Annotated in this window: 85 protein-coding genes and 2 pseudogenes (2 of these 87 running past the window's edge); 56 read left to right on the top strand and 31 right to left on the bottom strand. The window is 71.3% G+C overall.

Annotated features, from left to right (window positions below; genetic code table 11):
• The 3 genes from ACF1A5_RS23830 to ACF1A5_RS23820 form a co-directional block, all read right to left on the bottom strand.
• Positions 1-1,515, bottom strand: the 5' portion of a protein-coding gene (locus ACF1A5_RS23830; protein WP_392194880.1) for an ABC1 kinase family protein. It extends 453 nt beyond the left edge of the window; the window shows 1,515 of its 1,968 coding nt (coding positions 1-1,515); it begins with the start codon at positions 1,513-1,515; its stop codon lies off the left edge, out of view.
• 113 nt (positions 1,516-1,628) lie between these two features.
• On the bottom strand, positions 1,629-3,770 hold the full coding sequence (locus ACF1A5_RS23825) for an MMPL family transporter (RefSeq protein WP_392194879.1): 2,142 nt from the start codon (positions 3,768-3,770) through the stop codon (positions 1,629-1,631).
• A gap of 252 nt (positions 3,771-4,022) precedes the next feature.
• On the bottom strand, positions 4,023-4,874 hold the full coding sequence (locus tag ACF1A5_RS23820; protein WP_392194878.1) for a hypothetical protein: 852 nt from the start codon (positions 4,872-4,874) through the stop codon (positions 4,023-4,025).
• Positions 4,875-5,180: 306 nt separating this feature from the next.
• Between ACF1A5_RS23820 and ACF1A5_RS23815 the strand changes: the two genes are divergently transcribed.
• The 4 genes from ACF1A5_RS23815 to ACF1A5_RS23800 all read left to right on the top strand — a co-directional run bounded on the left by ACF1A5_RS23815 (position 5,181) and on the right by ACF1A5_RS23800 (position 11,108).
• Entirely contained in the window at positions 5,181-6,170 is a 990-nt protein-coding gene (locus tag ACF1A5_RS23815; protein WP_392194877.1) for a polyprenyl synthetase family protein, read from the top strand.
• Positions 6,171-6,195: 25 nt separating this feature from the next.
• Positions 6,196-7,737: an acyl-CoA carboxylase subunit beta gene (locus ACF1A5_RS23810; RefSeq protein ID WP_392194895.1), complete on the top strand. Its 1,542-nt coding sequence runs from the start codon at positions 6,196-6,198 to the stop codon at positions 7,735-7,737.
• A gap of 10 nt (positions 7,738-7,747) precedes the next feature.
• Complete coding sequence (locus ACF1A5_RS23805) at positions 7,748-7,975, top strand: acyl-CoA carboxylase epsilon subunit (protein ID WP_392194876.1); 228 nt, start codon at positions 7,748-7,750, stop codon at positions 7,973-7,975.
• 145 nt (positions 7,976-8,120) lie between these two features.
• A complete protein-coding gene (locus tag ACF1A5_RS23800) occupies positions 8,121-11,108 on the top strand; it encodes a BTAD domain-containing putative transcriptional regulator (protein ID WP_392194875.1) in 2,988 nt (995 codons plus the stop codon).
• A gap of 29 nt (positions 11,109-11,137) precedes the next feature.
• On the opposite strand, the gene ACF1A5_RS23795 is transcribed toward ACF1A5_RS23800, so the two are convergent.
• Positions 11,138-11,431: a hypothetical protein gene (locus ACF1A5_RS23795; protein WP_392194874.1), complete on the bottom strand. Its 294-nt coding sequence runs from the start codon at positions 11,429-11,431 to the stop codon at positions 11,138-11,140.
• 265 nt (positions 11,432-11,696) lie between these two features.
• On the opposite strand from ACF1A5_RS23795, the gene ACF1A5_RS23790 reads away from it, so the two are divergent.
• Complete coding sequence (locus ACF1A5_RS23790; RefSeq protein ID WP_392194873.1) at positions 11,697-13,616, top strand: BTAD domain-containing putative transcriptional regulator; 1,920 nt, start codon at positions 11,697-11,699, stop codon at positions 13,614-13,616.
• Positions 13,617-13,823: 207 nt separating this feature from the next.
• On the opposite strand, the gene ACF1A5_RS23785 is transcribed toward ACF1A5_RS23790, so the two are convergent.
• Complete coding sequence (locus tag ACF1A5_RS23785) at positions 13,824-14,135, bottom strand: DUF6269 family protein (RefSeq protein WP_392194872.1); 312 nt, start codon at positions 14,133-14,135, stop codon at positions 13,824-13,826.
• Positions 14,136-14,219: 84 nt separating this feature from the next.
• Between ACF1A5_RS23785 and ACF1A5_RS23780 the strand changes: the two genes are divergently transcribed.
• The 3 genes from ACF1A5_RS23780 (at position 14,220) to ACF1A5_RS23770 (ending at position 20,021) form a co-directional block, all read left to right on the top strand.
• Positions 14,220-15,797 carry a tryptophan 7-halogenase gene (locus tag ACF1A5_RS23780; protein ID WP_392194871.1) on the top strand — a complete coding sequence of 526 codons (1,578 nt, stop codon included), beginning with the start codon at positions 14,220-14,222 and terminating at the stop codon, positions 15,795-15,797.
• Positions 15,798-15,939: 142 nt separating this feature from the next.
• Positions 15,940-17,454 carry a 3' terminal RNA ribose 2'-O-methyltransferase Hen1 gene (locus ACF1A5_RS23775; RefSeq protein ID WP_392194870.1) on the top strand — a complete coding sequence of 505 codons (1,515 nt, stop codon included), beginning with the start codon at positions 15,940-15,942 and terminating at the stop codon, positions 17,452-17,454.
• Positions 17,451-20,021, top strand: a complete 2,571-nt coding sequence (locus tag ACF1A5_RS23770; RefSeq protein WP_392194869.1) for a polynucleotide kinase-phosphatase — start codon at positions 17,451-17,453, stop codon at positions 20,019-20,021. The genes ACF1A5_RS23775 and ACF1A5_RS23770 overlap by 4 nt, the downstream gene beginning before the upstream one ends.
• A 35-nt stretch (positions 20,022-20,056) precedes the next feature.
• On the opposite strand, the gene ACF1A5_RS23765 is transcribed toward ACF1A5_RS23770, so the two are convergent.
• Positions 20,057-20,956, bottom strand: a complete 900-nt coding sequence (locus ACF1A5_RS23765) for a hypothetical protein (protein ID WP_392194868.1) — start codon at positions 20,954-20,956, stop codon at positions 20,057-20,059.
• On the bottom strand, positions 20,953-22,065 hold the full coding sequence (locus tag ACF1A5_RS23760; protein ID WP_392194867.1) for an SPFH domain-containing protein: 1,113 nt from the start codon (positions 22,063-22,065) through the stop codon (positions 20,953-20,955). The genes ACF1A5_RS23765 and ACF1A5_RS23760 overlap by 4 nt, the downstream gene beginning before the upstream one ends.
• Positions 22,066-22,199: 134 nt before the next feature.
• On the opposite strand from ACF1A5_RS23760, the gene ACF1A5_RS23755 reads away from it, so the two are divergent.
• The 3 genes from ACF1A5_RS23755 to ACF1A5_RS23745 all read left to right on the top strand — a co-directional run bounded on the left by ACF1A5_RS23755 (position 22,200) and on the right by ACF1A5_RS23745 (position 26,195).
• Positions 22,200-23,429: an arginine deiminase gene (locus tag ACF1A5_RS23755; RefSeq protein WP_392194866.1), complete on the top strand. Its 1,230-nt coding sequence runs from the start codon at positions 22,200-22,202 to the stop codon at positions 23,427-23,429.
• 177 nt (positions 23,430-23,606) lie between these two features.
• The gene (argF, locus tag ACF1A5_RS23750) at positions 23,607-24,614 is read left to right on the top strand and encodes an ornithine carbamoyltransferase (RefSeq protein ID WP_392194865.1); all 1,008 of its coding nucleotides are present in this window, start codon (positions 23,607-23,609) and stop codon (positions 24,612-24,614) included.
• 114 nt (positions 24,615-24,728) lie between these two features.
• Positions 24,729-26,195 carry an amino acid permease gene (locus tag ACF1A5_RS23745; protein ID WP_392194864.1) on the top strand — a complete coding sequence of 489 codons (1,467 nt, stop codon included), beginning with the start codon at positions 24,729-24,731 and terminating at the stop codon, positions 26,193-26,195.
• Here the strand turns inward: ACF1A5_RS23745 and ACF1A5_RS23740 are convergent.
• Positions 26,155-26,634 (bottom strand): ATP-binding protein, encoded by a 480-nt coding sequence (locus ACF1A5_RS23740; RefSeq protein ID WP_392194863.1) that lies wholly within the window; start codon positions 26,632-26,634, stop codon positions 26,155-26,157. The genes ACF1A5_RS23745 and ACF1A5_RS23740 overlap by 41 nt on opposite strands.
• A 288-nt stretch (positions 26,635-26,922) precedes the next feature.
• Here ACF1A5_RS23740 and ACF1A5_RS23735 point away from each other — a divergent pair, with 288 nt between their 5' ends.
• The 3 genes from ACF1A5_RS23735 to ACF1A5_RS23725 all read left to right on the top strand — a co-directional run bounded on the left by ACF1A5_RS23735 (position 26,923) and on the right by ACF1A5_RS23725 (position 30,573).
• A complete protein-coding gene (locus ACF1A5_RS23735) occupies positions 26,923-27,750 on the top strand; it encodes an enoyl-CoA hydratase family protein (RefSeq protein ID WP_392194862.1) in 828 nt (275 codons plus the stop codon).
• Positions 27,692-30,025, top strand: coding sequence for a bifunctional salicylyl-CoA 5-hydroxylase/oxidoreductase (locus tag ACF1A5_RS23730; protein ID WP_392194861.1), 2,334 nt, complete (start codon positions 27,692-27,694; stop codon positions 30,023-30,025). Before ACF1A5_RS23735 ends, ACF1A5_RS23730 begins: the two co-directional genes overlap by 59 nt.
• A 131-nt stretch (positions 30,026-30,156) precedes the next feature.
• Positions 30,157-30,573, top strand: coding sequence for a hypothetical protein (locus ACF1A5_RS23725; protein WP_392194860.1), 417 nt, complete (start codon positions 30,157-30,159; stop codon positions 30,571-30,573).
• Between the two features lie 60 nt (positions 30,574-30,633).
• Here the strand turns inward: ACF1A5_RS23725 and ACF1A5_RS23720 are convergent, their stop codons facing one another.
• Positions 30,634-31,455, bottom strand: coding sequence for a PaaX family transcriptional regulator C-terminal domain-containing protein (locus ACF1A5_RS23720; RefSeq protein WP_392194859.1), 822 nt, complete (start codon positions 31,453-31,455; stop codon positions 30,634-30,636).
• Between the two features lies 1 nt (position 31,456).
• Positions 31,457-33,088, bottom strand: coding sequence for an AMP-binding protein (locus ACF1A5_RS23715; protein WP_392194858.1), 1,632 nt, complete (start codon positions 33,086-33,088; stop codon positions 31,457-31,459).
• Between the two features lie 197 nt (positions 33,089-33,285).
• Here ACF1A5_RS23715 and ACF1A5_RS23710 point away from each other — a divergent pair, with 197 nt between their 5' ends.
• The 3 genes and pseudogenes from ACF1A5_RS23710 to ACF1A5_RS23700 all read left to right on the top strand — a co-directional run bounded on the left by ACF1A5_RS23710 (position 33,286) and on the right by ACF1A5_RS23700 (position 35,750).
• Positions 33,286-34,416 carry an acyl-CoA dehydrogenase family protein gene (locus ACF1A5_RS23710; protein ID WP_392194857.1) on the top strand — a complete coding sequence of 377 codons (1,131 nt, stop codon included), beginning with the start codon at positions 33,286-33,288 and terminating at the stop codon, positions 34,414-34,416.
• Entirely contained in the window at positions 34,413-34,811 is a 399-nt protein-coding gene (locus tag ACF1A5_RS23705; protein ID WP_392194856.1) for a RidA family protein, read from the top strand. Before ACF1A5_RS23710 ends, ACF1A5_RS23705 begins: the two co-directional genes overlap by 4 nt.
• 62 nt (positions 34,812-34,873) lie before the next feature.
• A pseudogene (locus ACF1A5_RS23700) lies at positions 34,874-35,750 on the top strand (alpha/beta fold hydrolase).
• Here the strand turns inward: ACF1A5_RS23700 and ACF1A5_RS23695 are convergent.
• Positions 35,737-35,931 carry a DUF5999 family protein gene (locus ACF1A5_RS23695; RefSeq protein WP_392194855.1) on the bottom strand — a complete coding sequence of 65 codons (195 nt, stop codon included), beginning with the start codon at positions 35,929-35,931 and terminating at the stop codon, positions 35,737-35,739. The pseudogene ACF1A5_RS23700 and the gene ACF1A5_RS23695 overlap by 14 nt on opposite strands.
• 247 nt (positions 35,932-36,178) lie before the next feature.
• Between ACF1A5_RS23695 and ACF1A5_RS23690 the strand changes: the two genes are divergently transcribed.
• Positions 36,179-36,613, top strand: a complete 435-nt coding sequence (locus ACF1A5_RS23690; protein WP_392194854.1) for a DUF6299 family protein — start codon at positions 36,179-36,181, stop codon at positions 36,611-36,613.
• 35 nt (positions 36,614-36,648) lie between these two features.
• Here ACF1A5_RS23690 and ACF1A5_RS23685 read toward each other — a convergent pair whose 3' ends face one another.
• Together ACF1A5_RS23685 and ACF1A5_RS23680 are read right to left on the bottom strand one after the other, a co-directional pair.
• Entirely contained in the window at positions 36,649-38,148 is a 1,500-nt protein-coding gene (locus ACF1A5_RS23685) for an FG-GAP-like repeat-containing protein (protein WP_392194853.1), read from the bottom strand.
• A 310-nt stretch (positions 38,149-38,458) separates the two neighbouring features.
• Positions 38,459-38,926 carry a hypothetical protein gene (locus ACF1A5_RS23680; protein ID WP_356184190.1) on the bottom strand — a complete coding sequence of 156 codons (468 nt, stop codon included), beginning with the start codon at positions 38,924-38,926 and terminating at the stop codon, positions 38,459-38,461.
• 227 nt (positions 38,927-39,153) lie between these two features.
• Here ACF1A5_RS23680 and ACF1A5_RS23675 point away from each other — a divergent pair, with 227 nt between their 5' ends.
• Together ACF1A5_RS23675 and ACF1A5_RS23670 are read left to right on the top strand one after the other, a co-directional pair.
• Positions 39,154-40,194 (top strand): helix-turn-helix domain-containing protein, encoded by a 1,041-nt coding sequence (locus tag ACF1A5_RS23675; protein ID WP_392194852.1) that lies wholly within the window; start codon positions 39,154-39,156, stop codon positions 40,192-40,194.
• 133 nt (positions 40,195-40,327) lie between these two features.
• On the top strand, positions 40,328-42,184 hold the full coding sequence (locus ACF1A5_RS23670; protein WP_392194851.1) for a trypsin-like serine protease: 1,857 nt from the start codon (positions 40,328-40,330) through the stop codon (positions 42,182-42,184).
• Between the two features lie 324 nt (positions 42,185-42,508).
• On the opposite strand, the pseudogene ACF1A5_RS23665 reads toward ACF1A5_RS23670, so the two are convergent.
• The 8 genes and pseudogenes from ACF1A5_RS23665 to ACF1A5_RS23630 all read right to left on the bottom strand — a co-directional run.
• A pseudogene (locus tag ACF1A5_RS23665) lies at positions 42,509-42,667 on the bottom strand (shikimate kinase); the annotation flags it as partial.
• Between the two features lie 5 nt (positions 42,668-42,672).
• Positions 42,673-43,857 carry a chorismate synthase gene (aroC, locus tag ACF1A5_RS23660; protein WP_392194850.1) on the bottom strand — a complete coding sequence of 395 codons (1,185 nt, stop codon included), beginning with the start codon at positions 43,855-43,857 and terminating at the stop codon, positions 42,673-42,675.
• On the bottom strand, positions 43,854-44,642 hold the full coding sequence (locus ACF1A5_RS23655) for a DUF6182 family protein (protein WP_392194849.1): 789 nt from the start codon (positions 44,640-44,642) through the stop codon (positions 43,854-43,856). Before ACF1A5_RS23655 ends, aroC begins: the two co-directional genes overlap by 4 nt.
• Positions 44,639-45,814 carry a hypothetical protein gene (locus ACF1A5_RS23650; protein ID WP_392194848.1) on the bottom strand — a complete coding sequence of 392 codons (1,176 nt, stop codon included), beginning with the start codon at positions 45,812-45,814 and terminating at the stop codon, positions 44,639-44,641. The genes ACF1A5_RS23655 and ACF1A5_RS23650 overlap by 4 nt, the downstream gene beginning before the upstream one ends.
• Positions 45,815-46,672: a class I SAM-dependent methyltransferase gene (locus tag ACF1A5_RS23645; RefSeq protein ID WP_392194847.1), complete on the bottom strand. Its 858-nt coding sequence runs from the start codon at positions 46,670-46,672 to the stop codon at positions 45,815-45,817. It abuts the gene before it with no gap.
• Entirely contained in the window at positions 46,669-48,372 is a 1,704-nt protein-coding gene (locus ACF1A5_RS23640) for a GH3 auxin-responsive promoter family protein (protein ID WP_392194846.1), read from the bottom strand. Before ACF1A5_RS23640 ends, ACF1A5_RS23645 begins: the two co-directional genes overlap by 4 nt.
• On the bottom strand, positions 48,359-49,000 hold the full coding sequence (locus ACF1A5_RS23635) for a hypothetical protein (RefSeq protein WP_392194845.1): 642 nt from the start codon (positions 48,998-49,000) through the stop codon (positions 48,359-48,361). The genes ACF1A5_RS23640 and ACF1A5_RS23635 overlap by 14 nt, the downstream gene beginning before the upstream one ends.
• Positions 48,997-50,415 (bottom strand): class II 3-deoxy-7-phosphoheptulonate synthase, encoded by a 1,419-nt coding sequence (locus ACF1A5_RS23630; protein WP_392194844.1) that lies wholly within the window; start codon positions 50,413-50,415, stop codon positions 48,997-48,999. Before ACF1A5_RS23630 ends, ACF1A5_RS23635 begins: the two co-directional genes overlap by 4 nt.
• Positions 50,416-50,625: 210 nt before the next feature.
• Between ACF1A5_RS23630 and hutH the strand changes: the two genes are divergently transcribed.
• The 8 genes from hutH (at position 50,626) to ACF1A5_RS23590 (ending at position 60,385) form a co-directional block, all read left to right on the top strand.
• On the top strand, positions 50,626-52,224 hold the full coding sequence (gene hutH, locus ACF1A5_RS23625) for a histidine ammonia-lyase (protein ID WP_392194843.1): 1,599 nt from the start codon (positions 50,626-50,628) through the stop codon (positions 52,222-52,224).
• Between the two features lie 100 nt (positions 52,225-52,324).
• On the top strand, positions 52,325-53,758 hold the full coding sequence (locus tag ACF1A5_RS23620; RefSeq protein WP_392194842.1) for a phenylacetate--CoA ligase family protein: 1,434 nt from the start codon (positions 52,325-52,327) through the stop codon (positions 53,756-53,758).
• A 75-nt stretch (positions 53,759-53,833) separates the two neighbouring features.
• Positions 53,834-54,820 (top strand): LLM class F420-dependent oxidoreductase, encoded by a 987-nt coding sequence (locus ACF1A5_RS23615; protein WP_392194841.1) that lies wholly within the window; start codon positions 53,834-53,836, stop codon positions 54,818-54,820.
• Between the two features lie 25 nt (positions 54,821-54,845).
• The gene (locus tag ACF1A5_RS23610) at positions 54,846-56,138 is read left to right on the top strand and encodes an MFS transporter (RefSeq protein ID WP_392194840.1); all 1,293 of its coding nucleotides are present in this window, start codon (positions 54,846-54,848) and stop codon (positions 56,136-56,138) included.
• On the top strand, positions 56,139-56,606 hold the full coding sequence (locus tag ACF1A5_RS23605; RefSeq protein ID WP_392194839.1) for a hypothetical protein: 468 nt from the start codon (positions 56,139-56,141) through the stop codon (positions 56,604-56,606).
• Positions 56,607-56,702: 96 nt separating this feature from the next.
• Entirely contained in the window at positions 56,703-58,529 is a 1,827-nt protein-coding gene (gene asnB / locus ACF1A5_RS23600) for an asparagine synthase (glutamine-hydrolyzing) (protein ID WP_392194838.1), read from the top strand.
• A 189-nt stretch (positions 58,530-58,718) separates the two neighbouring features.
• Positions 58,719-59,909 (top strand): prephenate dehydrogenase, encoded by a 1,191-nt coding sequence (locus ACF1A5_RS23595; protein WP_392194837.1) that lies wholly within the window; start codon positions 58,719-58,721, stop codon positions 59,907-59,909.
• Between the two features lie 140 nt (positions 59,910-60,049).
• Positions 60,050-60,385: an ArsR/SmtB family transcription factor gene (locus ACF1A5_RS23590; RefSeq protein ID WP_392194836.1), complete on the top strand. Its 336-nt coding sequence runs from the start codon at positions 60,050-60,052 to the stop codon at positions 60,383-60,385.
• 75 nt (positions 60,386-60,460) lie between these two features.
• Here the strand turns inward: ACF1A5_RS23590 and ACF1A5_RS23585 are convergent, their stop codons facing one another.
• A complete protein-coding gene (locus tag ACF1A5_RS23585) occupies positions 60,461-61,357 on the bottom strand; it encodes a LysR family transcriptional regulator (protein WP_392194835.1) in 897 nt (298 codons plus the stop codon).
• 305 nt (positions 61,358-61,662) lie between these two features.
• On the opposite strand from ACF1A5_RS23585, the gene ACF1A5_RS23580 reads away from it, so the two are divergent.
• The 3 genes from ACF1A5_RS23580 to ACF1A5_RS23570 all read left to right on the top strand — a co-directional run bounded on the left by ACF1A5_RS23580 (position 61,663) and on the right by ACF1A5_RS23570 (position 63,952).
• Positions 61,663-62,103: a helix-turn-helix domain-containing protein gene (locus ACF1A5_RS23580; protein WP_392194834.1), complete on the top strand. Its 441-nt coding sequence runs from the start codon at positions 61,663-61,665 to the stop codon at positions 62,101-62,103.
• 74 nt (positions 62,104-62,177) lie between these two features.
• Positions 62,178-62,714, top strand: coding sequence for an ImmA/IrrE family metallo-endopeptidase (locus ACF1A5_RS23575; RefSeq protein ID WP_392194833.1), 537 nt, complete (start codon positions 62,178-62,180; stop codon positions 62,712-62,714).
• 2 nt (positions 62,715-62,716) lie between these two features.
• Complete coding sequence (locus ACF1A5_RS23570) at positions 62,717-63,952, top strand: MAB_1171c family putative transporter (protein ID WP_392194832.1); 1,236 nt, start codon at positions 62,717-62,719, stop codon at positions 63,950-63,952.
• Positions 63,953-64,240: 288 nt separating this feature from the next.
• Here the strand turns inward: ACF1A5_RS23570 and ACF1A5_RS23565 are convergent, their stop codons facing one another.
• Complete coding sequence (locus tag ACF1A5_RS23565; protein WP_392194831.1) at positions 64,241-65,770, bottom strand: helix-turn-helix domain-containing protein; 1,530 nt, start codon at positions 65,768-65,770, stop codon at positions 64,241-64,243.
• A gap of 78 nt (positions 65,771-65,848) precedes the next feature.
• A complete protein-coding gene (locus ACF1A5_RS23560) occupies positions 65,849-66,046 on the bottom strand; it encodes a DUF4236 domain-containing protein (RefSeq protein WP_392194830.1) in 198 nt (65 codons plus the stop codon).
• A gap of 401 nt (positions 66,047-66,447) precedes the next feature.
• Here ACF1A5_RS23560 and ACF1A5_RS23555 point away from each other — a divergent pair, with 401 nt between their 5' ends.
• The 6 genes from ACF1A5_RS23555 (at position 66,448) to ACF1A5_RS23530 (ending at position 74,570) form a co-directional block, all read left to right on the top strand.
• Positions 66,448-69,243, top strand: coding sequence for an aconitate hydratase (locus ACF1A5_RS23555; RefSeq protein ID WP_392194829.1), 2,796 nt, complete (start codon positions 66,448-66,450; stop codon positions 69,241-69,243).
• Between the two features lie 214 nt (positions 69,244-69,457).
• Positions 69,458-70,357, top strand: a complete 900-nt coding sequence (locus ACF1A5_RS23550; protein WP_392194828.1) for a PLP-dependent cysteine synthase family protein — start codon at positions 69,458-69,460, stop codon at positions 70,355-70,357.
• Positions 70,354-71,139, top strand: coding sequence for a serine O-acetyltransferase (locus ACF1A5_RS23545; protein ID WP_392194827.1), 786 nt, complete (start codon positions 70,354-70,356; stop codon positions 71,137-71,139). The genes ACF1A5_RS23550 and ACF1A5_RS23545 overlap by 4 nt, the downstream gene beginning before the upstream one ends.
• Positions 71,117-72,292 carry a MalY/PatB family protein gene (locus ACF1A5_RS23540; protein WP_392194826.1) on the top strand — a complete coding sequence of 392 codons (1,176 nt, stop codon included), beginning with the start codon at positions 71,117-71,119 and terminating at the stop codon, positions 72,290-72,292. The genes ACF1A5_RS23545 and ACF1A5_RS23540 overlap by 23 nt, the downstream gene beginning before the upstream one ends.
• A complete protein-coding gene (locus ACF1A5_RS23535) occupies positions 72,289-72,981 on the top strand; it encodes an aspartate/glutamate racemase family protein (protein WP_392194825.1) in 693 nt (230 codons plus the stop codon). Before ACF1A5_RS23540 ends, ACF1A5_RS23535 begins: the two co-directional genes overlap by 4 nt.
• A complete protein-coding gene (locus ACF1A5_RS23530; protein WP_392194824.1) occupies positions 72,978-74,570 on the top strand; it encodes an ATP-grasp domain-containing protein in 1,593 nt (530 codons plus the stop codon). Before ACF1A5_RS23535 ends, ACF1A5_RS23530 begins: the two co-directional genes overlap by 4 nt.
• On the opposite strand, the gene ACF1A5_RS23525 is transcribed toward ACF1A5_RS23530, so the two are convergent.
• Both ACF1A5_RS23525 and ACF1A5_RS23520 read right to left on the bottom strand, forming a co-directional pair.
• A complete protein-coding gene (locus tag ACF1A5_RS23525; protein ID WP_392194823.1) occupies positions 74,567-77,233 on the bottom strand; it encodes a tetratricopeptide repeat protein in 2,667 nt (888 codons plus the stop codon). The genes ACF1A5_RS23530 and ACF1A5_RS23525 overlap by 4 nt on opposite strands.
• 501 nt (positions 77,234-77,734) lie before the next feature.
• The gene (locus tag ACF1A5_RS23520) at positions 77,735-81,535 is read right to left on the bottom strand and encodes a GH92 family glycosyl hydrolase (protein ID WP_392194822.1); all 3,801 of its coding nucleotides are present in this window, start codon (positions 81,533-81,535) and stop codon (positions 77,735-77,737) included.
• 467 nt (positions 81,536-82,002) lie between these two features.
• Between ACF1A5_RS23520 and ngcE the strand changes: the two genes are divergently transcribed.
• From ngcE to ACF1A5_RS23475, 9 genes are all read left to right on the top strand, one after another.
• Positions 82,003-83,448: an N-acetylglucosamine/diacetylchitobiose ABC transporter substrate-binding protein gene (ngcE, locus tag ACF1A5_RS23515; protein WP_392194821.1), complete on the top strand. Its 1,446-nt coding sequence runs from the start codon at positions 82,003-82,005 to the stop codon at positions 83,446-83,448.
• Positions 83,449-83,533: 85 nt separating this feature from the next.
• Positions 83,534-84,460, top strand: a complete 927-nt coding sequence (locus ACF1A5_RS23510) for a carbohydrate ABC transporter permease (RefSeq protein WP_392194820.1) — start codon at positions 83,534-83,536, stop codon at positions 84,458-84,460.
• A 4-nt stretch (positions 84,461-84,464) separates the two neighbouring features.
• Positions 84,465-85,388, top strand: coding sequence for a carbohydrate ABC transporter permease (locus ACF1A5_RS23505; RefSeq protein ID WP_392194819.1), 924 nt, complete (start codon positions 84,465-84,467; stop codon positions 85,386-85,388).
• 312 nt (positions 85,389-85,700) lie between these two features.
• Positions 85,701-86,900, top strand: a complete 1,200-nt coding sequence (locus ACF1A5_RS23500; protein ID WP_392194818.1) for an ROK family transcriptional regulator — start codon at positions 85,701-85,703, stop codon at positions 86,898-86,900.
• 133 nt (positions 86,901-87,033) lie between these two features.
• Positions 87,034-88,134, top strand: a complete 1,101-nt coding sequence (locus ACF1A5_RS23495) for a sugar ABC transporter substrate-binding protein (protein ID WP_392194894.1) — start codon at positions 87,034-87,036, stop codon at positions 88,132-88,134.
• 187 nt (positions 88,135-88,321) lie between these two features.
• Entirely contained in the window at positions 88,322-89,113 is a 792-nt protein-coding gene (locus tag ACF1A5_RS23490) for an ATP-binding cassette domain-containing protein (RefSeq protein WP_356184224.1), read from the top strand.
• On the top strand, positions 89,110-90,402 hold the full coding sequence (locus tag ACF1A5_RS23485; protein ID WP_356184226.1) for a sugar ABC transporter permease: 1,293 nt from the start codon (positions 89,110-89,112) through the stop codon (positions 90,400-90,402). Before ACF1A5_RS23490 ends, ACF1A5_RS23485 begins: the two co-directional genes overlap by 4 nt.
• Positions 90,403-90,666: 264 nt before the next feature.
• A complete protein-coding gene (gene dxs / locus ACF1A5_RS23480; protein ID WP_392194817.1) occupies positions 90,667-92,595 on the top strand; it encodes a 1-deoxy-D-xylulose-5-phosphate synthase in 1,929 nt (642 codons plus the stop codon).
• A gap of 157 nt (positions 92,596-92,752) precedes the next feature.
• Positions 92,753-94,276, top strand: coding sequence for an amino acid permease (locus ACF1A5_RS23475; RefSeq protein WP_392194816.1), 1,524 nt, complete (start codon positions 92,753-92,755; stop codon positions 94,274-94,276).
• Between the two features lie 89 nt (positions 94,277-94,365).
• Here ACF1A5_RS23475 and ACF1A5_RS23470 read toward each other — a convergent pair whose 3' ends face one another.
• On the bottom strand, positions 94,366-94,752 hold the full coding sequence (locus ACF1A5_RS23470) for an NTP pyrophosphohydrolase (RefSeq protein WP_392194815.1): 387 nt from the start codon (positions 94,750-94,752) through the stop codon (positions 94,366-94,368).
• Positions 94,753-94,817: 65 nt separating this feature from the next.
• On the opposite strand from ACF1A5_RS23470, the gene ACF1A5_RS23465 reads away from it, so the two are divergent.
• Positions 94,818-95,303, top strand: a complete 486-nt coding sequence (locus ACF1A5_RS23465) for a hypothetical protein (RefSeq protein WP_392194893.1) — start codon at positions 94,818-94,820, stop codon at positions 95,301-95,303.
• Positions 95,304-95,476: 173 nt separating this feature from the next.
• Here ACF1A5_RS23465 and ACF1A5_RS23460 read toward each other — a convergent pair whose 3' ends face one another.
• Positions 95,477-96,442: a hypothetical protein gene (locus tag ACF1A5_RS23460; protein WP_392194814.1), complete on the bottom strand. Its 966-nt coding sequence runs from the start codon at positions 96,440-96,442 to the stop codon at positions 95,477-95,479.
• Between the two features lie 59 nt (positions 96,443-96,501).
• On the opposite strand from ACF1A5_RS23460, the gene ACF1A5_RS23455 reads away from it, so the two are divergent.
• The 5 genes from ACF1A5_RS23455 (at position 96,502) to ACF1A5_RS23435 (ending at position 103,502) form a co-directional block, all read left to right on the top strand.
• The gene (locus ACF1A5_RS23455; RefSeq protein WP_392194892.1) at positions 96,502-97,683 is read left to right on the top strand and encodes a CapA family protein; all 1,182 of its coding nucleotides are present in this window, start codon (positions 96,502-96,504) and stop codon (positions 97,681-97,683) included.
• Between the two features lie 255 nt (positions 97,684-97,938).
• Entirely contained in the window at positions 97,939-100,248 is a 2,310-nt protein-coding gene (locus ACF1A5_RS23450; protein ID WP_392194813.1) for a HAMP domain-containing protein, read from the top strand.
• 6 nt (positions 100,249-100,254) lie between these two features.
• Complete coding sequence (gene pgsB / locus ACF1A5_RS23445; RefSeq protein WP_392194812.1) at positions 100,255-101,925, top strand: poly-gamma-glutamate synthase PgsB; 1,671 nt, start codon at positions 100,255-100,257, stop codon at positions 101,923-101,925.
• Positions 101,922-102,404 (top strand): poly-gamma-glutamate biosynthesis protein PgsC/CapC, encoded by a 483-nt coding sequence (locus tag ACF1A5_RS23440; protein WP_356184245.1) that lies wholly within the window; start codon positions 101,922-101,924, stop codon positions 102,402-102,404. Before pgsB ends, ACF1A5_RS23440 begins: the two co-directional genes overlap by 4 nt.
• Before the next feature lie 36 nt (positions 102,405-102,440).
• Positions 102,441-103,502 carry a C40 family peptidase gene (locus ACF1A5_RS23435; RefSeq protein WP_392194811.1) on the top strand — a complete coding sequence of 354 codons (1,062 nt, stop codon included), beginning with the start codon at positions 102,441-102,443 and terminating at the stop codon, positions 103,500-103,502.
• 157 nt (positions 103,503-103,659) lie between these two features.
• Here ACF1A5_RS23435 and ACF1A5_RS23430 read toward each other — a convergent pair whose 3' ends face one another.
• Complete coding sequence (locus ACF1A5_RS23430; RefSeq protein WP_392194810.1) at positions 103,660-104,769, bottom strand: LCP family protein; 1,110 nt, start codon at positions 104,767-104,769, stop codon at positions 103,660-103,662.
• Between the two features lie 617 nt (positions 104,770-105,386).
• On the opposite strand from ACF1A5_RS23430, the gene ACF1A5_RS23425 reads away from it, so the two are divergent.
• Genes ACF1A5_RS23425 through ACF1A5_RS23410 form a run of 4 tightly spaced genes read left to right on the top strand, consistent with a single transcriptional unit; the run spans position 105,387 to position 112,923 of the window.
• Positions 105,387-107,078, top strand: coding sequence for a stealth family protein (locus tag ACF1A5_RS23425; RefSeq protein ID WP_392194809.1), 1,692 nt, complete (start codon positions 105,387-105,389; stop codon positions 107,076-107,078).
• The gene (locus ACF1A5_RS23420) at positions 107,075-108,040 is read left to right on the top strand and encodes a hypothetical protein (protein WP_392194808.1); all 966 of its coding nucleotides are present in this window, start codon (positions 107,075-107,077) and stop codon (positions 108,038-108,040) included. Before ACF1A5_RS23425 ends, ACF1A5_RS23420 begins: the two co-directional genes overlap by 4 nt.
• A 9-nt stretch (positions 108,041-108,049) precedes the next feature.
• Positions 108,050-110,920, top strand: a complete 2,871-nt coding sequence (locus tag ACF1A5_RS23415) for a stealth conserved region 3 domain-containing protein (protein ID WP_392194807.1) — start codon at positions 108,050-108,052, stop codon at positions 110,918-110,920.
• 35 nt (positions 110,921-110,955) lie between these two features.
• On the top strand, positions 110,956-112,923 hold the full coding sequence (locus ACF1A5_RS23410) for a PIG-L family deacetylase (protein WP_392194806.1): 1,968 nt from the start codon (positions 110,956-110,958) through the stop codon (positions 112,921-112,923).
• A 68-nt stretch (positions 112,924-112,991) separates the two neighbouring features.
• Here the strand turns inward: ACF1A5_RS23410 and ACF1A5_RS23405 are convergent, their stop codons facing one another.
• Both ACF1A5_RS23405 and ACF1A5_RS23400 read right to left on the bottom strand, forming a co-directional pair.
• Complete coding sequence (locus ACF1A5_RS23405) at positions 112,992-115,121, bottom strand: 3-hydroxyacyl-CoA dehydrogenase NAD-binding domain-containing protein (RefSeq protein ID WP_392194805.1); 2,130 nt, start codon at positions 115,119-115,121, stop codon at positions 112,992-112,994.
• Positions 115,118-115,343 carry the final stretch of a thiolase family protein gene (locus ACF1A5_RS23400; RefSeq protein WP_392194804.1) on the bottom strand. The gene runs 995 nt beyond the window's last position, so only the last 226 of its 1,221 coding nucleotides appear in the window; the start codon falls outside the window, past its right edge — the gene reads right to left on this strand; its stop codon occupies positions 115,118-115,120. Before ACF1A5_RS23400 ends, ACF1A5_RS23405 begins: the two co-directional genes overlap by 4 nt.

The raw sequence follows: 115,343 nt of genomic DNA, 5'->3' as shown, positions 1-115,343 counted from the left end.
CTCCATGGCCCCCTCCAGGGTCGCCAGGGCGCGGAAGGTCGCGGCGATCTCCGGAGGCACCGTCAGCCCGTGCCGGGCCACCAGCAGGAAAAGATCGGCGAACATCTCCCGGTCGGGCCGCACGCCCGGGGTGAGATGGCGGGCCATGAACCGGCCCAGCGCCCGCTCCAGGCGCACCTCGTCGACGTCCTCGCGCCGGTCCACCAGTTCGAGGAGCGCGTCGGAGAGCGCCACGGGGTCGCTGCGGTGGATGGCGAGCAGCAGGTTGCCGAGCGCGGCCCGCAGCACCCGGTCGATCCGGCCCACCGAGCCGAAGTCGAGCAGGCCGAGCTTGCCGTCGTCGAGCAGCATGATGTTGCCGGGGTGCGGGTCCGCGTGGAACACCCCGCCGATCATGATCTGCTCGAGCACGCACTCCAGGAGCTGCCGGGCCAACTCGGTCCGGTCCAGGCCGCGTTCGTCGATGACGGCGCCCGCGGCGTTCAGCGGGGTGCCGGTCAGCCACTCCAGCACCAGCACCCGCCTGCTGCACAACTCCTCGTGCACCAGCGGCATCCGGACCGTGGAGACCGTCCCGGGACGGTTGCCCGCGGCCCGGACCGTGGCCATGTTGCGCGCCTCGATCCGGAAGTCCAGCTCCTCGTTGAGCGAGGCAGCGAAGCCCTCCGCCAGCTCCACGGCCCCCATGTCCCGCCCCCACGCGGTGTGTTCCTCCACCTTGCGGCTCATCCGGAACAGGATGTCCAGGTCCCGGTCCACCACGTCACGGGCGCCGGGCCGCTGCACCTTGACCACCACCTCCTCGCCGGTGGCGAGCCGCGCCCGGTGCACCTGGGCGATGGACCCCGCCGCCAGCGGCACCGGGTCGAACGCGGCGAAGCAGGCGTCCACCTCCCGGCCCAGCTCGTCGGCGAGCACCTGCCGCACCTGGTCCCAGGGCTCCGCCGCCACCTGGTGCTGGAGCTTGGTGAGTTCCGCCACGAACTCGCCCGGCAGCAGGTCGTACCGGGTGGACAGGACCTGGCCGAGCTTGACGAAGGTGGCGCCGGCCTCCTCCAGGGCCAGACGCAGCCGGACCGCCAGCCGGCCGCGCGCCACCGCCGCCTCGGGACCGCCGCGGCCCCGGCCGCGCAGCGCGCTGCCCAGCCCGTGCCGCATCGCGATCCGGCTCAGCTGGCCGTACCGGCGGGTGCGGGCCACCCGGCGGCGCACCGCCTGCGGCCAGCGCACCACCCCGGACAGCGAACCGGAGGGCACCACCGCCTCGGAGAGGGCGAGGAAGCCCACCGCGACCAGCACGGTCAGCCCGATCTGCACCGAGACCAGGGGGGTACGGCGGGCGTCGCCCATCGCCGCGCCGATCAGGCCGCTGGCCCCCATGGCCACCAGACCGGTGAGGGCGGCCCGCACCTTGCCGATCCTGAGGCCGAGCAGGCGCCGGGCGCCGATGGAGAGGAGCGCCACGGTGAGGACGAGGGTGAGGGCGGCGATGAACAGGAAAAGGGTGAGCTCCATGGAACACGCGCCGTCCGGCCCTCGCCGCCGGGCCCGTCGTCACACAGTTCGACGACAGGACTCGGGGGTGGCGGGGACCGGACGGCGCCCTCCTCTCGCACAGGTCACATCGGTCACACGAGCGTTCGGTCGTCGTCCCGGACGGGGACCGGCTCCGTGGCGGCGGCCGGGCGCAGCCCGGGCCACCAGGCGCGCCGGCCGAGCAGGGTGGTCAGGGCGGGCACCAGCAGCATCGCCATGACGAAGGCGGACAGCAGGATGCCGAAGGCCACCGCGAAGCCCATCTGCTGGAGCATGGAGTTCTCCGCCAGCATCAGGACGCCGAAGGTGCCGGCCAGGATCACCGACGCGGCGCCGATGGTGGGCACGCACCGGGCGACGGCCCGGGCCGCGGCCTCCCGGGGAGGGCGGCCCTGCTCGATCTCCTCGCGCAGCCGGGCCACCATCAGGATGTTGTAGTCCGTGCCGATCGCCACCACGAAGAGGTAGACGATGACCGGCAGCGTGAACAGCAGCCCGTCCTTGCCCTGGCTGTTCTGGAACAGCCAGACGGTGGCGCCGAGCGTGGCGCCGAAGCCGAGCGCGACGGAGACCATCAGGTACAGCGGCGCGACCACGCTGCGCAGCAGCAGACCGAGGATCAGCATGATGGCGACGCCGGCGGCCGGGAAGACCACCTTGTAGTCGTGGTTCACCGCGTTCTCGATGTCCCCGAGCACCGCCGTGGTGCCGCCGACCAGCGCCCTCGTGCCCTCGGGCGCGGCCCGGTGGGCGGTGTCCCTGAGCGGCCCGGCGACCACGCCGATGGCCTTCTCCCCGGTGGGCTTGTGGTCCAGGACGACGCTGTACCGGGCGACCCGCCCGTCGCCGGCGAGCACCGCGGGGGAGACCTGGCCCACCCCGTCGACCTTGCCCAGCGCGGCGCCGTAGGCGTCCAGCTGCCCCTCGGTCAGGGCGGGGCCGCCGGACTTCTCCAGGTAGACGGTGGTCGGATCGGTCTCGCCGGCCGGGAACCCGCGCTGCATGTCCCGCATGGCCTGCACGGACTCCAGGTGCTGCGGCAGCGAGCTGGTGGTGTCGAACTCCGCGCGGAATCCGAGCACTCCGCCGGCCAGCACCGCCAGCAGCCCGCCGGTGACGGCCGCGACGGCGCCGGGGCGGCGCGCGGCGAGCCGGCCGACCCGGCCCGCGACGGCGTTCTTCGGCTGTTTGCGCCAGGACTTGGACGGCCAGTACGCCTTGGTGCCGAGCAGCGAGAAGACGGCGGGCACCAGGGTGAGGCCGGCGAGCAGGGCGACCGCCACCGAGATCGCGAGCGAGGGGCCCATCGTGCGGAGCATGCCCATGGTGGACAGCAGCAGGGCCAGGAAGGCGACGATGACCGCGCCGGCCGCGGAGGCTATGGTCTCGCCGACCAGCGAGACCGCGGTGATCATGGCCTGCTTGGGGGCCTGCCCGGAACGCAGCTGCTCACGGTGGCGGAAGAGCAGGAAGAGGATGTAGTCGGTGCCGACGCCGAACAGGACCACGATCAGGATGGCGGAGATGGAACTGTCGGCCTTGAGGCCCCCGATCTCCGCCGCCGTGGAGATCAGCCCGGTGGCGACCATGAAGGCCAGGCCGATGATCAGCACCGGGAGCACCGCGATGAGCGGGCTGCGGAAGATGAGCAGCAGCAGGACGACGATGAGGACCAGCGTGGCCGACATGATCATGGAGTCGGTGTCGCCGGACGCCTCCTTGGAGTCCAGCGCGCTGGCCGCCTGACCGGTGACGCCGAGCTTCAGACCGGTTCCCTGGAGCATCGGCCGGGCCTGCTCGCGCAGCTTCCCGACCGACTTCATCAGACCGGGGTCGTAGGGGTCCTTGACGGTGGCGACCACACTGGCGAGCGCGATCCTCCCGTTGGGGGAGACCGCCTGCGGGCTGGTCTCGACGCGCTTGATGCGGTCGATGCCCAGTCCCTGGAGGCGGGAGGTGATCTCGGCGACCTCGGTCCGGTCCGCGGCGGTCAGTTTCTGCCCGTCGGCCCGCTGGAACACCGCGACGGCCGCCGGCTGCTCGTGCTGGGGGAAGGCCCGCTCCTGGACCTTGGCGGCCTGCACCGACTCGTAGTGGGAGGGCAGGAAGTCGGCCTGGTCGCTGGTGGACTTCAGCTGGGGGGCGAGAACGGCCAGCGCCACCGCCGCGACGATCCAGGCCGAGATGGTCACCCAGGGCCGGAGGACGGCTGCCCGTCCGATCCGTCCGAACATGAGACTCCTTCGTGAACGTGGAAATCCCGGGCGTTCCGGGGACTTCGGGGACTTGGGGCAGGGGAGGGCGGCGGCGTGCGGACCCGGTGGGAGTCGGCACGGGGGCAGCCGGTCGCCCTGCCGGGTCGCCGACCGGTGCGTCGGGGTGGGGGGTTTCGGCGAGTGTAGGAAGCGCGGACGTCCCGATCCGGATCCTTGGCAGGTTGCTGCCATGGGCGCGGGCCCGCCCACCGGGAGCCTTTCGGCTTTCGGTCAGGCGCAGCCGCGGCGCCAGTTCCAGCCGATGAAGGTGTGGCGCAGTTCGACGTCGAAGCGGCAGGTGGCGCGGCCGTCGGCGCCCAGCTCCACGGACGAGTGGTGGGTGTTGGCGTACCGGACGCCGGTCACGTCGAAGACGCCCCGGTAGGTGAAGTCCGCGTGAGCCTCGGTGCGGGAGACCGGGCAGTCGGCGGCGCAGTCGGTGTCACGGCCGGCCGACTTCAGCGACCAGCCCGCGTCCCAGGGCTCCCGGTTCCACCGCTGGGTGGCGCCGGTGGCCGCGCTCACCACACGGCCGTCCTCGGTGGTCCACTCCGACGTCGTGTAGAGGCCGGTCATACGGATGTTGCAGCAGTCGTACATCTCGTTCCAGCCGGCGATCCGGTGCGGGCCGCTCACGGCAGTCCCGGCACCGGCAGTCCCCGCGCCGGCAGTCCCGGCACCGGCAGTCCCCGCGCCGGCAGTCCCCGCGCCGGCCGCCTTCCTCGCGTCCCCGGCCGCGGCACCGTTCACGGTCGCGCTCGCGGGCCCGGTCGCCGTCCGCGCCCTCCCGGCCGCCGCGGAGCGGTCGAGCGGCACCAGGCGCACCGCGCCGAGCCGCGGCGCGCAGTCCGCGCCGATCGAGACCTCTTGCTGTACGGCCATGCCCGCGGGCGGCGCGGGCAGCGAGCCGGCCAGCCGCAGCGCGCCGCACGACCGGCCGGTCCGCTCGCCGCCACCGACGCCGCCGTGGGTGGCGGCGGACGCCGGAGCGGCCGCGAGGGACAGGGAAACGGCGGCGAGCGCGGTGACCAGTGCGGCGACGCGTGCGGTGGCGGCGGTGGCGAGCGCCTTTAGGATGCGCAATTCCTTTACCTTTCCTCGGAGTTTCCGCTCGGAACATATCCGCGGCCACCGGCGCGGGGCCGTGCATCGCGCGAGGTGGCCTGGAATGTGGCAGGAAGCTGACAGCGGGCGTTGCCGAGGCGGTTCCGGCGCGGGCTGGCACCTTCATGTCAGCGCAGTTGAGAACTGTGTTCCGGCCACGGACAGTTGGCATCCGATGTCCGAAAGCCGGCAATGCTCCACCGTGTCTCAGAGGGGTTTCCGATGGCCGTGCGGCGAATTCACCGGGCCGGGACGCAATTCTCCCCGGGCCCCCGGGAAACGGGATTGCTCGACCGGCTGGCCCTCGCTGAAGCCGAGCTCGACAACCGGCTGCGGGAATCCCTGGAACGCGTCGAGAAATACCTTTCGGCCACCGCGTCCGACGCCGCCGACCCATGTGTCGCCGCGATCACCGGGCACCTCGCCGCCGCGGGTGGCAAGCGGCTGCGCCCGCTGCTGGTGCTGCTCGGCGCCGAGTTCGGCGACCCCTGGCGGGACGGGATCGTCGAGGCGGCCGTCGTCGCCGAACTGGTGCACATCGCCTCGCTCCACCACGACGACGTCATGGACGGCGCCCCCACCCGGCACGGCGTCCCCAGCGTCCACGCCCGCTTCGGCGAACGGGCCGCGGTGTTCGGCGGCGACTGGCTGCTCGCCCGCGCCGCCCGGCTGGCCGCCGAGCTGGGCCCCGAGGCCGTGGCGCTCAACGCCCGTACCGCGGGCCGGCTGGTCGCCGGGCAACTGCGCGAACTCGCCGGGCCCGCCCCCGGCGAGGACCCCGTCACCCACTACTTCCAGGTGACGGCGGGCAAGACGGCCGCCCTGCTGTCGATGTCCCTGGGCATCGGCGCCCTCCAGGCGGGCGCGCCCGCCGACAGCGTGGAGGCGCTGACCGAGTACGGCGAACACCTCGGCCTCGCCTTCCAGATCGCCGACGACCTGCTGGACCTGCGCTCCCCGGCCGACGTGAGCGGCAAGGAGCGCGGCACCGACCTGCTGGCCGGCGTCCCCACCCTGCCCGTGCTGCTCGCCCTCGACGGCGACGACCCGGCCGACGCCGAACTGCGCGCCCTCCTGCGGGCCGGACCCGTCCCGGCGGCGGGCGCCCAGCGCGCCCTGGAACTCTTCGCCCGTTCGCCCGCGCTCGCCGAGACCGAGACGGTGCTCCGGCGTCGCCTGGACCGGGCCCGGACCGCCCTCGGCGCGCTGCGGCCGCCCGCCGCCCGGCGTGCCCTGCTCGCCCTCTGCGACTACGTCGCCCTCCGAACCAGCTGAACCGACAAGGGAGTCGGCCATGACCATGCACGAGCGGATCGCCGAACTCGGCCGTATCCGGCAGGAGGCCCTCGACGGGCCTCCCGCGGGGACCGCGGCGCAGCACGCCAAGGGGAAGCTGACCGCTCGGGAGCGGATCGAGCTGCTCCTGGACCCGGGGTCCTTCCAGGAGGTCGAGCAGTTGCGCCGGCACCGGGCGACCGGTTTCGGGCTGGAGGCGAAGAAGCCGTACACGGACGGTGTGGTCACCGGCTGGGGCACGGTGGAGGGCCGTACGGTCTTCGTGTACGCGCACGACTTCCGGGTCTTCGGGGGTGCGCTGGGCGAGGCCCACGCCACGAAGATCCACAAGATCATGGACATGGCGATCGCGGCGGGTGCGCCGCTGGTGTCGCTGAACGACGGTGCGGGTGCCCGGATCCAGGAGGGTGTCTCGGCGCTCGCCGGGTACGGCGGGATCTTCCAGCGCAACACCAGGGCCTCCGGGGTGATCCCGCAGATCTCGGTGATGCTGGGCCCGTGCGCGGGTGGTGCGGCCTACAGTCCGGCGCTGACGGACTTCGTGTTCATGGTCCGTGAGACCTCGCAGATGTTCATCACCGGTCCGGACGTGGTCAAGGCGGTCACCGGCGAGGAGATCACGCAGAACGGTCTGGGCGGCGCGGACGTGCATGCCGAGACGAGCGGGGTGTGCCACTTCGCCTACGACGACGAGGAGACGTGCATCGCCGAGGTGCGCTACCTCCTCTCCCTCCTGCCGCAGAACAACCGCGAGGCGCCCCCCGCCGTACCTTCCTCCGACCCCGCCGAACGGCGCTGCGAGCGGCTGCGCGACCTGGTGCCCCTAGACGGCAGCCGCCCCTACGACATGGGCGAGGTCATCGCCGAACTCGTCGACGACGGCGAGCACATGGAGGTCCACGAACGCTGGGCCACCAGCGTCATCACCACGTTCGCCCGGCTCGGCGGCCAGGTCGTCGGCATCGTCGCGAGTCAGCCCCGCTCCCTGGCCGGAGTCCTCGACATCCACTCCGCCGAGAAGGCCGCCCGCTTCGTGCAGCTCTGCGACGCCTTCTCCGTCCCCCTGGTCACCCTCGTCGACGTGCCCGGCTTCCTGCCCGGCGTGGACCAGGAGCACGGCGGCATCATCCGGCACGGCGCCAAGCTCCTGTACGCCTACTGCAACGCCACCGTGCCGCGGATCCAGGTGATCCTGCGCAAGGCGTACGGCGGCGCCTACATCGTCATGGACTCCCGTTCCATCGGCGCCGACCTCTCCCTGGCCTGGCCCGCCAACGAGATCGCCGTCATGGGCGCCGAGGGAGCCGCGGGCGTGGTCTTCCGGCGCCGCATCCAGGCGGCCGACGACCCGGAGGCGATGCGGGAACAGCTGGTCAAGGAGTACAAGACCGAGCTGATGCACCCCTACTACGCCGCCGAACGCGGCCTCGTCGACGACGTCATCGACCCCGCCGACACCCGGCCGGCCCTGATCGCGGCGCTCTCGATGCTCCGCGCCAAGCACGCCGACCTGCCCGCGCGCAAGCACGGCAACCCCCCGATGTGAGGAGACCCGCATGTCCGGCACCCCCGCGGCGCCCGCCCTCCGGGGGCCGCTCGCCCCGGCCCTGTTCCGGGTCATCGGCGGCAGCCCCACCCCCGAGGAGGTGGCCGTCGTCGCCGCGCTCGTCACCGCGCTCATGACGGCCGCCCCCGAGGGCGCAGGTCCCGCCCCGGACCCAGCCCCCGTCCGCTGGCACCGCCCCGGCACACCCCCGCCCGCGTCCTGGCAGGCCCGCGCCTGAGGGCGCGCGGCCGAGGGGCGTACCGGCTGGCAGCTTGCTGCCGTACTCGTTGCCGCCCGGTCGCGTGTCTTGCTAATCAGTCGGAAAGCGGCCAATTCGGGCCGTTCGGTACGGGTACGGCTGCGGCCGGAGTCGGGAGGCAGCGGTGCTTCAGGTGGTGTTCCGGATCCTGGGGCCGCTGGACATCAGTGCCGAGGGGCGGCCCGTCGCCCTCCAGGGCGGCCGTCAGCGCACCCTCATGTCGATGCTGCTGCTGGCCCCCGGCCGGGTGGTCTCGGTCGACGCCCTCGCCGACGCCGTCTGGCACGGCGACCCGCCCGCCACCGCCCGCAACCAGATCGCCATCTGCGTCTCCGGCCTGCGCAAGACCCTCAAGACCGCGTTCGGCGTCGACGGCGTCCTCGTCACCAGCCACCCCGGTTACATGCTCTTCCCCGGCGAACACCGCATCGACGCCGTCGAGTTCGAGGAGCGCGCCGCCGAGGGCCGGGTCGCCGCCCGCCGCGGCGACCTCGAGGAGGCCCGCGCCCACCTGGGCGAGGCCCTCGCCATGTGGCGCGGACCCGCCCTGGAGGGCATCACCGCCGCGCGCGTGGAGGCCGAGGCCCAGCGCCTGACCGAACTCCGCCTCGACGTGTACGAACAGCTCACCGCCATCCGTCTGGAGCTCGGCCTGCACGGCGACCTCGTCGCCGAACTCACCGGATTCGTCCGCGAGAACCCGCTGCGCGAACAGGCCATCGGACAGCTGATGCTCGCCCAGTACCGCTGCGGCCGCCGCGCCGAGGCCCTGGAGACCTACCGGGACGGGCAGCGCCTGCTCGCCCGGGAACTCGGCATCGACCCCGGCCCCGCCCTCCAGGAACTGCACGAGGAGATCCTCGCCGACTCCCCGCGCCTGATGCCGCCCACCGAACACGTCACGCCGGCACCCCCCACCCCCGTACCCGCCCATCTCCCGCCCGCCCCGGCCTCGTTCACCGGCCGACGCGACGAACTCGCCGCCCTGGACCGGCTGCTGGACCACCTCGACGGCACCGCCCTGCCCGTCGGCTGCGTCACCGGCACCGGCGGCGTCGGCAAGACCGCGCTGGCCGTCCACTGGGCCCACCAGGTCGTCGCCCGCTTCCCCGACGGCCGGCTCTTCGCCGACCTGCGCGGCTACGACGAGGAGGAGGCCCCGCGCCGGCCCGGCGCCGTACTGGACCGCTTCCTGCGCGCCCTCGGCGTGCCCGGCCCGCAGATCCCCGCCGACCAGGTCGAGCGCACCGCCCTGTTCCGCAGCGTCCTGGACGGCCGCCGGGTGCTGATCGTCCTCGACAACGCCCGCTCCTTCCAGCAGATACGCCCGCTGCTGCCCGCCACCTCAGGCTGCTGCGTCCTCGTCACCAGCCGGGACAGCATGGGCGGTGACCTCGCCGGGGACTACGCCTACGTCCCGCTCCAGCTGGGCTCCCTCGAACAGGACGAGTCGATCACGCTGCTCTCCCGGGTCGCCGGGGACGAACGGTTCGGCGCCGACCCGGTCGGCGCGGCCCGGCTGAGCGAGCTGTGCGACCGGCTGCCGCTGGCCCTCAGGATCGCGGCCGCCCGGCTCGCCGCCAAACCGCACTGGTCGGTACGGACCCTGGTGTCCCGCCTGGAGGACCAGCACCGCAGGCTCGACGAACTCAGCATCGACTCCCGCGGCGTGCGCGCCGGTCTGCGGCTCAGCTACCGCGGGCTGCCCGCCGAGACCGCACGGATGTTCCGGCTGCTCGGCGTGCTCAGCGTTCCCGAGTTCTCCGCCTGGGCGGGCGCCGCGCTGCTCGACCTCGACCCCGTCGACGCCGAGGACCTCATCGAGCAGCTCGTCGACGCCCAGCTGCTCGAACCGGTCAGCGTAGGCGCCGGGCACGTCCGCTACCGCTTCCAGGACCTGCTGCGCCTGTTCGCCCGCGAGTGCGCGCTCGCCGAGGACACCGAGGAGGAACGGCGCGCCGCGGTGCGCCGGGCCGGCGGAGCCTGGCTCGCCCTCGCCCGCGAGGCCCACCGCAGGATGTACGGCGGTGACTACACCGTCGTGCACGGCCCGGCGCCGCTGCGGGAGCTGCCCGCGCATCTCGTGGACAGTCTGCTGGAGGACCCCATGGGGTGGTTCGAGACCGAGCGGCTGCCGCTCACCGCCCTCGTCGACCAGCTCGCCCGCGAGGACGAGTCCGTCCACGCCTGGGACCTGGCGGTCACCGCGGTCACCCTCTTCCAGAACCGCAACTACCTGGAGGACTGGGGGGACTGCGCCGGGGCCGCGCTGGAGGCGGCCCGCCGCACCGGCGACCGGCTCGGCGAGGCGGCGGTGCTGCAGTCGCTGGGCACCCTGGAGATCATCCGGTGGGAGTTCGACAGCGCCCACGCCCGGCTGGTGCCGGCCCTGCGCCTGTTCCAGGATCTGGACCGCCCCCAGGGCCGCGCCCTGGTGCTGCGCAACCTGGCGCTGTGCGCCCGCAACCAGGGCGACCTGGACCGGGCCGGGCGGCTCGTCCGGGAGGCGCTGGACGTCTTCCGCGAGGTCGGCGACCACTACGCCGAGGCCCACGCGCTGGGCATGCTCGCCCAGATCGAACTGGAGCGGGGGGACGCGCAGGCGAGTCTGCGGCTGTCCTCGCAGGCCGTGGCGAAGAGCCGGGGCCTGGGCACCGTCCGCGGCGAGGCGCAGAGCACGGTACGGCTCGCCGACGCGCTGATCCACCAGGGCGACGGCGAGCGGGCGGAGGCGGCCTGCCGGCGCGCGCTGGAGCTGGTGCTCGACAGCGGCGACCGCCGGGGCGAGGCCCATGTGCTGCGCTCCCTGGGAGAGGCACTGTGGCGCCAGGGGAGGCTGGAGGAGGCCGAGACGGTGCTGCGCGGCGCGCTCCAGACCGCCGAACAGGTCCCGGACCGGTATCTCCAGGCACGGGCGGCGGTCGTGCTCGGCTGCGTGCGCTCGGTCCGTTCCGACCGGGCGGGCGCAGCCGCGAGCCTCACCCAGGCGGACGGCCTCTTCGCCGAGGTCGGCGTCAGGCTGTGGCGGGAGCGGGTGGAACGGCTGCTGCGGATGCTCGGGCAGGACGAACCGGGCCACTGCGCAGAGCTGTTCGCACAGACCCGCCCCTGACGGAGTTCCCCCTCACGTCCCGCGCCGGGTCACGTCCACGGGTCGTCCCGCAGCATCCCGGCGGGCGCGGACGTCCAGGGATCGTCGGCGCCCGCCGCGGCCCGCGCCGACGTCCACGGGTCGTCGGAGGTGACCTGGGCCCCGTCGGGGCGGGCGAACGGACCGAGGGCCTGGTGCGCACCGGCCGTCCCCACCGCCGCGAGGAGCAGCAGGGCCCCGGCCGCCAGCCGGCCCGCCTGGGAGGCCGCCGCCGTCACGGTCGTCCCGGTCGCCTGCTCCGTGGCCGCCCCGGTCGCCCTGGCGGAGAGATGAACACGCTTCATGCCGGCCTCCTGAACTCCTGAACGGTGCAACGCTGTTCCACCGTCTTGCCGGAACGCCGTACTTCCGAACCGGTGCGCTGCCGTATCCGAGTACCGCCGAACCGCTGAACTGTGCGGAACGCTACGGACCCGTCCTGTTCCGGCGCTTTCAAATCTCTTTCGCTGCCCCGAAATCGAACCGATGGCACCGAAAAACCGCAGGTCACTAGCTTTCGCGGCACACGGCCCGGGACCGCAGCGGGCCCGCGCACCCGCGGAGGCCCGCATGGAGTTCAGGATTCTCGGCCCGGTCGCGGCCGAGCGCGACGGGCACCCCGTGGCCCTGGACGGCGCGAAGCAGCGCGCCACGCTCGCGGCCCTGCTGCTCGCCCACGGCCAGGTGGTCTCGGACGCACGGCTGACCACCCTGCTGTGGGGCTGGGACCCGCCCGCCGGCGGCACCCGCCGGCTGTACACCTACGTGTCACGGCTGCGTACCCGGCTCGGACCCGGACACGGACTGACCCGGCACGGCACCGGCTACCGGATGGACCTCGGCGCCGCCGTCCTCGACTGGGACGTCTTCCGCGGCCTCGTGGACGCGGGCCGCGCCGATCTGCGCGCGGCACGCCACGCGGACGCCGAGCGCAGGCTCGCCGAAGCCCTCGCGCTCTGGCACGGCCCGGCCCTCGACGACGTCACCGAGCAGCTCGCCGCGGACGCGGGGCCGCACCTGGAGGAGTCGCGGCTCGCCGCGCTCGAACTCCACACCGAGGCGGCACTCGCCCTCGGCCGCCACACCGACCTGGTCCCCGCCCTCACCGGGCACGTCGACCGCCACCCGCTGCGCGAACGGCTGCGCGGCCAGCTGATGACCGCCCTGTACCGCTGCGGACGCCAGGCCGACGCGCTCGCCGTGTACGGCGACGGCCGCCGCATCCTCGCCGACGACCTGGGCATCGACCCCACCCCCGAACTGCGCACCCTCCACCACCACATCCTCACCGGCACCCTCCCGGCCCCCCGGCCTCCGGCTCCCGTCACCCTGGCGTCCGCGACGGCCCCGGCGTGCGCGACGACCGGTGCTGAGGCCGAGGCCGCCGGCCCGGTCATACCGGGTCGCGTGGCGCGAACCGTCGCCTGCGAGGGGCCCGCGCACGACCAAGTGCCGCCCGCTCCAAGGGACTTCACGGGACGTTCGACGGCGCTCGGTGAGGTGCTGGCCGCACTGCGGGCCCGGCACGACGTCGTCGTCACCGGCGCCCCCGGCACCGGCACGTCCGCGCTCGCCCTGCGCGTCGCCGAGGCGTGCCGGGAGGACTTCCCCGAGGGCCGGCTCTACGCCGATCTGCGCACCCCCGACGGCGGCCGCCGCATCACCGAGGAGGTGCTCGGCCGGTTCCTGCGCGCCCTCGGCACCGACGAGGACCGTCTGCCCGCCGGAGTCGACGAGCGGGCCCGGCTGTTCCGCACGCTCGCCGCCGGCCGCCGGGTCCTCGTCGTCCTCGACCACGCCGCCGACGACGCCCAGATACGCCCCCTGCTGCCCGGCGGCGCCGCCCGCACCGTCGTCACCGGCGCACACCCCGCCCTCGCCTCGCTCGACGCGGTCCGGCTGGTGCGCCTGGGCCCGATGACCCCGGCCGAGGCGGCCACGCTGCTCGCGTCGGTGGCGGGCGCCGAACGGCTCGCCGCCGAACCCCGGGCGGCCCTGCGCGTCGCCGAGTTCTGCGACCGGCTGCCGCTCGCGCTGCGCGTCGCCGGAGCCCGGCTCGCCGCCCGTCCGCACTGGCCCGTCGCCCGGCTCGCCGACCGGCTCGCCTCCGAGGAGCGCCGCCTCGAGGAACTGCGCATCGGCCGCCTGGACGTCTCCACCGGGCTCCATCGCGCCCTGCACGCCCTGCCCCCGCCCGCCGCGACGGCGCTCGGCGCGCTCGCGGCGGCCGGCCTGCCCCATCCGACCGCCCTGGACGCGGCCGCCCTGCTCGACCGCCGCCCGGACGACGCCGAGGACCTCCTGGACCAGCTCGCCGACGCGCGGCTCCTGGAGGCGTGGCGCCCGCCCGAGGACCCGTTCGGCACGTCCGGCGCCCCCGCTGCCGGAGCGCCCCGCTACCGGCTCATGCCGCTCGTACGGCTGTACGCGAAGCAGTGGCACGACCGCCACCCAGGCACCGCGGCGCCGCTGCTCGACTCCGCCCGCTGACGGCACCCCACCCGGCCCGGTGGCCGCCCGGCCCGTCCCCCCGGCCGGCCACCGGGCCTTCCGCACGCCCTGACCTCCGCACGTCCCGCCCTGCGCACGTCACGCGCCGCCCACCCACGGACCACGCCGCCCACCGGCGGGCGCGCCGCCCGCGTCGGCCACCCGCGGAGCACGCCGCCCCCGCACCCGCCCGCAGCCGCGCGCCCCTCAGCCGCAGCCGCCCGCGTGCCCCTCGTCCAGCCCGAACGTGGCGATGTAGTCGGTGTCCTCGGCCGCGCCCAGGGCCAGTTCGTTGAGCGTGTCCACGTAGGCGGCCAGGAGCCCCGCCCACGGCGTCCCCGCGTCCCGCAGCAGCAGTTCCTGGTCCACCGCGGCGGCATTCTCGATCTCGGTCAGAATGGCCAGGGGGTGCTGGACCCGGGACGGGGGAATCTTCTCGTCGAACATGTGCTCCTCCTGTTCGCTCCGGGTCCTCTTCAGGCCCCGCACCGACAGGTTCGGCCGCACTTCTGTACGCATTCTTCGGCCCGTCCGTACGCACCGATACAGATCGCCGCAAGACGCGGTACCGCCCGAATACAGGGCCGTGCCGACGATGTCCCCATGGACAGCCGTATCGAAGAAGTCGTGATCGTCGGGGGCACCCTCGCCGGCTGGGCCGCCGCCGCCCGGCTGGCCGCCGCGTTCGGGCGGACGGCCGGACTCACGGTGCTGGAGAGTCCATCCCGCCCGGCCGCCGTGGAGAACGGCCAGGTGGTCGCCCTGGCGCCGCGGACGCAGCGGGACCTCTTCGACCGGCTCGGCATCCGGGAGGAGACCTGGATGCGGGCCTGCTCGGCGTCCTTCAGCCTCGGGACGCGACACGTCAACTGGCGCACCCCGGGCCCCGCGCGGACGGCTCCCCGGACCACCGCGGGGCACGGCCCCGACCACTTTCTCCGCCCTTTCGCGGCCCTTCCGGAATGCGAGGAGTTCCCGCTCTCCGAATTCTGGCGGCTGCGCCGCTGCCGGGGAGAAACCGTCGAGCCCTACGACTACGCGTGTTTTCGTGAACCGCCCCTCTTGGACGCCCGTAAATCACCGCGCTGGCTGGACGGAAGGGCCGCCGTCCCCTACGGCTGGCACGCCGATGCCGGAATGCTCACCCAATTCCTGCGCAGAACGGCCGTCCAGCGCTTCGGGGTGCGGGCGGTGAGGGGCGAACCGCGTTCCTGCGACCGGGACGGCGACGGCATGATCACCGCACTGCGCACCGCCGACGGCACCCGGCTCGCCGGGGACCTCTTCCTGGACTGCACGGGCCCCGACAGCCTGCTCCTGGCGGGGCTGCTGGGCGAGCCGTTCACCGGTCCGGGAGGCCGCCTGCTCACCGACCGGACGGTCACCGTCACCGTGCCGTACGACGCCGCCGTGGACGGCGTGGAGCCGTACGGCACCGCCACCGCCCTGCCGTACGGCTGGTGCTGGCGGCGGCCGCTGCCCGACCGCTACGGTGCCGGGCTCGTCTGCGCGAGCACCTGGACGGGCGAGGAGGAGGCGGCGCGCACCCTGCTCGCGCTGTGCGGACGGCGCCCCGGCGAGGCCGAGGTGAGGATCCTCGCCCACCGGACCGGGGCCGCCCGCCGCCCCTGGGTGAGGAACTGCGTGGCGCTAGGCGCGGCGGCCCGGTCAGCGGACCCGCTCGCCGACGAGGAGTTCACCGATGTCCTGCGCCAACTCGCCCGTCTGATCCGGGACTTCCCCTCCCGGCGGGACCGCGGGGCCCCGGCGGCGCGCTTCAACCGGGACGCGGCCGCGGACACCGCGGCGGCCTGCGACCGGGCGCAGCTCCTGTACCGCGCCGCCCCGCGCGCCGACACGCCCTTCTGGCGGGCGCAGCGCACCCTGCCGCTGTCCGACGCCCTGGCGGACTGCCTGGAGGGCCACCGCGCGGGCCTGGCACCCGTCCCGGGCGAGGTGCCGCTGCGGGCCCTGCTGACCGCGCTCGACCCGCTCGGCGGCCGCCCGCCGGCCGCCCTGCCGCACCGCCCGGACGCCCGCCGCACCGCCGACGCCCACTTCGCGCGGATCAAGCGCCAGCAGGCGATCCTGCTGGAGACCCTCCCGACCGCGCACGCCTACCTGCACCGGCTGCACACCCGCCCGGCACTCGCGCCGGCGGCGGCCCTGAGCGGGGCGTGAGCGGGACACGAGGAAAATCAAGGGTGCCCCCGAGGCGTTCTCGGTACGTTGGGCCGGGGCGCGTTCGCACGCATGTGTGAGCCCGGACAGGCCACGAGGCGCGCCCGCTCCGTCTCCGCCCACCGCACATCGAGGGCCCACCGTGTTCCTGACCGTCACCACCACCGGGACCCCCGGCAGCCCGGCCACCGACCTCGGCTTCCTGCTGCACAAGCACCCGGACCGATCGCAGGCGTTCTCGACGTCCCTGGGCACCGCGCACGTCCTCTACCCCGAGGCGGACGTCCGGCGCTGCACCGCGGCGCTGCTGCTGGAGGTCGACGCGGTGGCACTGGTCCGGCGCGGCAAGGGCAAGGGCCGCGGCGGCGCCCCCGACGCGGCGCTCGCGCAGTACGTCAACGACCGCCCCTACGCGGCCTCTTCACTGCTCGCGGTGGCCCTGAGCCGCGTCTTCTCCAGCGCGATGCGCGGCACGTGCCACGCCCGCCCCGAACTGCCTGCGCAGCCAAGGCCGTTGCGCATCGAGATCCCCGCGCTGCCCGCCCGGGGCGGCCCCGGTCTCGTACGGCGGCTGTTCGAGCCGCTCGGCTGGACGGTCACCGCCGAACCCGTTCCCCTGGACGCCGAGTTCCCGGCGTGGGGCGACTCGCGCTACGTGCGCCTGGCCCTGGACGCCGAGACGCTGACCCTCGCGCAGGCCCTGCGCCACCTCTACGTCCTGCTCCCCGTCCTCGACGACGCCAAGCACTACTGGGTCGCTCCCGACGAGGTGGACAAGCTGCTGCGGGCCGGCGCGGGCTGGCTGCCCGGCCATCCGGAGCAGCAGCTCATCACCAGCCGCTACCTGTCCCGCCGCTGGTCCCTCACCCGGCAGGCGCGGGAACGCCTGGAACTGCTGCGGCTGGCCGAGACCGACGACAGCGAGGTCGAGGAGCTCGACAACGCGGTGGCGGCGGAGACCGAGACGGAGGAGAGGCCGGCACCGCTCGCCGTGCAGCGCCGGGACGCCCTCGTCGCGGCGCTGGAGGAGGCCGCCGCCGCGCGGGTCCTCGACCTCGGCTGCGGCCAGGGACAGCTGGTGCGGGCGCTGCTGATCGACCCGCGGTTCACCGAGATCGTCGGCGTCGACGTGTCGGCGCGGGCGCTCACCATCGCCTCCCGGCGGCTGAGGCTGGACCGGATGGGGGAGCGGCAGGCCGCCCGCGTCAGGCTCCTGCAGGGCTCGCTCGTGTACACCGACGCCCGGCTCAAGGGCTACGACGCCGCCGTGCTCAGCGAGGTGATCGAGCACCTCGACCTGCCGCGGCTGCCCGCCCTGGAGTACGCCGTGTTCGGCGCGGCCCGCCCGCGGACGGTCCTCGTGACCACCCCCAACGTCGAGTACAACGTCCGCTGGGAAAGCCTGCCCGCCGGGCACGTCCGGCACGGCGACCACCGCTTCGAGTGGACCCGTGAGGAGTTCCGCGCCTGGGCGGCGGCGGTCGCCGAACGGCACGGCTACACCGTGGAGTTCCGGCCCGTCGGCCCCGACGACCCCGAGGTGGGCCCGCCGACCCAGATGGCCGTGTTCCGGCTGCGGAAGAGCGAGGACGAGACGCGTACGAGCGACGACGAGACGCGTACGAGCGACGACGAGAAGGAGGCGGAGGCAGCATGAGCGAGAACACGAACCGGGCAGGACGCGTCCTGCCCGTCACCGACCTCTCCCTCGTCGTCCTCGTCGGCGCCTCCGGCTCGGGCAAGTCCACCTTCGCCCGGCGGCACTTCAAGCCCACCGAGGTGATCTCCTCGGACTTCTGCCGCGGCCTGGTCTGCGACGACGAGAACGACCAGAGCGCCAGCCGGGACGCCTTCGACGTCCTGCACTACATCGCCGGCAAGCGCCTCGCCGCCGGCCGCCGCACCGTCGTCGACGCCACCAGCGTGCAGCAGGACTCCCGCCGCCTGCTGGTCGACCTGGCGAAGCGGCACGACGTCCTGCCCATCGCCATCGTGCTCGACGTGCCCGAGGAGGTGTGCGCCGAGCGCAACGCGGCCCGCACCGACCGGGCGGACATGCCGCGCCGGGTGATCCGGCGGCACACCCGCGAACTCCGCCGCTCCCTGCGCGGCCTGGAGCGTGAGGGCTTCCGCAAGGTGCACGTCCTGCGCGGGGTGGAGGAGGTGGAGAAGGCCTCGGTCGTCACCGAGAGGCGCTTCAACGACCTCACCCACCTCACCGGACCGTTCGACATCGTCGGCGACGTCCACGGCTGCTCCGCCGAACTCGAGGCCCTGCTCGGCAAGCTGGGCTACGTCGACGGCGTCCACCCCGGGGGCCGTACCGCCGTCTTCGTCGGCGACCTCGTCGACCGAGGACCGGACAGCCCCGGTGTGCTGCGCCGGGTGATGTCGATGACGGCGTCGGGCAACGCGCTGTGCGTGCCCGGCAACCACGAGAACAAGTACGGGCGTTACCTCAGGGGCCGCAAGGTCCGGCACACCCACGGGCTCGCCGAGACCATCGAGCAGATGGAGGGCGAGAGCGAGGAGTTCAAGCGCCAGGTCCGGGAGTTCCTCGACGGTCTCGTCAGCCACTACGTCCTGGACGGCGGCCGACTCGTCGTGTGCCACGCCGGACTTCCCGAGAGGTACCACGGACGCACCTCCGGCCGGGTGCGCGCGCACGCGCTGTACGGCGACACCACGGGCGAGACCGACGAGTTCGGCCTGCCGGTGCGCTACCCGTGGGCCGAGGACTACCGCGGCCGGGCGGCCGTGGTCTACGGCCACACCCCGGTGCCGGAGGCCGGCTGGCTGAACAACACCCTCTGCCTGGACACCGGCGCGGTCTTCGGTGGCCGGCTCACGGCGCTGCGCTGGCCGGAGCGGGAGCTGGTCGACGTACCGGCCGAGCGGGTCTGGTACGAGCCGGCCAGGCCGCTGCGCACCGAGGCGCCCCGCGGGCACGAGGGGCGGCCGCTGGACCTCGCGGACGTGCACGGCCGGCGGGTGGTGGAGACCCGCCACGCGGGCCGGATCTCCGTGCGCGAGGAGAACGCGGCGGCGGCCCTGGAGGTCATGAGCCGCTTCGCGGTCGACCCGCGCCTGCTGCCGTACCTCCCGCCGACCATGGCGCCGACGCCGACCTCGCACGTCGAGGGCTACCTGGAGCACCCGCTGGAGGCCTTCGCGCAGTACCGGGAGGACGGCGTCGAGCGGGTCGTGTGCGAGGAGAAGCACATGGGCTCGCGGGCTGTCGCCCTGGTGTGCCGGGACGAGGAGACGGCTCGCCGCCGGTTCGGCGCGGACGGTGTCACGGGCTCCCTCTACACCCGTACCGGCAGGCCGTTCTTCGACGACCGGGCCGTCGCCGAGGAGATCCTCGCCCGGCTGCGCACGGCGGTCACCGAGGCGGGCCTGTGGGAGGAACTCGCCCCCTCCGACGTCGCCCCCGGGGCGGGCGACTGGCTGCTGCTGGACGCCGAGTTGATGCCGTGGTCGCTGAAGGCCGCCGGGCTGCTGCGCACCCAGTACGCGGCGGTGGGCGCGGCCTCCGGCGCGGTGTTCCCGGACGCGCTGGCCGCGCTGCGGGGCGCCGCGGAGCGCGGCGTCGACGTCACGGACCTGCTCGCCCGCCAGAGCGAACGGGCCCTGGACGCGGCCGCGTTCACGGCCGCCTACCGCCGGTACTGCTGGACCACCGACGGCCTGGACGGCGTCCGCCTGGCGCCCTTCCAGATCCTCGCCGCCCAGGGCCGCAGCCTCGCCGCCCTGCCGCACGTCGAACAGCTCGCGCTGATCGACCGGCTCGTGGAGCACGACGGCACCGGCCTGCTGCGCACGACCCGCCGCCTTCACGTCGACGTGGCGGACCCGGAGTCGGTCCGCGCGGGCGTCGACTGGTGGCTGGAGATGACCGGCCGCGGCGGCGAGGGCATGGTCGTCAAGCCGGCCGCCGCGCTGGTGCGCGGCCCGGAGGGCCGCCTGGTCCAGCCCGGCGTCAAGTGCCGCGGACGGGAGTACCTGCGGATCATCTACGGTCCCGAGTACACCCGCCCGGACAACCTCGCCCGGCTGCGCCGGAGGTTCCTGAACCACAAACGCTCGCTGGCGATCCGCGAGTACGCCCTCGGCCTGGAGGCGCTGGACCGGCTGGCCGACGGCGAGCCGCTGTGGCGGGTGCACGAGGCCGTCTTCGGGGTGCTGGCCCTGGAGTCGGAGCCGGTGGACCCCAGGCTGTGACGGCCGGTGCACCGGAGGCTGTGACGGCCGGGCCGTCAGCCCACCAGCCGCAGCCGCCGGCCGCACACGCCCACCCGTACCGACTGGCCCCAGGTCAGTTCCAGGGAGTCGGCCTCCATCCCGTCGCCGAAGACGACGAGGCGCTCCGACTCGACGGTGAGGCTCAGCCGCCGCGGGCCCGGAAGGTCCCCCGCCACCAGCGAGGTGCCGGTGGCGGGGGAGGGCCAGGCCTCGCGGACGAACCACAGCAGCCGCTCCTCGGTGGGCGCGGGGAGGGTCAGCCGGCCGCCCCGCTCCTGCCACACCGACCGCAGCCAGCCGGTCGCCCCGGTGCCCGTGCCCACCAGCACCCCCGAGGAGGCCTGGGCCTCGGCGACACCCCCGTCGCCGTCGAGGCCCAGGCGGTAGCGGGCGGTCTGGTGGCCGGCCGCGCCCAGATAGATCTCGTTCAGGGCCACCAGCCGCTGGGTGTCGTCGGCGACGGCCTCGACCATGGTGAGCTCCTCGACGTCCGCGCCCCCGGCGAGCGCGGCGGGCAGCAGGGCCGCCACGTCCCCGGGCCGGTGCCGTACCAGCACGCCGGGATTGCGGCCGGGGTCCGTGTCCACGCCGAGGACCGGCTGCCCCGCCAGGTACTTGGCGGCGTTCGCCACCAGCCCGTCCTGCCCGACCACGACGACCACGTCCTGAGGGGCGAACAGGAAGCGGTCCAGGTCGGCCCGCTCCACCCGGGTCTGCCGCCAGGTGAGCGGGATGCCGGCGGCCACCTCCGCCAGGGCCCTGTGCGTGCGGCGGTGCCGTGCGGCCACCTCCTCGACGGACCGCCCGCGGGAGGAGAGAAAGAAGGCGGCCTGGCCGTGCGTGCCGTGGTGGGCCACCAACTCCTCGTACTCCGTGGTGCGGTGGACGATCACCGCCCGCGGGGCCAGGCTCACGCCCGCTCCCCGGCGCCGAGCCGGGCGAGCAGCCCGGTCAGCACGTCCGGCGACACGGTGACGCTGTCGATGCGCGGCAGGTTCTCGGCCAGCCGGGTGCCGGTGAGCGCCTGCAGGGTCGTCACTCCGTCCACCCCGGCCTCCCCGTGCACCCGCAGCCAGGCGGCCCGTGCCTCGGCGCGGGCCTCGCCGACCGCGCGCGCCCCCTCGGCCTCGGCGCGGGCCATGCGGACCGCCCGCGCGGCCTCCGCCTCGGCCAGCCGCTCGGTGCGCGCGGCCTCCGCCTCGGCCAGCTGTCCGGTGCGGACCGCCTCGGCCTCGGCCAGCCGTACCGTCCGGGCCGCCTCCGCGTCGGCCCGGACCGCGTCCGCCGCCGCCTGCTCCTCGGCCTCGCGACGGGCGTTCGTGCCCCGCTGCTCGACCAGCCGCTCCTCGCGGCGGGCCAGTTCGATCCTGCTCGCCAGTTCGTTCTCGGCGATCGCCCGCTCCCGCTCCACGGCCACCGCCCGCCGTTCGTACGTCGCCCGGTCGGCCTCCTGCTGGATCTGCTCGCGGGCGGGGGTGCGCAGGGCGCGCTCGACCTCGGGTTCCGGGCGCAGCGACACGACCCGGACGGCGACCACCTCGATGCCGGTGGCGGGCAGCCGGGGCTCCGCGGCCAGCCCCGCCGCGACCCGCTCGCGCACCGCGGTCACCCCGTCGGTCAGCGCGGCCGACAGCGGCGTACGGGCCAGGACGGCCAGCGCGTGCTCCTGGGCGGTCCCGGTGAGCAGCGTGCCCAGCTGCTCCAGGGGCGCGCCCCGCCAGATCCCGGTGTCGGGGTCGACGGAGAAGTCGAGGCGTGCGGCGGCGACGGCCGGGTCGCCGACGCGGTAGGTGACCGTCGCCTGCACCGTCACGTCCTGGAAGTCGGCGGTGCGGGCGTGGAAGGTCATCGCCAGCTCGCGGTCGTCCACCGGCACCTCGGAGAGGGCCGCGGCCAGCGGGCGGAACCAGAAGCTGAGCCCGGGGCCGTCGTGGACCAGCCGGCCCGCCCGGTGGTGACGGATGTGCGCCGTGGGCGCGCTGCGCAGGTGGCGCAGGCCCAGGCGCCGGGTGATGTCGGCCATGTGGCCCCCTCCTCGATTCTCGTCGCCATGACGATAATCGGCGGCCGCACTTGTCGTCAAGGGGACGAAAACTGACCGGGGCGGATACGGGCGAGCAGGGGGTGAACCGGGCCCCCGATGGTCAGGATGGAGGCATGGCACTCCATGTCGACTCCGAGGCCGGGCGGCTGCGCCGCGTCATCCTGCACCGGCCGGATCTCGAGCTCAAAAGGCTCACCCCCAGCAACAAGGACGCCCTTCTCTTCGACGACGTGCTCTGGGTGCGCCGCGCGCGCACCGAGCACGACGGGTTCGCCGACGTGCTGCGCGACCGAGGGGTCGCCGTGCACCTCTTCGGCGACCTGCTGACCGAGGCGCTGGCGATCCCGGCCGCCCGGTCCCTGGTCCTGGACCGTGTCTTCGACGAGAAGGAGTACGGCCCGCTCGCCACCGACCACCTCCGGGCCGCCTTCGAGACGCTGCCCGCGCCGGAACTGGCCGAGGCCCTCGTCGGCGGCATGACCAAGCGGGAATTCCTGTACGCCCACATGGAGCCGACGTCCGTGCGCTTCCACGCCATGGACCTCGACGACTTCCTGCTGGGCCCGCTGCCCAACCACCTCTTCACCCGCGACACCTCCGCCTGGATCTACGACGGGGTCTCCATCAACGCGATGCGCTGGCCCGCCCGGCAGCGCGAGACCGTGCACTTCGAGGCGATCTACCGGCACCACCCCCTCTTCCGTGACGAAACGTTCCACGTCTGGTCCGAGGGGCAGGCCGACTACCCCTCCACCATCGAGGGCGGGGACGTGCTCGTGATCGGCAACGGCGCGGTGCTCATCGGGATGAGCGAGCGGACCACGCCGCAGGCCGTCGAGATGCTCGCGCACAAGCTGTTCGCGGCCGGCTCCGCCCGCACGATCGTCGCGCTCGACATGCCCAAGCGGCGGGCCTTCATGCACCTCGACACCGTCATGACCATGGTCGACGGCGACACCTTCACCAAGTACGCCGGCCTCGGCATGCTGCGCTCGTACACCATCGAGCCGGGCTCCGAGGAGAAGGAGCTGAAGGTGACCGACCATCCGCCGGAGCACATGCACCGGGCGATCGCGGCCGCGCTCGGCCTGAGCGAGATCCGGGTCCTCACCGCGACCCAGGACGTGCACGCGGCCGAGCGCGAGCAGTGGGACGACGGCTGCAACGTCCTCGCCGTGGAGCCCGGCGTCGTCGTCGCCTACGAGCGCAACTCCACCACCAACACGCATCTGCGCAAGCAGGGCATCGAGGTGATAGAGATCCCGGGCAGCGAGCTGGGCCGGGGGAGGGGCGGCCCGCGCTGCATGAGCTGTCCGGTGCAGCGCGACGCCGTGGGAGCCTGAGGGGCCGACGGGGGCGAGGCGGCCGGCGGCACGAGATGCCCGGCGGAGTCGAGGCGGCCGACGGGAGGCGGGGCGGGAGACGGGAGACCGGGCGGGCGGTGGGGGTGGGTGTATATAAATTCTGTGCGTCGTATAGAATTCCATCATCCCTGTTCCTGAACCGTTGGAGCGCCCCTCATGGCGACTGTCCCGACCGCCCTCGCCGGCCGCCACTTCCTCAAGGAGCTCGATTTCACCGCGGACGAGTTCCGCGGTCTCGTCGAGCTGGCCGCGGAACTGAAGGCCGCCAAGAAGGCCGGGGCCGAGACCGCGTACCTGCGCGGCAGGAACATCGCGCTGATCTTCGCGAAGACCTCGACGCGCACCCGCTGCGCGTTCGAGGTCGCCGCCGCCGACCAGGGCGCCTCGACGACGTACCTCGACCCGTCGGGATCGCAGCTCGGGCACAAGGAGTCGGTGAAGGACACCGCCCGGGTACTCGGCCGGATGTTCGACGCGATCGAGTACCGGGGCGACAGCCAGGCCGCCGTCGAGGAGCTCGCCGCGCACGCCGGAGTGCCCGTCTACAACGGGCTGACCGACGACTGGCACCCCACCCAGATGCTCGCCGACGTGCTCACCATGACCGAGCACAGCGCCAAGCCGCTGCGGGAGATCACCCTCGCCTACCTCGGCGACGCCCGCTTCAACATGGGCAACTCCTACCTGGTCACCGGCGCCCTGCTCGGCATGGACGTGCGCATCGCGGCCCCGAAGTCGTACTGGCCCGCCGCGGAGGTCGTCGACCGCGCCCGTGAGCTGGCCGTCTCCAGTGGCGCCCGCGTCACGCTCACCGAGGACGTCGCCGAGGGCGTGGCGGGCGCGGACTTCGTCGCCACCGACGTCTGGGTCTCCATGGGCGAGCCGCAGGAGGTCTGGGACGAACGCATCGGGGCCCTCGCGCCGTACGCCGTGACCATGGACGTGCTGCGCGCCACCGGCAACCCGGACGTGAAGTTCCTGCACTGCCTGCCCGCCTTCCACGACCTCGGCACCAAGGTCGGCCGGGACATCCACGAGCGCCACGGCCTGGACTCCCTGGAGGTCACCGACGAGGTCTTCGAGTCGGCCCACTCGGTCGTCTTCGACGAGGCGGAGAACCGGCTGCACACCATCAAGGCCGTCCTCGTCGCCACCCTGGCCTGACCTGCCGGGATCAGCCCGTATCCTGACCGGCGACCCCGGAGCCACCCCTTCCGCGGTCGCCGTGCGGCGCCAACCCCGTCGCACCCGCACCACCAGAAACGAGCACCACCCTCCATGCCCGCTCCCCGTATCAAGTCCCCCGCGCTCCTGGTGGCCGAATCCGGCGCCGACCGGGAAGGCCACGGCCTCCAGCGCACGATGGGCCTGTTCCAGCTGATCTGCTTCGGCGTCGGCGCGATCGTCGGCACCGGCATCTTCGTCGGCCTGTCCGACTCGGTCGCCCAGGCCGGCCCGGCGGTCGTCGTCTCCTTCGTCCTCGCCGCGATCACCTGCGTGTTCACCGCCTTCTCCTTCGCCGAGCTGGGCGGCGCGATCCCGGTCTCCGGATCGTCGTACTCCTTCGCCTACGCCGGACTCGGCGAGGGCACCGCCTTCCTGGTCGGCTGGTGCCTGCTGCTGGAGTACGGCGTCTCCATCTCGGCGGTCGCCGTCGGCTGGAGCCAGTACGTCAACGAACTGCTGCACGGTCTCACCGGCATGCAGCTGCCCGCCGCGCTCTCCGCCGGTCCCGGCGACGGCGGGGTAGTGAACCTCCCGGCGGTGATCGTGATCGCGATGGCCTCCGTGCTGCTCGTGCGCGGGGTGCGCGAGAGCGCCCGCGCCACGGCTGCGATGGCGGTCCTGAAGCTCGTGATCCTCGCCGCGTTCTGCGCCGTCGGCTACAGCGCCTTCAAGGACGGCAACCTCACCCCGTTCTCCCCGGCCGGCCTCGGCGGCATCGGCGCGGGCACCACGGCGGCCTTCTTCTCGTACATCGGCTTCGACGCGATCACCACGGCCGGCGAGGAGGCGAAGAACCCGCGCCGGGACGTCCCCGTGGCGATCATGGTCTGCATGGGCATCGTCACCCTGCTGTACTGCGCCGTCGCGCTCGCCGCGATCGGCGCCGTCGGCGGCGACCAGGTCGGCGGCCGGCCCGCCGCGCTGTCCTACGTCGTCGACGTGGTCACCGGCTCCGGCGTCGGCGGCGGTGTGATCGCCTTCGGTGCGGTCGTCGCCATCGCCTCCGTGGTGCTGGCCGTGATGTACGGCCAGACCCGCATCCTGATGTCGATGTCCCGGGACGGGCTCGTCCCGCGCGTCTTCGAGAAGGTCTCGCCGCGCACCGCCACGCCCGTCGCCGGCACCCTGATCGTCGCGCTCGTCTTCGCGCTCCCGGCGGCCTTCGCCTCCCTGGACGCGGTGGTCAACCTGTGCACCATCGGCACGCTCGCCGTCATGGCCGTCGTCAACATCGCGGTGATCGCGCTGCGCCGCCGCGAGCCCGGCCTGACCCGCAGCTTCCGGGTGCCGCTCTACCCCGTGGTGCCGCTGCTCGGCGTCGCCTTCTGCCTGTACCTGATGTACGAGACCGGCTGGACGACCTGGCTCCAGTTCGCCGCGTTCCTCGCGGCAGGCCTGCTGGTGTACGTCGGCTACGGCCGCCGGCACTCCCGCCTGGCCGCCCCGGCCCGGGACGACGCGACGGACGGGGCGGAGGTCACGCCGGACGCAGCCGGGACGGCGGCGCGGGCAGTCTGAACCACACCGCCTTGCCCGACGAGGTCGGGCGGTGTCCGCAGGCGGAGCTCAGGGCGCGGATCAGCAGCAGACCGCGCCCGTGCTCCTGCCAGGGGTCCGGCGCCGTCAGACCGGGACGGGCGAGGCCGCCGGGCGGCGCCGGGTCCGGGTCGTGCACCTCGACGTGGCAGCCGTTCGGCAGCAGCTCCACCACCAGCTCGATCGGGCCCCTGCCCGCGGTGTGCTCCACCGCGTTCGCCACCAGTTCCGCCGTCAGCAGCTCCGCGGTGTCGTGGTCCGCCGGGTGTTCCAGCTCGGCCAGCGCCGTACGGACCAGGGCGCGGGCCACGGGCACGGCGGCGACCGTGTGCGGCAGCGCGACGCGCCAGGAGGCGGAGGCGGAGGAGGGTTCGTGCAAGGTGAGTCCGTTCGTGGCGCAGGGCGTCCCAGTGATCACCATCAGGCTGTCCTGCTTTCAACCTCAGGAATGGTACGGCGCCCGGTGCCGAAGCCTCCGGGCGGGCCCCGTCCGGGGGCCGCGACCCCGGCACCGGACGGCTTACCCGGGTGAAGGGGCCCCCTCCCGCGACGGCTCCGGTCGTTACCGCGCTGTCGACGTCCCGTGACGAAGCGGCGGTCCCGGCCGCATCGCGACGGGCCGTATCGCGCACTCGTGACGACAGTCACGGATGAGTGATAACTTCGGAGGGAGAGCGCAGCGAGCCCGCCCCCGAGGAGGCCGCACGACATGAGTCCCTTCACCGGCTCCGCCGGCCGCACCTCCCCGTGGCGCCATCTGCGCGTCGACATCACCGACGGCGTCGCCACGGTCACCCTCGCCCGCCCCGAGAAGCTCAACGCGCTCACCTTCGGCGCCTACGCCGACCTGCGCGACCTGCTCGCCGAGCTGTCCCGCGAGCGGGCCGTCCGCGCCCTGGTGCTGGCCGGCGAGGGGCGCGGCTTCTGCTCCGGCGGCGACGTGGACGAGATCATCGGCGCCACCCTGTCCCTGGACACGGCCGGCCTCCTCGACTTCAACCGGATGACCGGGCAGGTCGTGCGCGCCCTGCGGGAGTGCCCCTTCCCGGTCGTCGCGGCGCTCCACGGGGTCGCCGCCGGAGCGGGAGCCGTGCTGGCGCTGGCCGCCGACTTCCGCGTCGCGGACCCCTCGGCCCGCTTCTCCTTCCTCTTCACCCGCGTCGGCCTGTCCGGCGGCGACATGGGCGCGGCCTATCTGCTGCCCCGGGTCGTGGGACTCGGTCACGCCACCCGGCTGCTCATGCTGGGCGAGCCGGTGCGGGCCCCGGAGGCCGAGCGGATCGGCCTGATCAGCGAGCTGACCGAGGAGGGCCGCGCCGACGAGGCCGCACAGGCGCTGGCCCGCCGCCTGGCCGACGGCCCCGCCCTCGCCCTCGCCCAGACCAAGGCCCTCCTCACTGCCGAACTGGACATGCCGCTGGCTGCCGCGGTCGAGATGGACGCCGCCACCCAGGCGCTGCTGATGAACGGCGAGGACTATGCCGAGTTCCACGCCGCCTTCACCGAGAAGCGGCCGCCCAAGTGGCGGGGGAGGTGACCCGGCGGTGAGGGTCGCGGTCATCGGCGGCGGTCCAGGAGGTCTGTACGCGGCGGCGCTGCTCAAGCGCCTCGACCCGGCCCGCGAGGTCACCGTCTGGGAGCGCAACGCCCCCGACGACACCTTCGGCTTCGGGGTGGTGCTCTCCGACGAGACGCTCGGCGGCATCGAGCACGCCGACCCGGTCGTGTACCAGGCGCTGAGCGAGGAGTTCGTCCGCTGGGACGACATCGACGTGGTGCACCGGGGGACCCGGCACACCTCCGGCGGGCACGGCTTCGCCGCGCTCGGCAGGCGGCGGCTGCTGGCGATCCTGCACGAGCGCTGCCGCTCCCTCGGTGTCGAACTGCGCTTCTCCACCGAGGCGCCGCACCCGGCCCGGCTCGCGAAGGCGTACGACCTGGTGGTCGCCGCCGACGGCGTGCACAGCGCCACCCGAGAGGCCCTCGCCCACGCGTTCCGCCCCCGGGTGACCGCCCACCGCTGCCGGTACATCTGGCTGGCCGCCGACTTCGCCTTCGACGCCTTCCGCTTCGAGATCGCCGAGACCGAGCACGGCGTGATGCAGCTCCACGGCTACCCGTATTCCGCCGACTTCTCCACGGTCATCGTCGAGATGCGCGAGGAGGCCTGGCGAGCGGCCGGGTTCGAGGACACCGACGAGCGGGAGTCGATCGAGCGCTGCGCCAAGATCTTCGCCGACGCGCTCGGCGGACGCCCGCTGCGCTCGAACAACTCCGCCTGGACCACCTTCCGTACGGTGGTCAACGAACGCTGGTCGCACGGCAACGTGGTCCTCCTCGGCGACGCCGCCCACACCGCCCACTTCTCCATCGGCTCCGGCACCAAGCTCGCCGTCGAGGACGCCCTCGCCCTCGCCGCGTGCCTTCAGGAGCAGGACTCCCCGGAGCGGGCGCTGGCCGCCTACGAGGAGGAGCGCAGGCCGGTCGTCGCCTCCACCCAGCGGGCCGCCCGTGCCAGCCTGGAGTGGTTCGAGAACCTCGCGCTGTACCTGGACCAGCCGTCCCGCCAGTTCGCCTTCAACCTGCTCACCCGCAGCCGCCGGGTCACCCACGACAACCTGCGGCTGCGGGACGCCCGCTTCACCACGTCCGTGGAGCGCGAGTTCGGCTGCCCGCCCGGTACGCCCCCCATGTTCACCCCCTTCCGGCTGCGCGGACTGACCCTGCGCAACCGGGTCGTCGTCTCGCCCATGGACATGTACTCGGCGGTGGACGGCGTGCCCGGCGACTTCCACCTCGTCCACCTGGGCGCCCGGGCGCTCGGCGGCGCCGGACTGGTGATGACCGAGATGGTGTGCGTGAGCCCGGAGGGCCGGATCACCCCGGGGTGCGCCGGCCTGTGGACCACCGAACAGGCCGGGGCCTGGCGGCGGATCACGGACTTCGTGCACCGGCAGGCCCCGGGCACCGCGCTCGGCGTGCAGCTCGGCCACAGCGGGCGCAAGGGCTCGACCCGGCTGATGTGGGAGGGCATGGACGAGCCCCTGGAGGACGGCAACTGGCCGCTGGTGGCCGCCTCCGCACTGCCGTACACGCCGAAGAGTCAGACCCCGCGCGCCCTGTCCCGGGCCCAGCTCACGGACATCCGCGAGCAGTTCACCGCCGCCGCCCGGCGGGCCGCCCGCTCCGGCTTCGACCTGCTCGAACTGCACTGCGCGCACGGCTATCTGCTCTCCGGCTTCCTCTCCCCGCTGACCAACCACCGCACCGACGCCTACGGTGGATCGCCGGAGAAGCGGCTGCGCTTCCCGCTGGAGGTCTTCGACGCCGTCCGGGAGGTGTGGCCGGGGGAGCGGCCCATGACCGTGCGCATCTCCGCGACCGACTGGGCGGAGGGCGGGACGACGGCCGACGACGCCGTCGCGATCGCCCGCGCCTTCGCCGCGCACGGCGCCGACGCGATCGACGTGTCGACCGGGCAGGTCGTCTCCGGCGAACGACCCGAGTTCGGGCGCTCGTACCAGACGCCGTTCGCCGACCGCATCCGGCACGAGACCGGCGTCCCGGTGATCGCGGTCGGCGCGATCTCCTCCTGGGACGACGTCAACTCCCTGATCCTGGCCGGGCGTACGGACCTGTGCGCGCTGGCCCGCCCCCACCTCTACGACCCCCACTGGACGCTGCACGCCGCCGCCGAGCAGGGCTACGAGGGCCCCGGTGCCCTCTGGCCGGCCCCCTACCGGGCGGGCAGCCGGCGACCGCAGACCGGCCGCCTGGACGCCCCCAAGCCGCGGCTGACCCTGGACGGGTGAGGCCGACGGAACGCACAGTTCCGGTCACACGCCTTCCACGCGATCCGCACGATTCCTGAACCGCGCGTTCAGGGTCGGCTGGCTAGGTTCGGTTGGTCGATGCGAATGACCGAAAAGAGACCGAGACTGCGATGAGTGACCCCAGGCCCTTCCCCGAGCCCCCCGGATACGGCTACGGCCCGCCCGCGGCCCCGGAACCGCAGTACGCGGAGCCCGCGTACCAGCCCCCCTACCAGTCGGCCGGTACCGGCCGGCAGCGCCGCGGGGACGGTTCGGGCACCCGGCGCACCGCTCTGGTCATCCATTCGATCGCCGACGTCGCGGCGGCGTTCCTGGCGCTGTGGATCGTCCTGTACCTCTTCGAGGCCAACCAGGGGAACGTGTTCGTCCGGTTCGTCCAGGACGTCGCCGACGTCCTGGCCTGGTGGTCGCAGGACATCTTCACGATGGACACGGAGAACCTCCGGGTGGTCCTGAACTACGGCCTGCCCGCGGTGATCTACCTGGCGGCCGGACATGGCGTGGCGGCCCGGCTGCGCCGTTTCTGAGGGCATCCGGAGAGCCCCTCACGGCGCCGGGCAGGCCCGCAGACCGCGGGGCGGGCCTCTTCACACCCCGACGAACTCCGCCCCCGCGTCCCGCAGCCGCTCGTGCAGCCCGCGGAAGACGGCCGCCGAGCGGGCGCCCGGCCAGTCCCCGGGCAGCAGGCGCGCGGGCAGGCCGGGGTCGGCGTAGGGCAGGTGGCGCCAGGAGTCCAGGGCGAGCAGGTAGTCCCGGTAGGCGTCCTCGGGCGGGGTGTCGGGGCGCTTGTCCCAGGCGCGCAGCACGGGCGCGTGGGAGTCGAGGAACGCCTCGTGCTGCGCGGCGATCGCGGGCAGGTCCCACCAGCGCGCCACCGCCTCGGCGGTCGGCGTGTAGCCCAGGTGCTCGCCGCGGAAGAAGTCCACGTACGGGTCCAGGCGCAGCCGCTGGAGGGTGTGCCGGGTCTCCTCGTACAGCCCGGCCGGGGCGATCCACACGCCGGGCGCCGCCGTGCCGAAGCCGAGCCCGGCCAGCCGGGAGCGCAGCACGTGCCGCTTCTGCCGTTCCGACTCCGGCACGGAGAAGACGGCGAGCACCCAGCCCTCGTCCCCGGGGGGTGCCGCGGCGTAGATACGGCGGTCGCCGTCGTCGAGCAACTGCCGTGCCTCGGCAGACAGTTCGTATCCGGCCGTGCCCTGCGCCGTGCGGGCCGGCACCAGCAGTCCGCGCCGTTTCAGCCGCGACACCGAGGAGCGCACGGAGGGCGCGTCCACCCCGACCGCGGCCAGCAGCCGGATCAGCTCCGCGACGGGCACCGGCCCCGGAGCGAAGCGGCCGTAGGCGCCGTAGAACGTGACGATGAGGGACCTCGGGGCGTGCTGTACGTGCTGCTCGGACACGTTGATCATGTTAGGCCGTCGGTGACACCGGCCCGCCGTCGGTACGCAGCCGGAACCGCTGGAGCTTGCCGGTGGCCGTGCGCGGCAGCGCGTCCATGAAGACGATCTCGCGCGGGCACTTGTACGGCGCCAGCGTCGACTTGAGATACGCGCGCAGCGCCTCCGCGTCCGGCGCGGCGCCCTCCTTCAGGACGGTGCAGGCCACCACGATCTGGCCGCGCGCCTCGTCGGGCCGCCCGACGACGGCCGCCTCCAGCACGTCGGGGTGGCGCAGCAGCGCGTCCTCGACCTCGGGGCCGGCGATGTTGTACCCCGAGGAGATGATCATGTCGTCCGCGCGGGCGACGTAGCGGAAATAGCCGTCGGGCTCGCGGACGTAGCTGTCGCCGGTGATGTTCCAGCCGCCGCGCACGTAGTCGTGCTGCCGTGGGTCGGCGAGGTAGCGGCAGCCGACGGGACCCTGCACGGCGAGCAGACCGGGCTGCCCGTCCGGCAGCACGACGCCGTGCTCGTCCTGCACCCGCGCGCGCCACCCGGGCACCGGCACTCCGGTGGTGCCCGGGCGGATGTCCTCGTCGGCGGCGGAGATGAAGATGTGCAGCAGCTCGGTGGCGCCGATGCCGTTGACGATGCGCATCCCGGTGCGCTCGTGCCAGGCGTGCCAGGTGGCCGCGGGCAGGTTCTCGCCGGCCGAGACGCAGCGCCGGAGCGAGGAGATGTCGTGGTCGTCGAGCTCGTCGAGCATCGCACGGTACGCCGTCGGCGCGGTGAACAGCACCGAGATCCGGTGCCGCGTGATCGCGGGGAGCAGCTGCCGGGTGCCGGCCTGTTCGAGCAGCACGGTGCTGGCACCGGCCCGCATCGGGAAGACCACCAGCCCGCCGAGGCCGAAGGTGAAGCCCAGCGGGGGACTGCCCGCGAAGACGTCGTCCGGCCGGGCCCGCAGCACATGCCGCCCGAAGGTGTCCGCGATGGCCAGCACGTCCCGGTGGAAGTGCATACAGCCCTTGGGCCGGCCGGTGGTGCCCGAGGTGAAGGCGATCAGGGCCACGTCGTCGGCCGCGGTGCCCACCGCCGGATACGGATCCTCGGGCGCCGGGCGGTTCAGCAGGTCGTCCGGGGCGTCCCCGCCGAACGTCGTGATCGCGAGCCCCGGCACCTCCGCCTTGGCGAGGTCGTCCACCGCCCGGACGTCGCACAGCGCGTGCCTGATCCGGGCGATCTCGCACATCGTGCTCAACTCGTGCGCCCGCTGCTGGGCCAGCACGGTGACGGCCACCGCGCCCGCCTTCAGCACGGCCAGCCAGCAGGCGGCCAGCCACGGGCCGGTGGGCCCGCGCAGCAGGACGCGGTTGCCGGGGACCACGCCGAGGTCGCCGGTGAGGAGGTGCGCGATCCGGTCGACGCGGGTGCGCAGCTCGCCGTAGGTCCAGGTCTCCCCTGAGGCGAAGTGGAACGCCGGGCGCCCCGGATCTGCGTGGTCCATCAGCTCGGCGGCGCAGTTCAGCCGGTTGGGGTAGCGCAGCTCCGGCAGGTCGAAGTGGAGCTCGGGCCACTGGTCGGGGGGCGGGAGGTGGTCGCGCGCGAAGGTGTCGACGTGGGCCGAGGCCGTCGATCCGGTGCCGTCCCTGGTGGGGTCCATGGCAGTTCGCCCCCTTGCCGTGGTGGGCCGCCCCGGTGGGCGTCGTGGTGGGCTCGCACCCGGAGCGTATCGTGTTGGTGACGACAGTCAATGGTGCGCGATAACGTCGGGGGAGCCGCGTCCCCGCCGGGCGCCCGTGAACCGCTCACGGGCACCTCACGGGGCCTTCGGGGAGATTCGGGGAGAGAGGACCGGCCATGCCCGCCTTCGCGCTCGGACCGGAACGAACCGCCTGGTGCGCCGAGTTGCGCGCCCTGGCCGCCGACCGGCTGCGCCCGCTCGCCGAGAAAGGCGAACCCGGACGCGTCAACCGCCCGCTCGTCGCCGAACTCGGCCGGCTCGGGCTGCTGGAGCGCCTGTTCACCTCCGGCGCCCTGGACCTGTGCCTGATGCGGGAGTCCCTCGCCCGCGCCTGCACCGAGGCCGAGACCGCCCTCGCCCTCCAGGGCCTCGGCGCCCACCCGGTGCACGCCCACGGCACCCCCGCCCAGCGGGAGAGGTGGCTGTCCCGGGTGAGCGAGGGCAGCGCGGTGGCGGCGTTCGCGCTCAGCGAGCCGGATGCGGGCTCGGACGCGGCGGCGCTCTCCCTCGCCGCCCGGCCGGACGGCCCCTCCCGCTGGCGGCTCACCGGGGAGAAGTGCTGGATCTCCAACGCCCCCGAGGCCGACCTCTACACCGTCTTCGCCCGCACCACGCCCGGTGCCGGCTCCCGCGGCGTGACCGCCTTCCTGGTCCCCGCCGACCGCCCCGGCCTCACCGGCAGTGCCCTGGAGATGCTCTCCCCGCACCCCATCGGCGCCCTCCGCTTCGACGGCGTCCCCGTCACGGCGGACGACGTGCTCGGCGAGGCCGACCGCGGCTTCCGGGTCGCGATGGGCACCCTCAACCTCTTCCGCCCCAGCGTCGGCGCCTTCGCGGTCGGCATGGCCCAGGCGGCGCTGGACGCGACCGTCGCCCACACCGCCGGACGGAACGCCTTCGGCGGCCGCCTGAAGGACCTTCAGGCCGTCGCCCACCAGGTCGCCGAGATGGCGCTGCGCACCGAGGCCGCCCGCCTGATGGTCTACGCGGCGGCCACGGCGTACGACGACGGCGACCCGGACGTCCCCCGGCGCGCCGCGATGGCCAAGCTGCTCGCCACCGAGACCGCGCAGTACGTCGTCGACGCCGCCGTCCAGCTGCACGGCGCGCGCGCCCTGCGCCGCGGCCACCTGCTCGAACACCTCTACCGCGAGGTGCGCGCGCCCCGCATCTACGAGGGCGCGAGCGAGGTGCAGCGCGGCATCATCGCCAAGGAGCTGTACGCGACCCCGGAGGACGGCCAGTGACCGCCGAACGTGTGAACCCGCCCGAGCTGTCCCCGCCCACCGGCTTCTCGCACGCCGTCGTCGCCGCGGGCTCCCGCCTGGTGTTCCTGGCGGGCCAGACCGCCCTCGACACCGACGGCAAGGTCACCGGCGAGACGCTGCCGGAGCAGTTCCGGCGGGCCCTCGCCAACCTCCTCACCGCGCTGCGGTCGGCGGGCGGCACCGCCGCCGACCTCGCCCGCGTCACGGTCTACGCCACCGACCTCGCCGCCTACCGCGCGCACGCCCCCGAACTGGGCGCGATCTGGCGCGAGCTGGCGGGCCGCGAGTATCCCGCCATGGCCGTCGTCGAGGTCGTTCGCCTGTGGGACGAGAAGGCGATGGTGGAACTCGACGGCTTCGCGGTGCTGTCCTGATCTTCCGGGCCGGGCGGACAAAGGCAGTCCGGTGTACGGACCCCAGGGCCTGACATGCCGTCATGCCCGAGATCCGGCTCTCCGCGGGGACCGTCGAGTACGAGGACACGGGCGGCGACGGCCCGGTCGTGGTCCTCCTGCACGGCTGGTCCACGACTCCACCGTGTGGCGCGAGAGGTCACCGCCGGTCTGCGCACCGGCCACCGGGTGATCGCCCCCACCCTGCCCTACGGCGCCCCCCGCAGGCCCCTGGACCGGCCGCCCACCCCCGACCTCGTCATCGAGCTGATCGCCGAGTTCCTCGACCGGCTCGGCCTGACGGACGTGACCCTCGTGGAGAACGACTGCGGCCGCGCCCAGACGGTGGCGGTCCGGCACGCCGAGCGGCTCGCCCGGCTCGTCCTCGTCTCCTGCGAGGCCTTCGACAACTACCCGCCCGGCCTGCCGGGGAGGATGTTCGGCGGGGCCTGCCGGGTGCCCGGCGCCCTGCCGCTCCTGGTCCGCGTCCTGGGCCTCGCGCCGCTGCGCCGCCTGCCCGTCGGCATCGGCTCCCCGACCAAGCGTCCCGTACCCGACGAGATCGTCGACGGCTGGCTGCGCCCGCTGCGCACCGACCCGGCGATCCGGCGGGACTTCCGCCACTACAACACGCACATCCGCAGGACCGAACTGCTCGAAGCCGCCGAGGGACTGCGGAAGTTCGACGGACCCGCACTCGTCGTCCGGGCCACCGAGGACCTGATGATGCCCCGCGCCCACGGCCGCCGCCTCGCCGAACTCCTCGCGAGGGGGCTCCTGGTGGAGACCGACGACAGCCGGACGCTGATCGCCGAGGACCGGCCGGAACGACTCGTCTCCGTACTGCGGGAGTTCGTCGCGGGGACGGGGAAGCGACCGTCGGCAGCGGTCCGGCGGGTCGGGCGGGTCAGGCGGCCATGACGAGCCGCCCGGCGGGCCCCCGGTGCGGCGCGACCACCCGGCCGTCGGGCAGCAGCTCACCGGTGTCGTCGAAGACGATCGCGCCGTCGCACCGCAGGCTCCAGCCCTGCTCGGGGTGGGCGGCGACGATGTGCGGGGCGCCGGAGTCGGCGGCGGGGCACGAGAACCGGTGGGAACACATGGCGCACCTCCAGATCGGCCGGACGGCCGGTACGACCGCCCGTACCTCCGACCATGCGCCCGTTAGGGGCCCGGCGGAACGGGCCGGCGCGAAGCGTGACAACACGCGGACACGGCACGGACCGTTCACCGACGTTCGGGGCGGGACCGGGGCGGACACGCCACCGAAGGGGTGAGGATCACGGCCGCCGGTGTGGGCGCCGGGTACCACTGGACCTCCGTTCCAGTCACCCCCGGGAGGTCCTTCCATGCCCGTACGCCGTCCCCGCCTCGGCGCCCTCGGCGCGGTCGCCGCCGCGCTGCTGCTCGCAGCGCCCGCCGCCCCCGCGACCGCGGACCCGTCCGAGACCGTGACCGTCGACCCGGCGGGCCGTCTGGCGGCGGACGGCACCGTCATGCTCTCCGGCACCTACCGCTGCACCGGAGCCGCGGGCGTCGCCCTCGTCAGCTCCTCCGTCGGCCAGGGCTCCTCCACCACGCAGCAGGGCATCGGCGGCACCCGCGCCGTGTGCGACGGCGCCGAGCACCGCTGGACGAACACCGGGCTGCCCTCCGCCGAGGCGCTCCGGGCCGGCCCCGCCCGCGTCGAGGCGACCGTCACCGAACTCGCCCCGAGCGGCCTGCTTCTGCTCCCCCGCTTCCACGCGGTGAGCCGGCAGGACGTGACGCTGACGAACGGCTGACGCGTCGGGGACCTCGCTGCCGGATCCTGCCGGGGTCACGGCGCCAGCGTCTGCCCGAGACGGGCTCCGCCAGGTCCCCCCAGGGCGGTCGCGCGCAGGGCGGCGGTCCGCGCGAGGCCGAAACCGGCGCGGTCCACGGGGACGTACAGGAGCAGGCCGTCGCCCGCGTCCTCGCCCTCCGCGCCCAGGACGAGACCGGCGCGTCCGGTGCCGGACAGGTCCGCGAGGGCCACGGCGGAGCCGAACCGGTCGCCCTTCTCGGTGGAGTCCAGGACTCCTGGGGTGTCCTGGCAGAGGGTGAACGAGCCCGAGACCGTCACACCGGTCGCGGTGCCCCGCAGGAGGGTGGCCTGACCGGCGCCGTCGCGGCGGACTCCGTCGCGGGTGAAGGCCTGTCCGGGCGCGCCGACGAGCACGTCCGCGTGACCGTCGGCGTCGACGTCGCCGACGGCGACCGAGGCGCCGAAGGCGTCGCCCGGCCGGTCGGCCCCCGCCACACCGACACCGTCCTGCCGCACGACCTTCAGGCCGGCCGTGGTGAGGCCGTGCGCGGTGCCGAGGAGCACGGAGACCTGGCCGCCGGGCGCACCGCCGGACTCGGAGGCGTAGGGCTGGCCGAGGACGATGTCGTCGTAGCCGTCGCCGCTGATGTCACCCGCGGCGAGCGACCGGCCGCCCTTGACGGCGAGGGCCCCCGCCTCGGTCAGGCCGGTGGCCGAGCCCGTGAACCGGACGACGCGCCCCACGCCGCCCGCGTCGAGGTAGGTGAGGGCGACGTCGGCGTAGCCGTCCCGGTCGAAGTCGCCGCTCACCGCGTCCGGACGAGCGACCGGGCCGGTGGCGCGGGTGAGCGTGCCGGAGGTGGTGGCGCCGCCGCTCAGGCGGACGGTCCAGTTGCCGCCGTGGCCGGTGCCGGCCGAGAACACGTCGCCCGTGCCGTCGCCGTCGAAGTCGCCGACCGCGACCGCCGAGCCGAGTCTCGCCCCGGCCGCCGCGACCGCCCCCGAGGTGCTGTACGCGAACCCGCTGTCGAGCCCCGGGCCGTACAGCACGGTGACCGCGCCGCGGTCGGCGCGGCCGCTCGTGCCGTCCTCACCGGGGGCGCCGATCGCGAGGTCGGCGTACCCGTCGCCGTTCATGTCGCCCCAGGCGGTGGCGGCGCCGAAGCCGTCACCGGGCTCGCTCGAGCCGGGCACGCCCGCGCTGTTCTGGGTGAGCGTCCTCCCCGACCTCGCCGCCGGGCCGCCCACACCACCCGGGACCACCGTCACCGAGCCGGCCCGGGGAGTACCGGCGGCGAGGTCGGGGACGCCGTCGCGGTTGTAGTCGGAGGTGGGCGGAGCGGGGTGCGGGCGAGCGCGCCCCGGCGGGGCGGGCACGGTCTGCGCGCCGCGCCCCCTCAACTCCCCGGCCCGCACCGGGGGTCCGCCCACAGAAGCCGCCCGCGCCGGAGCCACCGGAGACGCGACGGCGTACGTGACGGCCCCCGCCCCGGCCGCCAGGACGACCCCGCCGGTCAGCCACACGCTCCCCATCCGCGCCGCTCCCCGCCACACACGCCTTCTCCGGCGACCCACAGCCCACCCCACGTCAGTTCCGTGTATGCCCCACCCTTCCGGGGCGGTATCTGATCAAGCGCACAGAACCGGTCGGACGTCACACCGCGCCCCGGAGGACGCAGGTGCCCCGGACACCGCAGGTGCCCCGGAGGACGCAGAGGAACCCACCTCCGCCCCCACCACCTTCCCGGGCCATTCGCCCGTCGATCCCGTCGGCCGAGCCGCGGGCACACGAACGTGCCCTGCGGCTTCCCCGAAGCCGCAGGGCACGAACTCGCCGCCCCGGTCAGCGAATACGCTTGGTGATCCAGCCGCTCCAGTGACCGTTGGCGTACCGGTGGTCGTAGTAGCGCTTGCCGTTGAGGCCGATGCAGGTGACGTTGAACGACCAGCCGCGGGTGTCCCAGACGTCCATCGAATGGTGTCCGGGCTTGGTGCAGTAGCCGTTGTCCAGGTGCTTCCAGCCGCTCAGCCCCGAGCGTGAACTCCACTGGGTGTAGGCGCCCTTGTTCGTGCCGATGACGAACGCCTGCCAGTACCCGTTCGGCAGCTTGATCTTGACGTCGCTCTTGCAGTAGAACGTGCCGCCCCACGGCTTGGCGTAGTGACACCAGCCGGACGCGGACACCGACTTGCCGGTGGGGCCGCCGGCCGCGGGTGCGGCCGAGACCTGCGACGACGCCAGCAGCGGCGTCACAGCGACCGCGAGACCGCCGGCGAGCAGTGCCGACCGGCGCAGCAAGGACGAGGACATTGCAGGTGCTCCTTTTCCAGGCTCATGCGCTGTGTGCGCTCCATGTACTTCACGCGCTTCACCGGACGACGCACGGCGACGATCCGGTACGCACGATGCTCCCGGCGCCGGGGCCGGGTGTCGTTGGCCGCCCGCGCACGGTTGTTGGCGTGGAGCGCACTGTCGCCCGGCGGTGGCGCCGGAGCAGAATGCATCCGGACCGATTCACCACAAACGGGGGCTTTCTCGTGGAATTGCTCTTCGACACCGCCGCCTTACCCGAACGCGACCGTGCCGCGGCGTGGATGGACACCACCGCCCGCGCGCTGGTCACCACGGACTGCAGACTGCTGGACGTGGCGCGGTTCCGGGCGCGCCTGCACACGACGGCACTGGGCGCCGGCCGCCTCAGCGTCATGTCCTACGGTCCGCTGCGGTCCCGGCGGACGCCCGGACTCATCCGGCGCTCGGACCCGGAGCACTACCAGGTGGCCGTCATCCTCAGCGGGCGTCAGCGCCTGGAACAGGCGGGCAACCGCGCCCTCCTGCACCCGGGCGACATGGTTTTCTACGACACCTCCCGTGCCTTCGACGCGCGGGTCGAGCCGGATGAGACCGATGAGTCCGGCTCGGAGTCGCTGCTCCTGCAATTCCCGCGGCGGTTGCTGCCCCTGGCGGAATCCGACCTCGCCCGGCTGCTGGCGGTCCCGCTGTCCGGACGCCAGGGCATCGGACGTGTCATGAGCAGGTTCCTGACCGAGCTGGCCGCCGAACGGCACCGGTGCGGCCCGCAGGACCTTGCCCGGCTGGGTTCCACCGCGATCGACCTGGTCGTCGCCCTGCTGGCCCACCACTTGGGCGACGAGCACGCCGACGAGCCGTCCCGCTCGCCGCGCGAGGTGCTGTTCCTGCGCGTCACGACCTTCGTCGAGCAGCACCTGCACCACCCGGAGCTGACACCCGCCGCGATCGCCCGGGCCCACCAGATCTCGCTGCGCTACCTGCACCGGATCTTCCAGGAGCACGGGACCTCGGTGGGTGCCTACGTCCGGGACCGGCGGATGGACCGGTGCCGGCGCGACCTGAGCGATCCGGGCCTGCGCCACCTGCCCGTGCAGGCCATCGGGGCGCGATGGGGCTATCCCGGCCCGTCCGAGTTCAGCCGCGCCTTCCGCACCGCGACGGGCCTGCCACCCGGCCGGTACCGCGACCTGGCCCACGCCGCGGGCGGCGACGGCCGGCGGCCCTTCGCACCAGCCCCTCGGCCGGCTCCGGCTCCCGGTCGGTGACCGGCGCGGAGGGCACGAAGCGCCGTCCCGCAGACCACCCCCCGTCACTCGAGTAACAGGAGACAGCCCTGTGGCGCAGACAGGGAGGGCGCACCCTGCGCCCTCCCAGGTCACGTCTCATGGGGGGACTTCCTTGACCACACCCCTGTCCGGCAGAGGCCGTCACAGACGCCGGATACGCATCGTCCTGCCCGTCGCCGCCGCGGGCGCCGCCGTGGCCGTCACCGCCGCGCTCCTGACCGCCTCCGCGGGCGCCGCCACGGCCTCGGCCTCGCCCACCGTCAAGCCGAGCACCGGCTCCGCGTCGCTCACCGAGCTGACGGACCGCATCTCGGGCGCGCTGGCCACCGACAAGGACTTCAAGAAGGCGTCGAAGACCAAGGACACGAAGTCGGGCGGGTCGGGCACGTCGTCCACCTCGTCGACCTCGTCCGGGTCCTCGTCCACGTCGACGACCAGCCCGATGATCATCGGCGGCACCACGACGAGCATCACCTCGGCGCCGTGGATGGCCCAGCTGTGGTACTACGACGACAAGGGCACCAGCGACACCGGTGACGACGTCGGCTTCTTCTGCGGTGGCACCGTCGTGGCGCCCACGAAGATCCTCACCGCCGCGCACTGCGTCAAGGGCTACGACTGGCACGCGAGCGGCGCCATCCTCACGGGCACCGACCAGCTGCCCACCACCGACAGCTCCGGCAACACCGACCTGCACGGCGGCACGGTCTCCGGCGTCTGGCGGCAGTGGAACCACCCGTCGTACAGCGCGACCACCATCGACAACGACGTCGCCGTCCTGACGCTGCCGAACCCGATCAGCGCCACGCCGATCCGCATGGCGACGTCGACCGACACGGCGTCGTACGCGGCCGGGACGAGCGCCAAGCTCTACGGCTGGGGCCGCACCAGCTCCACCAGCAACGACATCTCGCAGACCCTGAAGACGGCGACACTGCCCATCCAGTCCGACACCACGTGCGCGGGCTACTACGGCAGCGACTTCGTCCAGGGCCACATGGTCTGCGCCGGCCAGCCGGCGACCGGCAGCGACTCGGGGACCACCTCGGCCTGCAACGGCGACTCCGGCGGCCCGCTGATCGTGGGCGGCCGCATCGTCGGCATCGTCTCCTGGGGTGTGCAGGACTGCGTGGCCAAGGGCGCGTACAGCGTCTTCACCAAGGTGCGGACGTACGTCGGCGCGGCCTACCCGCGCATCGACGACACCAACCTCAGCGGTGACCACAAGGCCGACCTGTTCGTGCGCAACAGCTCCACGTACACGGGCTACGAGAAGGACTCCACGGGCACCTCGTTCGGCACCCGCCAGTCCTGGGGCAGCTTCAAGGGCTACAACACGATCCTGCAGACGGACCTGAACCGGGACGGCTACCAGGACTTCGTGCTGCGCCGCAGCAGCGACGGGGCGGTCTTCTGGCTGCACTACATCCCGGCCACCCAGAGCTGGGGCACGAAGCAGATCTTCAGCGACTGGAGCACCCGCAAGTTCACCGTCGCCCCCGGCGACGTCACCGGCGACTACCTGCCCGACCTGCTGTCGGTCGACTCCGCCGGCTACCTGTGGATCTACCCGGGCAAGGGTGACGGCTCGTTCGCCACGCGCGTCAAGGTCGGCTCCGGCTGGAGCCAGTACAACTCCCTGCGCGGGCACGGCGACTTCAACGGTGACGGCAGGGCGGACCTGATCGCCCGCAACACGAGCACCGGCTACGTCTACCTCTACCGCGGCACCGGCACCGCCGGCTCCGGGGCGTTCTCCACCCGGCTCCACGTCCGCACCTGGACCAGCGACTACAACGCCTTCGACGCCGTGGGCGACATCACCGGCGACGGCAAGGCCGACTTCCTGGCCCGCACCAAGGGCGGCACGCTCTACCTGTACAAGGGCACCGGCCAGGCGTCCAGCAGCATCTTCGCCACCAGGATCTCGGTCGGCACCGGGTTCCAGCAGTACGACATCTGGGGCTGAATCCCCGGGTGAGCGGGGTTCGCCCCGCCGGCATCACCACGCGCTGTGCCCGGCCTGCCCAGGCCGGGCACAGCGCGTCGCTGCGTTTCCCCGGGGCCCGCGCCCCTCAGATGCCCGGGAAGGGACCAGCTACCGTGGTGACCTACCGCGATGGCCGATCTTGGGGCCGTGACCTGCACCCATGGCCTTTCGGCTGTTTCACGCTCGTGCCCGTTGATGCAGCCGGAAGTCCCAGAAGAGTCCCAGGGGACTCCCACGCCCTGCGGGCACTCCTTCGGCACAGGGCAGCTTGTGCAGGTTGGGTTGCCCCGGGACGGCCCTTCTCGATCGCGCGGGCGGCTCGCTCTCTTCGACGAAGATGTCGGCGATCGCGCGGCCCTGCTCGGCGACGATGTCGTCGTCGGTGTCCCGGTGGCCGACGCCCGGCCGCTGTCCGACGGTGGACTTGCCCACCCCCATCGGGCCGACGAGGACGAGAAGCGGGCCGCTCATCGGATGTGGAGGTGGTCGAGGTACGACCGCACGTTGCGGCGGGTCTCGGTGACGCTGTCGCCGCCGAACTTCTCCGCGACCGCGTCCGCGAGCACGAGCGCCACCATCGCCTCGGCGACGATGCCGGCGGCCGGGACCGCGGAGACGTCGGAACGCTGGTGGTGGGCCCGGGCGGCCTCGCCGCTGGTGACGTCCACGGTCCGCAGGGCGCGCGGCACGGTCGCGATCGGCTTCATCGCCGCCCGCACCCGCAGCAGCTCACCCGTGGACAAGCCACCCTCGGTACCGCCCGCCCGGCCGGAAACCCGCCGGATGCCCTCGGGCGTGCCCACGATCTCGTCGTGCGCCTTCGAACCGGGCACCCGGGCCAGCTCGAAGCCGTCCCCGACCTCCACGCCCTTGACCGCCTGAATACCCATCAGGGCACCGGCGAGCCGGGCGTCCAGCCGGCGGTCCCAGTGCGCGTGCGAACCCAGGCCGACCGGCCCGCCGTACGCCAGCACCTCCACCACGCCACCGAGCGTGTCACCGTCCTTGTGGGCCTGGTCGACCTCCGCGACCATCGCCTTGGAGGCGTCCGCGTCCAGGCAGCGCAGCGGGTCGGCGTCCAGCCTCTCCACGTCGGCCGGGGTCGGGTACACCCCACGTGGGGCCTTGACCGAGCACAGCTCGACGACATGGCTGACGATCTCGATCCCGGCCGTCTCCTTCAGGTACGACCGGGCCACCGCGCCCAGCGCCACCCGGGCCGCTGTCTCGCGGGCGGAGGCCCGCTCCAGGATCGGGCGCGCCTCGTCGAAGCCGTACTTCTGCATGCCCGCCAGGTCGGCGTGGCCGGGGCGGGGACGGGTCAGCGGCGCGTTGCGGGCGAGGCCGTCGAGGATCTCGGGGTCGACCGGGTCGGCCGCCATGACCTGCTCCCACTTCGGCCACTCGGTGTTGCCCACCATGATCGCGACCGGGGAACCCAGGGTCAGCCCGTGCCGGACACCGCCCAGGAAGGTGACCTCGTCCCGCTCGAACTTCATCCGCGCACCGCGGCCGTAGCCGAGCCGCCGCCGCGCGAGGTGGTCCGCCACCATCTCCGTGGTGATCGGCACGCCGGCGGGAAGGCCCTCCAGCGTCGCGACAAGTGCAGGACCGTGGGACTCACCCGCGGTCAGCCAACGCAGCCGGGTCATCGTCGCTGTTCCTCCTCCGCCCCAGCGGGTGCCGCGGGCTCCTCCGTGAGACCGGCGTATGCACGCAACCGGTCGGTGCCGTTCGGGTCCTGAGCGACCCGCAGGGCCGCGAAGGGCGTGGGCGCGTGCAGCAGGTGGGGAACCTGCCGCAGCGTCAGCCGGTCGCCCGGGCCGACCAGGCCATCGATCACGGATTCCACGAGCAGATGGTTGAGATGGATCAGGCAGTCCGCGAGGGCGACCCCCGCCGTGGCGATGTAGAGGTCCCGGTGGACGGGCAATGCCCCGGTGCCCTGTCCGTCGCCTGCTATCCGGACGGTCGTGGGAGGCACGGGCGGAACCGTGCAGCGGCCGTCGAAGGTCTTGAGGAGCCGGCGCAGGGTGGCCGATCCGTCCGCGGACAGTGGGCCGAGCCACGCGGCCGACCGGTCGGCGCAGACGTGGTCGAAGGAGAACCGATGCAGCAGGTTCTCCGGATTGCCGGCCAGGAAGACCGTGCGGGTGAACGAGCGCTGCCACCGCCGGGCGGTCGCTGGTTCGATCACGGAGGCGAACTCGCAGGTCGCCGCGACCCAGGCGGCGGCATCGAACCCGCGCAGGACGACGGTGGCCAGGAGCGGCTCGTCGTCGGGCGGCAGGGAGATCTCGTCTTGGAGGGACAGCAGGTCGGTCGTGGTGGGCGTGTCCGGCACGGCGAGGCCGGGCCGTGAGCGGCGGATCCGCAGGGCCGCGTGGTCGCGGAGCGCCTCCTGACCGAGGGCCGCGGGTTCCTGGCGGCGTATCACAGGTACACCTCCGCCAGCAGTTCCCGGCCCGGCGTGGGTTTGTGGCGGGCCAGCAGGCCGGACGTCAGCCGGTAGGGGTCGACGTGGGCGCGGTCACCGCGATGGCGCGCCAGCACCTCGGTCATGGGGGCACCGTCGCCGTCGGCGGCGGCCAGCAGCCGTGCGGCTCGGCCGAGGCACCGGCGCAGCGTGTCGTGGCGGAAGGACTGCGCTTGCCCCGGTCCCAGCGTGGCGATGAAATACAGCCGCATACCGAGCCGTATGACGTCGTTGTCCCCGTGCTCGGCGTACGCGGCAGCCAGCAGATCACCCGCGCCGTAGCCGTGCCAACCGCCCTGCCGGGCGGAGCGGATGCGGCCCTCCACAGGAACCCGTCCGACGGCGACTCGGCAGACCTTCACTGCGAGCCGGAGCAGGACGCGCTCCAGCAGCAGATAGTCGGCCCCCAACTCGGGGTCGTACAGCAGCACGACTTCGTCGTGGAGGGGCGCCAGGGGGAGCAACTCCCGCAGGGCACAGGCCAGGTAGTTGGGCCGGCCGTCGGCGTCGACGATCTGCCGCAGCGGCAGGCCGTACCGGGTCGCGTCCAGGAAGACGGGGGAGCCGTAGGCGCTGAGGTCCAGGCACATGCCGAGCGAGGAGAGGCGGTCGATCATCTCCGGCAGCGTCATGCCCGGCGGCTGGTGTGCCAGCAGACCGGGATCGTGCATGCCGAGTCTGCGGTAGTGCGACGCCCACAGCCCCAGGACGCGACGGGCAGCGGGGTGGACCCAGCCCTGACTCTCGACCGCTTCGGCGTACGGACGCAGCGTCGCGGCCGTGGCGGCCCGTCCCTCGGCCCGGAAGCGGACGTAGAGCTCGCCGATCTCCACCTCCGTCATGCCCGAGTAGTCGGCGGCGCCGACGGTGCGGTCGAGGAACTCCCAGAAGCCGAGGGTCTGTTCGGTGACGTGATAGGTCGTGGGGCTGTAGCGGTAACTGACGTCGGCGAGGGCCGAGGTGGCCCGGTACATCACGTCGGTCCACAAGAGCCCTTTGAGGTGGCTCGGGGCGAGGGGCTTGGACGGGGTGACGGTGACCGGGGCGAGCAGGACGCGCCGGCGGTCAGGACCGGGCGGGGCGAGTGCGCGGAGACCGGCGGTGCTGTCTTCCGCGACGATGGTGTCCGGCATTCAGCGCCGCCTTCCCCGGACGAGGAAGACCCGCGGTACCCCGGACACGGTGCGGGGCGGCACCGGGTCCGGCCATCTGCCGTAGTCGGCGGCCGGGTCGCCCGGTTGTACGGCTTCCACGGTGAACCCGTGCTCGTGGAACACCTGCTCCGGCTCCTCCGTCCCGTAGCGCCAGGGGCACCCCCAGTCGGCGAAGACGTCGAGCAGGGGGCGGGTGCCGGGCGCGGTCAGGGCGGTGGTGTTGACCAGGTCGGCGGCGATGTGACTGCCCGGCGCCGTGACGGCGGCGATGCCGGCGAGTAGCCGGTGCACGTCCTCGCCCGGCAGGTAGTACAGCAGCCCCTCGATCAGCCATGCCGACGGAAGCGACGGATCGTACCCCGCGGCCAGGAGCGGGTCCTCCCAGTCGTCGGCCGTCAGATCCACAGCGACGGAACGGTGGTCGACCCGGGGTACGGCGTCCGGCATGCGTTCCTTCTTGTACGACAGCACGGCCGGCTGGTCGAGTTCGAAGTACCGCGCCCCGGACGGCCAGTCCAGTCGGTAGGCGCGCGAGTCCATGCCCGCCGGCGCGAGGACGATCTGGGGAGTGTGTCCGCACCATGCCACCTGCTGGAGGTGCTCGTCGAAGAACCGGGTACGCGTGGCGTTGAAGTCGGGCGTGCTCGGCGTGGTGCGCCGTCCGTCCGACGGGAAGGTGACCTCCCGGACGCGGCTCAGCAGCCGGAGGCCGGTGTCCCCGGCGAGCCGGGCCGCGTAGGGGTCGTGGTACAGCCGGTCCTCGCGGGCGCTCTCGGCGGCCCGCAGGGCGGCGGTCAGCAGCGCGGTCCGTTCGACGGCGCTCAGCAGATCGGTCATGTCGCCTCGTTTCCGGTGACGTCCGCCGTGCCGCCGGTCAGCCGGGCCCACTGTGCGGGGTCCTGCTGGAACAGCCGGTCCTTGACCTGTGTGGGCCGTATGCCTGTCGCGACGGTGTTGTGCCAGTCGCGCCGGAACGCGTCACCGTCCAGGCGGGTCACCCACGCGGCACCGAGGCGGCCCGTGGCACGTGCCGTGCGGTAGCCGGGCGCCTGTCGGCACAGCTCGCCGTCCAGTGCCTCGGCGAACCGGTCGCCCTCCCCGGGGCTCCAGGGCGTCCGGTGCGAGACGGCGAACTCGTACCGGTGGCCGCCGTCCGGGCCGGCGGCCACACGGCAGGCCGCGTTGCCGGGCTCCAGGCCGGTGGCGGTGGCGGCATGGGCCAGGGCGCGGATCACCGGCGCCTCCAGCAGACGCTCCCCGGCCACGTCGGAGCGGCCGCCGCGGCCCGCGTACTCGACCCGTGGCACCCCGCCCGAGCGGTCCACGACATGGACGACGTCACCCACGGCGTAGCGGAAGAGCCCGCCGATGTGGCTGAAGACGACGTGGTAGTCGCGGCCGGCCTCGAGGTCCTCGGGCCGCAGTGTCTCGACGTCCTCCGAGATGTCGGTGTCGGCTTCGACGAACTCGTACACCGAGGCGGTGACGACCAGGCTGCCGGCCGAGCCATGCCGGTCCAGGGCCACACCCACCGGCCCTTCCGACGCCGCCACCGGTGCCGGCAGTACCGTCACGCCCGTGCCGAACTCCTCGCGCAGGCGCGGCAGATACAGCGAGGCGAGGCCGGTGGTCCAGCAGAAGACGGCCTTCATACGGGGCCAGACGTGGGCGGGGCGTACGGTGCCGAAGTGGTCGGCGAGCCGTTCCAGTTCGGCGGCCCGCTCGTGGTTCCGCCGGCCCCAGGGCACACCGCCCAGCGTCCCGTCCCTGATCTCCTTGATCAGACGGGGCCACCAGAGCTTCAGCTGGTAGGGGAGGGCGGCGACCATGGCCGGGTTGATCCCGATGACGCAGCGCACGTCGCTCTCCACGGCCAACCGCAGCCGCAGGTACATCCGGTGCAGGTGGTTGTCCGCGGCGACCGGTACGGGAAGGGTCGCCCAGGTGGCCGACGAACCCGGCTCGGCGGCGAGCGGTTCGCCGAACGTGCCACCGAGGTCTACCTGGCTCGCACCCACATGGGGCCGTCCCGAACCGGTGTTCGGAGGGGCCGCCAACGGGTCGTGCTTGAGGTTCAGCACGGCGTCGCGATCGGTGAGTACCTCGGGGAAGTGCTCGATCAGCGGAGCCCACGCGGCGTAGTAGAAGGGGAAGAACGTCCGGCGCATGAACGACGGAGTCACCGGTATCTTCTTGTGCGCGCCTGTCGTGCCGCTGCTCGTGAAGTAGACGGCCGGGTCGTCGGCGGTGAGAACGTTGCGCGCGCCCGCCGCCATCTTCTCGATCCAGGGCGACAGGCCTCTGTAGTCACGCACCGGAACGGCCTTGCGGAATTCCTCGAAGGAGCGGATCGAGGCGAATCCATGCTCCTTCCCGAATTCCGTGCCGGCATTGTGCTCCAGTAGCTCCCGCAGCACCCGGTCCTGGTGGAGTGCGGGCTGCCGGGCGGCGTCCCGGAGCGCGGCGCGTTCGCTGAACACCCGCTCGCGGTAGCGTGCGATCCGGTCCGGATCCGATGCTGAATCAGACGTGTACATGTCCGATGACCTCTGTGATGTCTCGTACGGTGCGGTCCACCGAGGTGCGGGGCGGCAGGAAGGTCACCGGCAGGTGCCGGACCTCTTCGAGCATGAGTTTGCGCAGATCCCTCTGGTACCTCTCGAACGACGCCCGCCCAGGCGCTGCGCCGTAGTGCTCCAGTCCGTTCACCTCGGCGCCCGCGTGGCTTCGCTGCCAGGCCAGTTCCGGGGGGACGTCGAGGAAGAGGACCCGGCGGGGCTGTGGGAAACGCCGCCACCAGTCGAACATCGGGTTCTCGGCCACTCCCGCCAGCCGACACTTGGCGAGGATCTTGTAGTAGTAGGAGTCGACCAGGACGGGCGCCGTCGGTTCGCTCTCCAGCACCCGGTCCCGTAGATGGACGACCGCGGTCTGCAGCAGGGCCGCCATGAAGTCGGGGGAGTAGGAGCGGCCGAGCCCCGGCACCACGTCGTCGACCAGCGCGCGCCTGAGCTCCGCCAGCAGCTGGTGGCCGGACCCGAGGAAGGCGTCGTCGACGGAGACGATCCGCACCCCGGAGCCGGAGGCGGCGAGCCCGGTCATGGCGGAGGACTTGCCGGCGTGGTCGGAGCCGAGGAGCACGTCGAAGTCGGGGTGCGCGTTCACGCCCGGCCGCCGGCGCGGGCGGTCCGCCCAGTCCGGGAGGCCCGGTGGACCTCCGCCACTATGAACGCGAGGTCCAGGGCCTGGCTGCGATTCAGCCGGGGGTCGCAGGCGGTCTCGTAGCGCAGCTCCAGCTGGTCCGGGAGGATCTCGTGGCCGCCGCCCACGCACTCGGTGACGTCCTCCCCCGTCAGTTCCACGTGAATGCCACCCGCGTAGCTGCCCAGGCCGTCGTGCACCTCGAAGAACCCGCGCACCTCGTCCAGGACGTCGTCGAAGCGGCGCGTCTTGCGACCGGACTCCGTCGTGAAGGTGTTGCCGTGCATGGGGTCGCACGCCCAGACCACCTGGGCCCCGGTCGCCTGCACCTTCTCCACCAGGGCCGGCAGACGGTCGCGCACCTTGGCGGCGCCCATCCGGGAGATCAGCGTCAGCCGCCCCGGTTCCCGCGCGGGGTCGAGCCGTTCGACCAGATCGACCACCTCCTGCGGGGTGGCCGTGGGACTGAGCTTCACGCCGACCGGATTGCGGACGGAGGCGGCGAAGGCGATGTGCGCCCCGTCGAGGCGACGGGTGCGCTCGCCGATCCAGACCATGTGCGCCGAGGTGTCGTAACGCTCGCCGGTACGGGAGTCGATGCGCGTCAGGGCATCCTCGTAGTCCAGCAGCAGGGCCTCGTGGGAGGCGTAGAACTCGTTCGTGAGCCGTTCGTCCGGTTCGCTGCCGCAGGCGGCCATGAAGCTCAGCGCGTGGTCGATCTCCCGGGCGAGCGCCTCGTACCGCCGGCCGGCCGGTGAGGTGCGCACGAAGTCGCGGTTCCACGCGTGCAGTTGCCGCAGCCCGCCGTATCCGCCGGTCATGAAGGCGCGGACCAGGTTCAGCGTCGCCGAGGACGCGTGGTACATCCGCATCAGCCGCCGCGGATCGGGACGGCGCTGTTCGTCGGTGAAGGGCAGACCGTTGACCGCGTCGCCCCGGTAGACGGGCAGGGTGATCCCCTCGCGGGTCTCGGTGGCGCTGGAGCGGGGCTTGGCGTACTGACCGGCTAGGCGCCCCACCTTCACCACGGGCACCGAGCCGGCGTAGGTGAGCACCATGGCCATCTGCAGCAGTGTCTTCAGCTTGCCGCTTACCTGGTCGGCCGAGACGCCGTCGAACGTCTCGGCGCAGTCACCGCCCTGAAGCAAGAACGCCTCGCCACGGGCCACCGCCGCCAGCCGGTCGCGCAACTGGTCGCACTCGCCGGCGAAGACCAGCGGCGGCACGGTCCGCAGCTCGGTCACCACGCGGCGGAGCTCCGCCCCGTCAGGCCATGCGGGCTGCTGCTCGGCGGGCAGGCCCTGCCAAGGCTCCAGCGACTCGTCGGATCCGGTGGTCCGGGGGGTTGAAGAGAGCGTCCCGGTTGCCTGAGATTTCATCAACTTCAGTCCTTCGCCGGTCATCCGCAGACTCTGTGGGAATACGTGTTGTGCAGCGTACGCGGAAAAGGAGGTGTTGGTGACTTCGGCTGCTTATCGGCCCGATAAGAAAGCGTGATTGGCGCCCGCGCGGATTCGTCAATATCTTCGACCCAGTGTTCTTGAGCACCGGCTTCTTCAGGTGCTTCCCACTCCCAGAAGGGTCTTCACATGACGCCCGTGGTGGTCGACGGAAATTCGCTCTCTTTGGCCGACGTGGTGTCGGTTGCCCGAGATTCGGCAAAGGAAGTGCTGTTTTCCGAAACCGCGCAGAAGGCCGTCGATGAATCGCGTGAACTGAAACTGCGTCTCATCGCCACCGGCCAGCCCATCTACGGTGTGACCACCGGCTTCGGTGACAGCGTCACCACGCAGATCGCGCCGGCCAAGGCCGCCCAGCTCCAGCGCAACATGATCCGCTACCACCTCAACGGCACGGGCCCACTGGCCCCCGACGAGGTCGTCCGGGCCACTCTGCTCATCCGGGCCAACTGCCTCGCCCGCGGCAACTCGGGCATCCAGCCAGCGGTGGTGGAGCGTCTCCTCGACCTCCTGCGCCACGACGTGCTGCCGCAGATCCCCGAACGGGGCTCCGTGGGAGCCAGCGGCGACCTGGTGCCCCTGTGCTACGTGGCCTCGGCCCTCATCGGCGAAGGACAGCTCACTTTCCGCGGCCGGACCCACGAGGCCGGCGAGGTGCTGGCGCAGCTCGGCCTGCAACCGGTGGCGCTCGAGGCGAAGGACGGCCTGGGTCTGATCAACGGCACCTCCTTCAGCGCGGCCTTCGCCGTGCTCGCCGCGCATGACGCCCATCAGCTCGCCGTGACGGCGGACATTTGCACGGCGCTGGCCTCCGAGGCCCTGCTGGGCAACCGCGGCCACTACGCCGCGTTCATCCACGAGCAGCGGCCGCACCGGGGCCAGCGGGACAGTGCGGCCCTGCTGACCGAGCTGCTCGACGGGTCCGGCCTGTCGCTGCCGCACAACCAGGTGGTCGACCTGAACGACCCGCTCGAGGGCCGGGGTCACGGCAAGCTTCGCCGCAGCATCCAGGACCGATACTCGCTGCGGTGCGCCCCGCACGTCAACGGTGTGCTGCGGGACACGCTGGAGTGGGTGGACCGCTGGCTGGAGACCGAGATCAACGCCTCCACCGACAACCCGCTCTTCGACGCCGGCACCGACGACGTGCACAGCGGTGGCAACTTCTACGCCGGGCACGTGGTGCAGGCGATGGACTCCCTGAAGGTCGCGGTGGCGAACATCGCGGACTTGCTCGACCGCCAGCTGGAGCTGCTGGTGGACGAAAAGTTCAACAACGGGCTCACCCCCAACCTCATTCCCCGCTTCGAGGACGACAACTGGGAGGGCGGCCTGCACCACGGCTTCAAGGGCATGCAGTTGGCGTGCTCGGCGATCACCGCCGAGGCGCTGAAGACCTCCAACCCGGCCAGCGTCTTCTCCCGGTCCACCGAGGCCCACAACCAGGACAAGGTGAGCATGGCCCCGATTGCGGCGCGCGACGCCCGCAACATCGTGGGACTCACCCGGGAGGTCACGGCGATACACCTGCTGGCCGCCTGCCAGGCCCTGGACCTGCGCGGCACCGACGAGATGAGCCCGCGTACCCGCGCGGTGCACGAACTGGTCCGCTCCGCGGTGCCCTTCGTGGACTCGGACCGGCGCATGGACCAGGACATCGCCGCGGTCGTCGAGCTGATCCGCACGGGCGCCGTCGCCGAGGCCGCGGGCGTCACCTCCGCGAACTGACCGACGCCACCACCCTGCCCCGGCGCGGTCGCCGGTCCTGTCGGCAGGCACTCGCCAGTTACCCGGCCCCTGCGGCCGCAGAGAACCCCACGGAGAAGACATGTTGCTCATGCGGGACGAGCGCGCCCGGAAGGAAGCGGAAGCGCGGTTCGAGCGCCACGCCTCCCTGGTCGCGGATGTCCACGCCGGCCGCGCCGATCTGCGCGCCGTGCACGGCGAGAAGCTGGTGCGCACCCTGGCCGCCGCGGCGCAGTCGGAGCTGTACGCCGACGTCCTGCCGCAGGACCTGCGGGACGCGCTGGCCGCCGGCACGGTGAACCCCGCCCGGGCGCTCGACGAGGTCCTCCCGTCCCTGCCGCTCCTGGAGAAGCCGCTGCTGAGCAAGCTGGGGCAGGGGGCCTTCACCCGGCAGCTCAACGAGTTCGTGCACTACTACGAGTCGTCGGGGACGACCGGCAACCCGATCGCCGCGCCCAAGGCCGTGGACGACCTGGTGGCCAACACGGTCAACATCGGCGAGATGTGGGGCCGGATCGTCAGCCCCGGCGACGCGGCGATGATCCTCATCAACGCTCCCTTCGCGCCGGCCGCCTACCAGTTCGAGAAGGTGCTGGAGTACCTGGGCGTGATGTCGCTGCGCCCCTGGGTCGACAACATCACCGGTGACTACAGCCGGGTGCTGCGCCTGGCCGAGGACCTGAAGGTGAACGTCTTCGTGGGGCCGCCCTCCCGGCTGCTGGAGCTGATCCAGTTCGCCCGGCGCCAGGGCGTGGCCGTGCCGCGGTTCAAGACGCTGCTCCTGATGGCCGAGCAGACCGGGCCGAGCTTCCTGCGCCATCTGGAGCGGCTCACCGGCGCGACGGCGTACGTGGCCGCGTACGGCTCGTCCGAGACCGGGACCACCGCCCTCAGCTGTGAGGAGGGCTCGCTGCACCTGCAGACCCAGAGCTATGTCCTGGAGCTGCTGGACGACTCGGGGACCCGGCTGATCGACGGCAGCCCGGACCGCGGCGAACTCGTCGTCACCACCCTCGACCTGGACGGCCGGCCGCTGCTGCGCTACCGCACCGGTGACCTGGTCGAGACCGACTCCGGCAGCTGCGCGTGCGGCCTGGCGCTGCCGGTGCTGCGCACCCAGGGCCGGTCGCAGGACGTCCTGCCGCTGTCCGACCGGGGGATCCGGCAGAACGACGTCGAGGCGAGGATGTGGGCGCCGACCGCTCCCGCGCCGATCGTCCTCAACTACATGCTGATCCTGCGCGGCGACGACGTGCTGTGCCTGACCACGACCGACGAGCCGCCGGCGCCGTCCTGGGCGGAGGAGATGGCGGCCACGCTGGCGGATCTCTTCCCCGGCAAGCGGCTGGCGGTGCGGGCGGTGGAGCAGCTTCCTCCGCTGGCGTCGCTGGGCCAGTACCTGGGCTGGAAGCTGTCCCGCGTGCTGGACCTGGACGAGGAGCGCAACTGGGGCCGGCTTCCTGCCCCGATCGCGGACATCGTCCAGAAGACCCTTGCCGAGCTGGCTAGTTCGTAGATTGTGGAACTAGCGAATCAAGCCTAGTATCAGGGTCCGTTGCCACTCCGGCAGCCAAGACGCCTGGAGAGAGCCATGACACACCGCGCAGGATTCTCGATCCCGATCCCGGGGTTACCGCTCAGAGACCACCGGACGCTTCTGGAACGGGCGCCCGACTGGGGCTACACGGACGTCTGGACCGCCGAGTCGGCGGGCCCGGACGCCTTCACCCCCCTCGCGCTCGCCGCCGCCTGGTCGCCGTCGCTGCGGCTCGGCACCTCGGTGATCCCGGCCCAGACCCGCGGCCCCGCCACCCTGGCGATGACCGCGGCGACCCTGGCCGAGGCGACGGACGCCGAGGTCGTCGTCGGGATCGGGGCCTCCGGGCCGCCGTTCGTCGAGGACATCAACGGCATTCCCTTCCGCGAGCCCTACCGGCACGTGCGGGACACCGCCCGGTTCCTGCGCACCGCGTTCCGCGGTGAGCTGGTCCAGGGGGACTTCGACACCTTCCGCATCAAGGGATTCCACCTGTCCCAGCTCCCGCCCAGGGCGCCGCGCGTGATGCTCGGCGCCCTCAGGCCGGGCATGCTGCGGCTCGCCGCCCGCGAGGCCGAGGGGGCGATCACCAACGTCCTCACCGTGGAGGACGTACCGCGGGTCGCCAAGGAGTTCCGCGCCGAGGGCGCGGACAAGGAGCTGATCGGGCGCTTCTTCGTGTGTCCGACCGCCGACCGGGAGCTCGGCCGCATGATCGGGCGGCGCGTGCTGACCCCGATGCTCATGGCCCGCACCTACTGGGCGTTCCACTCCTGGCTGGGACGGGCCGACCTGCTCGGGCCCATGCGCGAGGCCTGGCTCGCGGGCGACTGGCACCGGGCGCAGACACTGCTGCCTGACCGGCTGCTGGACGAACTGTTCGTGCACGGCAGCCCCGAGGAGTGCCGGGAGCACCTGGAGCGTTTCGTGGCCGCCGGCATCGACACCACGATCATCGCGCTCATCCCCCCACCCGAGTTCGGCGGGGGCCTGCCCGGCGCCACAGCCGCGCTGCACGCCCTCTCCCCGACCGGCTCCTGACCGCACCGTCCCCCACGGAGGAATCATGTCCGCCACCGCCACCGTCGGCGGCACCGGCCGGCCCGCGTCCTTCGACGCGCCCACCAAGGCCCTGCTCACCGTCGGCGCCTTCGCCGCCCTGCTCGTCGGGTCCGACACGCTCGTCGTGTCACCCCTGATCCCCAGCATCACCGCGGACACCCACACATCCGCCCACTCGGGCGGCCTGCTGGTGACCGCGTACGCCCTGGTGTACGCCGTGGTCGGACCCCTGTTCGGCCCGGTCTCCGACCGCTGGGGCCGCAAGCCCACCGCCCTGGCCGGTCTGGTGGTCTTCTCGGTCAGCACCGCGCTGACCGGCGTGGGTTCCAGCTTCGCCCTCACCCTGGCGTTCCGCGCCCTGGCCGGTCTCGGTGCCGCCATGCTGCTGCCGAGTGTCTTCGCGGCCGTCTCTGACCGGGTCCCGCCGGAGCGCCGCGGCTCCGCCATCGGCGTGATCACCGGCATGCTCATGGGTTCCTCGGTCATCGGTGTGCCGGTCGGCGCTCTGGTGGCCCAGGCGGCCTCCTGGCGCTGGTGCTTCTTCGGCATCGGCGCGCTGGGCGCCGTGGCCCTGGTATGGGCCGCCCTGCGGTTCCCCGGCGGTCGGCCGCCCCGTCAACTGCCCGGCGGGCCGGTGAAGGTGTACATCGGTCAGTTCAAGGCCGCCCTGTCGATGAAGCCGGTGCTGTTCGTGCTCGGCTCGACGATGTTCTGGAGCGCGGGCCTGCAGGGCATGTTCGCCAACGTCGGCGAGTTCTACAGCTCCACCTATTCCCTGACCACGGGACAGACCGGTCTGGCCATGCTGTTGGCCGGCCTCTGCAGCGTGTTCGGCAACCTCTACGGCGGCAAGACGGCCGACCGGTACGGACGCCGGCTGGTGATCGCCGTCGCCGGAGCCTCGGCCGCGCTCGCCGTCGTCATCTTCTCCCTGACCACCGGCTCCCTCGTGGCGGCCATCGTCGTGCAGGGTATCTGGGGGGCCGCGATCGGCTTCGGCCAGGCGTCCCTGACCACACTCGTCAGCGAGCTGAGCCCCCGTGCCCGCGGGACGGCCCTGTCACTGAACGCGTCCTCCCAGTACGTCGGCGTCATGGTGGGCACCGCGGCCGCAGCCGCACTGCTGTCGGCCGGCTCCAGCTTCCTGGTCATCGGTGCGCTGTGCGCGCTGTGCACGCTCATCGTCGTTCCTCTGGTCCTGATCTCCAGGACCCGCACCGCCGACGCAGCCGAGCCGGGGGCCGTCGGCACCCCCTCCACCGCTCCGCAACCGAGCCCAGAAGGAAAGGCCAGCTGAATGACTGCCATGACGGACGCCGAGAAGGCCCAGTTCGTCCTCGGGGTCTACTTCCGGACCCAGGCCGCGATCGAGAAGTACATGGGAGCGGAACGGCTCCCGGAGTGGACCGAGTACATGGCCGGAATCACGGCCGAATCGACCAGGAAGCGGCTCCCCGACCCCGCGGACCAGGCACGCAGCCTCCTCGACGGCCTGGCGAGCATGCTCGACGTCTACGGTTCCGACTACACCACCACGGAAGCCGACGGGACCAAGCACCTTCAGGTCCGGCGCTGCGGCATCTACGACTACCGGGAGCGGGTCCAGAAGCAAGGCGTCGAACTGACCCTGAAGCGGCCCTGTGAGTTCTGCGTCGACTTCCGCTACCGCACCGCCGAGCAGCTGGGGGCCACGCTGTCCCACGAACTCGCCGACCGCGGCTGCAGCTGGACGTGCAGGACCGAGGACGGCCCCGCCGGCGACTGAACAGGCCCGGCGGCGTTACCGGCACCACGGATCGTGCCGCACCCGTGTCGTCGCCGCACGACGCGTAACCGAACCAGAGATCTCCAAGGAGCAAGCATGTGTGGAATCGCCGGGTGGGCCGACTGGGAACGTGACCTCACCCAGGAGAAGGACACGGTGGAGGCCATGACCCGGACCATGGTGTGCCGTGGACCCGACGCCGCCGGCACCTGGCTCTCGCCGCGGGCCGGCATCGGGCATCGCCGCCTCTCGGTGATCGACCTGGAGGGCGGCGCCCAGCCGATGACGGCCCGGGCGGGGGAACACACCGTGGTCCTCAGCTACAGCGGCGAGGTGTACAACTTCCGCGAGCTGCGCGACCAGCTCTCGGCGCGGGGCCATGCCTTCCGCACCGGCTCGGACACCGAGGTGGTGCTGAACGCCTATCTGGAATGGGGCCCCGACCTGGCCCGGCGCCTCAACGGCATGTTCGCCTTCGCGGTGTGGGACGAGCGCTCGCAGGAACTGGTTCTCGTCCGCGACCGCCTCGGCGTCAAGCCGCTGTACTACGCCGTCCGCGGCTCCGCCGTGCTCTTCGGCTCCGAGCCCAAGGCGATCCTCGCGAACCCGCTGTTCGCTCCGCGCATCGACCTCGACGGGCTGGCCGACCTGTTCGTGATGGCCGCCAAGCGGCCGGGCGACGCCGTCTACCGCGACCTGCGCGAGGTCGCACCCGGAACCGTCGTCCGCTGCGGCCGCGACGGCGCCCGCGTCGAGACCTACTGGCAGTTGGAGGCGCGGCCGCACGAGGACGACCTGGACACCACGGTCGCCACCGTACGGGACTTGCTCTCCGACATCGTCGATCGCCAGCTGGTGACCGACGTTCCCCTGTGCAGCCTCCTCTCCGGCGGTCTGGACTCCAGCGTGGTGACGGCGCTCGCGGCGCGGCACCTCACGGCCCAGGGGCGTGGAACGGTCTCCACCTTCTCCGTGGACTTCGTCCACCACGAGCAGGGCTTCACCGCCGACGCGCTGCACTCCAGCCCCGATGCGCCGTTCGCGAAAGCCGCCGCACAGCACATCGGCAGCTCGCACCAGGAGATCGTGCTGGACGCCGGGGAGCTGTACGGCTGCCAGGATGAGGCGATCACGGCCCGCGACCTGCCGGGCATCGGCGACCTGGACGCCTCGCTGCTCATGCTCTTCCGGGAGGTGCGCAAGCACTCCACCGTGGCGCTGTCCGGCGAGGCGGCCGACGAGGTGTTCGGCGGCTACCCGTGGTACGCGGCCGAAGCCGCCCGGCCCACCGCATCGTTTCCGTGGGCCGCCGGGGCGGGCGACCGCAACGCCGTACTGGCTCCGGACCTGCGCGGCAAGCTGGACCTCAACGCCTACGCGGCCGACCGTTACGCGGAAGCGGTCCGGCAGGCGCCCACGCTCCCGGGCGAAGAGGGCGTCCAGAGGCGTATGCGCGAGGTGTTCTACCTGAACCTCACCCGGTTCCTGCCGTTCCTGCTGGACCGCAAGGACCGCATGAGCATGGCGGTGGGCCTGGAGGTACGCGTGCCCTTCTGCGACCACCGCCTCGTCGAGTACGCCTGGAACATTCCCTGGTCCCTGCACACGGCCGACGGTGTCCAGAAGAGCGTCCTGCGCCGGGCTGCCCGGGGACTGGTGCCCGACGCCATCGTCGACCGGCCCAAGAGCGCCTTCCCGTCGGGTGTCGGCTCCGCCTATCTGGCGGCGACCCGGGAGCGGGCCCGCGCGCTGCTGGCCGACCGGTCCTCGCCGGTTCTCGCGCTGGTCGACACAGATGCCGTCGCGGGCATGGTGCGCGCTACCGAGAGCGGCTCGGGTTCCTTCAGCCCGCCGCCGATGCTGCCCCGCATCCTCCAGCTCGACGCGTGGCTGCGGCGCTACCGGGTCGATGTCGTCTTCTGACGGCGCGGCCCTCCCGGCGAGGCGCGCCGGCCACGCGGGTACCACCCGACTGTTCGGAAAGGAACGGCACATGGCCGGAAATCGACAGCTGACGGCGTCTGCCCGGGGCACCTTCCACCGGACCCGGCCACCGCTGCCCGTGGTGCCGCGGTGGGCAGCCGGCCGCGCCCCGGTCGCGGGGAGCGCGCGGTGATCCTGCGGACCGCGGCCGTGGTCGGGACCGGCCTGATCGGCACGTCGGTGGCGCTCGCCCTCACCCGGGCCGGTGTCCACGTGCACCTGGTGGACACCGACGCCGTGGCGGTCCGGACGGCCGCCTCCCTGGGGGCCGGGACGTCGGCGGCGCCCGGGGAGCCGGTCGACCTGGCCGTGCTGGCCGTGCCGCCGGGCCTGGTGGGCCCGGTCCTGGCCGAGCGGCAACGGCAGCGGCTGGCGCACAGCTACACCGACGTCGCCGGCGTCAAGCGGGCCACCGAACGGGATTTCGCGAAGCTCGGCGTGGACACCTCCACCTTCATAGGGGGCCACCCGCTGGCGGGCCGGGAGTGCTCCGGGCCGCTCGGCGCGCGGGCCGACCTGTTTCAGGACCGGACGTGGGTGCTCACCCCCTCGCCGCATACCGGGGGCGAGACGCTCAACCGGACCCTGAGCATGGTCTCCACGTGCGGGGCGGTGCCCATGGTGATGGACAGCGGGCTCCATGACCAGGTCGTCGCGCTGACGTCCCATGTGCCGCATGTGCTGGCCGCCCTGATGGCGGCGCGGCTGGTGGCCGCCCCCGACGTGGCCGTACGGCTTGCCGGTACGGGGCTACGGGACGTGACCCGGATCGCGGCCGGGGACCCCGGCCTTTGGGCGGACATCCTCCACCAGAACGCGGCGGACGTGGCGGACGTCCTGGACCTGGTCAGGGCCGACCTCTCACAGGTCATAGGAATCCTCCGCGACCTGAGTCCGGACCGGGAGGGCGCGCTCGCCGGGGACAGGGCGGTGCTGACCGACCTGCTCGCCCGGGGTGTCGCCGGACGGGCCCGGGTGACGGACACACAGGCCGGCGCCGGGCCCGGTACGGTCACCGTGTGCGTGGCCTTCCCCGACGAGTCCGGAGCCCTGGCCGACATACTGGCCGTGGCCGAGCAGTTGACCGGCGACACGACTCGGGCGGCGGTGGACTACGGCGCCGACGAGACGGGGGGCCGCGCCGTTTTCGCCGTGCCGCCCCACCAGGCCCTGGACCTGGCGCGCCGGATGAAGGACGAGGGATGGGCGGTCCGCGTCGAAACGCGGCGGAGCCGGCCGCTCGGCCCGGTGCGCGGCGCGTCGCCCGACGACGAGCCGACGGTCCGTGAGCCGGCCCTCAACGGCGGCCGCACGGTGTGACGGGCCGGCCGCCCGCCGGAGGGCCCTGGGCGCTTTTCGTTCCGGACGGCGGCCGCCACATCCGACCGTACCTCCGCCCACCGGCGGCAGGTACAGTAGAAGTTCAACGATCACCAAACAAGCGAACCACGGAGTCCCTGTTGCGCTCTCTCAGCGAGCCCGCCCGCGAGGACATCCAGCTCGCCGCCGTCTTCCACGCGCTCAGCGACCCGGCGAGGCTGCACATCGTCCGGGACCTGGCCAACGGCCAGGAACGCAACTGCAGCAAGCTCAACACGCAACTGGCGAAGTCGACGCTCTCCCACCACTTCAAGGTGCTCAGGGAAGCGGGGATCACCCACACCAGGGTCGACGGCACCTGGAGATTCATCTCACTGCGGCTGGACGACCTCGAGGCCCGCTTCCCCGGACTGTTCGACGTCGTGTTCCGCTGCCTGGCCGACCCGGCCCCCGCCACGCCGACCACCGGCGGGTAGGAGCCGTCCGGGGCGCTTCCGAGACGTCCGTGCTCCCGATGCGGCGGCTCCTCAGGCCGCGGAGCGCGGCGTGAGTTACAGCACGTCCCCGATCACCGCCTCCATCACCCGGAACTCGACGGGCAGGTCGTGCAGCGCGTCCGACAGGGCCCGCAGCAGGGAACAGACCAGCGCCTCACCGAGGTGGGCGGCGACCCGCAACGTCACGGGAAGCGACCGGTCCGGGTCGGCGAGCGAAGCCGGTAAGAGAGGGCGCAGCCCCCATACGGCCTCGGCGCCGGCGAAGAGCAGGCTCACTCCCAGACCAGACCTGTTCGCCGCGGCCACTCCCTCGAGTCCGACGCCTTCGTAGGTGACCCTCCACGGCCTGTCCACGGCTTCCAGCAGCTCCTCGGTCATCCGGCGCAGCCGGTAGGGCTCACTCACCGTCGCGATGGGCAGGGATTCCTCGGCGAGCAGAGCAGGCTGCCCGAACCAGGCACAGGCCAGGTGCCCGACGCAGCGGTCTCGCGTGCTGTCCGGCGCGTTCAGCAGGAGCGCCGCGTCGAGCGTGCCCGTGGCGACCTGCTCGGCGAGCCAGTCGGTGTCACCGGTGCGCACGGTGAGCGTCGACTGCGGACGCTGCTCGGAAATCCGGGACAGCAGGCCCGGCAGGGCCCAGGACAGGGTGTCGCACACGCCGATGGCGACACGATGCCCCGACCGGCCACCGGCCAGTCGGATGACGAGTTCGTCGTTCAGACGGACCATCCGGCGGGCGTACTGGAGCAGTTCCTCTCCACCGCTGCTCAGTCGCATGGAGCGGCCCGTCTCCTGGAAGACCGATCCCCCGATGAGCCCCTCGAGTCTTCGCACGTGCTGGCTCACGGCGGGCTGCGACATGTTCAGGGTGTCTGCTGCGCGGCGGAAGCCGCCGGTTTCCACGATGGTCACCAGAGTGCGTAGCAGTCTGATGTCGAGATCGCGACGCAAGGGTGTCTCCAAGGGGAGGGGTTGGCGCGGCCAGGCATGACTGAGGAGCCGGTCTCCGCCTTCGGGCGGGCCGGAGTGCCGGCTGTGGGCGACGCTGCCTGTGGGGTGAGATGACGGTCGGTCAGGTCGTCAACTGGCGATGCCATCTATGGAGGGTTGCTGGAACATCAGTTGACGCATTCACGGAGACGTTAAGTGGACCCCTGAAGTTCTGTCAACGGGGGTAATAATCAAGCGCCTTGACCCGCCAACACCAGTGTGGGAGGCTCGGATGGCAGGAGTCTTGTGCACAGGAGGTATCGCATTTGGACGGCAGCAGCGCACCGCCGCCTCCGCAGACCCTGGCCGACAAGTTGGGTCACCTGTTCCAGACGGTGGTCCCTGCCGGGCGTGGCCCCTACAGCGTCGAAGAGGTCGCCAAGACGATTACCGACAGCGGCGTGCCGATCTCGGGCAGCTACATTTGGCTGCTGCGCAAGGGGCAGCGCGACAATCCGACACTGCGGCATCTCACGGCGCTGGCCCGGTTCTTCGGGGTGCCGCCGGCCTACTTCTTCGACGATTCGGTGACCTCGGACGTCAATGCCGAACTGGCTTTGCTCACGGCGCTGCGGGACACCGGGGTCAAGGAGGTGGCTCTGAGGGCCGCCGGAGTCTCGCCCAGGAGTCTCGCCTCGATCCGGGAGGTCATTGACCGTGTGCGGGAGTTGGAAGGCCTGCCGAACGGTGATCCGGACCTCGGATAGCCTGTAGCCGGCACCTACGCCGATCAAACGGCTGGTCAATCGGTCCGCTGTGGCCAGCTCGCTAGGGGGAGTGAGTGAAGCTGAGAAGGACGTACGGGCGCTGCAAAGCTCTGGTTGAGGCCCTCGATGTTCCGGCCTCTTTCGATGTTCGCGCCCTGTGTCGGCGTGTGGCGGAGCAACGGGGTCGACTCATTCACCTGGAGGCTGTCCCGCTGGCGCCGGAAGGGCCTTACGGCCTGTGGCTGTCCACAGCGAAGACGGACTACATATTCTTCGAGGAACGAACCAGCCCTTTCCATCAGGAACACATCATCGCCCATGAACTGGGCCACATGCTGTGCCGCCACGGGCGCGCGGCCGATCCGTGGGACGCCGACTCCCTGCACACGCTGCTGCCCGCGCTCGAACCGGGTGTTGTGGGGCAGGTCCTGCACCGCAGGCACTACGCGAACGCCGAGGAACAGGAGGCGGAGATATTCGCATCCCTCCTGCTCCAGCGGCTCAGCCACCCGGTGTCCGAGCCGGTCCACAACGCACCGCCGGAAGCCGCCGAGGTGCTGGGCAGACTCGACCGGTCGCTGTGCCGTCGGCCGGTCGATCTCACCTCCTGACGATGTCCCTGCACCCGCTGTGCGCGGCAGCCGCCTGGGCTGCGTTCTTCTTCAAGATCAGGACGCTGTCGCGAGCGCCGGACGAGGTGGCCCTGCGCGCGCTGTGCTTCGTCCTCGGAGCCTCGGCCCTCAGCTTCACGGTGTCGCTTCCGGCGATATGGGGCGAGCTCAATCGCTGGTCCGGGATACCGGGGCTGGCGCCGCTGGCGCTGCAGACCTGCGTGATGTCCTTCGCGCTGGGGCAGCAGGTCCTGCTCGCGTACTGGATGGAGCCGCCGTCAGGGGCCCGGAAACGGTTGGCCAGACGCTTCGTACACGTCGCCATCGCCGCCGTCGGGATGTTCGGTCTGTTCCTGCTCAGCGTGGTCGGCAGTCATCTGTCGACCGCCGCCCTGGAGGCCGGGCGGCCGTATCGACTGGCGTGCTCGCTGGTCTACAACGCGGTCTACGCCGTTGTGGAAATAGAAGTGGCCGTCCTCTGTCTGCGTTATGCGAGGGCGTCGCATCACTGGTTGCGCAGGGGCCTCGTGGTAGCGGCCACAGGCGCCGTACTGACCCTTTCGTACACCGGGATCGGTATTGTCGACGCTTGTGTCGAGTACCGCCATCTGTCACCGGTGCCCTGGGAGGACCTGGTGTGGACCGTGGGAGATGCCGGTGCACTGTGCAAAATCATCGGGTGGACCCTACCGGAATGGGGACCCCGGATAGGGCGTGTCTCTGGCAGCCTGAGGAAGTATCAGCAGTATCGCGCGCTCTACCCGTTGTGGCGTGCAGTGCACCGGGCCGTGCCGGAGGTGGCGCTGCAACCCGACAACAGCCTTATGGGCAGGGTCCTGGTGCTTTGGAGTGTGGAATTCAAGCTCTATCGGCGTGTCATCGAAATCCGGGACGGGATTCTGGCCGTGCGGCACCGCGTAGCCCCCGGCGTGGCTCGCAGAGCGCTGGAACAGGGATGCGCGGCCGGGCTGAGCGGCAATGATCTGCTGGCAGCGGTGCAGGCAGCCCAGCTGGCGTCCGCCCTGGAGAGCTATGAGACCGGAGGTCGAGGCCAAGGCGACGTGATGATCGACGGACCGCCAAGGATGAGTTTCCAGGAGGAGCTGACCTGGATAGTGAAGTTGTCGGAGGTGTTCAACCGCTGCCTGGTTGTCCATGAGGCCCCAGGTAATGATTCCGCCGTCGGTCAGGTGCCGGGAACCGGCTCTGAAACGCGGACGACGACTGGCGGACGCTGATCAAGCCATGGAACGCCGTTGACCGCCCGTCCCGGTGAGACGGGCCTGCGGCTCCCTCAGCGCCTCTTCAGCACCCTGCTCCGGTGGATCTCGGCCTGGACTGGTCTACGTCTGGTTTCCGCACGTCGTGACCTGTTCCAGATGACGGATCACGTGAAGTGCCTGTCACTCCCCAAGCTCCGCGCCTGGCCAGAACTCCCAGGAAAGTCCCAGAGGCGCCCATGAGTTCCCTCCTGCCTCGCATTTGTGCAAGTCAGGAGGGTTTCACGCTACTTTTTCCTAGAAGCTTCAGATGTCCCGGAAGATCTCGATCTGCGCCCCGATCGAGTTCAGGCGCTCGGCCAGGTCCTCGTAGCCGCGGTTGATGACGTACACGTTGCGCAGGACCGACGTGCCCTCCGCCGCCATCATCGCCAGCAGGACTACCACCGCGGGGCGCAGGGCCGGGGGGCACATCATCTCGGCGGCGCGCCAGCGGGTGGGGCCCTCGACCAGGACGCGGTGCGGGTCGAGCAACTGCAGGCGTCCGCCCAGGCGGTTGAGGTCCGTCAGGTAGATGGCTCGGTTGTCGTAGACCCAGTCGTGGATCAGCGTCTTGCCCTGCGCGACGGCCGCGATGGCCGCGAAGAAGGGGACGTTGTCGATGTTCAGGCCGGGGAACGGCATCGGGTGGATCTTGTCGATCGGCGCCTCCAGCTTGGAGGGCCGGACGGTGAGGTCCGCCAGCCGGGTGCGGCCGTTGTCGGCGACGTACTCCGGGCTGCGGTCGTGGTCGAGGCCCATCTCCTCCAGGACCGCCAGCTCGATCTCCAGGAACTCGATCGGCACCCGGCGCACCGTCAGCTCCGACTCGGTGACGACCGCGGCGGCCAGCAGGCTCATCGCCTCCACCGGGTCCTCGGAGGGGGAGTAGTCCACGTCGACGTCTATGGCCGGCACGCCGTGCACGGTGAGCGTGGTGGTGCCGATGCCCTCGACGCGGACGCCGAGCGCCTCCAGGAAGAAACAGAGGTCCTGGACCATGTAGTTGGAGGACGCGTTGCGGATGACCGTGGCCCCGTCGTGGCGGGCGGCCGCGAGCAGGGCGTTCTCGGTCACGGTGTCGCCGCGCTCGGTCAGCACGATCGGCCGGTCCGGGCGGACGGAGCGGTCCACCACGGCGTGGTACTGGCCCTCGGTGGCCGCCACGTCCAGACCGAACCGGCGCAGCGCGATCATGTGCGGCTCGATGGTCCGCGTCCCCAGGTCGCAACCGCCCGCGTACGGCAGCATGAAGCGGTCCATGCGGTGCAGCAGCGGCCCGAGGAACATGATGATGGACCGCGTGCGGACGGCGGCCTCGGCGTCGATGGCGGCCATGTCGAGCTCGGCCGGCGGCACGATCTCCAGATCGGTGCCGTCGTTGATCCAGCGGGCGCGGACGCCGATCGAGCCCAGCACCTCCAGGAGGCGGTACACCTCCTCGATCCGGGCCACCCGGCGCAGCACCGTGCGCCCCCTGTTCAGCAGGGAGGCGCACAGCAGTGCCACGCACGCGTTCTTGCTCGTCTTCACGTCGATGGCGCCGGACAGCCGTCGGCCGCCGACCACGCGCAGATGCATCGGGCCCGCGTAGCCCAGCGACACGATCTCGCTGTCGAGAGCCTCACCTATCCGGGCGATCATCTCAAGGCTGATGTTCTGATTGCCGCGCTCGATGCGGTTGACGGCGCTCTGGCTGGTGCCCAGTGCCTCGGCGAGCTGCGCCTGTGTCCAGCCCCGGTGTTGCCGGGCGTCACGGATGAGCTTGCCGATACGTACGAGGTAGTCGTCTGCCATGAGGCTGAGGTTATCTCAGATATGAGATGGCACCTCTTGTGGGGGGCCAGACGGGTGAGGAGGCGCGGTGAGGCGCCGTCAGTGACGCTTTCCGGAATGGGTGCTACGCCATCCGAAAGGTCCCGGCAAATCCATCGATGTCGTACGACGTCCGGTGCTGCTGTGCGTGTGCCTCGGCCCGTTCTTCCCGCCGGTCGTGATGGACCAGGACCGCTTGTTGATGTTCAGCCGCACCCCCGGAAGGATCCGGAAGCTCTTGCGGAACGTGAGCCCCATGGGTGTCTCCGTTCTGAAGTCGTGCACAGCGGGCGATTTCAAGTGGTGCCGGGTTGCCCCGGCTCACCTCGCATACCCCCGTCCGGCCTGCTCATGGCGCAACTTCCGTGCGACATACGCGAGAACGCCCGGCCCGGCGGTCCGGCGCCGGTCCGCCGAGGGGAGGGGGTGGTGCGGATGTGGGCCTGCTCACGCGCGGCGGCGCGGGTCCGCGCGAGGCCGGGCATGACCATCCGGCGCCCATGTACTAGAGTTATCTCGACATCGAGATATCTGCCAAGGCGCACCGCAGCCGCCACCTTGGTAAGGCTTACCTAACTAAGGCCTACCTTAGCGGATTGGCCGAGATGCCGTGGCGGCAGGATCGTGGTGGTACGCGCACATCAATGAAGGAGACTGTCGTGTCGGCGAACAGCTTCGACGCCCGCAGCACGCTGCAGGTGGGCGACGAGTCGTACGAGATCTTCCGGCTTGACAAGGTCGAGGGCTCGGCCCGACTGCCTTACAGCCTGAAGGTCCTGCTGGAGAACCTGCTGCGCACCGAGGACGGCGCGAACATCACCGCCGACCACATCCGTGCCCTCGGCAACTGGGACTCCCAGGCCCAGCCGTCGCAGGAGATCCAGTTCACGCCGGCCCGCGTGATCATGCAGGACTTCACCGGCGTCCCGTGTGTCGTGGACCTCGCGACCATGCGTGAGGCCGTCAAGGAGCTGGGCGGCGACCCCGCCAAGATCAACCCGCTGGCCCCCGCCGAGCTGGTCATCGACCACTCCGTCATCGCCGACAAGTTCGGCACCCACGAAGCCTTCAAGCAGAACGTCGAGCTGGAGTACGGCCGCAACAAGGAGCGCTACCAGTTCCTGCGCTGGGGCCAGACCGCCTTCGACGAGTTCAAGGTCGTCCCGCCGGGCACCGGCATCGTCCACCAGGTGAACATCGAGCACCTGGCCCGTGTCGTCATGGTCCGCGACGGCAAGGCCTACCCCGACACCCTGGTCGGCACCGACTCGCACACCACCATGGTCAACGGCCTCGGCGTCCTCGGCTGGGGCGTCGGCGGCATCGAGGCCGAGGCCGCCATGCTCGGCCAGCCGGTCTCCATGCTGATCCCGCGCGTCGTCGGCTTCAAGCTCACCGGCGAGCTGCCCGCCGGCACCACCGCCACCGACCTGGTGCTGACCATCACCGAGATGCTGCGCAAGCACGGTGTCGTCGGCAAGTTCGTCGAGTTCTACGGCGAGGGCGTCGCCGCGACGAGCCTCGCCAACCGCGCCACCATCGGCAACATGTCGCCGGAGTTCGGCTCCACCGCCGCGATCTTCCCGATCGACGACGAGACCCTCAACTACCTGCGCCTGACCGGCCGCTCCGACCAGCAGGTCGCCCTGGTCGAGGCGTACGCCAAGCAGCAGGGCCTCTGGCTGGACCCGCACGCCGAGCCGGACTTCTCCGAGAAGCTCGAGCTGGACCTGTCCACGGTCGTGCCGTCCATCGCCGGCCCCAAGCGCCCGCAGGACCGCATCGTCCTGTCCCGGGCCGCCGAGCAGTTCACCAGCGACGTGCTCAACTACGTCCAGGACGGCGAGCGCGCCGCGGAGGGCGTGGAGTCCCCGGTCGACGAGGCGTCCGCCGAGTCCTTCCCGGCCAGCGACGCCCCGGCCTACGGCCACACGGAGAACGGCGCGGGCGCCCCGCGGCACTCCGCCGTCGTCCCCGGCCCCGGCCCGTCCAACCCGGTGACCGTCGCCGCCCCCGACGGCTCGGAGTACGACCTGGACCACGGCGCCGTCACCGTCGCCGCCATCACCTCCTGCACCAACACCTCGAACCCGTACGTCATGGTCGGTGCCGCCCTGGTCGCCAAGAAGGCCGTGGAGAAGGGCCTGACCCGCAAGCCGTGGGTCAAGACCACCCTGGCCCCGGGCTCCAAGGTCGTCATGGACTACTACGACCGGGCCGGCCTCACCCCGTACCTCGACAAGCTGGGCTTCAACCTGGTCGGCTACGGCTGCACCACCTGCATCGGCAACTCCGGCCCGCTGCCGGAGGAGGTCTCCAAGGCGGTCAACGACAACGACCTCGCCGTCGTCTCGGTGCTCTCCGGCAACCGCAACTTCGAGGGCCGGATCAACCCCGACGTCAAGATGAACTACCTGGCGTCCCCGCCGCTGGTCGTCGCCTACGCCATCGCCGGTTCCATGAGGGTGGACATCACCAAGGACCCGATCGGCACCGACGCCGAGGGCAAGCCGGTCTACCTTCAGGACATCTGGCCGTCCGAGCAGGAGGTCAACGAGGTCGTCGCCTCCGCGATCGGCCAGGACATGTTCGCCACGTCCTACCAGGACGTCTTCGCGGGCGACGCGCAGTGGCAGTCGCTGCCGATCCCGACCGGCAACACCTTCGAGTGGGACGCGGAGTCGACGTACGTCCGCAAGCCCCCGTACTTCGAGGGCATGACGATGGACCCGGCCCCGGTCGAGGACATCGCCGGCGCCCGGGTGCTCGCCAAGCTGGGCGACTCGGTCACCACCGACCACATCTCCCCGGCCGGCGCCATCAAGGCCGACACCCCGGCGGGCCAGTACCTCACGGAGCACGGCGTGGAGCGCCGCGACTTCAACAGCTACGGCTCGCGCCGCGGCAACCACGAGGTCATGATCCGCGGAACGTTCGCCAACATCCGCCTGCGCAACCAGATCGCGCCGGGCACCGAGGGCGGCTACACGCGTGACTTCACGCGGGAGGACGGCCCGGTCTCCTTCATCTACGACGCCTCGCGCAACTACATCGAGCAGGGCATCCCGCTGGTCGTCCTGGCCGGCAAGGAGTACGGTTCCGGCTCGTCCCGCGACTGGGCGGCCAAGGGCACCGCGCTGCTCGGCGTGAAGGCCGTCGTCGCCGAGTCCTACGAGCGCATCCACCGCTCGAACCTCATCGGCATGGGCGTCCTGCCGCTGCAGTACCCGGAGGGGCAGACCGCCGAGTCCCTCGGCCTGACCGGCGAGGAGACCTTCTCCGTCTCGGGCGTCACCGAGCTCAACGAGGGCACCACCCCGGGCACGGTGAAGGTCACCACCGACACCGGTGTCGAGTTCGACGCGGTCGTCCGCATCGACACCCCCGGTGAGGCGGACTACTACCGCAACGGCGGCATCATGCAGTACGTGCTGCGCAGCCTGATCCGCAAGTAAGGGATCACGCCACGCGGTCGGGCCGCGTCCCCGGGCACCGGGGGCGCGGCCCTTCGCGTTTGAGCGGCAACCCGGGTGAATCAATCCCGATCGACCCCACGAGAAACAGCAGAATATTTCGCACCATTTCTTGTCGCCCTGGCCCCTCGTACGGGCTGGCTGAAATATTCCGCACTTGCTTGAGGGTTGTCATGCCCGGTACTACACTCTCTTCATGTCGGACCCTTTGCTGCCTACACCGCTGCTCGAAGCACTGCCGGGTGTACTCCTGAAATGTGAATTCCTGCATCCGGGGCGCAGTCACAAAGCGAGGGTGGCCCGTGCCCTCGTGGATGATGCGGAACGGCGTGGAGTCATTGTGCGCGGCGGCTCCACTGCGCTGATCGAGCGTACCGGCGGAAATCTTGGCATAGGTCTGGCCATCGAGGCGAAAATCCGTGGATACGAACTCGTGCTGGTCACCGACCCCGGCTACTCCAAGCGAAAAAAGGAACTGGCCGCTCGCCTTGGCGCGACCGTGCTGGATCGGGGAATCTCTCATCCGGGATGCCAGGACAACGAAGCGGCAGTACAGGAGATCCTGCGCCGGGAACCCGGACGATTTCACTACCTCAATCAGTTCGACAACACGGCAAATCCGACAGCCCATGAGCAGGGCACCGGGGCGGAAATCCTGGCCCAATTGATCGGCGGCGGCCACGGCCGTGACACCAAGGTTCTCCTCGTCACCGGCCTCGGCACGGGAGCGACCGCGCGAGGTGTCGCATCAGCCCTGGGCCAGTGGTTCCGGCAGGTCACCGTGATCGGGGTGGAGCCCCCCAACTGTGATCTGAAAGAAGATGTCCACGGCAGTCATGCGCTGCAGGGATTTTCGGTGGGACAGCCCGCCCCCTTCTTCCCGAGCTCGGAACTGGACGAGATCGTCCCGGTCACGGACGACGAAGTCGCTGCAGCCGGACGGCGGCTTTCGACCGAGTACCGGGTATTTGTCGGCCCCAGCAGCTGCGGCAATTTCGCAGCCGTCCTCAAGATGTTTCCCCCGGGTGCCGCTCGTGTGCCCTCCGGGGTCGTTTGCATCTCCTTTCTCTACGACCGCGGAGAGGACTACGAATGACCAACACGGTGCCGGTCCGGCAGATCCAGGCCGACATGGGTACGCTCCTGCGTCTCGTGGGCAGGCGACTGAGGCACGTGGGGCTCAGCCCCGCAGCGGTCCTGGAACTGATGTCCGACGTACCAGTCATGGTGCTGGAGGACCTGTACGCGCTGGTTGCGCGGGACCCGGCAGCCAGGTCGAGCGTGGTCTACGCGTACGAGAGTCATCTCAGCTTCCGCGCATTGCTGGCCCATCGCGTGGCCCATGACCTCCATCGCATCGGCATGGCGATGACCGGCGGCCGGCAGCCCGACCACGCCTTGGTGATCGCTGCCCGATGCATCGCGGAGACGGCCAAGCGAGAGACCGGCGTCGAGATCCATCCGGCAGCGGTGATCGGCAGCCGGACCGTCATCGACCACGGTTACGGGACGGTCATCGGCGAGCAAGTGCGCATGGGCAGCGACTGCTATCTGCTGCAGAACGTCGTCCTGGGCAGCCGGGCGATCAGGAGTGGCCCGGCGCAGTGGGCAGGCAGGCGGCATCCCCGGATCGGCAACCGCGTGGAGATCGCCGGGAACGTCGCCGTATTCGGACCCGTGACCATCGGCGACGACTGCCGCATCGAGTCCGGGGCGAGGATCACCGAGGACGTGCCCGCGGGTTCCCGGATTCGCGTGATCTCCGTCCTGCAGGTGACGAGCAGGAATCTCGGTCGGCCGGAGCAGTCCGCACAAGAAGCCGTTCGCGATCACGCAGGGTTCGAGGTGGGTGACGATGCGGCTGATCGCGCTGTCTGACGAGCAATTGCGGGCTGGACGAGGGCTGAAGTGGGGCCGTGTCCCGGGCGACGTCATTCCGGCCGACATCGCGGAACTCGACTTCGCCGTCGCGCCACCCATTCGCGCGGCGCTGTCCGACGCCGTCGACCGGTCGGACCTCGGCTATCCCGACTACACCAGCGGCACCCCGGTGCACCTGGCCGAACTCTTCGCAGAGCGGATTCATCGGACGCAAGGCTGGCGCCCGAACGTCCGAGCGGTGGAGGTCTGTGCGCAAATCACCCAGGCACTGTGCTGCGTGATCCTCGCCTTCACGCGAGCGGGTGATCAGGTGCTGGTTCACTCGCCGACCTATCCGCCGTTCCTGGAGGCGATCCGGTCGCTCGGGCGCCGCGCCGTCCTGGTACCGGCGGGGAACATCGGCGATGACGGAATTTCGGAAGCCTGGGCGGCAATGGAAAACGCGCAGCGGATACGGCTGATCGTGCTCTGCCAACCCCACAACCCCACCGGTCACGTATTCGACAGGAGCACGCTGGAAGCGCTGGCGGCTCTCGCTGCCCGCCGCGACGCGGTTGTGTTCGCCGACGAAATCCATGCGGAGATCGTTTACGCCGAGACGGAGTGCCGGTCGATTGCCTCCGTAGAGACTGCCGCTGAACGTACGATCGTTTTCACGTCGGCCGCGAAGAGTTTCAATGTCGCCGGGCTTCGCTGCGCCGTCGGTCACTTCGGCAGCGACGATTTGCTTGCGAGATTCCGGAGGCTTCCGTGGCATCTGCGCAGTGGTGCGAGTGTGTTGGGGCTCGCCGCCACGATCGCCGCATGGGAATCATGTGAGCCCTGGCTGGATCAATTACGAGCACAATTGAGTGTCAATCGAGCCAGATTGGCGGATTTTCTATCAAATTATAGGCAGCTGCACTTCAGGCCGCCGGCGGCCACCTATCTTGCGTGGATCGATCTTCGGGCTGCACGGGTGGGCGCCGACGCGCAGGAGTTCCTGTTGAACACCGCGAAGATCGCAGTACAGCCTGGTAAGGTCTTCGGCGCGTCTCTGGAGAGATTCGTTCGGCTCAATTTCGGAACCTCCGGAGCAAGACTCGAATTGATACTCGAAAGAATTCGCCACGCGCTCGACGCGGGCGACAGGAAAGGGTCGAGGAAATGAAGGTAATCGGTCTTCTCGGGGGGATGAGCTGGGAGTCGACGGCGTATTACTACCAGGAGCTCAATCGAGGAGTCCGCGAGCGTCTCGGTGGTCTGCACTCCGCCCGGTGCGTAATGCACTCCGTAGACTTTGCCGAAATCGAAAAAATGCAGGAGAACGGGGACTGGGCTGAAGCCGGGAAGTACCTCGCGCAACGCGCCCACCAACTCGAACTCGCCGGCGCCGACTGCGTGCTGATCTGTACGAACACGATGCACCGGGTCTATCCGGCCATTCAGGAGGGACTCGGCGTCCCCGTGCTGCACATCGCCGACGGTACCGCGGACGCCCTGCAGCGGGCCGGCGTGCAGAAGGTGGCGCTGCTGGGCACCCGGTACACGATGGAGCAGGCGTTCTACCGAGACCGGCTGGTCGCCAGGGGGTTCGAGGTCCTCGCCCCGGAACCGGAGGAGCGGGCCCGCGTCCACAAGATCATTTATCACGAGTTGTGTCTCGGTCAGGTGCTCGACTCGTCGCGGGACACGTACATCAGGATCGTCGAGTCTCTCGCCGCCCGAGGAGCCCAGGCCGTCATCCTCGGCTGCACCGAGATCGGCCTGCTGATCGACGAGCACACCAGTCCGCTGCCCGTTTTCGACACCACGCTCATCCATGTCCAGTCGGCCCTGGACTGGGCGCTGTCTGTATGACGGCGGGCGGGCGCACGCAATCGCTCGACCGGCTGGACGCGACGTTGGGTGCCCGAGCCGCCCTCCGGCTGCGCCTGGTCTGCCCCTCGCAGGAGTTCAGCGCCGAGGAGATGTCTTTCGGAGTGGGCCGTTGGCTCTCCTCGTCGCGGGGCCTGTGGGAGTCGCTGCGGGTGGCCTCGGAACCTGACCTCTCCCTGGTCATGGTGCAGGCGCCACCGGTGGGTCCGGACGTAGAGGACTACCTGCTGGACCTCGTGCCTCCGGGGCCCACGTCCGCCGCCGACCGCCGGGCACGGCATGCTCTGGTCGAGATCGAAGACCACAGTGAGCGGCATCTGAGCGAGAAGCTCCTCGACGCCCCCTGTCTGCTCCGCCGGCTGGGGCACACCGTGGATGTGGCGCGCAGGGCGGGTCACACCGTAGAGGGCCTGGCATGTTTCGCCTCCAGCGCGCGCATGGCCGCGCTCGCCCGGGCGCTGGGCCTCGACCTTCTCGAGGCCGATCCTCGCCTGCTCGGCTGGGGCAGCAAATCGGGCAGCCGGCAATTGTTCCGGGCGGCGGGCGTGAGCCATGCGCCGGGTTCCTACATGGCAGACCACGATCTTTCCTCTCTTGCCGCGCGGATCGCGGCCCTTGTACGTACCCACGGTCCCGGCCAGTGGCTCGTCAAGCTCGACCACGGATTCGGATCAGGCCACGGCAACGCCCTTGTGGTCATCGACAACGACCGCCCGTCGGCCGTCGAGCGGGAGCTGCGCACCTCTCTGCAGCCGATGGGGGCCGGTGTGGGAAGGGCCCGCTACCTGCAGTGGCTGGGCAGGGCAGGAGCCGTCGTGGAACGACGCCTGGGAGCCGACGCGGGGTGTGTCATCCGGCATCCGAGCGCTCTCGCCCATCTTCGACCGGTACCGGGCGGCCCCGCACGTGTGGAACCGCTCGGCGTCCACGATCAACTCGTGGGAACCGCGGGTGACTACCTGGGCTGCCGCTATCCGGCGAGGCACGAGTACCACGACGAGGTGGCGCGCCAGGCGCGTCGGGTTTTCTCGGCGCTCGCAAGGCGTGGACTCTCAGGCCATGTCGGTGTCGACTTCATGGCCGTCTCGCCCGGTCGGGGTGCGGCGCCCTCGCTGTTCGCCACCGAGATCAATGTGCGACAGACGGGCAGTACGCATCCCAACCGGACCGTGCGGGCCGTACTCCCGCTGGATCGCGCCGTGCCGGGACGGCTGGTCGGACGCGACGGCCGGGACGTCTGCTTCCGCGCCACCGACAGCGTATGGTCCCCGTCCAGCCGCGGGATGTCCGCCGCCCCGCTGATCGCGGCGCTGCGCCGGTCTCCCCGCCTGCGCCTGGACCGCGAGGCCGGACGGGGCGTCATACCGCATCTGTGGCCGGCGCTCGGCCGGTTCGGAAAGATGGGCGTCACGGCTATCGGTGGTTCGGCGGAGGAGTGCGACCGACTCATCACCGAGTTTGCCGACCTGCTCGACACGCTCGGCGAGGCGGCGGCATCCTCCCGGGACCGGGAGCCCTCCGCCGTTGAGGGGACAGCCCTTTCCCGCAGCCTGGGAGAGGTCCCGCCCTAGCGGCGCCGCCCACCTCGGCGCATCATCTCCCGGGCGCGTACGGTACGAGGGTGGTCGGGACCGAGCACGTGGACGAATCCCTCCAGCACGGCCTGGTGTTCGGCCTCGGCCTCGGCGACGAGTCCCATGGAGTGCAGCGCGTCCGCGTGATTCGACCGGCTCGACAGCGTTGAGGGGTGCAGCGGCCCGCGCACACGGTTGAACCCCGCCAGAACCTCGCGAAGTTCTGCCTCTGCCTCGGCATAGCGGCCAAGCGCGTGCAGGACCACCCCCAGATTGCCCTGGCTGGTGAGGATCGAGGAGTGGTGGGGGTCCAGCACGCGCCGGAAGCCCTCCAGGACCGCCCGCTGCTCCGCCTCGGCCTGGGCGGTCTTGTTCAGTGACAGCAGCAGAGCGGCGAGGTAGTTGCGGCTGGTGAGCGTCGAAGGGTGATCGGGGCCCAGGACCCGTGAGAAGTTGTCGACCACGGCCCGGTGCTCATTCTCCGCCTCTGCCGCCCGGCCCAGTGCCTGGAGTACCACTGCGAGGTTGGATCGGCTGGTGAGCGTGGAGGGGTGGTCCGGGCCGAGAACCCGTGCGAAGTTGTCCACCACGGCCCGATGCTCCGCCTCCGCCTCCGCCAACTTGCCGCGCGCGTGCAGGACCACCGCCAGATTCTCACGACTGGTCAAGGTGGAGGGATGATCAGGACCGAGGACCCGCGCATATCCCGTGTAGACCGAGCGGTGCAGCTGTTCCGCCTCGTCCAGCCGCTCCACGGCATGGAGCACCAGGGTCGGGCTGCCCCGGCTCGTGAGAGCGTTGGGGTGGTCGGGGTCGAAGACCCGGGTGCTGGTGTCCAAAACCGTACGATGCTCGGCCTCGGCGTCCTCCAGCCTGCCCAGCGACCTGAGTACGGCCGCGGTGTTCGGCGTCCCGGCGGTCAGCTCCGCCTCGGCGGTGCGCAGCAGCCGCTGGTAGGCCAGCAGGACGGCGCAGTGCTCGGCTTCGGCCGCCGAAACCTGCCCTAGATCGTGCAGGACCAAGGCATGATTGTTGCGGTTGGTGAGTGTGGCCGGATGGTCCTCGCCAAGGTCCCGTTTCCGTATGTCGCTGACGATCCGGTGCTGCGTTTCCGCTTCCTCCAGCCGGTCCAGGTCATGCAGTACGAGGGCGAGGTTGTTGCGGCTCACCAATGTGGCGGGATCGTCCATGCCGAGGACGCGTACCCGGGCCTCCAGAACGGCCCGGTGTTCCGTCTCGGCCTCCCGCAGCCGGCCCAGTACCCGCAGGACTGCCGCATGGTTTCCCCGGCTGGTGAGGGTTTCCGGGTGTTCCTCCCCGAGAGAGACGACGCGCGCATTGCGCACGGCCTCGTACGCGCGCAGCGCGATCGTGTATTTGCCGTGGGTGCGGGCGATGGTGCCGATGCGCATCGAATCGGCCGCATCGGAAAAATGAAGAGCTGCTGAGAGAACGGTGTCCGAGACCGGTGAGACCGCGGTGCGGATGGTCTCGTCCACCAGATAGTCGTAGACCTCGACCATTCCGGGCGCCACCGGGGTGAGCAGCGCTGTGGTGGTGCGGACCTCAGTGGCCCATTCCCAGGCCTGTGTCAGGGCCTCACCCTGATAGGGGATGCCGCCGCGCTTGGGGAGATAGTGGACGGCGAGTTCTTCCAGCGCACTGCGCGGCAGAGGAGCGGTCACGCCCGCCCTGCGGCAGTCCACGGCGGCTGAGACTAGTGCCGCGCCGTGTACGTGATCCCCTCCGTCCCGGGCCGCATGCCACAAGTGCAGCAACTCGGGTCCGGCCGATAGGTATTCCGCGATACCGAACCGGTCGGCCTGGTTGAGCGCCGCGGTGATGCGCGGGTCCCAGGCGCGGGTAGCCGCCCTGTCGCGCTCCGCCGCCGAGAACATGCGGGGCAGGTCGATGCGGTGGGCCAGCGCCAAAGCGTCCAGTACCTCGCGGTTGAGCGGCCGTGAGCCGTTGTCCGTCCGCAGATACGTGTCCAGCTCGGAGACCCTGATGGTGGCCAGTACGACGCGGTGCTGGTCCTTGGAGTCCAGAAATCTGGTGATGAGGTTGCGGGACAGGCCGCCGTCGCCGAGGAACCGTTCCAGGTCGTCGAGCCAGAGGACGGCACGTGGTGTGGCGGTGGTCTGCTCGATCGCGTACGGCAGAGCCGCACGTGTCTGCGGCGCGACGAGCGTGTGCTGCGGAAGAGTAGCGGTGAGTGCCTCATACGCGGCGCGTGACTTCCCGGCCGTGGAGTCGCCGACGATCAGGACGAAGGCACCGGCGGCGAGGCATTCCCGCAACTCGTCGTCGATGTCGCGCGGCACGTACGGGGGCTGGCTGGTGGTGGTTCGGCCAGTGGTGCGGCGTGCCGCGTGCACGCCGAGCCAGGTGGGCTCCACCACCTGACGGACCAGGGGCAGATTGCCCCGGGTGGTCAGGCAGCCGTCGCGCACGAAGGTGGCGTTCTCCCGGTCCTTCTGGAACGTCTGGAGCAGGCCTTCCTTCCAGAAGCCGGCGAAGACACCGACCACGGTGGCCAGCCCGACCGCGCTTGCGGCCACAGCCGGCGACTTGAGCTGCGCCGCTGCGAAGACGCCCGGGAGTGATACCGCGACTGCTGCACCGGTGGCGAGCAGGACTGGTTTGAGATGCCTGGCCATATTCCCCCGATAGCGGACCGCCAATGAATGGTAATGCGTACGACTAAATCATCGGGCGGGACTCTTGCCTAGACGTGGGTGGGTCTCGTGTCGGCACTCCTGTCGCCCTGTCAACAATAGAAATCCTGCGTTGCAGGAGCTTCGGCTGGGGTGAATACACGATTTTCTCTGACTGAAGGACTGCGGCCGATCCGAAGAATTCTCTCAGGCCTCCCCTTTCTCCCCACACTTCACAGACCGCATCGATGGTCCGTCGAGGTGGGCTGTCGCGCGGCTGCTGCTCAGCGCGGACCCGGCGATGCGGCCGATACCGCCGGGCTCGCGAACCGGTCGGACGCAGGGGGAGGACGCCTGCCCGCGCAGTTCTCGGTATGTGACATACCTGCACCACTTCACCCTCGCCACGCCGGTGACAGCTGGGCGGCAAGAAGGGGCGGGCCCGAGGGCCCGCCCCTTCCTCATGCCGGACTCGCCCGCCTCATGCGGAGCGCCCTACCCGGGTCAGGCCAGCAGCTCCACCTCCGCCAGGGTCGCCGCGCCGTCCAGGACCAGGCGGTACTTCCGGTACGTGCCCGGCGAGGCGATCGTGAAGGGGCGGGTCTGCCTGTCCCAGGCGAAGGACTCGCCGGAGCGCTTGTCCACCGTCCTCCAGGTCGTGCCGTCACCGGACGCCTGGAGGGTCCAGCCGGTCGGGGCCCTGGCGTGGTCCGCGGCCGAGGTCAGGGTGTACTGGACGGCCTCGGCGGGGTCGGCCACCGGAAGGTCCACCGTCGTCACCGTGGCGTCCGTCGACGAGGTGTCGTCGAACAGCGCCCCGTCGCCCTTCAGGACGTCCGCCCCCGGGCTCGGCACCTTGTCGTCGGTCGTGATCGACACCGGAGCCGCGTTCGGGCCGGTGCCCCACGAGGACGGCTTCGGCCCCATGTCGAACTCCAGCACCCCGCCCCTGGCGAGCAGCGAGTGCGGCAGCGCCGTGGACTTCCACGCCGCTCCGTCGAACCGCACGCCCTGGACGTAGACGTTCCGCGCGCTGTTCCCCGGCGCCTTGATCACCAGGTCGTGGCCGTTCTCCAGGTGCACGGTCGCCTTGGTGAACAGCGGGGAGCCGATGGCGTACTCGCCGCTGCCCATCACCAGCGGGTAGAAGCCGAGCGCGGAGAAGACGTACCAGGCCGACTGCTCGCCGTTGTCCTCGTCGCCGTGGTAGCCCTGGCCGATCTCGCTGCCGACGTAGAGGCGGGAGAGCGCCTCGCGGACCCTCGCCTGCGCCTTCCACGGCTCACCGGCCGCGTCGTACATGTAGAGGACGTGGTGCGCGACCTGGTTGGAGTGGCCGTACTGGCCCATGCGGACGTCCCGCGCCTCGGTCATCTCGTGGATGACCCCGCCGTAGGAGCCGGTGAACTCCGGGGAGGCCGTCTCCGGCGTGGCGAAGTAGGCGTCGAGCTTCTCCGCGAGTCCCGTCCGGCCGCCGTACAGGTTGGCCAGGCCGCGGCTGTCCTGCGGGGCGGTGAAGGCGTAGCCCCAGCCGTCGGTCTCGGTGTAGTCGTAGCCCCACACGCGCGGGTCGTACTTCGAGGAGTCGACACGCCAGTCGCCCCGGGCGTTCCGGCCCTGGAAGAAGCCCGCCCCGGAGTCGAACAGCTTCACGTAGTCCCGGGCGCGGTTGAGGAAGTACCGCGCCTCCTCCTTGTAGTGCTTCTCGCCCGTCTTCCGGTAGAGGGCCTCGCCCATCCTGGCGATGCCGTAGTCGTTGACGTAGCCCTCCATCGCCCACGACAGGCCCTCGTGCGTGTCGGTGCTCGTGTAACCGAGGAAGGGCGAGGTGCTCATGCCCTTGCGGCCCACGCCGGAGGCCGGGGGCACGACGGTGGCGTTCTTCAGCGCCGCGTCGTAGGCCGCCCTCGCGTCCATGTGGACGCCCTTGACGTAGGCGTCGGCGAAGGCCACGTCCGAGGAGGTGCCGGTCATCAGGTCGGCGTAGCCGGGGGAGGACCAGCGCGAGGTCCAGCCGCCGTCCTTGTACTGCTGCACGAAACCGTCGACCATCTCGCCCGCCTGACCGGGCGTCAGCAGGGAGTACGCGGGCCAGGTGGTGCGGTAGGTGTCCCAGAAGCCGTTGTTGACGAACACCTTGCCGTCGACGATCTTCGCGCCGGTGTGGGTCGGGGTGTCCGGGCCCGGCATGGGGGAGAAGGGAGAGGCGTACCGGTACGTGCCCCCGGCCTTCTCGAAGCCCGAGTTCGGGTACAGGTACAGCCGGTAGAGGCTGGAGTACAGGGTGGTCAGCTGGTCCGGCGTGGCGCCCTCGACCTCGACCTTGCCGAGCAGCCTGTCCCAGGCGCGCTGGGCGCGCACCTTCACCGCGTCGAAGGACATGCCGTCCGGGACCTCCTGGCGCAGGTTGTCCCTCGCCTGGTCGACGCTGATCAGGGAGGTTGCCAGGCGCAGGGTGACGGTGCGGTCGGAGCCCGCGTCGAAGCGCAGGTAGCCCTTGACCCCGCTCGCGGAGCCGTCCTTCACCGGCCTGTCGAACACGCCGTAGACGAACAGGCGGGTCGCTCCCGTCGACAGGCCGGACTTGACGTCCGAGTAGCCGGTGACGGTCCCGTGCTCCTTGTCCAGGGTCAGGCCCGCCTGCTCGGTGACGTTGTCGAACAGCACGCTCGCGTCGTCGCCGGGGTAGGTGAAGCGCAGCACCGCCGCGTGGTCGGTCGGCGTCATCTCCGCCCTGAGGCCGTTCTCGAACCTCACCCCGTAGTAGTAGGGGCGCGCGATCTCGTTCTCGTGGCGGAAGGCCAGCGCGCGGGCCGTGCGGCCGGTGTCCGGGGTGCCGGAGGCCGCGGACGGCATCACCTGGAAGGTCTGCCGGTCCCCCATCCAGGGGCTCGGCTCGTGGCTCGCGCTGAACGCCTGGATCGTCGGCAGGTTGGCGTCGTTGTTCGCACGTGCGTACTCGTACAGCCAGCTCAGCGACGACGCGTTCGTGACCGGCGTCCAGAAGTTGAAGCCGTGCGGGACGGCGGTCGCGGGGAAGTTGTTGCCGCGCGAGAAGCTGCCGCTGGAGTTGGTGCCCCGGGTGGTCAGCGCGTAGTCCGACAGGTGCGCCCTGGGCGTCTCGGGGGCGGCCTGCCGGATGGCCACGTCGTCCAGCCAGCCCCGGAACTTCGCCGGGCCACCGGGGGAGTCGTAGGCCAGGAGGATCCGGTCGACCGTCCTGCCGGCCGCGACCGAGCCGATCCGGGAGACCACGTTGTTCCACTGGTTGACGTACAGCGCCTTGGCCGCGCCCTGCGCCCGCGGGCTCAGGCCGAAGCCGTGCTGGTCGGTGGCGCCCAGATCGCTCAGGTAGGTGCCGTCGGTGAAGGCCAGGTCCACCGCGACGTCGGTGGCGTCGTAGTCCCGGTCGCCGTCCGCCATCGACGGGTAGAGCCGGTACGACAGTTGCGTGTCGCGGGCCACCCGGACGTCGACGTCGAAGACCTTGTTGTACGAGTACGCCCGCCCGTCGGCCGTGTGCCGCCCCGCGTAGCGCAGCGCCCGCCGACCGGTGAAGCCCGCGCCCGCCTTCGCGGTCGGTGAGCCGCTCGGGCCGCGGTCGACCAGCGAGAGCATGTCCTGCGGGACCGGGCCGCCGCTGCCGCCGGTGGAGAACTGGACGTCGGCGACCTGGAGTATGCCGGCGCCGTTGTTCGCGGTGATGTCGAGCCGGAAGTGCTGGTACTCGGCCGACTCGGCCAGGTCGTACGTCTTCGTCCGGTACCGCTCGGAGAAGGTCTCGCCCGAGCGGGTGTCGAGGGTCTTCCAGTCCTTGCCGTCGGTGGAGCCCTTCAGGGTCCAGTCCCGCGGGTCGCGTTCGGCGTAGTCATTGGCTGAGGTGAGGGCGTATCGGGTGATTTTCGCTGGTTTGTCGAGGTCGAACTCGACCCATCCGGTGGGCTCGAAGGTGAGCCACTTGGTGCCCGGTTCGCTGTCGACGAGGTTCTCCTTGACCTCGCCGGCACCCGAGTTCTCGCCGCTGGCCCGGAGGTCGACCACGTGGTCGTCCGCGTTCCCCGGAATGCCGGTGCTGTATCCGCCGTCCACGCCCGAGGCGCGCCTGCTGCCGTTCGGTGCGGTGTCGACCGTGTTCAGCCAGTCCGGCGCGGGGTCCCCGGACTCGAACGAGGACGCGAACTCCCGGTCGGCGGGCGGGGCCCCGCCGGGCAGGGCGACCGCCGCCCCCTGGGAGCCGACGGCCATGGTGAAGGCGGCCGCAAGGACGACCGCCGGACCCCATCTGTGCCGTTCTCTGCGCTGCATACGAGGGCACCCTCCCTGGCTTCCCCGCGCGCCGGACAACGTTGTCAACTTCGGCGCGCAAGGACCAGTAGGGAGTCAAGTGGCCAGGGATGTCAAGGGTGTTGAGAGTGGCGTTCGAGCGCAAAGCCGCGGATTTATCCGGCGAGGAACGCACAGACGGCTCATATCTCCGCGAGGTCTCAACTCGGAAAAGACCGACCGCCAACCTTGCATTCGATCTTGCTCAGTCGGCGGAAAGTGGACTATACCTGTCGGCGTCCGCAGGGCCGTTCGACCGGCCGGAAGCGGGCACCGGGGGAGCCGGAAAGGGTGGTTCGACGTGCGAAACGCGCCGGCCTCCTTGTATTCCCCGCGATCCCGGTGGATGACGCACGAAGTACTTCCTGCACGACCCAGCTTCACCTGACCGCGGTGCCGGGGAGGATCCGGTTCACCGCCTGAGTCCTGGAGAAGGCGAGGACTTGAGCATGGGATCCACTTCCGCCGACAACCACGGTGGCGTCGGCCGCCGCGATCTGATCAAGCGGTCCGCCGCACTCGGCCTGATCAGCGTTCCCGCGATGAGTTTCCTGTCCGCGTGCGCCAGCAGTGGCGGCGGGGGCCAGGACAAGGCCAAAGCGGGCAAGAAGACAGCGAAGAACCCGCTCGGCGTCAACGACACCGCGCAGATGGAATTCGTCCTGTTCGACGGCGGCTTCGGCAAGGAGTACGCCGAGGACGCGGTGAAGGTCTACGAGAAGGGCTTTCCCAAGGCGAAGGTGAAGTTCGCCGCCACCCAGAAGATCCAGTCGACGCTCCAGCCCCGATTCAACCAGGGCAACCCGCCGGACCTCATCGACAACTCCGGCGCCGAGCAGATGGACATGGGCGTCCTCGTCGGCAAGAACCAGCTCGCCGACCTCACTCCGCTGCTGGACGCGCCCTCGTACGACGACCCGGGCAAGAAGGTCCGCGACACGCTGCGCCCGGGCATCGTGGAGATGGGCCAGTTCGACGGCAAGCCGGTCTGGATCCTCTACTACGCCTACACGGTCTACGGGGTCTGGTACTCGCAGAAGGCGCTCGACTCGCTCGACGAGCAGTACCCGGAGACCTGGGACGCGATGCTCAAGGTCTGCGAGAAGGCCAGGAAGAAGGGCATGGCGGGCTGGACGTACGCCGGCAAGTACCCGTACTACCTCCCGTTCTCGCTGTACCCGATGATCGGCAAGGTCGGCGGCCGCGAGGTCCTCGACGCGATCGACAACCTGGAGCCGAACGCCTGGAAGCACCCGGCGGTCAAGGCCTGCTTCGAGGCCTACTACGAGCTCTACAAGAAGGGCTACGTCCTCAAGGGCACCCCGGGCCTGGACCACATCCAGTCGCAGACCGCATGGGCCAAGGGCAAGGCGCTGTTCATCCCGAACGGCTCCTGGGTGGAGAACGAGTCCGCCAACGTCATCCCGAAGGACTTCGACCTCGCCGTCTCCGCGCCCACCGGACTCGACGGCTCCGACAAGATGCCCTTCGGCACCATCTGGGCCTCCGGCGGTGAGCCCTTCATCGTCCCGGCCAAAGCGAAGAACGCCGAGGGCGGCATGGAGCAGCTGCGCATCATGCTCAGCGAGGCCTCCTCGAAGAACTTCACGGCCAAGGTGAAGTCGCTGACCGCGTACAACGGCGGCACCACCGGCATCACCCTCACCCCGGGTCTGAAGTCCGGCGTCGCGGCGCTGGAGAAGGCCGGGTCCAACGTGGTGAATCCGCGGCTGCAGGACTGGTACGTGCAGCTCGAGAAGGAGAAGATCGGTGTGGCCGGCCTCGGCGAGATGATGGCCGGCCGGCTCACCCCGGCCGAGGCCATCAGCAAGATCCAGGGCTTCGCCGACGAGGCCGCGAAGGACACGTCGATCAAGCACTACAAGCACCAGTGAGGGTCCGTCACCCGGTCCGGTACGGCCTGGGCCGGCCGGGCCGGACCGGGTGACACCACCCGCCCAGAGAACGGGGTCGGTAGCAATGCAGCACGGCAAGTACCGGTTCGTCGTGGGGTTCCTCGCGGTCCCCCTGGGGCTGTACGCGCTTTTCGTCGTCTGGCCGTTCATCCAGTCCATCTATTACTCGTTCACGGACTGGACCGGGCTGAGCCCCGAATTCGGGATGGTCGGGTTCGACAACTACAAGAGGATGCTCGACGACGAGATCTTCTGGAAGTCGCTGCAGCACAGCCTGCTGTTCGCCCTGGTGCTGCCGCTGGTGACGATCAGTCTGGCGCTGTTCCTCGCCTTCATGATCAATGTGGGCGGACGGCGCAGGAGGGGCGGGCCGGTGGTCTCCGGCGTCCGCGGCTCGTCGTTCTACAAGATCGTCTACTTCTTCCCGCAGGTGCTGTCGATCGCGATCGTGGCCCTGCTGTTCGCCTTCGCGTACAACCCGGACAGCGGAGCGATCAACTCCCTCCTGCGCGGCATCGGGCTCGACGGGGTGCAGCCGCTGTGGCTGGGGGACCCCGGACTCGCGCTGTGGTGCGTGATGGCGGTGCTCGTCTGGTCCACGGTCGGCTTCTTCGTGGTCCTGTTCTCGGCGGGCATGGCCTCCATCCCGGCGGAGATGTACGAGGCCGCGCTGCTGGACGGGGCCAGCCGGTTCACCACGTTCTTCCGGATCACCCTGCCGCTGCTGTGGGACACCGTGCAGTCCGGCTGGGTCTACATGGGCATCCTCGCCCTCGGCGCCGAGTCGTTCGCAGTCGTACAGATCATGACGACCGGTCCCGGCGGCCCCGACTACTCGACCACCGTCATGGTTCTGTACGTGTACCAGAAGGCGTTCCGGGACGGGCAGGCCGCCTATGCCACCACCATCGGCGTCGCCCTGCTCGTCGTCACGCTGGCCTTCGCCGCCGTGGTGATGCGGCTGGGCCGGCGCGAGCGGCTGGAGTTCTGATCACATGAAAACGACCGAGACCCCCGCCCCCGTTCCGGCCGAGTCCGGAATCACCGTCGCGAAGATCGAGACGGTGGCGCCGAGGCCGCGCCCGGAGAAACGGGAGGGCGGCGTACTCAATGTCTTCTCGCACGGCATTCTGGTCATCTGGGCGATCATGGTGGTCATGCCGCTGGTGTGGGCGGTGATGACGTCCTTCAAGGACGACAGCTCCATTTTCGGCTCGCCCTGGTCCCTGCCGGACAAACTCCACTTCGACAACTGGGCGCGGGCGTGGACCGACGCCAATATGAGCGACTACTTCCTGAACACCGTCCTGGTGGTGGGCGGGTCGCTCATCGGCACGCTGGTGCTGGGGTCCATGGCGGCCTACGTACTGGCCCGCTTCGACTTCCCGGGGAATCGCTTCATCTACTTCCTGTTCATCGGCGGCATGAGTTTCCCGATCATGCTGGCGCTGGTGCCCCTGTTCTACGTCGTGAACAACATGGGGCTGCTGAACACGATCCACGGGCTGATCCTGGTCTACATCGCCTACTCGCTGCCCTTCACGGTGTTCTTCCTCACCGCGTTCTTCCGGACCCTGCCCACCTCGGTGGCCGAGGCGGCGTTCGTGGACGGGGCCTCGCACACCCGGACGTTCTTCCAGATCATGCTGCCGATGGCGAAGCCCGGGCTGATCAGCGTGGGGATCTTCAACTTCCTCGGCCAGTGGAACCAGTACATGCTGCCGACGGTGCTCAACACCGACCCGGACAAGCGGGTCCTCACCCAGGGCCTGGTGCAGCTGGCCGTCAGCCAGGGCTACAAGGGCGACTGGTCCGGCCTCTTCGCCGGCCTGGTGATGGCGATGCTCCCGGTCCTGGCCGCCTACGTCATCTTCCAGCGCCAGGTGGTCCAGGGCCTGACGGCGGGCGCCCTGAAGTAGTCCGGGCCCGGCTCCGGCACCAGGCGGCGCCGGTCCGGCGCCGCTCGGGGGCACACCCGCCCGAGCGGCCCGCGACCCCCGGCCCTCTCATGCCCGCGCACCGCGCCGGCCCGCGATCACGGCGCCCCGCACCCCGCACCCCGCACCCGGCCACTCCCTGGGGGACGGCCGGGTGCGGGGCGCAAGTGTGTCCAACGCCCCGGAAACGGCTCAACCTCTTGACGGGAGGCAACCCGAACGGCTCAGCTTAGAGTTCACTAGTTGGACATAGACGGGGCCTCGCCGAAGCGGCCCCGCGCTCAGGAGGTCGTCGTGGAGACTCCAGGGTCGCAGTCGTCACTGCACCGAGCCAACCTGGAGCGGGTGGTACGTGCAGTGCGCCTGGCCGGGTCCCTCACGCAGGCGGAGATCGCGAGGACCACGGGCCTGTCCGCGGCGACGGTCTCCAATATCGTGCGCGAACTGAAGGACGGCGGAACGGTCCAGGTCACGCCCACCTCGGCGGGCGGCCGCCGGGCGCGCAGCGTGTCCCTGAGCGGGGACGCGGGCATCGTCATCGGCGTCGACTTCGGGCATACCCATTTGCGGGTCGCGATCGGGAACCTCGCCCATCAGGTGCTGGCCGAGGAGGCCGAGCCGCTGGACGTGGACGCCTCCTCGACCGAGGGTTTCGACCGGGCGGAGGTGCTGGTCAACCGCCTGATCGCGGCGACCGGGGTCGACCGTTCCAAGATCGCCGGCGTGGGCCTGGGCGTTCCCGGACCGATCGACGTGGAGTCGGGCACCCTCGGCTCCACCGCCATCCTGCCGGGCTGGACCGGCATCAAGCCCGCCGAGGAGCTGCGGGGGCGCCTCGGCGTGCCGGTGCACGTGGACAACGACGCCAACCTCGGCGCCCTCGGCGAGCTGGTCTGGGGCAGCGGCCGGGGCGTGAAGGACCTGGCCTACATCAAGATCGCCAGCGGCGTCGGCGCCGGCCTGGTCATCGACGGCAAGATCTACCGCGGCCCCGGCGGCACAGCAGGTGAAATCGGGCATATTACCCTTGATGAATCCGGCCCCGTCTGCCGCTGCGGAAACCGGGGCTGCCTGGAGACCTTCACGGCCGCCCGGTACGTGCTGCCGCTGCTCCAGTCCAGCCATGGCACCGACCTCACGATGGAAGGCGTCGTGCGGCTGGCGCGGGACGGTGATCCGGGCTGCCGTCGGGTGATCGCCGACGTCGGCCGTCACATCGGCAGTGGAGTCGCCAACCTCTGCAACCTGCTGAACCCGAGCCGGGTCGTGCTCGGCGGTGATCTCGCCGAGGCCGGTGAGCTGGTGCTCGGGCCGATCAGGGAGTCCGTCGGCCGCTACGCCATTCCCAGCGCCGCACGCCAGCTCTCCGTCCTCCCGGGGGCCCTTGGCGGCCGTGCGGAGGTGCTCGGGGCGCTCGCTCTCGCGCTCAGCGAGATGGGCGATTCGACCCTTTTGGACGGCACGCTCTCCATGGCCGCTCCTGCCTTCACTTAGAGAACGGATGGCACCGTTGCCATCTCGTTAAGGATTTACTTCTTGACGTCGCACGTGTGGCCGAGTTGACTTCCAGCCACCTCGGCCGCAACGACGCGGCCTCGTCAGGGAGGTTTGTGAAGTGAACACGCGTATGCGTCGTGCGGCCTTTGCCGTTGCTGCTGGTGCGATGGCCGTCTCGCTTGCTGCCTGTGGCAGCGCCAAGGAGTCCGGTGGCGGCTCCAAGTCGACCTCGGGCGCGAAGAAGGGCGACAACATCAAGGTCGGTCTGCTCCTTCCGGAGAACCAGACCGCGCGCTACGAGAAGTTCGACCGCCCGCTGATCGAGAAGAAGGTCGCGGAGCTCACGAACAACAAGGGCAAGGTCGTCTACGCCAACGCCAAGCAGGACGCCAGCCTGCAGAACCAGCAGGTCGACACCATGATCACCAACAAGGTGGACGTGCTGATCGTCGACGCCGTGGACGCCGCCGCCATCAAGAACTCGGTGCAGAAGGCCAAGGACGCGGGCATCCCGGTCGTGGCCTACGACCGTCTGGCCCAGGGCCCGATCGACGCCTACACCTCGTTCGACAACGTGACCGTCGGCAAGACCCAGGGCGAGGCGCTGCTGAAGGCGCTCGGCTCCAAGGCCAAGTCCGGCAAGATCGTCATGATGAACGGTTCCTCCACGGACCCGAACGCCGCGCAGTTCAAGCAGGGCGCGCACTCCGTGCTCGACGGCAAGGTGAACGTCGGCAAGGAGTACGACACCAAGGAGTGGAAGCCGGAGAACGCCAACTCCAACATGGAGGGCGCCATCTCCGCCATCGGCAAGAAGAACCTCGTGGGCGTCTACTCCGCCAACGACGGCATGGCCGGCGGTATCATCACCGCCCTCAAGGCCGCCGGCCTCTCCAACATCCCGGTCACCGGCCAGGACGCGGAGCTCGCGGGTGTCCAGCGCATCGTCGCCGGTGAGCAGTACATGAGCGTCTACAAGCCGTACGCCCCCGAGGCCGAGGCCGCCGCCACCATGGCCGTCGACCTGGCCCAGGGCAAGGCGCTCGACTCGGTCGCCAAGGACAAGGTCGACAGCCCCACCACCAAGGGCGTCCCGTCGGTCCTGGTCCCGGTCACCTCGCTGACCAAGGACAACATCAAGGACACCGTCATCAAGGACGGCGTCTACACCGCCGCCGACATCTGCACGGCCCAGTACAAGAAGGCCTGCGACAAGATCGGTCTCAAGTAAGCAGCCGCACGCGCCCTTCCCCCTAGGCGAATTCACCCCTGAATTCCCCTGACGGGACGACGGCGCACCCCAAGGCTCCTCCGGCGCCCCGCCATCAGACAGCCCCGCAAGCTCGTGCGGGGCGCCGGACGGAACTCTCCCCCATACTCTTCTGCACAACCTCCCGCCGGGTCAGGCGGCGAAGGAGATGGTTCACGTGTCCGCTACGCCCGTGCTGGCGTTGCGCGGGGTCTCCAAGCGGTTCGGTGCCGTCCAGGCGCTCACCGACGTAGAGCTTGAGGTCCACGCCGGTGAGGTGGTCGCCCTGGTCGGCGACAACGGCGCCGGAAAGTCCACGCTGGTCAAGACGATCGCCGGCGTGCACCCCATCGATGAGGGCGCCATCGAATGGGAAGGCAAGTCCGTCCAGATCAACAAGCCGCACGACGCCCAGAACCTGGGCATCGCGACGGTGTACCAGGACCTCGCGCTGTGCGACAACATCGATGTCGTCGGCAATCTCTACCTGGGCCGGGAGCTCCGCCAGTACGGCGTCCTGGACGAGGTCGAGATGGAGCGCCGCTCCCGCGAGCTGCTGGACCAGCTGTCCATCCGCATCCCCAGCGTCCGCATCCCGATCGCCTCGCTCTCCGGCGGTCAGCGCCAGGTCGTGGCCATCGCTCGCTCCATGCTCGGCGAGCCCAAGCTGGTCATCCTCGACGAGCCCACCGCCGCCCTCGGCGTCGAGCAGACCGCCCAGGTCCTCGACCTGGTGGAGCGGCTGCGGGAACGCGGTCACGCCGTGATCCTCATCAGCCACAACATGGCCGACGTGAAGGCGGTGGCCGACAAGGTGGCCGTCCTGCGCCTGGGCCGCAACAACGGCGTCTTCGAGGTCAAGTCGACCTCGCAGGAAGAGATCATCTCCGCCATCACCGGCGCCACGGACAACGCCGTGACCCGTCGTGCGGCGCGCACCAATGGGGAGATCAAGAAGTGAGCATCGACAAGACCTCCGCGTCCCCCGAGGACACGGTCGTGGAGAACCCCGAGGCGGCACGCGGCTCCGACGTCGCCGTCGACCCCCGCCTGCTGGTGCGGGAACAGGGCTTCGCGGGCTACCTCACCGAGTTCAAGCGGAAGATGAAGGCCGGCGACCTCGGCTCCATCCCGGTCGTCCTCGGTCTGGCCATCATCTGGATCATCTTCCAGAGCCTGAACTCCAACTTCCTCACCGCGGGCAACCTTTCCGACATCTCCGTCGCCATGGTCGGCACGGGCATGATCGCCGTCGGCATCGTGTTCGTCCTGCTGCTCGGCGAGATCGACCTGTCGGTCGGTTCCGTCTCCGGTGTGGCGGGCGCCAGCTTCGCGGTGCTGAACGTCACCAACGGCATGAACGAGGTGCTGGCCTTCGTGCTGGCCATCCTCACCGGTACGGTCGCGGGCGCGATCCACGGCTTCTTCTTCGCGAAGATCGGTGTGCCGGCGTTCGCGGTCACCCTGGCCGGTCTGCTGTTCTGGAACGGCTTCATGCTCAAGATCCTGGGCGACAACGGCACGATCAACCTGAACAGCGACGGCCTGGTGGCCAAGCTGACCAGCTACTACTTCTCCGACGTGGCCGCCGCCTACGGCCTGGCCATCGCGGTGACCGTGCTGTTCTTCCTCAGCTCCTTCTTCGGCAACAAGCGCCGCGAGGCCGCCGGTGTGCCGTCCCGGCCACTGAGCGAGACCATCCTGCGCACCGCGCTGCTGGCCGTGGTCGCCTTCGCCGCGGCGATCGTCTTCAACCAGTACAAGGGTCTGCCGCTGGCCGTGGTGATCTTCGTCGGGATGCTGATGATCACCGACTTCGTGCTGCGCCGTACCGCCTACGGCCGGAAGATCTTCGCGCTCGGCGGCAGCGTCGAGGCCTCGCGCCGTGCCGGTATCAACGTCGAGATGGTCCGGATCTCGGTCTTCGCGATCTCCGGCACCTTCGCGGCCATCGGCGGTCTGTTCATCGCCTCCAAGATCGCCTCGGCGAACCAGGGAGCCGGTGGCGGTGACCTGCTGATGAACGCGATCGCGGCGGCCGTGATCGGCGGCACCTCCCTCTTCGGAGGCCGGGGCCGCACCTGGAACGCGCTCCTCGGCGTGCTGGTGATCGTCTCGATCCAGTACGGCCTCGCCCTGGAGGGCATCGCCTCGCCGGTCCAGTACATGATCACCGGTGGCGTGCTGCTGGCGACCGTCGTCATCGACGCGGTGACCCGCAAGACGCAGAAGACGGCCGGCCGCGCGTAGCGCCGCCGACCCAGGCCACTGTGCCCGGTACCAATGGCGGTACCGGGCACAGTCATGCCCGCACGGTGATGCCCGTACGGCCGTGCCCCTCGGGCCGTGCGGCGCGGTCCGGCCCGTGCCGCACGGCCCGGGCGCGGCCGTCCCCCGGGGTGGGGCCGTTCGCGTGACTCAAGACGCACGGCCCGGACACCGGGCGCTCGGGCGGAACATTAGACTCGACAAGCCCGGCAACAGCTCGATCAGCTCTACTGCAAGGAGGCACGGGTGCCGCTGCTGACCCGCATCACGGGACCGCGCGATCTGGACCGGCTCAGCCTGGAGGAGCTGGACCAGCTGGCAGAGGAGATCCGGACCTTCCTCGTCGACGCCGTCGCGAAGACCGGCGGCCACCTCGGTCCCAACCTCGGTGTCGTGGAGCTGACCATCGCCCTGCACCGGGTCTTCCACTCGCCCAAGGACAAGGTGCTCTGGGACACGGGCCACCAGTCCTACGTGCACAAGCTGCTCACCGGCCGCCAGGACTTCTCCCGCCTGAAGATGAAGGGCGGCCTGTCCGGCTATCCCTCGCAGGCCGAGTCCGAGCACGACGTCATCGAGAACAGCCACGCCTCCACGGTCCTCGGCTGGGCCGACGGCATCGCCAAGGCCAACGAGCTGCTCCGGCGCGACAGCCACGTCGTCGCGGTCATCGGCGACGGCGCGCTGACCGGCGGCATGGCCTGGGAGGCGCTCAACAACATCGCCGACGCCAAGGACCGCCCCCTGGTCATCGTCGTCAACGACAACGAGCGGTCCTACGCGCCCACCATCGGCGGCCTCGCCAACCACCTGGCCACCCTGCGCACCACCGACGGCTACGAGCGCTTCCTGGCCCGAACCAAGGACCTGCTGGAGCGCACCCCGGTCGTCGGCCGGCCGCTCTACGACACCCTGCACGGCGCCAAGAAGGGCCTGAAGGACTTCATCGCCCCGCAGGGCATGTTCGAGGACCTGGGCCTGAAGTACGTCGGCCCGATCGACGGCCACGACATCGAGGCCCTGGAGTCCGCGCTGGCCCGCGCCAAGCGCTTCGGCGGCCCGGTGATCGTCCACTGCCTCACCGAGAAGGGCCGCGGCTACCAGCCCGCCCTCCAGGACGAGGCCGACCGCTTCCACGCCGTCGGCAAGATCCACCCCGACACGGGCCTGCCGATCGCCTCCTCCGGCGCCGACTGGACCAGCGTCTTCGGCGACGAGATGGTCCGGCTCGGCGAGGAGCGGGCGGACGTCGTCGCCATCACCGCCGCCATGCTCCAGCCGGTCGGCCTCGACAAGTTCGCCAAGGTCTTCCCCGACCGGGTCTACGACGTCGGCATCGCCGAGCAGCACGGCGCCGTCTCCGCGGCCGGCCTCGCGCACGGCGGGCTGCACCCCGTGTTCGCGGTGTACGCCACCTTCCTCAACCGTGCCTTCGACCAGGTGCTCATGGACGTGGCGCTGCACAAGTGCGGCGTGACCTTCGTCCTGGACCGGGCCGGCGTCACCGGCACCGACGGCGCCTCCCACAACGGCATGTGGGACATGTCCATCCTCCAGGTCGTCCCCGGTCTGCGGCTGGCCGCCCCGCGCGACGCCGACCAGGTCCGCGCCCAGCTGCGCGAGGCCGTCGAGGTCGACGACGCGCCGACCGTGGTCCGCTTCTCCAAGGGCGCCGTCGGCCCCGCCGTACCCGCCGTGGGCCGCGTCGGCGGCATGGACGTGCTGCGCGAGCCGGGCACCGACCGGCCGGACGTCCTGCTGGTCTCCGTCGGCGCCCTCGCGTCGATGTGCCTGGAGATCGCCGGACTGCTCGACCGGCAGGGCATCTCCACCACCGTCGTCGACCCGCGCTGGGTCAAGCCCGTCGACGCGGCCATGGCCCCGCTCGCCGACCGGCACCGGGTGGTCGTCACCGTCGAGGACAACTCCCGCGTCGGAGGTGTGGGCTCCGCGATCGCCCAGGCCCTGCGGGACGCGGGCGTCGACGTGCCGCTGCGCGACTTCGGCATCCCGCCGCGCTTCCTCGACCACGCCTCCCGCGCCGAGGTGATGGCGGAGATCGGCCTGACCGCGCCGGACATCGCCCGCCAGGTCACCGGACTGGTCGCCAAGCTGGACGGCCGGTTCGACCGGCCGACCGCGGACGTCGACGAGGTGCAGCCCGCGCGCGACTGAGCCGCGGGCGCGGCCCCGACGGGATCCTCCGGGCCGGTTCCACCACCCTGTACCGGTGGCGGAACCGGCCCGTCTGCGTGAACCTGCCTGTACCGGGGCATACGCATCCCCAGCCCTCTCGATCATGTCGAGGACGACGCGCGTGGGAGGTAGGCCCGTGAGCAGTGCGCTCTTCAGGACGAAGAACGTCGAGCAGTCCATCCAGGACACCGAGGAACCGGAGCACGCGCTCAGGAAATCCCTCTCCGCCCTCGACCTGACCGTCTTCGGCGTCGGGGTCATCATCGGCACCGGCATCTTCGTTCTCACCGGCAAGGTCGCCAAGGAGAACGCGGGCCCCGCGGTGTCGCTGGCCTTCGTCGTGGCGGCCGTGGTCTGCGCCCTAGCGGCGCTCTGCTACGCGGAGTTCGCCTCCACGGTCCCGGTGGCGGGGTCCGCGTACACGTTCTCGTACGCCTCCCTGGGGGAGCTGCCCGCCTGGATCATCGGCTGGGACCTGATCCTGGAGTTCGCGCTCGGCACGGCGGTGGTGGCGGTCGGCTGGTCGGGCTACGTCCGCTCGCTTCTGGACAACGCGGGCTGGCACCTGCCCGCCTACCTGGCGGGCCGGGAGGGCACCTCGGGCTTCGGCTTCGACGTCCTGGCCGCCGCTCTGGTCCTGGTGCTCACCTGCATCCTCGTGCTCGGCATGAAGCTGTCCGCGCGCGTCACCTCGATCGTCGTCGCCATCAAGGTGGCCGTGGTCCTGCTCGTGATCGTCGCCGGGGCGTTCTTCGTCACCAGCAGCAACTACAAGCCGTTCGTCCCGCCCACCCAGTCGGTGGCCGCCGTGGACACCCTGAAGGCCCCGCTCATCCAGCTGATGTTCGGCTGGGCACCGGCCAACTTCGGCGTCATGGGCATCTTCACCGCCGCCTCAGTCGTCTTCTTCGCCTTCATCGGCTTCGACATCGTCGCCACCGCCGCGGAGGAGACCCGCCACCCGCAGCGCGACATGCCGCGCGGCATCCTCGGTTCGCTGCTCATCTGCACCGTGCTGTACGTGGCGGTGTCGATCGTCGTGACCGGCATGCAGAACTACAGGAACCTGTCGGTCGACGCCCCCCTCGCGGACGCCTTCAAGGCCGTGGGGCACCCGTTCTACGCCGGTCTGATCAGCTTCGGCGCCGCCGTCGGCCTGACCACCGTGTGCATGATCCTGCTGCTCGGGCAGACCCGGGTGTTCTTCGCGATGAGCCGTGACGGGCTGCTGCCGCGCTTCTTCTCACGGGTCCACCCGCGCTTCCGGACCCCGCACCGGCCGACCATCCTGCTCGGCGTGATCATCGCGATCATCTCGGGCTTCACCAGCCTGAGCGAGCTAGCCGAGCTGGTGAACATCGGCACGCTGTTCGCCTTCATCGTGGTGGCGATCAGCGTCGTCATCCTCCGCAGGACCCGCCCCGACCTGCACCGCGCCTTCCGCACCCCCTGGGTGCCGGTCATCCCGATCCTGTCGGTGTGCGCCTCGCTGTGGCTGATGCTGAACCTGCCCGCCGAGACCTGGCTGCGATTCGCGATCTGGATGGTGATCGGCTTCGCCGTCTACTTCCTCTACGGCCGTACCCACAGCCGGCTCGCCCGGGGTGAGGGCACCGCGACCGGCGAGACCACCAGGCCGGGCAGCGGCACGACGCCTTAGGCCACGACGCCGGCGGGTGTATGGCGGCTGACGCAGGCCGGGGAAGGCCACGGGCCCACCCGGCCCGACCGGGCGGGCTCCCGCTCCGCTCAGTCGCGCCCGCGCACCGCGCGCGGTCCGGTCACCTCGGCGCCCAGCGCCGTCACCCGGCGCCGCAGCTCCCGGTCCGCCGTGACGACCAGGACGGCGCGGTCGCCGGCCTGCTCGACCAGCTCGACCACGCGGTCGTCACCGCTGCCGGACGCCGCCTCGACCCGCACCCCCGGCACCGGCTCCACGCCGCGCGCCGCGCCCTCCACCACGAGGACGATCTCGGCCGGCCCGGACAGCTCCGGCACACCCGCCGCCGCCAGCCGGTCCCGCAGCCGCTCCGCCGCACCCTTGCGATCCCGCCACCACCCGTCGGGCACCGACCCGACGACATTCGCACCGTCGACGATCACGAGCGGGGGAGTGGTGTCGGTGTCCTCAGCCATGGCTCCAGCGTCGCACGGATTTCACGCAGCAGATATCTGCTGCACAATGACCTGCCGTGCCTGCCATGATCGGCTTCATGGGCACGGACATCCATGGATTCATCGAGGTCAGGAACAGCTGTGTCGACAGCTCCGAACCCGATGACGATGAGCTGTTCTTCCGCTGGCACCCGGCGATCGCTCTGGAGCATGTCTATGACGGCCGGTCCTATGCAGCCTTCGGCTGCCTCTTCGGCGTCCGGGTGCGGTCCTTCGAGCCGCTTGCAGCGCAGCGCGGCTTCCCGCACGACGCCTCGCACGCCGTCACGCGGGCCTTCGAGCGGGAACGGGACGACTCGCACAGCCCGTCGTGGATCAGCTGGGCCGAATGGGAGGAGGCCGACTGGGACAGCATGGAGTCGATTACGGGGTCGTCCGCGCCCGGTGGTCGGCTCACCCGGCGCCAGGCCGTGAGTGACGACGACTGGGGTGACGTCCGGGCGGTGATGGGCGTACTTGCCAAGCGGCACGGGGCCGAGAACGTCCGTCTGGTGGTCTGGTTCGACAACTAGCTAGGGCCGGCCCGGCGGGAAGAGAATCCACTTTCACCAGCCTCGGTGGCCCCGAGCGGGCGCATGCACCTACTCAGGACTCTCGCGCCCAGCGGGCCGTCACCGTGTCCACCGCCGTCACCGCCCGCCCGTCCGCCGACCACCCTCGCGTCATCGACGGGATGCGCACCTGCTCACGGCTCGCGCGCCCAGCGCGCAGTGACCGTGTTCACGGCTGTCACCGCGCGCTCCATCCGGGACTCGTCGTCGCGTACCGCGTGGGCGAACTCGACGTGCAGGAAGGGGAGATCCTCACTGTCGGCCCGGCCGCCCTGCACGTTCTCGTGGCCCTCCAGCGGGCAGGAGCGGGCCCAGGCCCGGCACACCGCGAATTTCTTCGCGCGCAGCGCGGCCGCGAGCCGGCGGCCGTCGTCGCGGCCCGCCGACCCCCTGCCGGTGGAGGCGACGACGTCGTAGCCGGGCGCGGAGTCGTCGGCGAAGCCGTGCACCTGGATGCCGGGCAGCCGGCGCCGGGCCAGCTCGTCGCACACCGCGTCGAAGACGGTGTCCCGGCGGTGCGCCACGTCCGCCGCGTCCCCGCGTCCGGCTTTGCGATGTGCTCCCGCAATGACGAGGATGCCGCCCGGGGAGCCGCGCAGGACGCCGACGCCGAGCTGCTCCGTGCCCTGGTCGGCGACCGGGTGCGGGACCTGGACCGACCAGCGCGCGCGGTGGTCGAGGTCGACGTACATCCGGCCCCAGCCTCGCGGTGCCACGGCGTCGTCGGTGCGGTCGGCGATCTCGGCGTAGCGGTGTCCGGAGACCCGGTCGACCAGGGTGCGAACGGTGAAGTCCAGTTGCGAGAGCTGCTGTTGCGCCTGGACGCGACGGCCGTCGAGGAGCTGCCCGACCGCTTCGGCGACCCGGGTGCGATCGTCCCGGGTGGGCGGCCGGTAGCCGCGGTCCGGGCCGAACCGGCTCGTGTAGTCCGCGACCACACGGGCCAGGTCGACGCCGTCCGCGCGGCCGTCCGCGCGGTCGCCGCCGGTCGCCCGCGGGCCGTGGGAGGCGCGGAGCACGACGGTCGCCGTACCGGCCAGACCGGCGATGACCAGCAGAATTGTTGCGATCGTTATGATGCGTGAGCTGTTGGCTCTCATGGTTGTATCAAGATATCCCGGTGACCAGACGCCGTAGCCGCACCCTGCTGACCCTGTTGATGCCCCTCCCGCTCGTCGCCGCCGTCGCGGGCTGCGGCCTCGTTTCCGGCGACGGGGACGACGAGGGCGGGGGACGCACCTTCACCGTCGCCGCCGCCGGGGACATCCTGATGCATCCCGAGCTCGTCGACCAGGCGCGCAAGGACGCCGAGCGGACGGGCAAGGGCGTGGCCGGGCTGGACTTCGGACCCATGATGGCCGGCATCAAGCCGGTGATCAGCAGGGCGGACCTGGCGATCTGCCACTACGAGCCGGTGATGGGCAAGCCGAACGGCCCCTTCGAGGGCTTCCCGGACTTCCAGGTGCCGCCGCAGACCGCGAAGACGGTCAAGGACCTCGGCTACGACACCTGCTCCACCGCCTCCAACCACACCCTCGACCACGGATACGAGGGCGTGAAGCGGACCCTGGACGCTCTGGACGCCGCCGGGGTCAAGCACACGGGCTCCTTCCGGACGGAGAAGGACGCGCTCACTCCGCTGATCATGGACGTCAAGGGCGTCAAGGTCGCGCAGATATCCTTCGCCTACGGGTTCAACGAGCCCCACCGGTTGCCGAAGGACAAGCCCTGGCTGGCCAACCAGCAGGACCTCGGCCGGATCAAGGCCGCCGAGCAGCGGGCCCGCAAGGGCGGCGCCGAGGTGGTGATCCTCTCCCTGCACTGGGGCCGCGAGCACTACCCGAACCCCTCCTCCTCGCAGCTCACCTTCGCCCGGCAGATCGCCCAGGAGACCGGGATCAACCTGGTCATCGGGCACCACGCGCACGTCGTCCAGCCCATGGAGAAGGTCGACGGCACCTGGATCGCCTACGGCCTCGGCAACCAGATCGCCCGGCACGAGGTGCCGACCGGCCTGACCGAGGAGGGCGTGATCGCCTGGTTCACCTTCACCGAGCGCGGCAGGGGCACCTGGGACGTCCAGCCCCGCTTCGAGCCGACGCTGCTGGAGATCCCGCCGGATGCCGAGAACACCGGGAGCGGCGGCACCACCACGGCCACGGACGACGACGCGCGCGACTACCGGCTGCTCGACGTGCCCGCCGCGCTCCGGGACGACCACGACCTCACGGGCCGTCAGCGGGCCCGGCTGCGCCTGGCCTTCGAGCGCACCGAAGGCACCCTGCTGAACCGGGGAGCGGCCCAGGACGGGCTGAAGCCGCTGACGCCGATATCCGAATAGCGACGGCTTCTGCCCGGTCCTGACCGGGCGAAACGCCGATGTTGCACAGATCACGTTGCGCTTACTGCAACCTCACCCGGTCCTTACTTGTCTGGATTCCGGGTGCACCAGTCCCACCGGTGTGCCCGGACCCCGTCCAGCCCACGCTTCACCCTGCTTCCCGTGCGGGATCGACCGCCCGCACGAGCCTGAGAGGACCGTCCCTTGGCGTCTCCGCCCCCGGCGCGGCAGCACCGAGCCCGCCGACGAGCCGACATGTCGCTGATCGGCGGAATCCGCCCACCGATCGCGGTCCTGTCGGTCCTCCTGCTGTCGCTCGCCGGCATCACGGCACTCGTGCTGGGCCGCGCCGACAACGCCGGTGTGCCGAAGGCGGTGCTCACGTCCCAGCAGCACTTCGCCGAGGACGGCGCCATCGCGCTGCGGGCCTCCATCGACGAGTCCGTGACCGACGTGACCCGGTCCGCCGCGCTGTTCAGCGCCGGCCGGCCGGTCTCCGGCGACGCCGTCCTCGACAAGCTCGGCAGCACGTACCAGAAGTGGATGGGCACCGCCGTCGTCGAGATCGAGAGCGGCAAGCTGGTCGCCGCCCGCGGCGAGACCGTGCCGCTGACCTCGGTGGACACCTCGGCCCTGGGCGACGAGGGCGGACTCGCCCCCCGTATGGTCAAGTTGAGGAACGGCGAGGTGCGCCTGCTGTCCTTCGCGCTGCTGTCCTGGCCGGGCAAGCCGCAGTTGCTGCTCGTGGCCTCCAACAACCTGAAGTTCCCGGGCATCAGCCTCGGTCAGTTCCGCTCGATCGCGGTCGTGGACCGCAGCGGCTCCATCCTCAGCAGCGACGGCATCGCCGAGCCGGAGCAGGTGCGCACCAGCCTCGACCGCCAGGAGATCACCGCCTCCCGCAAGCAGCTCAAGGACTTCGCCCGGAGCGCGGCCCGCGAGGCCCGGCAGGACCCGCGCAGCAGCAAGACGCCCGGTACCGGCGGCTACCAGGGCGTCAGCGGCAGCCTGCTCGGCGGGCGCATGCTGAGTGAGCAGTCCGTCGCCGGCTACGCCACGCTGGCCTCTCCCGAGCCCGGCGAGATCACCACCGCCTCCGGACTCGGCCTGTCCGTGGTGGCCATGGTCAAGGTCGCCGAGGACCCCACCCGTCCCACCTCGCCCGTCTTCGGCCTGCTGGCCGGCGGCGCGCTGCTCCTCGTCGGCGGCATCGCGGTCGGCGTGCTGGTGGGCACCGTGCAGCGCCCGCTGATCCGGCTGTTCCTGGAGTCCCGCCGACTCACCCGCGGCGACCTGACCCGGCCCGTCACCGTCCCCGGCTACGGCGAGGCGCACCGCATCGGCGGCGCCCTGGAACGCCTGCGGCGGCAGCTGATGGGCGAGAGGGCCGACGCCACCGGCGCCCCGGCGCGTCCGCGCGGGCCGCGCCGGGTGGGCACCCGGGCCCTGCTCGTGGCCTGCGCGGTGCTGCTGCTGGCCTGGTCGGCGCCGCTGATGCTGCTGCTCAACCGCGCCGACAGCACGGCCGTCGTTCCGCAGCAGCTCGTCAACGACCAGCGCGAGCGCACCGACACCCTCAGCGACCGGGTGCGCCGCGCGCTCAACGAGGGCGAGGTCGACCTCCAGTCGGTCGCGTCCCTCATCGGCAACCGCACCGAGCCCGCCGCCATGGACGCGGTGCTGGAGCGCACCGTCCACGAGAACCAGCGCTACCGGTCGCTCTACGTCGTCGACGCCTCCGGCGAGGTCCTGGCCCGGCAGGGCAAGGAACCCCGCGTGGTCAGGTCCGAGCGCGCCGCCGAGACCTCGATCCGGCTGCTGGGCCACGGCGGCAAGGAGCCCGTCGTCGTGGGCACCGCCGAGATCCCGGGGCGGGACGGCGCCGCGCTGGTCGGCGAGTTCCGGGCGGAGTTCCTCAACGCGCTGCTGAAGCGGCCGGGCCTCGGCGTGGTCCGTCTCGTCGACGACAAGAGCGAGGTCATCGCCGGCAACACCGGCTTCCTCGCCTTCGACTCGCTGCCCGACGAGCATCTGGAGGACCTCGTCGCGGCCACCGGCCAGACGCTCGGCAGGAAGGCCCGCGCGGGCGGGGTGCTCTACCGCCACGGCGGCGTGCGGATCGCCGCCGCCGCGCCCTTCGCGGGCAGCGGCCCGGCCGAGTCGCTCGGCTGGAGCGTGGTCAGCTGGCAGCCCGCCGACCGGCTCGCCATCCCCGAGTACGACACCCAGAACCGCACCGTGCTGGCCGGTCTGCTCGGCGCCGCCGCGGCCGCCGCCTGCCTCGGCTGGCTGCACATCGTGGTGGCCCGGCCGCTGCGTGCGCTGGCCGACCGGGCCGAGGCCCTGGCCGGCGGCGACCGCAAGACCGTGCTCTTCCCGCAGCACCACGACGAGGTCGGGGCGGTCACCCGCTCCCTGGAACTCGTCCGCCAGCAGCTCCAGGACCAGCGCCGGCAGCAGCCGCAGCGCGGCACTCCCCAGCGCGCCGGCGGCGCGCAGGACCCGTCCCCGTACGGGCCACACGACCCCCACGGCCCGCAGGACCAGCAGTACGTAAGGAACTGATCACCGGTGCTCTTCCTCTACACCGTGCTGCTGGTGTGCTGCGCGATTCTGCTCGTGGCGGGCATCGTGGAGCAGCGGCGGCACTTCACCAACCTGGACAACATCCCGACCCGGGTGCTGGTCAACGGCATCCGCGGCAAGTCCTCCATCACCCGGCTCTGCGCGGGCGCCCTGCGCGGCGGCGGTCTGGCCACGGTCGCCAAGACCACCGGCACCGCGGCCCGGTTCATCCACCCGGACGCCACCGAGGAGCCGGTCTACCGCAAGTTCGGCATCGCCAACGTCGTCGAGCAGATCGGCATCGTGCGCCGGGCTGCCGCGTACAACCCGGACGCGCTGGTCATCGAGTGCATGGCGGTGATGCCGGCCCTGCAGGAGATCAACCAGTCCAAGCTGATCCGCTCCACCATCGGCGTGCTCTGCAACGTCCGTGAGGACCACCTCGCGGAGATGGGCCCCACCCTGGACGACGTGGCCCGCTCGCTGTGCCGGTCCATGCCGGAGGACGGCATCTGCGTCACCGCGGAGAAGGATCGTTTCCACATCCTCCAGGAGGAGGCGGACGCGCGGAACTGCGAGCTGATCTACGCCGACCCCGAGACGGTCAGCGACGAGGAGCTGCGCGGCTTCAGCTGGTTCACCTTCAAGGAGAACGTCGCCATCGCGCTCGCCGTCGCCGAACTGCTCGGCGTCGAGCGCGAGACGGCCCTGCAGGGCATGTACGACGCCCCGCCGGACCCCGGCGTGCTCTCCGTCGAGCGCTACCTCACCCACGACGACAAGAAGCTGCGCTTCGCCAACGTCTTCGCGGCCAACGACCCCGAGTCGACGCTGATGAACATCAACCAGCTCCTCGACCTCGGCGCCATCCACCGCCCGCTCAACGTGGTCATCAACTGCCGCCCCGACCGCGTCGAGCGCAACGGCCAGATGGGCGAGATCATCCCCGACCTCGACCCCGAGCAGGTCTTCGTCATCGGCCACCCGGCCAAGTCCGCCATCGACGCCATCCCGGCCGAGTACCGCGGCCGGGCCGTCGACCTCGGCGGCGACCGCCGCGACCCCGAGGAGTTCATGGCCGAACTGCTCGGCCGGCTCGGCCCGGACTCCTCCCTGGTCGCCATCGGCAACATCCACGGCCAGGGCGAGGTGCTCCTGGAGCATCTCGCCGAACTCCCCGCCGACGACAGCCCGGACGACTCGCCCACCGCGCCCACGGCCCCGGCCGGGCGCACGGAGCCGGCCCGTCATCCCGAGCACGTCGAGACGATGCAGCTCTACGCGCCGCGCATCGACCCCTATCAGCCCTACTCGGAGGCGTACGAGTCGCGGTACGCGCAGGTCCGTCAGGCCCCGGAGATCCCCCAGCAGCGCGAGGCCTCTCACCCGTACCAGGAGCCCGCGGTCCAGGGAGCCCACGCCCGGCCGCACCCCCAGGGCGCCTGGCCGCAGCACCAGCACCAGGGCCCGCCCCAGGTCCCGAGCTCGCCCCAGCACCAGGCGCAGCGCGAGAACCAGGACCTGCCCCAGCACCAGGGCGGTCACCAGTCCCAGGCGCAGCACCAGGGCCAGAACCCGCCCCAGGACCGCTCGCGGGGCCTGTTCGAACCCCGCGTCCGGCCCCCGCACCCCGCAGACGACCACCAGCAGTGGCACAGCCCAGGAGAGCACCGTTGATCCCCTCCGTCCTCACCCCCGAGATCGCCGCGATCGGCATCGGCCTGGGCCTGATGTTCTCGTTGATGTGCTACCTGACGACCAACCTGTCGCCGGGCGGCATGATCACGCCGGGCTGGCTCGCGCTGACCCTGATCGAGGACCTGCAGCGGGCGGCGCTGGTTGTCGGGGTGACCGTACTGACGTACGTCACCACGCTGCTGCTGCAGAAGTTCGTGATCCTCTACGGCAAGCGGCTGTTCGCGGCCGTGGTGCTCACCGGCGTGCTCATCCAGGCCACGGTGATCATCGTGCTGCAGATGGAGTTCCCGCTGCTGTACGCCAACCAGACGCTCGGCTTCATCGTCCCCGGTCTGATCGGCTACCAGCTGGTGCGTCAGCCGAAGGGCGCGACGCTGCTGTCCACCGGTTCGGTCACCCTCGCCACCTACGTGGTCCTGACCGCCGGCATCCTCCTCGGCGCCCTGCCGTCCGCCTGAACCCGCCCGTCCTACCGCACACCTGGAGCCCACACCATGCCGAAGCGCAAAGGCCGGCCCGTCGTCCACGCGGCGACGGTGCTGGCGCTGCTCGCGGGCAGCGCGTACTTCACCTACGAGCTGCGCAAGGACGAACAGGCGAAGGTCCCGGCCGCGCAGACGGTCACCGACAACGCGGCCCTGAAGAACTCGGGCGGCAGGGCCACCGGCAAGCAGAGCTGGGAGCGCCTGAACAACCCGGCGCGCTCGGTGCTGCGGGACGCCGGGGGAGCGGTCGTCGCCACCTTCACCGACGGAGCCCGCACCGCCACCCTGAAGGGCCCCTCGCGCACCTTCGCCGAACCGGCCGCCACCACCTCGCGCGTCGTGACCGACGACTGGGTCCGACTCATGCCCGAGCCCTGGACCAAGGGCGCCGAGAAGGAGCAGTGGTTCAAGGACTGGTTCAAGGAGTACTACGGCAGCCAGGAGGACGACATCTTCGCGATCGCCTTCCAGTACGTGCAGGGCGCGCCGGTCAAGAAGAACTCCTCGGGCGTCCCGTACGCCGGTGACGCGGTGTTCGGCCCGTTCAAGGCGGACGGCGTGGACCGCCTGGAGCAGAACGACTTCTACGACTACCTCGGCATCCCGTACACCTTCCGCAACGGCACCACCCTGTACCCGCGCAAGGAGCGCTACCGGGCGCTGGACTGCTCCGGCTTCATGCGGATGGTCTGGGGCTACCGCGCCCGCTATCCGCTGATGGCGTCCAACGCCCTCGGCGACGGGCTGCCCCGCACCGCCGACGGCATGGCCCGCTCCAAGGCCGGCGTCGACATCATCAAGCTCCAGGGCCCGTCCCCCTGGTACGTCCGCCCGGCGAACATCGACGTCCTCCAGCCCGGCGACCTGCTGTTCTTCAAAATGGACCACCGCACCGGCAACCACATCGACCACGTCGGCCTCTACCTGGGCCTGGACTCCGAGGGCCACCGCGTCTTCGTCTCCAGCCGCAAGGAGGTCAACGGCCCCACGATGGGCGACAAGGGCGGGGCGTCCCGCATCGACGGCGACGGCTTCTACGCCGGCCTTTTCCGCAGCGCCAAGCGGCTGTGAGCGGACCGCAACCGTCACCGTGAGCGGGCGGAGCCGCGGCCCCGCGCCCGCCCGTACCCGCTCGCAGTGACGACCGCCCCCCTTCCCACCCGCCGCAAGGGCGAGCCGGGGCGCGCTCCGCGGGCACGGCAGGAGGCCTGCGGAGGGTTTTCGCCCCTCAGGACGCCGTGGCGCCGTGGGCGGGCGACTTCCGCGCCGACTCGGGAACGGGCCGGTCCTTGCGCAGGGCCTGCCACAGCACGTCGGACTGAGGCTGCGCGGCCACCACGCGGTTGGGGTCCCGGACGTCGTACTTCACCGGCAGCATGATGGTGTCCAAGGTGGCCGGGTCGATGCCGTTGAGGCTGCGGCCGAACTCCGCCAGCCTGCTGAGGGAGGCGAGGTCGGAGTCGGTGGTGAGCGCCTGGGTGAGGCTGTCGGCGATCTCGTAGGTCTTGGCGGGGCTGCCCAGCAGGTCCTGCTTCTTGATCTCGGAGAGGAGCGCGGTCAGGAACTTCTGCTGCAGGGTGATGCGGCCCAGGTCGCTGCCGTCGCCGTAGCCGTAGCGGGTCCGCACGAACTTCAGCGACTGGGTCCCGTCGAGCCGGTGGGTGCCCGCCCCGAGCCGCAGACCGCCCTTGCGGCCGTCGATCGGCTCGTCGAGGGTGACGGTCACCCCGCCTATCGCGTCCACCAGTTCCTTGAAGCCGGCGAAGTCGATCTCGACGTAGTGGTCCATGCGGATCCCGGACATCTTCTCCACCGTCTTCACCGTGCAGGCCGGACCGGCCAGTGAGTAGACGGAGTTGAACATGACGCGCTTCGCCGGGGGCAGCGTCCTGCCGTCGGAGGTGGCGCACTCGGGGCGGGTCACCAGGGTGTCGCGCGGGATGCTGACCGCGACGGCCCTGCTGCGGCCCTCGGGTATGTGGATCACCAGGGCGGTGTCGGAGCGCGCTCCGGACACCCTGCCCGCGTCCAGCGCCGCGTTCGCCCCGGCCCGCGAGTCGGAGCCCAGCACCAGGAGGTTCTGACCCGACGTCGGCAGCTTCTGCGGCCGGTCGTCGCCGATGGCCCGGTCGAGGTCCACGCCCTTGATGTTGGAGTCGAGATCGCGGTAGAGCCAGTAGGCGGTGCCGCCGGTGGCGAGCAGCAGCACGAGGGCGCCGAGGGCGATCCGGCGCCACACCCGCCGGCGCCGGCGCGGCGACCCGCCCTCCGTGCCGTCCGCCGCTGCGTCCTCGTCCCTGGGTCTGTCGGTGTCCGTCTCCGCGGGGGCCTGCGTCATGCCTCGGTCCTCTCTGTCACTCGTTCTGTCACTCGCCGGCTCGCTGTCTTGGTCCGTACGTGGGGCAGGGGCACGAGTGGGGGGAGACCGGGCCCGCACGACGCCGAGCGCCGCGCTGAGCTCGAACTATAGACCGAATGTGGGGCCCTGTACGGGTTGTGGGCGTAATCCACCGCTCGCCGGGGTTCCGGCTGCCCGTCACATCGGAGCGCGATCTCGCCTGCGCGTGCGTGTAGTTGACAGTAATGTGAACGACCAGTGATGATGCCGTGTACATATGAAGCTTAAACTATTGTCGTGAAGGTAATGGTGTCGGCACCGTCGCCGGCACGTGATACGCGGTCGCCCATTTCGAGCCGGGGGCACGGGGGCGCGTGACCGCCGTTGCCCACCAGGCCTCGACCGGTGGGAAATAAGGGGGAGGCTGTGTTCCTGCGTGCGTCGGCCCGGGGGGAGGGCGGCGGCATGACAGCCGCATCCGTGGACGGGGCGGAAGTCAGGTGAGCCTGCACAATCCCGAGGCGAGCGCGCTCGTGTCGGGCTATCGCTCTCTGGTGCCCGTAGGGGCTCGGCGTCAGATCGTCCGGCGGGTGCCCCGCCCGCTGCGGACCGCGGTGATGCGTTCGTTGACCGTCGCCGACGCCGCGCGATCCGCCCTGGTCGTCCGGGCGCTCGACGACCGGCGCCGCGACGGCGCCGGACACGCCTCCACCGGGCCGATCCGGGTCGTGCGCGTCGACGGCAGGCACCGCCGGGCCGTCGAGGTGCCCGGGATCACCGCCTGGGCCGCTCGGGCGCGGAACCTGCACATCCTGGTGGCACTGCTGGAAGAGGCCGGCATCGACCACTTCTGCGTGCGCGGCACCGCGTCGGTGAATCCCTGCGTGGCCGTACCGGAGCGCCTGCGGACCGACGTGGAGGAGGTCCTGCGGATCGTCTGCGAGCACAATCCCGCCTACGTCGGCAGCGCCTTCCGCGGCCAGATGCGGCCGGGCGCCTCGGCGGCGACCTGGCGTGCCCTGCGGGCGCAACGCGTCCTGCGCCTCGCGTGGAACGTCTGCGACCCCACCGGCAACCTGGTCTTCGGCCGGGAATCCGGCTGTGACATCGAGTTCTGGACCGAGCGGGAGGGGTGGCTCGTCGCGCCCCGCCCGAACCGCGTGGTGAGCGAGGTCCCGGTGGGCGCGGGCCGCTGCTGGGCCCAGCAGAAACGGTTCAGTGAGGTGCCGGTCATGTACACCACCGGCCAGGCCCGCACGCTGCCGGAGTTCGTCGCCGCCCTGCCCGACGACCATCCCTTCCCGATCGACGTGGTGTACACCTGGGTGGACGACTCCGACCCGCGATGGCGCGCCCGCAAGGAGGCGACACAGCGGGTGCTGGAGCGGGGCACCGGTGAGCACGCCCTGCACGAGCAGGCGGCGAACGACTCCCGCTACACCAGCCGCGACGAACTGCGGTACTCGCTGCGGTCGATCCACCAGTACGCGCCCTGGGTCCGCACGATCTTCCTGGTCACCGCAGGGCATGTGCCGTCCTGGCTCGACACCGACTTCCCCGGGATCAGAGTGGTCGACCACCGCGAGATCTTCTCGGACCCGGACGCGCTTCCGACGTTCAACTCCCATGCCATCGAGAGTCAGTTGCACCACATCCCGGAGCTCTCCGAGCACTTCCTCTACCTGAACGACGACGTCTTCCTCGGCCGCCCCGTGCAGCCCGGGACGTTCTTCCACCCCAACGGGCTGTCCAAGTCCTTCCGTTCGAACGCGCTGATCCCGTCGGGCCGCGCCGACTCCGCCGACCTGCCGGTCAACGCCGCGGGCAAGAACAGCCGGGGGCTCATCGCCCAGCAGTTCGGCACCGTCATCTCCCAGAAGATGAAGCACACCCCGCACGCGCTGCGCCGCAGCGTCCTGACGGAGATCGAGCAGGTCTACGCCCACTCGCACCGGACCACCCAGCACTCCCGCTTCCGCTCGCCGCACGACGTCCCGATCGTCTCCTCGCTGTACCACTACTACGCGTACCACTCGGCGCGGGCGACGGTCGGGGACATCCGGTACGCGTACGTCGATCTGGCGGACGACCTGGCCCAGCGCCGGCTCGACGGGCTGCTGGCCCGGCGCAACTACGACACCTTCTGCATGAACGACACCGTGCCGGCCGCCGACCCCGTGGCCCAGGACCGTATGGTCGCGAACTTCCTGGACGCCTACTTCCCGGTGCCCGGCCCCTACGAGCGCCCCACCGGCATCCGCGCACCGCGGACCGCGCCGGTCGCGGAGTTGGGCGGCGTCCGCGCATGACCACTTCTACGTCCGGCCCTGCCACCGGGTCCGGCAGGGCCGGCAACGAACGGCGCGGACCGCGCGCCCTCCTGAGCGCGCTGCGCCTCCGGCTGATGCTGCGCGTGTTCGTGCCGCTGCGGAAGAACCGCACCGCACGACTCCGTTACTCGGCCGTCCTCGACGGCCAGACGGTGAACCTGCACGCCGTGCTGCCCCCCTCCGTCCCGCTTCCCGACCGCTCGGAGGTCGTGCTCCGCCGGCGCCGCGAACGGCATCACGTCCCGGCGCAGGTGTACCGGGGCCCGCGCGGTGAACTCCTCATGGACGCCGCGATCCTGATGGGAGCGGAGGTCGGCGGCGTGCCCGCCGGGGCCGGAAGGTGGAAGCTCCGGCTGCGGACGTACACGGGGCGCCGGTCGCGGTCCCTCGCGCTGCTGCTCCTGGAACCGCAGGTTCCCTACGAGGGCCCCACCAAGCCCATGGCGGCCTCCCCGGTCACCGGCGCACGCCACCGCGTCGGCCGCACCGTCACGGGCACGGCCCGGATCGTCAGCTCGGCCCCGCGGCCGGCCGTCGAGGTGTCCAAGGTGCACATGGCGCACTCCGGGGTCACCGTGGACTTCCGGGTCCTGGGCACAGCGGCGCACGCGCCATGGGTCGAGTTCGTCGCCGCCGGGCGCCGGATCCGGCAGCCCGCCCACGTGCTGGGCCAGGACGCCTTCCGGACCGTGGTCCCGCTGGACCGGATGGAGCCGCGGTCCTCCAGGCCGGAGCACTGGGACGTCGTGCTGTGCCAGGAGGCCGGGCCGTCGCTACGGCTGGGCCGGCGCCTGCACGACGTCCGCAACCCGCGGCGGGTCTTCGCGATGCGCAGCATGGCCATGGCCCCGATCGGCCGCACCCCGATGATCGTCCAACCGCGCTACACCCCCGCAGGGAACCTCCGTGTCACCTGTACGCGCATGCCCGAGGCAGACTGAACCCGAGAAGTGAAGATCACATTCCTGCTGACCACGGCGGACGCCGTCGGCGGCACCGAGCGGGCCGTCTTCAACCAGGCGTCCGAACTCGCCGCCCGGCACGAGGTCCGCGTACTCAGCGTTTTCAAGAGCAAGCCCGCGCAGTTCTTCGCGCCCGACGAGCGAGTGCGGGTCGAGTACCTGGTCGACCTCACCGGCGACGCTCCCCGGCCGCTGCGCCCCAGCACCGTGGGCGACGCGGTGTGGTCCGGCCTGGCCGGCCGGCCGAGCGAGATCGTCGACCGGTCCTGGGAGTCGGCGTTCAGCCGGCTCACCGACCTCGAGCTCGAACTCGCCCTCCAGGAGACCGACACCGACGTCCTGGTCACCACGACTCCCGCGCTGATGGCGCTGGCGGTCCGGCTCGCCCCCGCGCGGGTGATCACCGTCCACCAGGAGCACCGGGTCTCCGAACTGCGCGGCACGAGCGGTGAACCGCTGCTGCGGTACGCCTCCCGGCTGGACGCGCTGGCCGTACTGAGCGAGCGGACCCGGGAGTGGTTCGCCGAGACCCTCCAGGAGGCCGCTCCCCGTCTCGCGGTGGTGCCGAACGCCCTGCCGAGCGGCTTCCGGCCCCGGTCGACCCTCGAGACCCGCACCGTCGTCATCGCCGGGCGGCTGGTCGCGGAGAAGCAGATCGACCACGCCCTCACCGCCTGGGCCAAGGTGGCACCCCGCCACCCCGACTGGCAGCTGCGCGTGTTCGGGGACGGACCGCTCAGCGGCGCCCTGCGCCGGCAGATGGACATGCTCGGACTGCACGACTGCGTGCAGCTCAACGGCAACTCGCCCCATCTCGCGGAGGAGTGGGCCAAGGCCAGTGTCGCCCTGCTCACCTCGCGCAACGAGGCCTTCGGGCTGGTGCTCGCGGAGGCGCAGGCGGCGGGCGTCCCCGTCGTCTCCTACGACGCGCCCAACGGCCCGCGCGAAGTGGTGATCGACGGGCAGACCGGCGTTCTGGTGCCTCCCGGCGACATCGACGCCCTGACCTCCGCACTGCTGCTGCTGATCGAGGACGCGGAACTGCGCCACCGGATGGGCGCCGCGGCGCTCGCCGCCGCCGGCCGCTTCTCGCCCGCGGTGGTGACCTCCCACTGGGAGCGGATGTTCCACGAGCTCGTGGCGGAGCGCGACAGCGGGCGCCGCGACGCGGTGAAGGCGGAACGACGGGCGGTGCACGCCCACCTCAGCGGCCCCGGCGGCAGCGTGCCGGCCGCCGCGCCCGCCCCTCCCGGCTCGGTCCGCTCCCGCGGCCAGCGTGCGCTGGAGCAGCGCCTGCTGGCGAGGCGCGAGCTGGTCCACGACGGCGGTCAGGTGTGCCGGCTGATGGAGTGGGAGTCGCCGTGGGACGTGGTCCAGGCGAACCTCGCGCTGGCCGCGGGAGCCCTGGAGGGCGCGGGCATCCCGTACCTGGTCGTACGCGACCACATGGTGCGGCACTCGGTCGCCGTCCACGGTGTGTACCGCGAGGCCGTCTTCAAGGCGCTCGCCGACCGCTACGCGGACGAGGCCGTCTACGCCTCCGTCCTCAACGAGGGACAGAAGACGGTCGCCACCGTTCTCGCCGGCCTGGTCGGCGACTACTCCGGCACCCCGTCCTCGGGCATCCGCGTCCACCAGAGCGTCGTGTCCCCGTCGCGGACCCTGCGCCTCGGCGCGATCTACGGCTGCACCATCACCTTCTGGGACGACGAACCGGACGACGAGGACCACCTCAGGGCCCCGGTCCGCACGCTGATCGGCGACCGGGTCCCGCACAGCGCCATGCGGCGCAGCACGATCACCCTGGGCGATCGCCGCTACCCCACGATCGTGGCCTTCGGACAGGTGCTCCACGGCGACGTCGACTTTCCCGTGGACGCGGTCTACACCTGGGTGAACGGCGCCGACGTGGCCTGGCTGGAGCGGAAGAACGAGTTCCTCGCCGCCCGGGGGATGGAGACCCAGGACGCGGCCACGAGCGCGGCCCGCTTCCGCGACCGGGACGAACTGCGCTACTCCCTGCGCTCGATCGACATGTACGCCCCGTGGATCCGGAACATCTACATCGTCACCGACCGACAGGTCCCGACCTGGCTGGACCAGTCCCATCCACGGGTGCGGGTCGTCGACCACACGGAGATCTTCGGCGACCGCGGGGCGCTGCCGACGTACAACTCGCACGCCATCGAGAGCCAGTTGCACCACATCGAGGGGCTCGCCGAGCACTTCCTCTACTTCAACGACGACGTCTTCCTCGGACGCACGGTCCAGCCCGGCATGTTCTTCCTCGGCAACGGACAGGCGAAGCACTTCATGTCGCCCACGTCCGTGGCGATGTCCCCGCCGTCCCACGAGGACGAGTTCAACATCAGTGCCGCGAAGAACAACCGGGCCCTGATCGAGCGGTCCTTCGGGCAGACGCTGGTGCACTCGTTCCTGCACGCGCCCCACCCGCTGCGGCGCAGCGTGCTCGCCGACATCGAGCGCGAGTACGGGCCGGCGATGAAGGCCACCGCGCGCAACCAGCTGCGCAGCCACAGCGACGTCTCGGTCGCCTCGTCGCTGCACCACTACTACGGCTTCCACACCTCGCGCAGCGCACCCGGCAGCATCTCCTGCGGATTCGTCAACGTCGGACTGGCCGAGCACGGGCCGCGGCTCAACCGGATCCTGACGGCGCGTCCCCACGACGTGTTCTGCCTCAACGACTTCCACGACGGCGATGTACCGGAGGAGGAGCAGGACGCGATCCTCGCGGCGTTCCTGCCGAGCTACTTCCCGGTCGCGAGCCAGTTCGAGACGGGGTCCCTGCGCAACCGGCGCGCCCACTCCGGCTATCTGCCCGGATGGCCGCTGTGACCCACTCCGACCCGGCCGACGGGAGAAAACCCAGCGTGTCCAGCCCCGCCTCCGTGCTGCAGATCGTGGCGCACCCCGACGACGACCTGTACTTCATGAACCCGGCGACGTTCCAGGCGATCAAGGCGGGCACACCCACCACGACGGTCTATCTGACCAGCGGCGACGCCTACGGACGCAACCCGCGCCCCTGGCAGGTGTCGCCGCCCGCCGAGGACCGCGAGGCCTACGGGAAGGCGCGGCAGAACGGCATCAGGGCCGCGTACGGTGCCATGGCGCTCGGCGACCGCACGGCCGCCTGGACGCCCTCCACCCTGGCCACCGCGGGCGGCGCCGTCGCCGAGGTCTACTCCCTGGCCGAGGCGCCCTGGGTGAGGCTGGTCTTCCTCAACATCCGGCAGCACGGCACCCCCGAGGGCCCGCCGCGCAGCCTGCACGTGCTCTGGCAGGAGGAGGCCGAGCGGGTCCCCACCCTGCGGGTGAGCGGCGGACTGGTCGACGAGCAGTACTGGTACACGCGTTCCGGGCTGGTGGACACGCTGGTCCAGATCCTCGGCCTCGTCCGGCCGACCCTGGTGCGCACCATGGACCCGGACCCGGACCGGCTCGTCCACGACGAACGGTTCCCGCAGCACCACGACTTCGGCGATCTGGCGGACCACAGCGACCACACCGCGGCCGGCCTCTTCTCGTGGGTCGCGCTGGACCGCTACCGGGGCCCCGGCGAGGACCGCACGTTCGTGGTGGAGGCCTTCCGCGGCTACTCCAACGAACGGTGGCCGCACTCACTGGGTCCGCGGGCCGTCTCGCTCAAGGAGTACTTCCTCAACGTCTACGGTGCGGCGGACGGGTACGACTGCGGCGATCCGGCCGGCAGCGGCGACTACGCGGTCGGCCTGAGCGCACGCGGCACGGGATGGGTGCAGAGCACCACCCCGCGCGATCCGGGCGGGATCCGGCTCGGGCGCGACGCGCGGGGCCGTCTGACGGCGTTCGCCGTGGTCGACCAGCAGGCAGCGGCGTGGCTGGAGACGCAGCCGGGCAGCGACCGGTGGCGCGGACCGTTCTTCCTCGGCGGCGGGCCGCTCTCACCGGGACTGGCGGTGAGCCTGACGCCGGACGGCCGCTGGCAGCTCTTCGCAAGGCGCATGTCGCACCTGGGCCCGGACCACACGCACCGGCGGGAGATCGTCCTGCTCGAACAGGCCCAGCCGGACGGGGCGTTCACCGGCTGGGTCATCCTCGGCAACCCCTCCGCGGGGATCCCCGAGCGGGACCGGCACCTCGGTGCTCCGGCCGTCACCCGTGACGCCATGGGACGGCTGCACCTCTTCGTGCGCAACGGCGGACAGGGCCTGCACACCCGGGTCCGGGAGACGGACGGCACCTGGAGCCGATGGACCGACCTGCGCGGCCACGAACTGCAGGAGGGCATCACGGCCCTGACCGCGCCGAACGGAAGGGCGGAGGTCTTCGCCGCCAGCCGGGAAGGGGTCTTCCACTGGGCACAGAGCTCCCACCTCGAGCCGCTGAAACGCGCCCCCCGCTTCCGGCTCACGGTCCCGGCCTCACCCGCCGCGGCCGTCGTGCAGCCGGACGGCCGGGTCATGACCGTCTACCGGCAGCCCGACACGGGACGGCTGCTCATGGCCGAGGAGGACACGCGGGGCGGCCGATGGGCCAGGCCGGCCGTGTCGATCGGCGGACGGGGCGGCTTCGGCGCGGTCTGCTGTGCCCCGGGGGACGACCCGGAGACCGGGACGCTGGTGGCCACCCGCAGCGATCTGGGCGGCATCGCCTACCGCTTCCTGCCCGGCGACCACCCCTGGCAGGAACTGCCCACCGACGACCTCGGCGGTCTGTCGGCGTATGCCCCCGCCGCGGCCTTCGACGTGTTCGGGCGCGCCGTGATCGCGGTGCTGGGTGCGGACGGCCGTCCGGCCGTCGCCCGCCAGGCCGGCCGCGGCTCGGTCGGGTTCGGCCCGTGGCAGGCCCTGGGCTGAGAGGCCGTACCGCGAACGGCACGGGGCCCCCGCCGCGCGGCGGGGGCCCCGTGCCGTTCGGGCGACGCCTAGGCGGGAACCGACGCCACGCCCGGAGCCAGGAACCTCTTGCCGTTCACGCGCTCCGAGACGCCCTCGCGGTCCAGGTACGGCGTGATGCCGCCCAGGTGGAAGGGCCAGCCGGCGCCCGTGATCAGGCAGAGGTCGATGTCCTGGGCCTCGGCGACGACGCCCTCGTCGAGCATCAGGCCGATCTCCTGCGCCACCGCGTCCAGGACACGGGCGCGGACCTGCTCCTCCGTCAGGACGGTGTCGCCCTGCTTCAGGAGCGCGGCGACCTCCGGGTCCAGCTCGGGCTTGCCGCTGTCGTAGACGTAGAACCCGCGCTTGCCCGCCTCGACGACCGCCTTCAGGTTCGGGGAGACCGTGAAGCGCTCCGGGAAGGCCCGGTTGAGGGTCTCCGAGACGTGCAGGCCGATCGCCGGCCCGACCAGTTCGAGCAGGACCAGCGGGGACATCGGCAGGCCCAGCGGCTCGATCGCCTTCTCCGCGACCTCGACCGGGGTGCCCTCGTCGATGACGTTCTGGATCTCGCCCATGAAGCGGGTCAGGATGCGGTTCACGACGAACGCCGGGGCGTCCTTGACCAGAACCGCGGTCTTCTTCAGCTTCTTGGCCACACCGAACGCCGTGGCCAGCGAGGCGTCGTCGGTCTGCTCGCCCCGGACGATCTCCAGGAGCGGGAGGACGGCGACCGGGTTGAAGAAGTGGAAGCCGACGACCCGCTCGGGGTGCTTCAGCTTCGAGGCCATCTCCGACACCGACAGGGAGGAGGTGTTGGTGGCGAGGATCGCGTGCGCCGGGGCGACCGCCTCGACCTCCGCGAACACCTTCTGCTTGACGCCCATCTCCTCGAACACGGCCTCGATGACGAAGTCCGCGTCCGCGAAGCCCTCGGCCTTGTCCAGGACACCGGTGACCAGCGCCTTGAGGCGGTTGGCCTTGTCCTGGTTGATCCGGCCCTTGCCGAGCAGCTTGTCGATCTCGGCGTGGACGTAGCCCACACCCTTGTCGATGCGCTCCTGGTCGATGTCCGTCAGCACGACGGGCACCTCGAGGCGGCGCAGGAAGAGCAGGGCCAGCTGCGAGGCCATCAGACCGGCGCCGACGACACCGACCTTGGTGACCGGGCGGGCCAGGCTCTTGTCCGGAGCGCCGGCCGGGCGCTTGCCGCGCTTCTGCACGAGGTTGAACGCGTAGATGCCGGAGCGCAGTTCGCCGCCCATGATGAGGTCGGCGAGGGCCTTGTCCTCGGCGTCGTAACCCTGCTGCAGGTCGCCGTTCTTGGCGGCGGCGATGATGTCCAGGGCGCGGTAGGCGGCCGGGGCCGCGCCGTGCACCTTGCCGTCCGCGATGAAGCGGCCCTTGGCGACGGCCTGGTCCCAGGCCTCGCCGCGGTCGATCACCGGGCGGTCGACGACGATCTCACCCTTGAGAACGGCGGCCGTCCAGATCAGCGACTGCTCCAGGAAGTCGGCGCCCTCGAACAGGGCGTCGGCGATGCCCAGTTCGTAGACCTGCTTGCCCTTGAGCTGCTTGTTCTGGTTGAGCGAGTTCTCGATGACGACCGAGACGGCCCTGTCGGCGCCGATCAGGTTCGGCAGCAGGGTGCAGCCGCCCCAGCCCGGGACCAGGCCCAGGAAGACCTCCGGCAGGGAGAACGCCGGGAGGGCCGCGGACACCGTGCGGTAGGTGCAGTGCAGACCGACCTCGACACCGCCGCCCATCGCCGCGCCGTTGTAGTACGCGAAGGTCGGCACGGCCAGCTTCGACAGCCGCTTGAAGACCTCGTGGCCGCCCTTGCCGATGGCCAGCGCGTCCTCGTGCCGCTTCAGCAGCTCGACGCCCTTGAGGTCGGCGCCGACCGCGAAGATGAACGGCTTGCCGGTGACGCCCGCGCCGACGATCTCGCCGTCCGCGGCCTCCTTCTCGACCTGGTCGATCGCGGTGTTCAGGTTCGCGAGCGACTGCGGGCCGAAGGTGGTCGGCTTGGTGTGGTCGAAGCCGTTGTCCAGGGTGATCAGGGCGAAGCGGCCCGCACCCAGCGGCAGGTCGAAGTGGCGTACGTGCGCCTGCGTGACGACCTCGTCCGGGAACAGCTCGGCCGCGCCCTTCAGGAGTTCAGCGGTGGTGCTCACTTGTCGCCTCCGTCGAAGTGCGGGTTCTCCCAGATGACCGTCGCGCCCATGCCGAAGCCGACGCACATGGTGGTCAGGCCGTAGCGGACCTGCGGCTGCTCCTCGAACTGGCGGGCCAGCTGCGTCATCAGACGGACGCCGGAGGAGGCCAGCGGGTGGCCGAAGGCGATCGCGCCGCCGTACTGGTTGACGCGCTCGTCGTCGTCCGCGATGCCGTAGTGG

The organism is Streptomyces sp. NPDC014864, from assembly GCF_043081525.1.
In the GTDB taxonomy this organism is placed as follows: Bacteria; Actinomycetota; Actinomycetes; order Streptomycetales; family Streptomycetaceae; genus Streptomyces.
The sequence above is the reverse complement of the archived record's forward strand: the minus strand, read 5'-3'. Positions and strand labels throughout refer to the sequence as shown.

Coding starts and splice junctions, on each gene's coding strand:
- ACF1A5_RS23805 (WP_392194876.1), top strand. CDS start 7,748: ATGTCCGGCACCCCCGCGGCGCCCGCCCTCCGGGGGCCGCTCGCCCCG.
- ACF1A5_RS23535 (WP_392194825.1), top strand. CDS start 72,289: ATGAAGGTAATCGGTCTTCTCGGGGGGATGAGCTGGGAGTCGACGGCG.
- asnB (WP_392194838.1), top strand. CDS start 56,703: ATGTGTGGAATCGCCGGGTGGGCCGACTGGGAACGTGACCTCACCCAG.
- ACF1A5_RS23740 (WP_392194863.1), bottom strand. CDS start 26,634: ATGGTGATCACTGGGACGCCCTGCGCCACGAACGGACTCACCTTGCAC.
- ACF1A5_RS23715 (WP_392194858.1), bottom strand. CDS start 33,088: ATGGACCCCACCAGGGACGGCACCGGATCGACGGCCTCGGCCCACGTC.
- ACF1A5_RS23460 (WP_392194814.1), bottom strand. CDS start 96,442: ATGAGAGCCAACAGCTCACGCATCATAACGATCGCAACAATTCTGCTG.
- ACF1A5_RS23735 (WP_392194862.1), top strand. CDS start 26,923: ATGAGTCCCTTCACCGGCTCCGCCGGCCGCACCTCCCCGTGGCGCCAT.
- ACF1A5_RS23525 (WP_392194823.1), bottom strand. CDS start 77,233: ATGGCCAGGCATCTCAAACCAGTCCTGCTCGCCACCGGTGCAGCAGTC.
- ACF1A5_RS23490 (WP_356184224.1), top strand. CDS start 88,322: ATGGTTCACGTGTCCGCTACGCCCGTGCTGGCGTTGCGCGGGGTCTCC.
- ngcE (WP_392194821.1), top strand. CDS start 82,003: ATGGGATCCACTTCCGCCGACAACCACGGTGGCGTCGGCCGCCGCGAT.
- ACF1A5_RS23785 (WP_392194872.1), bottom strand. CDS start 14,135: ATGCGTACAGAAGTGCGGCCGAACCTGTCGGTGCGGGGCCTGAAGAGG.
- ACF1A5_RS23610 (WP_392194840.1), top strand. CDS start 54,846: ATGTCCGCCACCGCCACCGTCGGCGGCACCGGCCGGCCCGCGTCCTTC.
- ACF1A5_RS23645 (WP_392194847.1), bottom strand. CDS start 46,672: ATGACCGATCTGCTGAGCGCCGTCGAACGGACCGCGCTGCTGACCGCC.
- ACF1A5_RS23465 (WP_392194893.1), top strand. CDS start 94,818: ATGATCGGCTTCATGGGCACGGACATCCATGGATTCATCGAGGTCAGG.
- ACF1A5_RS23545 (WP_392194827.1), top strand. CDS start 70,354: ATGACCAACACGGTGCCGGTCCGGCAGATCCAGGCCGACATGGGTACG.
- ACF1A5_RS23605 (WP_392194839.1), top strand. CDS start 56,139: ATGACTGCCATGACGGACGCCGAGAAGGCCCAGTTCGTCCTCGGGGTC.
- ACF1A5_RS23510 (WP_392194820.1), top strand. CDS start 83,534: ATGCAGCACGGCAAGTACCGGTTCGTCGTGGGGTTCCTCGCGGTCCCC.
- ACF1A5_RS23620 (WP_392194842.1), top strand. CDS start 52,325: ATGTTGCTCATGCGGGACGAGCGCGCCCGGAAGGAAGCGGAAGCGCGG.
- ACF1A5_RS23725 (WP_392194860.1), top strand. CDS start 30,157: ATGAGTGACCCCAGGCCCTTCCCCGAGCCCCCCGGATACGGCTACGGC.
- ACF1A5_RS23790 (WP_392194873.1), top strand. CDS start 11,697: ATGGAGTTCAGGATTCTCGGCCCGGTCGCGGCCGAGCGCGACGGGCAC.
- ACF1A5_RS23570 (WP_392194832.1), top strand. CDS start 62,717: ATGTCCCTGCACCCGCTGTGCGCGGCAGCCGCCTGGGCTGCGTTCTTC.
- ACF1A5_RS23710 (WP_392194857.1), top strand. CDS start 33,286: ATGCCCGCCTTCGCGCTCGGACCGGAACGAACCGCCTGGTGCGCCGAG.
- ACF1A5_RS23530 (WP_392194824.1), top strand. CDS start 72,978: ATGACGGCGGGCGGGCGCACGCAATCGCTCGACCGGCTGGACGCGACG.
- ACF1A5_RS23770 (WP_392194869.1), top strand. CDS start 17,451: ATGAGCGAGAACACGAACCGGGCAGGACGCGTCCTGCCCGTCACCGAC.
- ACF1A5_RS23550 (WP_392194828.1), top strand. CDS start 69,458: ATGTCGGACCCTTTGCTGCCTACACCGCTGCTCGAAGCACTGCCGGGT.
- ACF1A5_RS23760 (WP_392194867.1), bottom strand. CDS start 22,065: ATGGCCGACATCACCCGGCGCCTGGGCCTGCGCCACCTGCGCAGCGCG.
- ACF1A5_RS23825 (WP_392194879.1), bottom strand. CDS start 3,770: ATGTTCGGACGGATCGGACGGGCAGCCGTCCTCCGGCCCTGGGTGACC.
- ACF1A5_RS23470 (WP_392194815.1), bottom strand. CDS start 94,752: ATGGCTGAGGACACCGACACCACTCCCCCGCTCGTGATCGTCGACGGT.
- ACF1A5_RS23685 (WP_392194853.1), bottom strand. CDS start 38,148: ATGGGGAGCGTGTGGCTGACCGGCGGGGTCGTCCTGGCGGCCGGGGCG.
- ACF1A5_RS23745 (WP_392194864.1), top strand. CDS start 24,729: ATGCCCGCTCCCCGTATCAAGTCCCCCGCGCTCCTGGTGGCCGAATCC.
- ACF1A5_RS23505 (WP_392194819.1), top strand. CDS start 84,465: ATGAAAACGACCGAGACCCCCGCCCCCGTTCCGGCCGAGTCCGGAATC.
- ACF1A5_RS23455 (WP_392194892.1), top strand. CDS start 96,502: ATGCCCCTCCCGCTCGTCGCCGCCGTCGCGGGCTGCGGCCTCGTTTCC.
- ACF1A5_RS23755 (WP_392194866.1), top strand. CDS start 22,200: ATGGCACTCCATGTCGACTCCGAGGCCGGGCGGCTGCGCCGCGTCATC.
- ACF1A5_RS23540 (WP_392194826.1), top strand. CDS start 71,117: ATGCGGCTGATCGCGCTGTCTGACGAGCAATTGCGGGCTGGACGAGGG.
- ACF1A5_RS23435 (WP_392194811.1), top strand. CDS start 102,441: ATGCCGAAGCGCAAAGGCCGGCCCGTCGTCCACGCGGCGACGGTGCTG.
- ACF1A5_RS23690 (WP_392194854.1), top strand. CDS start 36,179: ATGCCCGTACGCCGTCCCCGCCTCGGCGCCCTCGGCGCGGTCGCCGCC.
- hutH (WP_392194843.1), top strand. CDS start 50,626: ATGACGCCCGTGGTGGTCGACGGAAATTCGCTCTCTTTGGCCGACGTG.
- ACF1A5_RS23615 (WP_392194841.1), top strand. CDS start 53,834: ATGACACACCGCGCAGGATTCTCGATCCCGATCCCGGGGTTACCGCTC.
- ACF1A5_RS23650 (WP_392194848.1), bottom strand. CDS start 45,814: ATGCCGGACACCATCGTCGCGGAAGACAGCACCGCCGGTCTCCGCGCA.
- ACF1A5_RS23425 (WP_392194809.1), top strand. CDS start 105,387: ATGCGTTCGTTGACCGTCGCCGACGCCGCGCGATCCGCCCTGGTCGTC.
- ACF1A5_RS23630 (WP_392194844.1), bottom strand. CDS start 50,415: ATGAAATCTCAGGCAACCGGGACGCTCTCTTCAACCCCCCGGACCACC.
- argF (WP_392194865.1), top strand. CDS start 23,607: ATGGCGACTGTCCCGACCGCCCTCGCCGGCCGCCACTTCCTCAAGGAG.
- ACF1A5_RS23640 (WP_392194846.1), bottom strand. CDS start 48,372: ATGTACACGTCTGATTCAGCATCGGATCCGGACCGGATCGCACGCTAC.
- ACF1A5_RS23450 (WP_392194813.1), top strand. CDS start 97,939: ATGTCGCTGATCGGCGGAATCCGCCCACCGATCGCGGTCCTGTCGGTC.
- ACF1A5_RS23680 (WP_356184190.1), bottom strand. CDS start 38,926: ATGTCCTCGTCCTTGCTGCGCCGGTCGGCACTGCTCGCCGGCGGTCTC.
- ACF1A5_RS23810 (WP_392194895.1), top strand. CDS start 6,196: ATGCACGAGCGGATCGCCGAACTCGGCCGTATCCGGCAGGAGGCCCTC.
- ACF1A5_RS23560 (WP_392194830.1), bottom strand. CDS start 66,046: ATGGGGCTCACGTTCCGCAAGAGCTTCCGGATCCTTCCGGGGGTGCGG.
- aroC (WP_392194850.1), bottom strand. CDS start 43,857: ATGACCCGGCTGCGTTGGCTGACCGCGGGTGAGTCCCACGGTCCTGCA.
- ACF1A5_RS23565 (WP_392194831.1), bottom strand. CDS start 65,770: ATGGCAGACGACTACCTCGTACGTATCGGCAAGCTCATCCGTGACGCC.
- ACF1A5_RS23695 (WP_392194855.1), bottom strand. CDS start 35,931: ATGTGTTCCCACCGGTTCTCGTGCCCCGCCGCCGACTCCGGCGCCCCG.
- ACF1A5_RS23430 (WP_392194810.1), bottom strand. CDS start 104,769: ATGACGCAGGCCCCCGCGGAGACGGACACCGACAGACCCAGGGACGAG.
- ACF1A5_RS23420 (WP_392194808.1), top strand. CDS start 107,075: ATGACCACTTCTACGTCCGGCCCTGCCACCGGGTCCGGCAGGGCCGGC.
- ACF1A5_RS23730 (WP_392194861.1), top strand. CDS start 27,692: ATGCCGAGTTCCACGCCGCCTTCACCGAGAAGCGGCCGCCCAAGTGGC.
- ACF1A5_RS23495 (WP_392194894.1), top strand. CDS start 87,034: ATGCGTCGTGCGGCCTTTGCCGTTGCTGCTGGTGCGATGGCCGTCTCG.
- ACF1A5_RS23780 (WP_392194871.1), top strand. CDS start 14,220: ATGGACAGCCGTATCGAAGAAGTCGTGATCGTCGGGGGCACCCTCGCC.
- ACF1A5_RS23520 (WP_392194822.1), bottom strand. CDS start 81,535: ATGCAGCGCAGAGAACGGCACAGATGGGGTCCGGCGGTCGTCCTTGCG.
- ACF1A5_RS23795 (WP_392194874.1), bottom strand. CDS start 11,431: ATGAAGCGTGTTCATCTCTCCGCCAGGGCGACCGGGGCGGCCACGGAG.
- ACF1A5_RS23720 (WP_392194859.1), bottom strand. CDS start 31,455: ATGATCAACGTGTCCGAGCAGCACGTACAGCACGCCCCGAGGTCCCTC.